The sequence below is a fragment of the Mesorhizobium sp. LCM 4577 genome, from assembly GCF_001854795.2.
GTDB lineage: Bacteria > Pseudomonadota > Alphaproteobacteria > Rhizobiales > Rhizobiaceae > Mesorhizobium > Mesorhizobium plurifarium.
Genome location: NZ_MDDU01000054.1, coordinates 54111 through 165198 on the forward strand (window position 1 = coordinate 54111; position 111088 = coordinate 165198).

Genomic DNA, 111088 nt, shown 5'->3' on the forward strand with positions numbered 1-111088 from the left:
GCCATGCTGAAGCCGCTGGCAGACGCGGGCGACCGTGACGCGCTCTGGCTCTACGCCTCGACGCAATATGCCAATCTCGATTCGACCAGCTATCGCCCGTCGCGCCGCGACGACGGCCTGAACGACGACCAGCTGAAAGCGCTGATCGACGAAGGCGAGGCCAAGAAGGAGCAACAGGCCTATCTGCTGCACGCGAAGCTGTTGCGCAAAGGCGCGGTCTATCCGCAGGACGACCAGAAGGCGACGGCGATGCTGATCAACGCCGCCAATCTCGGCAGCGTCGAGGCCATGGTGCTGCTGGGCGATGCCTATGCCGACGGTGTCGGTATCGACAAGAACCCGCGCGAGCGGCTGCATGCCTGGCGCGAGGCGGCGCGGCTCGGTTCGCTCAAGGCGAAGGCCAAGCTCGCCAACGCCTTCACCTTCGACAGTTTCGATCATCTGATGACGCTGCGCGAAGGCATCACCGACCGCATTGCGCTCTACAATGACGGCATCGGCAGGATGGGCGCCGGCGTGTTCGGCGGCGACGCAGCGAGCATCGAACTGAGCGGCCTCTTTTCCGGGCCGGCCTCGAGCGCCGGAAACGCCGCGGTCGCGGCAGCGGTGATGGATGCGTTCCGCGAAGCGCCGGCGGGGCTCGCGGAAGAGAACCTCGTCGGCATCGGCAAGGCGCTGCCCGACGAGATCCGCATCGCCATCGAGACGACGCTGAAGAGCGAAGGTTTTTATACCGGCGAGCCGAAGGGCTATTTCGGCCCGGACGCGCGCAAGGCGCTCGCCGCCTGGGTCGACGCGAAAGGTCCGCTTGGCGATGCTCCCGCCTCGCAAGCCACAGCGACACAGCAGGCCGCTCCCGCTCCGGGCGGGCTCGACGCGGAAGTTCTCAACCGCATCCGCGACAAGGTCTTCGCCCAGGCGCAGGCTGCCAAGACTGACAAGCAGAAGCTTGCCGCCATCAAGCAGCTTGGCATTCTCGCCCGCTATGGCGACCTTCCCGCGCGCTGGGTGCTGGTGCGCAACTACCATCAGGCAAAAGCAATCCGATCGGTCGTCACGCCCGAGGAGATCACCCGCTATGCGCTCGACATACTGGTGTCGAAACCCGAGGGCGTCGACAAGCCGGAATTCGAGTTCATCTTCGACCTGACGCAGATCGCGCAGGACCGGAAATCGAAAGCGGTCGGCAATGCGACGCTGCAGGCGATCCGCGACGATCCGCGCCTGCAGGATCCACTGACGCTCGGGGCCATCATGGGCCAGTTCGCTTTCGCGCCGGACGCCTGCGACTCCGTGCTGGCCGCGGCCAGGAAAGCCGGCATCGACGGCGTCGGCGAGGACGGATGCGACGAGGACACGCGCACCGCCCTCATTGCCTTCGCCAAGGACAAAGGCGCGTCTGGTACCGACGCCGCGRCGCGCAAGGCGGCCGCGGACGAGGTCAAGGCGTTGGACGCGCAGGCGGCGAAGTGATCAGGGCGTAATCAAAGCAAATGTCTAAAGCGCCCTGAGCCAGACCTTGTTGTCGTGGACGGCGGCGCCGCCATAGGGTGCCGGAGCGTCGGCGCCGGTCAGCACGTTGATGCCCTCGCCGCGCTCATGCGCGCTGTTCGGCCAGATGCCTTCCGCGATCACCACGCCGCGCTTCACGCCGTCGAAGAACCTGGCGTGCAGCACCAGGTCGCCGCGGCGGTTGCCGACCTCGACACGGCCGCCATCCTCGATGCCGAGCACTGCTGCATCTTCGCGGTGGATGAGCAGCTCGGGCCTGCCTTCCTTGGCCTTCGAGACCGGCGTTTCGGCAAAGCTGGAGTTGAGGAAGTTGCGCGCCGGCGAGGTCGCCAGCCGGAATGGATGCTCCTCGTCCGCGACCTCGATCAGCTCGACATGGTCGGGGAATTCCGGCAGCCGCTCGACCGGACCGAACAGGCCCATGCTTTTCGGCGGCCGGTTGGGCGCCGACTGGCCTGTCCAGTTGGGCCGGAAGTGGAATTTCTTGTCGGCATGGCCGAAGCCGTTGATGAAATGCGCGTCGTCGAAGTCGGGCTGCAGGTCGACCCACTTCTCAGCCTTCAAACTGTCGAAGCTGCCGAGGCCGCGCTTGCCGAGGATGATGTCGATATGCTCGCGCTCGGTCAGGCCGAAGCCCGGACGGTCGCCGACACCCAGCCGCTTGCCGAGTTCCTCATTGACATAGTGGTTGGTGCGCGGCCCTTCCGGCGGCTCGATCAGCTTGGGGCCGAGCGTGATATGCTGGTTGCCGCCGCCCTTGTAGATGTCGTCATGCTCCAAAAACATCGTCGCCGGCAGCACGACGTCGGCGAGCTTGGCCGTATCGGTCATGAACTGCTCGTGCACGCAGGTGAACAGGTCGTCGCGCAGGAAACCCTTTCTCACCAGCCGCTGCTCCGGCGCGACATTGGCCGGATTGGTGTTCTGGATCAGCATCGCCGTCACCGGCGGGCCGCCATAGAGCGCGTCCGCCGCGCCCGTCAGCACCGGGCCAATGCGCGAATGGTCGAGATAGCGGATGTTCGGGTCGCGCATCGCGGTGCCCTCGAGCACGTCCTGGTTCAGCTTGAAGATGCCGGAATTGGAGTGGAAGGCGCCGCCGCCCTCATATTGCCAGGCGCCGGTGACGGCGGCGATCGAGGCCGCGGCATGCATGTTGACCGAGCCGTTGCGCTGGCGCGCGAAACCGTAGCCGAGGCGGAAATAGGTTTTCTTGGTCGTGCCGACGAGCCGGGCGAACGTCTCGATCTCGGCGACGCTCAAGCCCGTGATGGCGGCTGCCCATTCGGGCGTGCGGGTGCGCAAATGCTCTTCGAGGCCGCGCGGATCATCGGTGTATTTCTCGAGATAGGCGCGGTCGGCCATGCCGTCGCGGAACAGCACATGCATGACGGCGCAGGCGAGCGCGCCGTCGGTGCCGGGCTTCAGGACCAGGCCGAGATCGGCCTGCTTCATCGTGGCGTTGTCGTAGATGTCGATGACGACAATCCTCGCCCCACGTTCCTTGCGCGCCTTGGTCGCATGGGTCATGACGTTGACCTGCGTGACCACCGCATTGGTGCCCCAGATCACCACGCAATCGGACTTCGCCATCTCGCGCGGATCAGGCCCGCGCAAAGCGCCCGCGCCCATCATCCAGCCGGTCCAGGCGAGATTGGTGCAGATCGAGCCGAAGAAGCCGGAATATTTCTTGGCGTGCCGCAACCTTTCGATGCCGTCGCGCTGCACCAGCCCCATCGTGCCGGCGTAGTAATAGGGCCAGACCGTCTCCGAGCCGTATTTCGCTTCGGCCGCGATGAATTTTTCCGCCACGAGATCGAGCGCGGCCTCCCAGCTCGCCTCCTTCCAGGCGCCCTCGCCCTTGCCGCCGGCGCGCACCAGCGGCTTCAGCAGGCGATCGGGATGATGGACGCGGTCGGCATAGCGCGCGACCTTGGCGCAGACGACGCCCGCCGTGTAACTGTTCGCCTTGGCGCCATGCACGCGGCCGATGCGGTTGTCATCGAGCAGCTCGACTTCGAGCGCGCAGGTGGAGGGGCAATCATGCGGACAGGCGGAATGGCCGATCCTGAGCTTGGCGTGCTGGTTCATGCGGGGTGTTTAGCGGGTTTTGCGGGAGAGGTGTAGGGCCAGATAGACGGTCAAGACTCCCCTGCGCGAGCCTATTTATCTACTAAATCTATCAACTTTATAAAATTCTTTCTCGGCGGTCGCACACCCGGTGTTTAAGTTCCGCCCGGCGCTGGCCCAGTGGGGACGAAACGCTTTGCAGCCAGCTAACGAGCGGGACATTTGACATGGACAAGACAACTCTCCAATTGACACAGGGGCTTACCCCGACTCTGGGCTATTCGCTTCTCGTGGGGCTCGGGTTGGCCACCCTCGTGGCGGCGATCGTCATTCGCCGGCTGCTGGTGCGCAACACCCACGACTTCATCATCTCCGACCGCAAGATCGGGTTTGGCTTCGGCGTCGGCTCGGTAATCTCCGTCTGGACCTGGTCGATGGCGGTGATGATGACCTCCGCCATGACTTTCGAATGGGGCCTGTCGGGCCTGTTCTGGTTCGTGGCGCCGAATGGGCTTGCGGTGATGATGCTGATCCCGTTCACGCGCGTCCTGCGCCGGCAGATGCCGAACGGCTACACGATCTCCGAGTTCACTAAGAACCGCTTCAAGCAGTCGGGAGTCGCGACATCCATCGTGACGCTGACGATGGTCTTCGGCATCGTCCTGGAGATCCTGATCAACCTGAAGGGCGCTTCGGTGGTCATGTCGACGATCTTCAATATCGACTGGACCTATGCAGCGCTTGTCGGCCTTATCTCGGTGTTGGTCTATTCCTATTTCGGCGGCCTGTGGACGAGCGTCATGACCGCGACCATCAACCTTCTGATGATCACGGTGCCGGCGGCGATCATCGTCTCGCTGGCCTTCGACAAGGTGCCGGGCGGCGCGCTGGCGGTCGTCGCCAAGGTCGGAGAGGTGAACCCCGCCAATCTGTCGGTGCTGCGCTGGGACGCCGCCGCCGGTTTCGGCATCACCCTGGCATTCGGCATATTCGCAGCCGCCATCGCCGACCAGACCTTCTGGCAGAAGGCGTGGGCGATCAAATCGGAATATGTCAACCGCACCTTCCTCTGGGCCGGCGCGCTGTTTTATCCCATCCCGATCGCGCTCGGCACACTCGGTCTGATCGGTATCGCATACGGCCTGAACCTATCGGATATCGGCGGCGACTCGGCGGCGATCGGGCCGTATCTGATTTCGCATCTCGGCCTGCCGTTCTTCATCATCATCGGTTATGTGCTGATGATCCTGGCCGCCTGCTACTCGACGATCGACGGTGCCGGGTCAGCGCTTTCCTCAATCGTCGCCGTCGACATCGTCAAGCGCTTCGCCCCGAGGACGGCTGAAAGCCGGCTGTTCGTCATCACCAAGATTTCGACCCTGATAGGCGGCCTGGTTGCCTTCGGCATCGTCCTTTCCGGCGTCGACTTCACCACGCTGGTCCTGACCACCTATGCACTCAAGACCTCGATCCTGCTGCCGCTGGTGCTGGCGATCCTTTGGCCGCGAACCAATACGATCGGCTTCGTCGGGGGCATCGTCCTGGCGATCGGCATCGGCATGCCGCTGCGCCACGTCTACGGCGATCTGGTGGGAACGATCAGCATCGTCGCGATCAGCGGCCTGACGGTGGTGCTGGGAGCGCTCATCCGACCCGAACGCTTCGACTACGCCGCCCTGCGGCAGAGCACCACACTGGACGCGAACGCAACGGCTGACAGCGCCCTGCCCGGCGCCGTCACGGCACCGGCTGAATAAGGGGAATGGATATGTCGGCAATCACTCTCATCATCACGATCGGCTCGGTGCTGGCGACGGCGGTCTTTGCCGCCGGATACTGGCGTGGCGTACAGAACGCGATCAACGACTTCCGCCAAGGCGAAACGGAAGAGGCGCCGGTGCCGCAGGACGGCCATTGGGGCGGCATCGCCTTGGCGTTCGCACTCTCCATCGTCAGCATAGCAGGCATCGGTTACACGCCGTGTTTCGTCTATGCCGGGCCGTTCCTGGTGCTGGTAACGACATTCGGCGTCGGCCTGGCCTTCTTCATCGAAAAGAAGGTGCCGGCCACCAAGCCATAGATCGCGATCCGACGACCACCGGTCGGTCGGGCGTGGCGCGAACGGCTTCCGGCGCGCCACGCCCTCACCGCGCGCAAATCCGAGAGCCGGCGCTTCAGGGTGCCAGCAAAAATCAGTTTTCAAGTACCGAGACCAGTCCGTGACCAAGAAGCAAGCGCACTTCCTCGGATTTATGCAGCATGGGGTTAACAGCCATGCGACCGGCATGTGGCGGCATCCCAAAGACAAGGTCGGCTGGAATTATGCGCGCCCCGAATACTGGCAGCACATGGCTCGGACCATGGAGCGCGGTCTGTTCGACGCGATGTTCATCGCCGACGAGCTGGCGCCCTACAACAGCTTTGCCGACAACTCCGATGCGACCGTGAAATGGGCCGTTCAGTGCCCTACACACGAACCATCGACCCTGGCGCCGATCGTCACCGGCGCCACCACCCATCTTGGCGTCGGGCTGACGCTGTCGACCGCATTCGAACATCCGTACTCGATGTGCCGCCGGCTCTCCAGCCTGGACCATCTTTCCAACGGGCGCATCGCTTGGAACATCGTCGGCTCCTACTCGAAAAGCGAGTGGGATGCCTATGGCGCGCAGATGGACGACCGCAGCCGCCGCTACGATCGCATCGAAGAGTATCTCGAGCTCTGCCTGAAGCTCTGGAATTCATGGGAGCCGGACGCGATCGTCGCCGACAGGAACAGCGGTATCTACGCCGACCCATCCAAGGTGCGCGAAGTGGTGCATCGGGGCGAATTCTTCCAATGCCGCGCCCGACATTTCGTGGCGCCGTCGCCTCAGGGAAAGCCGGTCCTTTGGCAAGCCGGATCGTCCGAGCCGGGCCGCAACTTCGCGGCCAGGCAGGCGGAAGCGATTTTCGCGATCCATCCGAATGTCGACGAGATGCGCCTCTACTCCGAAGACCTCAACCGCCGCCTCGAAAAATTCGGGCGACGTGCCGGCGGCGTGAAGCTTATCTACGGCGTGCAGCCGATCGTCGGCGAGACCCGCGACGAGGCAAAGCGCAAATACGAGACCATCCGCGCCTTGCTGCCGCGGGAGGGGTCGCTTGCGCTGCTGTCGGGCCAGCTCAGCCTCGACTTCTCGAAGTATGATCCGGATTCGCCGCTCGACAGCATCGACGTCCCTGGCATTCAGGGCGTCAGGGACGCGCTGGTGCGCTCGGGTGCCGGCAGCGACGTGACCATCGCCGAGGCGGCGGAAATCTATTCGATGCGGTTCGCCATGCCGACACTCGTGGGAACCGCCGCCGACATCGCCGACCAACTCGAGACGTTCATGGACGAGGGCGGCGCCGACGGCTTCATGCTGCTGGCAACCTACACACCTGGATGCTTTGAGGAATTCGTCGATCTGGTGGTCCCGGAAATGCAGCGGCGCGGCCGCTACCGCAGAGCCTACGCTGGAACGACGTTGCGCGAAAACCTCCTTCAGTACTAACAGTCAGGACCGTCAATGGCAAAGAAAGCACATCTGCTCGGCTTCATTCAGCATGGCGTGAACAGCCACGCAACCGGCATGTGGCGCCACCCGAAAGACAAAGTCGGCTGGAACTATGCGCGCCCCGAATACTGGCAGCACATGGCCCGGACCATGGAGCGCGGCCTGTTCGACGCGATGTTCATCGCCGACGAGCTGGCGCCTTACAACACCCACGCGAATTCATCCGATCCGATCGTGAAATACGCGGTGCAGTTCCCGACGCATGAACCGTCGACCATCGCGCCAATCATCACCTCGGCGACCACGCATCTCGGCGTCGGCGTCACCTTGTCGACCGCCTTCGAGCACCCCTACTCGATGTGCCGCAGGCTTTCGAGCCTCGACCATCTTTCCAACGGCCGCATCGCCTGGAACATCGTCTCGTCCTATTCGAAGAGCGAGTGGGAGGCGTATGGAGCCGAGATGACCGATCGCAGCCACCGATACGAGCGGCTCGATGAGTACATGGAGCTTTGCTACAAGCTATGGAACTCCTGGGAGCTGGACGCGATCATCGCCGACAAGGAAAGCGGCGTCTACGCCGACCCTTCCAAAGTACACGAGGTGGTGCACGAAGGCACATTCTTCCGGTCGCGCGGCCGCCATTTCGTAGCGCCGTCGCCGCAGGGCCAGCCGGTGCTGTGGCAGGCGGGCTCGTCCGACCGCGGCCGCGATTTCGCGGCAAAGCATGCCGAGGCGATCTTTGCGGTGCTGCCGACTGTCGCCCGCATGCGCCAATACAGCGACGATCTCAATACCCGCGTCAGCGAGCGCTTCAATCGCCCGCATGGCAGCGTACGTCTCATCTATGGTGTCCAGACAGTCGTTGCGGAAACACGGGAGGAGGCGCAGGCCAAGTATGAACGGATCCTGGCGTGCATTCCTCCCGAGGGCGCGCTGGCCTGGATGTCGGGCCATTTCGGTCTCGACTTCTCGACATTCGATCTGGACGACCTGATCCAGGACATCGAGGTCCCCGGTATCCAGGGCCTGTTCGAATCGATCCTCTACGCACGCGACGGCGCCCCGGTAACGATCCGCGACGCCGCCATCATCTACGCGCAGGGCATGGGAATGCCCGTGCTGGTCGGCACGCCTGCCGACATCGCCGATAGGCTGGAGGAGTTCATGGACGATGGCGGCGCCGACGGCTTCATGCTGATCGCCACCTACACACCCGGCTGCTTCGAGGAATTCGTCGACCTCGTCGTTCCCGAACTGCAAAGGCGTGGACGCTATCGAACGGAGTATCCGGGCACGATGCTGCGCGAAAACTTGCTGAACGACTGATGCGACCGCGTGCCCTCCCCGCGCGGGAGGCATGACGCTTACTCCGCGATCCCTTCCTCATATTCCGCCGACATGGTCAGCCACTTGTCCTCGTTCACCGCCAGCGTGTGCGCCAGCTGCGAGCGCTCCTTGGCGAGCCGCGTCGCGGTCGAGGGGTCCTTTTCGTAGACGGCCGGATTGGCGAGCTCGTCCTCGATCAGGTCGATGCGTTTGCGGATGCGGTCCATCAGCGCCTCGGTGGCGCGGATTTCCTTGGCCAAAGGCTCGAGCGCGGCGCGGCGCTGGGCGGCCTCGCGGCGGCGGTCGGCCTTGGACGCCTTGTCGGCTTCCTTCTGTTCGCGCCGGTTGGACGACACGCCGGTGACCAGGGTTTTGTAGTCCTCCAGGTCGCCGTCATAGGGATTGACCGCGCCGTCCTTGACGAGCCAGAGCCGGTCGGCGGTGGCTTCGAGCAGGTGCCGGTCGTGCGAGATCAGGATCACGGCGCCCGGAAAGTCGTTCAACGCATGGATCAGCGATTCACGGCTGTCGATGTCGAGGTGGTTGGTCGGCTCGTCGAGGATGAAAAGGTTGGGTCCCTCGAAGGCCGACAAGCCCATCAGCAGGCGCGCCTTCTCGCCGCCGGACAGATCTTTCGCGGCGGTGTTCATCTTCTCGGTCGAGAGGCCGAATTGGGCGACGCGGGCGCGCACCTTGGCTTCCGGTGCGTCGGGCATCAGCCRGCGCACATGCTCGTAGGCGTTTTCCTCCGGACGCAAATCGTCGAGCTGGTGCTGGGCGAAGATCGCCACTTTCAGGCCCGGCGCGATCGTCATGGAGCCGGTCTCGGCCTTCAGCCGGCCGGCGAGCAATTTGGCGAAGGTCGACTTGCCGTTGCCGTTGGCGCCGAGCAACGCGATGCGATCGTCGGCATCGATGCGCAGCGTCATCTTCTTCAACACCGGATTGCCCTCGGCGTAGCCGACATTGACGCCGTTCAGCGCCACGATCGGCGAAGCCACCGTCTTCACCGGTTCCGGGAAGGAAAAAGGCCGCACCGTGTCGTTCACCACCGCCGCGATCGGCTTCAGCTTCTCCAGCGCCTTCAGGCGCGACTGCGCCTGTCTCGCCTTGGAAGCCTTGGCGCGAAAACGCTCGACGAAGGATTCCATGTGCTTGCGTTGCGCTTCCTGCTTGATGCGGCTCTTTTCCTGCAACTCGCGCTGCTCGGTGAGCTGGCGCTCGAACTGATCGTAGCCGCCGCGCCAGAAGGTCAGCTTCTTCTGGTCGAGATGGACGATCGAATTGACGGCGCGGTTGAGCAGGTCGCGGTCGTGCGAGATCAGCAAGACCGTGTGCGGATATTTGGAGACGTAGTTCTCCAGCCACAGCGTGCCTTCGAGGTCGAGATAGTTGGTCGGCTCGTCGAGCAGCAAAAGGTCCGGCTCGGAGAAGAGCACGGCGGCCAAAGCCACGCGCATGCGCCAGCCGCCGGAGAAGGAAGAGGCCGGACGCTTCTGCGCGGCATCATCGAAGCCGAGGCCGGCCAAGATGGTGGCGGCGCGGGATTCGGCCGAATGGGCGTCGATATCGGCCAACCGCGTGTGGATCTCGGCGATGCGGTGCGGGTCGGTCGCGGTCTTTTCCTCTTCGAGCAGAGCCTGGCGCTCGACATCGGCTTTCAGCACGATCTCGATCAGTGGCTCCTCGGTTCCGGGCGCTTCCTGCGCCACCTGGCCGATGCGCGTGTTCTTCGGCAGGCTGATCGAACCGGTCTCCGAAGGGAAATCGCCGGTGATCGCCTTGAACAGCGTGGTCTTGCCGGTGCCGTTGCGGCCGACCAGGCCGGCCTTGGTGCCGGCCGGCAAGGTCAATGAGGCATGATCGAGAAGCAGCCGCCCCGCCATGCGCAGCGTAAGGTCGTTGATGATAAGCATAGCCGCGCTTTTGCACGGGACATCGGCGCTTCGCAAGTGCCAGCGCCCGGATGCCGGCGAAACCCGATAAGGGAACCACTTGCCTGCCGAAGCGTTTGGAGGCCCGTGATCCGCTATCTCGCCCTCGCCTTCATTTTCTTCCAGGTCGCCACGACAACCGCTCTGGCGACGCAGGTGGTTCTATTCGAGGATGCCCAAATCGCCATCCCAGTCGAATCCATGGGCGGAGCGCCGCCGGCACAGCCAATCTCCGCCCTTGTGGGGGAGATGGCCGGCAGGCCGGAAGGGGACGCGACAGAGCACCTGCTGATCCAAATCGACAACGGAAATATCCCGGCCCGTCGCCCTTGAGTGACTGAGAGTCAGGACAGCGATGCCCCGCCGGGCATCTCCCCGTAAGGGGACCACAAGGAGAGATTGTTCGCTCCTTCGCCGTCGCCGATCCCGCCCGGTCACACTTTGCTTGCCACGTCACAAGTTTGGCGTTGATCGCCGCTGTTGTCTCAACCTATGCTGGCGCGAGTGGCGGGTCGATTCAAACAGAGGGCAGATCAGATGTCTGGCAAAACCACGCTCCTTTCGATCTCACTGGCGGTCGCGATTTTCGCAGTCGCCGCTGGGCTGGCTATGCTTCTCACCACGCCCGCTGCCCGTGCGGCAGCCATCGACTGCGCGGCAGCCAAGACGCAGGCCGACCTTGCTACCTGCACGGCCGCGAATGCCGCTTCGGCGGACGTCGGGCTCAACGCGGTCTACAAGGCGCTGGCGGGACGCCTCGCTCCCGCCGACCTGAAGCGCCTGCGCGACGCGCAGCGCGCCTGGATCCCGTTCCGCGACAAGGAATGCGCCTTCCGCACCAAGCCCTATGCCGATGGCTCGGTGTATTCGACCCTGGTCGAGACCTGCAGGGCGGAGTTGACCAAGGTACGGCTGGCGCAGTTGCAGCACCAACTGCAATGCCCCGAAGGCGACCTCTCCTGCGTACCGCAAAGCGGTGGCGATGCCGCCCCCACGAAGAACGCGCCTGCGACGGCCAAGACCGCGCCTGCGAAACCCGCCCCTGCCCAGGCAAGCCAGAACGACACGAGACCATGCGTGCAATCCGCCGGCAAGGCGAAGTCGGACCAGTACGTCTCGCAGTGCATCCAGGTGTCGCCGGCCACCAATCCGCCCTGCAACGGGCAGAATGCCTGCAGCATGATGATCGACGAGATCAAGCGCGGCTGCGCCATGATCGGCAAGGACAATCCGCCGGGCTTCTGTTCTGCGTACAAAGGCTGAGCGGCGCGGCTCGCGCGCCACAGGTGCCGCGGTGATCAAACGTGCCCCAGCGGAAGATCAACGCGGCACGGCAAGACAACCGCAAGTCCGGTTTGTCGGAATATTGGCGGTACAAGCGACGATGCCACCAAAAAAGGACGGCAAAATCTTACGAGCCAAGCGTGATGCTTATCAAAAATTGATTTCAGTTTTATCGGAAACCTGCAAATCTGTAGACGCGCCGTGAGTCGGGAGTGGGCGCCAACGATAACTTGGTCCCCGTAACTTGGCCCAAATAACTTGGCCGTGTCAGGAGCTCACGATGGATGGAGCGCCCAGCGATTTACGAACGTTGAGATATGTCGCGGAGATCACGCGCAAGCTGGCGAAAATGCTTTCGCGCACGCGCTATCAGATGCTTGTCTATCTTCTTGAAATGACAGCGGTTGAGGCGGAGAGCCTTGCCGGCGAGCAGGATCCCAAACGCACCCGGCCGGTCAAGCCGTCTCAGGCCCGACGCTAAAGCGCGTCGGGATCTTTCGGATTCGCTCGATGCGCTTTAGGTTTTTGATTTTACGCATGTCTTCATCCCGAAACCGGTTCCCACTTTCGGGAGACATGCTTTAGCTCGCGCGCGGCAGACCTTTTGCTGCAAGGCGATCCAGAATGACCAGGCAATTCCGCCTGCGCATTTCGATGGTCGACGGGTCGTCGCGTTCGACGATGGCGCGCTCGAACCGGTCAAGCGCGTCGAGCGCGGCAAGCATATCGCCGGACGGCTGGCCCAGCGAAAACAGGATGCGCCGCGCCCTGATGCCGTCGGCCGCATCCACCGAGGACTGGATGGCTACGCCACGGCGCAGCGCACCGAGGACAGCCAGATGGTCGCGCCATGGTAATGGCGCGACGTCGGCCGTTGCAGCCACCATGCCTCAGGCCTTGGCCTTGCGCTTGCCCTTGCCCGCGTCGCCGGCCGGCTTGCGACCAAGGCCGGACGATTTGGCCAACGCCGAGCGGGTCGCCGAGTAGCTCGGCGCCACCATCGGATAGTCGGCGGGCAAGCTCCATTTTGCGCGGTATTCGTCCGGCGTCAGGCCGTGATCGGTCGCGAGGTGGCGCTTCAACGACTTGAACTTCTTTCCGTCCTCGAGGCACACGATGTGGTCGGGGAAAACCGAGCGCTTCGGGTTGACGGCTGGCGTCAGCGCCACCGCCTCCTTGACAACGCTATCGCTGGCGAGCTTGCGCACCGAGGCGCTGACGCTGGCGATCAGGTCAGGCAGGCCAGAGGCAGGGAGCGGGTTGTTGCCGACATAGGCCGAGACAATGTCGGCGGTCAGTTCGATTGCAGTCTTGTCGTCGATGTTGGACAATTTTTTCACCTTCTGCTGGCCCTCAAATCGCCAGGCGTTTTTAAGACTTTCGTCGGTGTATCGTATTGGACCTGTCCCCCAACGGACCGTCCATAGTCAGTAAAGCTACCAGACTCAATACAGGGGTGATGTTTCTACGCGGGCTGGAGACGCGCAAGTTAGGAATTCTAATAGCTATAGCTAACTTTTTATAGCACCGGCGGTGCGCCCGGATGCACAAAAGGCGCTATAGCACTTCGATTTGCGATGGAAGTTGCTGAAAAATCGAAGTTCAGGCCAAGTTCCAGCACGGCAAGCATGATCCCGCCGGCCGGATACTTGACCATGCGCGATTCGGCGGCCCCACGGCAAATCGCTATCTGGCGGCGGCACCGCGCCTGAGCTCCGAGGACGGCTTCTCCGCGAGGATCTCCAGCACGCGCTTCCAGCGCGCGCAGCGGCCGAAATCCTTCTGCTCGATGGCCTTTTCCGCCTTCATGGCCGCATAAAGCGGCGCCTCCGCGCCAAACTCCCTGACCAGCCAATGCGCCTCCTGCCTGGCGCGGCGTTCGTCCTCGTCAACGGCCATTTTGGACATCATGCCTGGTCTCCATACCTTCGATCCCGACCACAAGGCAGCTGCCGATGACGAGGACGGCGCCGGCAACCGCCGTCATCGACAGGCTTTCGCCCGAGAGCGTCAGCAGAAACGTGGAAGCTATCGGCGTCAGATAGGCGACGACCGCTATCCTGCCGCCATGGTCGAGCTTTGCCGCGCGCGACCAGAAATAGTAGCCGAGCCCCATCGGGCCGGCGCCGAGATAAAGGCCGAGCAGAAGGTGCGCGCCGCTCGGGCGCACGACGCCATCATGCAGACACCAGGCGAAGGTGAGCGCGACGCCGATCAGCGCCGAGGGCAAAAGCAGGCGCTCCGGCGACACGGTAAGATGGCCGACAGCGAGCGAGTAGAAGGCCATGCAGAGCGCCGAGCCGAAGGCGGCGAGATAGCCGACGAGGCTGCCACCTTCGAACCAGGCCCTGTTGAACCAAAAATGGGCGCGGCCGCCGGAAATCACCAGCGCCACGCCGACAAAGCCAAGCGCCGCCGCCAGCCCGAGCAGCAGCGGACGCCGCGGCCGGCCAAGCACGATGACCGCAGCGGCGGTCATCAACGGCCAAGTATAGGCGACGAGATTTGCTTCGATAACCGGCATCGAGGCGAAGCCGATATATTGCAGCACCATCGTGCCGACCAGGCCAAGGAAGCCGACGGTATAAGCGGCAAGCGCGGACGTTCCCTTCTCCCGTTGTGGGAGAAGGGGGTCACGCGAAGCGAGGTCAGATGAGGGGTGCTCCGGGGAACGCCGACGTCTCACTCCGCTGGAACACCCCTCATCCGTCTCGGCGCTGCGCGCCGATCCACCTTCTCCCACAAGGGGAGAAGGAGAAGCGCTCATCAGCCGGATCAGCGCAAAGACCAGAGCCGCGCCGCAAAACTGCAGGAGCTGGACCTGCGACACCGGATAGGCGGCAAGCAGCGTCTTGCCGACCAAGGCGTTGGTCGCCCACAGCGCCACGGCGCCGAGGGCGAAGGCCAGCGACGCCCCGAGGGCGGCGCCGGAACGGCTTTGGCTTTCCGGCACGACCGGCCCGAGGCGCAGCGACACTGAAGGCGGCTGACGCTCGACCGGATCGTGGCTCATTACCACGACTCCCTCGCCCCGCCGGCAACGGGCTCCGCGGCGGGCTGCGGCACGGGATGCTCTTCGGCATGGCGGCGGTAGGCGGGCAACTGGTTGGTCCAGACATCCTCGGCCAGTTCGTTCACCCAGGCACGGTCATGGTCGTTGTCGGCGGCGAGGTAGAACATGCGGTTGTCGTCGACATAGGGTTTGGTCGCCGAACGCTGGTTGAGCACCAACGTGACGCGCTCGCCGAGCTGGATCGGCGCCGTGCGGTGGAGCACGCCGAGGAACTGGCCGAGCGTGGCATAGTTCATCTTGTGGTCGATGCGCATGATCTTGTTGCGCGGCAGGTCGCGGCCGGATTCCAGGATCGAGCGGCCGGTTTCGGAATCGTCGCAATAGATCTCGAGATGGCCGCCGATGAGCGGCTCGCTGATCGACAGCGGAATGAGCTCGGTCACCGGAACGCCATCGCAATGCCATTCGACCGCGCCGTCCTTGGGATTCATGAAGGTGACGGTCGAGCCGACGATCGACAGCGGATACGGCTCCAGCTTGGTTCCCATCATGTCGGACAGCTTTTCCAGGCGCAGTTTGTCGTGCAAAAGCTCCTTGATCTCCGGAATGTAGCGGTCGGCGCCGGTGATGAAGGTGAGGTCGAGATGCTTATGCACGGCATGGCTGGCTTTCAGCTTCAGGGCAGCTTCCTCGATCGCGGCAAGCAGAGCGGGGTCGTAACCATGACGATACTGGGCGACGCCGAAGGTCGACACTTTCCAGGCCGTCTCATGACCAATGATGGCCTCGCGGCTCATTGCACAGCGCAGTTCGGGAATTGTATGGGCGTTCATTCTACTTTCTCCAAGGTGGGGGCAACACTTGGTTAACAGTCATTTAAACGCCTACCCCTGTAAATTTAGGAATGCTGGTGGTAGCGTAAGCCCAGCTTAAGGTCGAAAACCCCGTGCGTCTGCTCAGTCAGGTCAACCTCAACTCGCTGAAAATCGTGGAGAGCGCCGCGAGGCACAGGAATTTCACGCGCGCCGGCGAGGAGCAGTTCATCACCGCTTCCGCCGTCAGCCAGCGCGTGAAAAGCCTGGAGGATCAGCTTCGCTTCAAGATCTTCGAGCGTGGCGGCAACGCCGTGTCGCTGACGCCGGAGGGCGAGACCTATGTCGCGCGCGTGCGCGAGGCGCTGGAGCGCATCGTGGCGGCCAGCATGGAGGCCACCGGCCAGTCGCAGGCGCATGTGCTGCGCATCTGCGTGCTGCCGACTTTTGCGGCGCGCTGGCTGTTTCCGCGGCTTTCGGCCTTCCAGCATCAATATCCCGAGATCGAGATGCGGGTGTCGACCTCTTACGCCACGCATGAATTCTCGAATTCCGAATACGATCTCGAAATCCGTTACGGCGACGGCAACTTTCCCGGCCTCACGTCGGAACTGCTGTTCAAGGAAGATCTGACGCCGGTGTGCAGCCGCAAGCTCTTCCATGAGGTGCTGGGCAACAAGCCGCTGTCGAAGGTGGTGCCGGAGGACCTGCGCTACTTCACGCTGCTGCATTCCGATACCTGCACGCAGAACTGGCAGTCATGGCTGGGCTTCGCCGGCGCGAGCTTCGTGCTTGGCGAAACCAGGAGCGTCTATTWCGATAGCTGCATGATGTCCTACGAGGCGGCGAATGCCGGAATGGGCTTTGCCGTCGCCAACCGAGCCTATATGGCAAGCGACATCCGCGCCGAAAGGCTGGTGGCGCCCTTCGCGGTCCACCATCCCAACACGGCGGGCTGGTATTTCGTCAGCCCCATCAAGGCGCTCGGCGCCCGCAAGGTCGAGCTGTTCAAGCAGTGGATCATGGCCGAGGCGGCGCTGACGCAACGCCAACTCGACGTCGAGATCGCCGGCGGACAGCAGGGCCGCTCGGCGCTGGCGTGAGAGCCAGGATTGCCGCCTACCAGCGTTGGCGCACTTCTTGCTCGACGCCTCCAGTACCCAACCGTCGGCACCGGTCGCCACTTCGTGCATCAAGACACGACATCCAAGGCACGCGAAGGCGGACCCCGGCGGATTTCAGGATTTTTCAGTGATCTTTCCGCTTATAGCCGGCTACCGCGATCACGCCATGACGCAACGTCGAGACTCAGCTATGTTGGATCGTGCGGCGGGCCTGATTTTCCCGCTTGGCCGGCGCTACCCAGCTTCCTCCCAAGCAGCGCCGGCCTTCTTCGTTTCAGGCCGACAACAATTGAACCCGCCCCCTGCCCTATTGCTTCGGCGCTGTACCCTGCTGGTCTCCGCCGGTGGTCGATTTCGGCACCGGGTTCTTGTCGACCTGAGGGTTCCGGTTGACTTCATCGCCCGGTGCCTTGGTGGGCTGCACGCTGTTGTCRCAGGCGGCGAGCACGAGCCCTGCCGCGAGAGCCAGCAGTACAGGAAGTTTCTTCATGACGACCTCCTCTCGTTCGCCCCTTTCATGAAGGGCAAACGAGGCGATAGCGGTTTGGTTGCGTGGACGGTGGTTGCGTAGGCGGGTGGGAACCAACAAGCCCGCGTCCGGTTGAAATCCCGAGCCAATCGAACGCAACGAGGAACTGATCATGGTCCGCCTTCTGCTTGCCGGCCTTTTTGCCTACACCGCCTATCGCGTTGCCGTGAGGATCATCGACGAGGTGCCGGGAAACGTCGCGCCGCTGGATATGCCGAGCGACGAAAGGCGCAGGCTACGGCGGCAGTCGGCCGCGATGGGGGTGGAACCGAAGCGGTAGTTGCCTCGGGGGCAAGGTAGCCGCGTAATCCCCTCTCCGGCCGCTTCGCGGCCACCTCTCCCCGCTCGCGCGGGGCGAGGAAATTATTGCGAACAAAGCGGAAACGATGCTTGATGGGCGATGAACATCGCCGCCCATGATTCGTCCTTCGAGACGCCCGCCTATCTTGCCCGGCTGAATGACGAGCAGCGGCTGGCGGTCGTGCATGGCGACGGCAAGGTGACGACGCCGCTGCTGGTGATCGCCGGCGCCGGCTCGGGCAAGACCAACACGCTGGCGCATCGCGTCGCCCATCTCATCGTCAAGGGCGCCGATCCGCGCCGCATCCTTTTGATGACCTTCTCGCGTCGCGCCGCGGCCGAGATGGCCAAGCGCGTCGAGCGCATTGCCGGCGAGGTGCTCGGCCGTGACGCGGCGGTCATCGCCGACGCACTGGCCTGGGCAGGCACGTTCCACGGCATCGGCGCAAGGCTGTTGCGCGATTATGCCGAGCAGATCGGGCTCGATCCCGCCTTCACCATCCATGATCGCGAGGATTCGGCCGACCTGATGAACCTTGCCCGGCACGAGCTGGGATTCTCGAAAACCGAAAGCCGTTTCCCGACCAAAGGCACCTGCCTACAGATCTATTCACGGGCCGTGAATGCGCAGGCGCCGCTTGGCGAAGTGCTGGGCTCCGCCTTCCCCTGGTGCGCGGCATGGGCCGACCAGCTCAAGGAGCTGTTCGCGGCCTACGTCGAGGCCAAGCAGGCGCAGAACGTGCTCGATTACGACGACCTCCTGCTCTACTGGGCGCAGATGGCGGCCGAGCCCGAGATCGCCGCGCATCTCGCTTCCCGCTTCGACCATGTGCTGGTCGACGAATACCAGGACACCAACCGGCTGCAGGCCTCGATCCTTTTGGCGCTGAAACCGGATGGCGCCGGGCTCACCGTGGTGGGCGACGACGCGCAGTCGATCTATTCCTTCCGCGCCGCAGAAGTGCGCAACATCCTCGACTTTCCGAAACAATTCGCAAGGCCCGCCGAGATCGTCATGCTGGAGCGCAATTACCGCTCGACAGAGACGATCCTGGCCGCCGCCAACAGGGTGATCGGCGAGGCGAGCGAGCGCTTCACCAAGAATCTGTGGACCGAGCGCCGGTCCTCGCACAAGCCGCAACTGGTCAGCGTGCGCGATGAGGCCGAGCAGGCCAACTATGTCTGCCAGGCGATCCTGGCCGAACGCGAGGCCGGCACTGCGCTGAAGGCGCAGGCGGTGCTGTTCCGCACCTCTAGCCACAGCGGACCGCTGGAGGTGGAGCTGACACGCCGCAACATCCCCTTCGTCAAGTTCGGCGGCCTGAAATTCCTCGACGCCGCGCATGTGAAGGACATGCTGGCGATGCTGCGCTTCGCCGAGAACCCGCGTGACCGCGTCGCYGGTTTCCGTGTGCTGCAGCTGATGCCGGGGATCGGCCCGTCCGCCGCCTCGCAGATCGTGGACGCCATGGCGACGTCGCTCGACGAGGCGCTCGGCCTTGCTCGCTTCCGGCCACCGCAGCGCGCCGCGCAGGACTGGCCGGTGTTCCTCGACATCTATAGCGGCTTACGCGCCGGCGCCAAATGGCCGGCGGATCTGGAGCGGATCAGGCTCTGGTACGAGCCGCATATGGAGCGCATCCATGAGGACGCGGTCACGCGCCGCGCCGACCTTCTGCAGCTCGAGCAGATCGCATCGACCTATCCGTCGCGCGAGCGCTTCCTGACTGAGCTCACCCTCGATCCACCCGACGCCACAAGCGACCAGGCCGGGCCGCCGCATCGCGACGAGGATTACCTCATCCTGTCGACTATCCACTCGGCCAAGGGCCAGGAATGGAAGAACGTCTTCGTGCTCAACACGGTAGACGGCTGCATTCCCGCCGATCTCGGCGTCGGCACCAAGGAGGACATCGAGGAAGAGCGGCGCCTGCTCTATGTCGCGATGACCAGGGCCAAGGACAGTCTGCATCTGGTGGTGCCGCAGCGCTTTTATCCGCACAACCAGGCGGCGCGCGGCGACCGCCATGTCTATGCCTCGCGCACCCGTTTCATCCCCGCCTCGATGCTTTCGGCGTTCGAGCAATCGTCCTGGGCAAGCGCCGCGCTCAAGGACGACCCGCGCCAGAGGCCGGGCGTCAAGGTCGATCTCGGCGCCCGCATGCGCGGCATGTGGAAATAGGCTGCCTGCCCTCTAGAGCGTTTCACCGTTTCACGGAAGCGGGGAAACGCTCTATCCCTTTGTTTTTACGCAATTCCGGGGCGGAAAACCGCTCACACTTTCCTGGAATTGCTCTAGCCGATTCACACGACGGACCAGGTCCGATGCGGAAAAATCGGCATGCGCGGAACCTCCCGCCGCAAGCCGCGTTGTGTGGCGTCCCTCCCCCAGACCGGAGGCTCAGCGCCTCCGCGGCCAACAAACGAGGTCCGAATGCACGACAGGACGTTCTTCACCCCGGTCGCCCTCAGCGTCGGCGCCGGCCACAAACGCATGATCGCCTCGCTGTTCGACATGCACGACTTCCTGACCGAGTTTCCGCCGTCGCGTCGCCGCCTCAGCTACGGCGCCGCGGTGAAGGCCTGCGAGGCCGCGCGGAGTGGAGGGATCTCGGCCGAGGCCGCGCGCGACGCGCTGATCACCTTCGCGGTGACGGCCGGCGTGCTCTGGCCTTCGGAGCAGCCGATTGCCTCCGTCAAGCCGGTGGCGCGCGGCCAGGGTGGCTTCGCCGCCTGACAACAAGACATTACCTTTCACGGAACCGGCCCCGGATATCAGTTCACGGGATCGCAGGCATTTCCATACCGTCATTCCGGTTTGGCGGCCGCCGGCGAAGCTTCGGCGATCGGCGCGGCCGGCTCGGCCGCCATCTCAGTGGCAAGCGCCTGCTTTCCTATCCTGCTATATCAATCGCAGCCTCACGGGGCGCGGCGGCGCAACGCCCAAATGGGAAGCGCTGAAGTGGCTGAGCCTGCTCACCGAACACGACATGCTGACGGCCGTGATGCATCAGCCGGAACCGACCCCGACCGTGGCGGGCCTGATCAGGCCCTATCTCGATGTCGAGCGCCAGGTGATCCGCCAGCATAGGCCGCTGCTCAACAGCAGCCGCCGCTGAGAGCGGTTCAGCCAAATCCCGCCGCGAAGCCGTTCAGTGGACCGTGCCGGCGATGTCGGCCGACGGCAAACCGCGCGGGCTTTCGAAGCTCACCTGGTCGCGTCCGTTCGATTTCGCCTTGTAGAGATGCTTGTCGGCGACCTGGAACATGTCGTGGTAGGTGGTTGGACCCCTGAAGGCGATGCCGCCGATGCTGACCGAGAGCGGCCATGGCTGGCCGCCGGGCGCAAACTCGGCTTCGCGGATGCGCAGCCGGATCGATTCCGCGACCAGGAAGGAGCGCGTCGCGTCGGCGCCCGGCAGGAAGACCGCGAATTCCTCGCCGCCGATGCGGCCGACAATGTCGGCGCCGCGCAGTTGCCCCTGGATCGTGCTGGCGATCAGCTTCAGCGCCTGGTCGCCGCAATCATGGCCGAGGCGGTCGTTGATCGATTTAAAATGGTCGGCGTCGACGATCAGCAGCGCGCCGGTGTCGGCGACGTCGTGGCTGCGTGCCTGTTCGAGATAGGCCTCCACCAGCATCGAGAAGGCGCCGCGATTGAAGACGGCCGTCAAGCTGTCGGTCGCCGCGACGATGCTGAGCTCCTTCTGGGCGATCGCGAGCTGGCGCATCTTCCACATCAGGAAGAACAGGAAGGAGCCACCAAGGACGAGCGGCAGGAACAGGTCCGTGAGCTTCGCCCACAGCAGTGCCTGCGGCGACAGCGAAGGGAAATTGAAGGAATCGACGAAGAACGCGGCGGCAATGAAAAAGGCAGTGCCGGCGGCGGTAACCACCACGACCCTGCCCCAACTCGTCGGGGACAAATCGATGCGCATGGCATTGCTCCCACTGCAGTTGGGCCCATTGTGCAGCGGGAGCGCAAACGAAGTCCTAATACATTAGCTTCAATGCAAGTCTGGTTAACAGGCCGCTCGATCCGCCCGCAGTGGGGACAAGCGGAAAGCCCGCCACCAAAGGCGGCGGGCTCTCCGACTGGCCGAAGTTTCTCGTCAGCGCGCCGCCGGCCGCAGCCGGCGACGCGGTAGGCCGCAGAGCCGCACGGCCGGTTAGACACTCACGTTGGCTGTTGCCTTGCGACAGTAAGTCAACGGCGCGAAATCATCAGGCAGAGCATCCTGAGATCCTTGTCATACGTTCCTTCGCTGGAGAGCACGTCGGCGCAACGCTTCTTCATCCGGGTCAGTTTCGTGCCGGACATCTGAGCCACCGCACTCTTCATGGCAGCACGGTCCGGAGTCCCGAGAGTGTTCGGCGTGCCCAGGGTGGAGAACCTTCCGACGGTGACGCCTGCATCATCACCGATGCCGAGACCAAGGATCGCGTTGGCGGTATCGCCGACATTCGCGCCAAGATTCGCGTCAACGCCGCTGGAGCCGCCGATCGACGCTGTGGCGTCCGCGTCGACACCGCCCCCTCCGCCCGCCGATGCGGCCGCGCCGGCGTTCACGCCATTCGACCCGCCGACGGACGCGCCAAGACCGGCATTAACGCCATCGCCACCGCCGACTGAGGCGCCAAGGCCGGCGTTGATGCCGCCACCACCACCGACAGACGCGCCAACACCAGCATTGACGCCGCCGGATCCGCCGACAGATGCGCCTGCCCCAACACCAAGACCCGCCGCATTCGCAGGCATGGCCAAAATGGCGACGATCGTGCCAAAGGCCAGAGTAGCGGCGGCTTTCTCAACGATACTGCGCATGACACTCTCCTTTTTCGAAGACAGCACATTCAGCACTGCAGTATGCAAGCACCGCCTGCATACAAGCGCTGAATACACGGATCAGTTACGCGTAAGGTTTCGCCCGGTTTCGCCGACCCATTCGCAAGAATGGGTTTTGGTTTGCTATTGCTTTTTTCTGCCGCCCAAAATGTATTAGTATTTTCTTAAAACTGTCTGAAACAATTCTTCGTCACGTACTCGCCTAGCTATTGCCGCGTGATCCGAAGGCGTTTCCGGCCAGATCGCTCAGGCGTAGGCGCGGCCTTCCTCCGAGCGCTGGAACAGCATCAGGTCGAGCGGCACCGAGGGCCGGCCGAGCACGGTAAGGCACATATGCGCCTGGCCGCGATGATGGGTCTGGTGGTTGAAAAGATGGCTGAGCGCTGGCGCCAGCCGCTGCGAAACGGTGCGCATGTCGGTCGTCATATAGGAAAAACGTCCGGCGAACGCCTTGTCGGTCATGCCGCCCACCCACTCGACGATCCTCCTGTCCTCGGCCTCGCGCGCCAAACGCAAGCCCGGGAAGGCGCGATAGAGGATCGCCGCAAGGTTTGAGGGCGCATCACCTTCGCCCGTAAAGCGCTTCATCCAGACGCGGTCGGTGACGAGCAGATGGTTGAGCGTGCCGAGCATCGAGCCGAAGAAGGCGCCGACGTCGCGGCCGAGTTCCTCTTCGTCGAGATCGGCGGCGGCATCATAGATGCGCGTGTTGGCCCATTGATTGTAAGCCGCAAACATCATGAAATGCTGTTTCATTCTTCCATCCGGTTCGCAACGAATCCCGTCTCTTCGTAACCCGCAGGAACCGCAATGACCATTCTGTTCTATGACCTCGTCGGCCGCGACACCGAACGCCCGTTCAGCCCGCATTGCTGGAAGACGAAGATGGCGCTGGCCCACAAGGGGCTTACCGCGACCAAGGTGCCGACGCGCTTCCTCGACGTGCCCAAGGTGGAAGGCGGCGTGTCGAAGACGGTGCCGGTGATCCGCGACGGCGAGCGCGTGGTGGCCGATTCCTTCGCCATAGCGCTCTATCTCGACGAAACCTATCCGGACCGGCCGACGCTATTCGGCGGCGAAGGCGGCAAGGCGACGGCGCGCTTCGTAGAGCGCTGGTCGCAACTCACCATCCACCCTTATGTCGCGACGGTGGCGCTGATCGACCTGCATGCTATGCAGGACGAGACGAATGGCCGCTACTTCCGCGAGGATCGTGAACGGCGCTACGGCAAGCGGCTGGAAGACGTCGTGGCCAATCGCGATGCCGGCCTCTCGGCCTTCCGCGCCGCGCTGGAGCCGCTGCGCTCGACGCTCACCTATCAGCCCTTCATCGGCGGCGCCTCGCCGCTGTTTGCCGACTACATCGTCTTCGGCGCGCTGCAATGGGCTCGCATTGCCTCGCCTTTCCAGTTGCTCGACGACAGCGACAGCATCGCGCGCTGGTTCGAGCGCTGCCTCGACCTGCATGGCGGGATCGGCCGGCAGGTCGCGGCCGCGGCGTGAACGCGGCGAGCACCGGACTGCCATGTTGCGCTATGAGATGCGGGCCGAGATTTGGGTCTACCCCGGCAAGGGCGGTTGGCATTTCGTGACGCTGCCGACGGACGTCGCGGCGCGGATCAAGGCGGCGATGACGGGACTGGCGCGCCCTTGGGGCTCGCTCGGCGTCACGGCAGTGATCGGCAAGACCAGGTGGCAGACATCGCTCTTTCCCGACAAGGCATCCGGCAGCCTGCTGTTACCGGTCAAGTCCCCGGTGCGTCAGCGCGAAGATCTCAAGGCGGGCGACAAGCCGACCCTGACCATCGAGATCGAGCTTTAGCGTCTATTCCGGCGCTCCTTGGTCGACGCGTCCTTCTCGACCAGCTTGACGCAGATCGGGTCGCCCTTTTCCATCCGGATACATTGCCATTCCGGGCCGAAGCCGAAATTCTGCTGTCCGAGCCGTGGAAAGAACAGTCCGACCAAGACGATCGCGGCAAGAACCACCGCCATGATAATGATGCCGCAGATATCGCCGCGCCTGAGATAAGGCCAGTTCATCGCCTCGGGCTCCGCTGCCGCAACGCCCCGGATTTCCGTGCGAAGCACATTCGCAGCCGCCTAATTATCCCGCAAAGGGTTCGCCTTGACCAGAACCCGCCTCCCCTGTCCCGCCTCCCCTTGGCAAGCCGCCGGGCGGCTTGTATAGAGCCCGCCACCCCAATTTCCATTCCCAAGAACAAGGACGACCCTATGGCGATCGAACGCACCTTCTCCATGATCAAGCCGGACGCGACCAAGCGCAACCTGACGGGCGCCATCACCAAGATGCTGGAAGACGCCGGCCTGCGCGTCGTCGCATCGCGCCGCGTATGGATGAGCCGCCGCGAGGCCGAAGGCTTCTACGCTGTCCACAAGGATCGTCCCTTCTTCGGCGAGCTGGTGGAATTCATGTCGTCGGCGCCTACCATCGTGCAGGTGCTGGAGGGCGAGAACGCCATCGCCAAGAACCGCGAAGTGATGGGCGCCACCAACCCGGCCAATGCCGCCGAGGGCACCATCCGCAAGGTGCATGCGCTGTCGATCGGCGAAAACTCGGTGCATGGCTCGGACGCGCCGGAGACCGCCGCGCAGGAGATCAAGTACTGGTTCTCGGATACCGAAATCGTCGGCTGAGCCGCAAACTCGAGTTCTACGGAACGGCCCGCTCGAGCGGGCCGTTTTTGTTTCGAAACGGGTGGTCGCATCCGCCGTCTGCCCTAGGTTCGATGACGTCGGCGACGAAATTACGCTGGGCGTCGCCAGCTGTGAGCGACCACCGCGCTCCGCTCGAACAGAGGGAGGGAAGCATGATCAAGCCTCATGTTTCTAAAAGTGGCGTTGCCTATCCGGACGATCTCGTCCTGCTAAAACGCATCTATGACGAGGTCTGCGAGGAGCGCGGCATCGTCATAGGGAGTCCCGAGGCGTCGGACTTGGCGATAGAGGCCATGAAGCTCTTTTCCGCCGGTATCTTCGACGAAGGGACGATCGGCCGCCGGCTTCGTGGCGGGGTGACGGAAGACGGCGGGTTCAGTCCCCGTCGCCGTAGCGGATGACCTCGACCTTCTCCCTGGTGATCAGGCAGCTCTTTGTCTTGGTCAGCGCCTTGATCTCCGGGATCAGCGCATCGATCTTCTCCGGCGCGTCGACGATCTCGACGACGATCGGCAGATCCTGCGACAAGCGCAGGATCTTGGCGGTGTGAAGCACGCTGGAACGGCCGAAGCCGAGCGGACCTCTCAGCACCGTGGCGCCGGCCATGCCCGCCTCGCGCGCCTTGATGACGATCGCCTCGTGCAGCGGCTTGCCGTCAGCGGCCCTGTCGTCCTCGCCGAAGAAGATCCTGAGCAGCGCGCATTGCGCGGGAAGTTCCATCTTCTCTTCTCCCTGATCTCTTTTAGCCCGATCACCTTTCGACCGGCAAACGATTGAGCCTGGACGCCATGAGATAGCCCAGCCATGCGGCGGCCAGCGACAGCCCGACGACACTGATGAGATAGGTCGCGGCCAGCGGCCAGTCGCCCTGAAACAGCAGGAGGAAGGTATCGAGGCTCATTGCCGAAAACGTGGTGAGCCCGCCGCAAAAGCCGGCCATGACGAAATTGCGGGCAGCCTGGCTGACCATCAGACGGCCGTCCGGCCCGGTCATCGTGGCGAAGGCCATGATGACCCACGAGCCGACGACATTGACGAAAGCGGTTGACCAAAGCGCGTTCAGGCCGAGCAGCGAGACGATGACGTAGCCCGACAGGAAGCGGGTCAGGGAACCCACAGCGGCGCCACAGCCGACCGCCAGATAAAGCCGCATCGCCGTCTGCCTGTCCACCATCGCTCAGCCCGCAGCCCCGGTGGCTGAACCAACCACCCAGGTGGTTGAACCAACCACCCAGACCACCGCCCAAAAGCCGAGGGCGACGAACAGCACGCACAGCGCCGCCGAAGCGACGACGTTGAAGGCGGCGAGCCGCCCTTCGCCGTCGAGCCCGAGGTTCAGCGTCTGCAGGCAGAAGGACGACACGGTCGTATAGCCGCCGAACAGGCCGACGACGACGAGGTCGCGGACGAGATCGCTGGCGAAGATGCCGCCGACGGACCGCGCCGCGCCGGCGAAGGCGCCGATGGCAAGGGCGCCGGAGACGTTGACCGCCAGCGTGCCCCAGGGAAAGGTCTCGCCGACGCCGCGGCCGACCACGCCGGACAGGAAAAAGCGGCAAACGCCGCCGAGGAAACCGCCGATCAGGACCAGGGCGCAAGCCGCAAGGGTCATCGCTTCAATGCCTTTCCAAACGCGATTCCGCACCGGAATCACTTCACGAAATCAGGCATGATACGAGCGGGAAAACAAATCCTGCCGCGCAAGAGCACGCCTGGCAGGAGTCATCAGCCACAAGGGCGGTTTCGGGGGAACCCCATCCCCATTTTCGAACGAGCCTAGGCAGTCGCGGCGGCGCGGTCAATTGCTACGTGGCTGAATGAAGGCGGAACCGTCGAGACGGGTCGGCCTGTGGGATGCTTCACCGTTTCGTGGAAACGGCGAACCCGTTCTGTCGCTTTATTTCCGGACGAAAAACCGGGTCTCGCTTTTCCTGGAACCACTCAAAAAGCCCGCCGCCCCTCCCGGCGGGCAAAAGATCATTTGGCTTGACGGTCTTTCACATTCGCGTGGGCGTTCGCCGCCTCGGTGTCAGTGGACGGCGTCTTCGTCTCCTCGCCGGTAAACGGACTGCCCTGTCCAGGCGCAAGGTCGCCGCTATGGCCGGCCTTGTTGGTCTGGAAGGGCTGGCTGTCGGGGCTGAGGCCATGCTGCGTGGCATTGAACAGATGGTCGTCCGCGCGGGCGAAACCGGCGAAGGCAATCAGCGATACGCCTGTGACTGCGAGAATGAGCGTGTGCTTCTTCATATCTGGTCTCCATTGAGTGCCAGATCGATCCTGCGCATTCGGCCTGGCGGTTTGAGTGAAGGGACGTTCGTCCCTTTGCCTGCCCGCCATCTGCATAAGTCAACGCTTGGCGCCGCCGGTTTATTCCGGCGAACACAGTTTCCAGGGTGAAAAGATGCGGCTGTCCTTTTCTGCGATGGCAAGCTTCGCGCGGTCGAGCCGGCGCGCGACGTCAGCGCGCCATTTTCAGCAGCACCGTCTGCGGCTTCCCGGCCAGCGGATCGAGCTGGCGGCTTGTGTCGGTGATGAACATCAACCGTTCGCCGACCGTGATGCGCGCCTGCAGAGCGTAGGTCCGGTCCTTCTGGATCGCCTCGGGATCGAAGCCGATGTCGAACTTGATCGGCACCTGGCCGGTGGGCGCTATCCTGCGCTTGGCGATCACGGTCGCCGGCGCATCGGCCAGCGAGACATCGGCGAGCTCGATCATGAGCACGGCATCCGGCGGCAAGGCGATGCGCTCGCGATAGGTCACCTCGCCCGCGATCGTCTTCTCGCCGGCCTCGGTCACTTCCGGCACGGCAAGCACGCCGACGACCAGCGGCACCAGCCCGAAGATGAAGAACTCCGCGATGCGGTCCAGCATGACCCTGCTCCGCCAAGCAAATCAAACCAACCGGCAGGCTTGGGAAGGATTGCGGTCGTTCGATGGCCGAACGGGAGTTTTTTCTGATGCATGTCGTTGCCCCGGAACCGCTGCGCACTTCTGGGCGACATGCATTTTTTGATGCATGTCGTTGCCCCAGAACCGCTGCACACTTCTGGGCGACATGCATTATTCGCCCTGTTTCTTCCAGCGGTCCGCCGCGCGATCGTCGGCTTCCTTGGCCTCTACCCAGCCGCCCTCGGTGCCGTCGGCGCGATGTTCCTTCTTCCAGAAGGGGGCGCGCGACTTCAGATAATCCATCAGGAAATTCGCAGCTTCGAAGGCCGCCTGCCGGTGCGACGAGGCCGCGACCACCAGCACGATGTTCTCGCCCGGCGCTATCTTGCCATGCCGATGGATGACGGTGAGCCCCTGCAGCGGCCAGCGCTCAGTCGCCTCGGCGGCGATGCGGCCGATCTCGGCCTCCGCCATGCCGGGATAGTGCTCCAGCTCGAGCGCCGACAGCGCGCCCTGCTCGTCACGGCAAAGGCCGGAAAAAGTGACCACGGCGCCTATATCGGTCCTGCCGACGGTCAGGCCGGCGATCTCGGCGGCGATGTCAAAGTCCTCGCGCTGGATGCGGATGGCGGGCACAACGCCGGCCATCTCAGCCCCCGGTCATCGGCGGAAACAGCGCGATCTCGCGCGCGCCGGCGATCTTCTCGCGGTGGCCGACATGTTCCTGGTTGATGGCGACGCGGATGACGTCCGGATACCGCAGCGCGTTCTCATACTCCTCGCCGCGCGACTTCAGCCAGCGCAGCAGGTCGGCGACCGTCTCGATGCCGGAAGGCAAGTCGACATCCTCTTCCGGCTTGCCGATCCGCTCGCGTACCCAGGCGAAATAGATGAGCTTCGTGGACATCTCACTCGTCCATGATGTGCTTGAGGCCGGCGCGGAAATAATCATAGCCGGTGTAGAGCGTGACGAGGGCCGCGACCCACAGAAGCACCAGGCCGATCTGGGTGGTCAGCGGAAAGATCTTGTCGCCGGCCGGGCCGACCAACAGGAAGGCGATGGCGACCATCTGGATGGTGGTCTTCCATTTGGCGAGTTGGGTCACCGGCACCGACACTTTCAAGGCGGCCAGATATTCGCGCAGGCCCGAGACCAGGATCTCGCGGCACAGGATGATGATGGCCGCCCACAACGACCAGCCGGCGATGCCGCCATGGCGGTCGGTGTCGGCGGCAAGCAGGAGCAGGCAGGTGGCGACCAGCAATTTGTCGGCGATCGGATCGAGCATCTTGCCGATGTTGGAGGTCTGTTGCCAGGCGCGCGCGAAATAGCCGTCGAAGTAATCGGTGATCGAGGCGAGCAGGAAAATGACCAGCGCCGACCAGCGGGCGAAGTCGGACGACTTCAGATGTCCCTCAAGAAAAAAGCACAGCACGACCAACGGCACCGCGACGATGCGAGCATAGGTGAGGATGTTCGGCAGGTTGAACGCGCGTTGTGCCATGTCGTCTCGGGAAATCTCCTCCGCCAGACGTACTCAAATCAGAAGCGAATGTAGGGGGTCAACAGGCGAGATTCGATTGACCAGGGAAAAATAGCATTTGTGTCTACCGGGGCCTCTGCGGCCCATCGTCCGATCTGTCAAACTTCCGTGCTCGAAACCGGCCTTCAGCTCTCGTGGAAGTGATTGTAGACCAGCTTCGCCACATGCTCCGAAATGCCGTCGACCTTGATCAGGTCCTCGACCGCGGCGCGGCTGACCGCCTTGGCAGTGCCGAAGGCGAGCAGCAGCGCGCGCTTGCGGCCGGGGCCGATGCCGGCGATCTCGTCGAGCGGGCTCTTGACCATCTCTTTCTTGCGGCGAGCACGATGCGAGCCGATGGCGAAACGGTGGACCTCGTCGCGCAGGCGCTGGACGAAATAGAGCACCGGGTCGCGCACCGGCAGCATGAAGCTTTCCCTGCCCTTGACGAAGAAGCGCTCGCGGCCGGCGTCGCGGTCCTGGCCTTTAGCGATACCGATGGCGACAACCCGGTCCTCGACGCCGAGGTCGGCCAGGATCTGGCGCACGGCCGTCATCTGGCCCTGGCCGCCGTCGATCAGGATGACGTCGGGCCAGGCCGGAAAGCCGCCATTGCCGGCGACCAGATCCTCCTCGCCGGCTTCGTCCTCGACGGTCGGGCCGGGCTGGACGTCGCCATGCTCCTTGAGCAGCCGCGAAAAGCGCCGCTGCATCACTTCGCGCATCATGCCGAAATCGTCGCCCGGCGTGATCTCGGTCGAGCGGATGTTGAATTTCCGGTACTGGTTCTTCACGAAACCTTCCGGGCCAGCCACGACCATGGCGCCGACCGCGTTGGTGCCCATGATGTGCGAGTTGTCGTAGACCTCGATGCGCACCGGCGGCTTTTCCAAGCCGAAGGTGTCCGCAAAACCCTTGAGCAGCCGGGCCTGGGTCGAGGTCTCGGCCAGCCTGCGGCCGAGGGCCTCGCGTGCATTCTGCAGCGCGTGATCGGTCAGGTCCTTCTTCTCGCCGCGCTGCGGCACCGAGATCGTGATCTTGCGGCCGGCATGCGTGGAGAGCGCCTCGGCGAGCAGTTCCTGCTCCTGCGCGGTCTGCGACAGCAGCAGCGTCCGCGCCGGCAGCTTGTCGTCATAGAATTGCGCCAGGAACGAGCCCAGCACCTCGGCCGGCTCGAGCGCCGGATCGGCCTTGGGGAAATAAGCGCGGTTGCCCCAATTCTGGCCGGTGCGGAAGAAGAACACCTGGATGCAGGTCTGGCCGCCTTCCTGGTGGATGGCGAAGACGTCCGCCTCCTCGACCGTCTGCGGGTTGATGCCCTGATGTGCCTGCACATGCGAGAGCGCGGCAAGACGGTCGCGGTAGATGGCGGCGCGCTCGAAATCGAGTTCTTCGGAGGCCTGCTGCATGGCGGCCGAGATTTCGGTCTTCACCTTCTGGCTGCGGCCGGAGAGGAAATCCTTGGCTTCCGCGACCAACTCGGCATAGCCCTCATGCGAAATCTCGCCGGTGCAGGGACCGGCGCAGCGCTTGATCTGGTAGAGCAGGCAGGGCCTTGTGCGGTTCTCGTAGAAGGAGTTGGTGCAGCTTCGAAGCAGGAAGGCGCGCTGCAGCGAATTGATGGTGCGGCCGACCGCGCCGGCGGAAGCGAAGGGGCCGAAATAGTCCCCTTTTCGCGATCGCGCGCCGCGATGCTTGTAGATGCCGGGCGAGACATGGTCACCGGTGAGCAGGATGTAGGGGAACGACTTGTCGTCCCGCATCAGCACGTTGAAGCGGGGCCTCAGCCGCTTGATGAGGTTGGCCTCGAGCAGCAGCGCCTCGATCTCGGTGCGGGTGACGACGAACTCCATCGTCGCCGTCTCGCGCACCATGCGGCCGATGCGGGCGGTGTGGAAACGCCCCTGCGCATAATTGGTGACGCGCTTCTTCAGGCTGCGCGCCTTGCCGACATAGAGCACGTCGCCGGCAGCGTTCATCATGCGATAGACGCCGGGCTGGTTGGGCAGCCGCTTGACGAAGGTCTGGATCACCTCCGCACCGACCATGCCGTCGGCGTCGCCGGCATGCGGCGTCCAGTCGATGGCCGTGAAGGCGACTTCGGGGCCGGTCGGGATCGACTCCGGTTCGACGATCTCCTCCGCCGCCTCGTCCTCGATGTCGAGATCGACATCGGGCGGCAGGTCGTCGGCGGCGCCGTTGCGTTTATGTCTTTGGGCTGTGGGACTCATTCCACCATGCCTGTCACATCGGGCGTCTGCCATGCAAGATGCTGGCCGCCGTCGAGCGCGATCATCTGGCCTGTCACCGAGCGCGCCTGCCAGAGATAGCGGATCGTGGCGCCGAATTCGGGCAATTGCGGGCCACGCTTCAGGATCAGGCCCTCGACTTGTTTGCCGAAGTCATCATCGTCCTGGCGCTTGTTCTTCAGCGTCGGACCGGGGCCTATGGCGTTGACGCGAATGCGGGGCCCGAGCGCCTGCGCCAGCATCTGCGTTTGCGTCCAAAGCGCCGATTTCGACAGCGCATAGGAGAAATAGCGCGGCGTCGGCCGCCAGACGCGCTGGTCGATGACGTTGACGATCAGCCCCTCCTCGCCTTCGGGCAGGGCATGGGCGAAGTGCTGCGCCAGCAGCGCCGGCGTCTTGACATGGATAGCGAAATGGCGGTCCCAGGCCCGCCAGTCGAAATCCTCCACGCGGTCGTCGACGAACAGGGACGCATTGTTGACCAACAGTGTGACAGGGCCGAGCGCGGCCTGCGCCCTGCCGATGAGATCGCCGACAGCATCCATGTTTGTGAGGTCGGCGACGACCACGGCGGCGCGACCGCCCTGGCCCATGATCTTCCGCACCAGCGCCTCGGCCTCGTCGCTTGACCGGTTGGCGTGGATGGCGACGGCGAAGCCATTGGCGGCCAGATCCTCGACGATCGCCTTGCCGATCCGCCTTGCTCCACCCGTCACCAGCGCGACGGCCGTGGCTTGTCTCATGGTGTCAATCCTCAATCGGCTTCACGATTCCGGGAAGCCGGCACAATATGACGGGCCAAGCGTTAAATGCCGTTTCCACCTGGGGCAGGAATGTGGCAAAGCGGCCCGGATGCGCTTGCGCCCCGCCGGATTCGGGGCGCCACTCACCGCAATATATGTCGCTGGACCCCTTGAACCAAGCGGTGTGCAGCGCAACATGTTTAACCTGCTGACATTCGCTGTTGCGAAGATGCAACGTCACTTTTCGGCCTCATTCGCGCCGGGGAATGACCCAAGTTCAGGTTCGCTTCAGCCGCATTTCAGCACGACATTTGGAACCGTTGAGCGCCAAGCCCGTTTATCCCCCCGGACGGGCCGGGGCGTTTCATGAACAAACAAGCCTAAGTGTCTTGTGGCTTAAGGAGTATATAATGAAGACCAATCTCAAATTCGCGCCGCTCGCCGCTGCGCTCGGGCTGTTCGCCCTTGGTGGTACCGCCTTTGCGGCCGACGTCGTTTCCGAAGAGCCGCCGGCTCCCGCCCCGGTTGCCGAGCTTCCGGTCGCTTCCTGGGCCGGGCCCTATGCCGGTATCAATCTCGGCTACGGCTTCGGCGGCCATGTGAAGGCCCCCGGCGTCGACGCCAAGACCAAGGGCTTCATCGGCGGCGTTTTCGGCGGCTACAACTGGCAGCAGGAGAACTTCGTGTACGGTGCTGAAGCCGACCTCGGCTACAACGRCACCAAAGGTTCGGACAACGACCTTTCGGCCAAGACCGGCATCGAAGGCTCGCTGCGCGCTCGCCTCGGCTATGYCGTGACCCCCGAAATCCTGCTCTATGGCACGGGCGGTCTGGCTGTTAAGGATCAGAAGATCGACGACAGCTTCACCGGCGTGCACGACAACAAGGCCATGCTCGGCTGGACCGCCGGTGCCGGTACCGACATCAAGATCACGGACAACGTGTTCGGCCGCGTCGAGTACCGCTACACCGACTACGGCAGCAAGAACTTCGGCGACACCGGCAAGGTCAAGTCTTCGGACAACCGCGTCACCTTCGGCGTCGGTATGAAGTTCTAAGTCGTTAGAAGCCACGACACGGAAAAGCCGGGCCATGCGCCCGGCTTTTTTTGTGCCCGTAAAACCGGCAAAGGGTTGTGCGCCCCTCGGTCAGCCCTCATGTCGACCCTTCGGCGACTTGGCCTTTGCCTTCGCCGGCAGCGTCCCGACGAAAGCCAATGCGCGGTCGAGCCAGCCGGCGAGATCGGCATCGGTTGCCGTGCCTTCCGGCGCGACGCGGATATAGCCTTCCATCGAGCGCCCGCCCATCTCCATCGTGCCCGCATGAGGAAGTGCCGCGGCGGCCGCATGCGCGTCCTTGCCGACGCGCACCAGAAGCCCGCGCTTCGAAGTACCGATCAGCATGTTGCCGTCGATCATGAAGCAGGTGCCGCCGAACATCTTCTGCTCGGTGAAGGCGCGCTTGCCGAGAGCGGCGCGCAGGCGTGCGACCATCGGGTCAGGCGCGGCACTGGTCGAGGGCTTTGCCATGCTCACCACTCCGACTTGGGTGATGTCATGCAAGCATGGAGGCGGATGGTGTTCAAGCTCRCCAATCTCCGAGGGGGGAGATCAGCTGTATCTACCCCGGCACGCTGCCTTTCAGTTCCGGGAACTTCTCATCAAACCGCGCGGCCCAGCGGACCAGACGTCCGCGGCCCTTCTCCCATTGGCCGGAAAAGCGCAGCGCCAGGTAGCCAAGCGTTGCGCGCAGCGCCATATGGCCGGCGGTGATCTTCTTCGGCAGCTTCGGCGGGTTGGCGTTGATGAGGTCGAGGGCGGTCGTGATCTTGCCCCATTGCCGATCGAGCCAGGGCTGATAGACCATCGCCTCCGGCCGCGTGCGCCGCTCATAGACCATCGACAGCGCGCAGTCGCAGATGCCGTCGGCAAGCGCCTCCAGAACCTCCGCGTCGAGCCGCTTGTCGGGATTGCGCGGGAACAGCGCGCTCTTCGACAGGCGGTTGAGATGCTGGGTGATGGCGCGGCTGTCATAGATCGAGCGGCCGTCCTCCAGCACCAGCACCGGGATCTTGCCGAGCGGATTGGCCGAGATCAGTTCGGCGGGCTTGTCCTCCGTCTTGACTGGCACGAGGTCGATGGCGATTCCGGCATAGGCGGCCGCCATGCGGACCTTCGAGCTATAAGGGGATGTGGAGGCATAGAGCAGTTTCGGCATGATCGGGTTCCCGGTTGTTTGCGGCACTGTTGACCGACCGGGGTCCGAAGGGCAACGGCCAGCGGGCCGATCCGGATCAGCCAACGCTGTTTGCCTGCGCAGGCGCGCCAACAAAAAAGCTCCCGGAAGTTTTTGCTGGCAGCAAAATTTCCGAGAGCTTTAGGAGGAGCGTCCGCTCCGACTCCGCCCGCTCTGACACCGAATTGGCGAGAGGGGTGCCTGGTGGCACCCGCCCTCACCTGTTTGCGCCAGCCAAGCGAAGCTACGCGATTACTTCTTGGCGGCCGGCTTCTTCGCCGGAGCTGCCTTCTTTACGGCTGCCGGCGCCTTGGCGGCGGCGGCCTTCAGCGGAGCCTTGGCTGCGGGCTTGGCCGCTGCCTTCGCTGCCGGCTTCTTGGCGGCGGGCTTGGCTGCTGCCTTGGCCGCCGGCTTGGCGGCTGCCTTGGCGGCGGGCTTTGCCGCGGCCTTGGCCGCCGGCTTCTTGGCGGCGGCGGGCTTGGCTGCTGCCTTGGCCGGAGCCTTGGCGGCTGCCTTCGGTGCCGCTGCCTTCTTCACTGCTGCAGGTTTCGCGGCAGCCTTAGCTGCCGGCTTCTTTGCCGGCGCTTTCGCTGCCGGCGCCTTGGTTGTCGTCTTTGCCATGCGATGCCCCTTGCGTTTTGCCAATGGTCGTGAGTGACCCGGCGTGTCTATGCATATCTGACTCGCGACTGTCTAGCCAGCGAAGCAACACAATGATTTTCAGTTATTGAATTTTGGTTACACCAAACGCATCACGTTGAAAAATTGTGAGCGAATCTGTCACTTTCGAAGTGACGGCCTGCCGCACAGATCTTCGCGCGGCTTCTATCACCCGATCATCCATCCATGCGCGGCATAAGCTTGTATCGCAAATGTGAGCAGGGCGCTCACAATAGAGTACATGCCGCCGAACGCCAGCTTCATCTTGTCCAGCGAAAACATCTACAGATGAACCTGCCAGGTGAGACGATCAAAGCTTGGACGCTTGAAAGTGAGCTTCAAGCTCATATTTCAGCCCCCGCCACCAATCTTTATTGCCGGCTTGCGTTAGCCCTGCAGACGGCGCACCGGCTCGGAGCGATGAAGATGGACGGCATAGGTGTCCCAGGGCGGCGAGACCGCGGTCGCGGCCAGCATGCGGCCGATCTCGCCGCGATGGTAACCGCCGTGCAGGACGACATGGGTCAGCATCTCCTGCCTCGTCATGCAACCCTTGTCGCCGTCGGTGAAGGTGAAGGCGACCGGGTCGGCAAGCCCTTGCTCCGAAACGGTTTCCAGATAATCGAGATACCAGCGATCGACCTCAGTCAATGCGACGCGCAGCTCGAGCGGTTGAGGCGTATCCGGCGTATTGTCGCCCGCATAGCCATGGGCGACACCCTTCAGATGCGCGGCGAAAATCCGCGACACGACATGGATGTGGTTCATCAGACGGAGCGCGGCATGGCGTTGTCCGGCGTCGCGAGCCGGACCCATTCCGGCAAGCTTCTCAACGAGCTCATCGTTCGCCCAGGCCTGATAGGCGAGCATGCCCTTCAACAAGGTCTTGGCGCTCATCTTTGCGGCCCCATTTGCGTTGGCGAAATGAATGTGAGTATCCTGTTTATATTCTCGGGAGACGGGCCAGCATGTCTACTCGCATTGCAAAGCCGGCCGCACGCATGCGCAAGCAGCCGCGCCAGGCGCGTTCGATCGCCACGGTCGAGGCAATCATCGAAGCCGGTGCTCACGTTCTGAGCGAGCTCGGCTGGGCGGGCTTTTCCACCAACAAGGTGGCGGAGGCCGCCGGCGTCAGCATCGGCTCGCTCTATCAATATTTCCCCGACAAGCTGGCTCTGGTCGAAGCGATCCGGCGCCGTCACTTCGATCATGTGCTGTCGGTGATTCGCGAAGCGGCTGCGGACGAGAAGCCGCTCAAGCAATTCGCGCGCGAGCTGGTGCGCGGCATGATCGGCGCGCACTCGATCCATCCGACGCTGCATCAGGTGCTGCTCGACGAGGCGCCGGGCGACCGCGGCTCACGCGCCGCGCATGCCTCGTTCCAGGCGCGCTATCTCGAACATTACGCGGCCGCCGTCGCGCAATATCGCAAGCGCCGCAAGGACACCGAGACGATGGCGCGCGTGCTCTCCTCGGCGGTCGAGGGCGTGATCCACAACGCGGYACGGCGCAACATGCTCGATGCGCCGGAGCTGCAGAAGCAGCTCATCGAGCTGATCTGCGCGTATGTGTCCGGCCAAGGCGTGCGCCTGTGACGACGGCGATGTCCCGCGGTCCACACGGTGCCCAGGATAGATCGGACTAATTTTTTGCACTGTGTCGATTCCGCCGATCCTCGTTCGTCGTAGGATCGAAGCAACCCGATCGAAAGGAAGATACTGATGCGCTTCATGATGCTGATGATCCCCGGCGGCTATGCGACCGCGGCTCCCGACGTGATGCCGAGTGCCGAGGCGGTGGAGGCGATGATGAAATACAATGAGGAGCTGAAGCGGGCCGGCGTTTTGCTTGCGCTCGATGGGCTGCATCCGCCGTCAGTTGGGGCGCGGGTGTCTTTCAAGGGCGGCAAGCCGGTTGTCACCGACGGGCCCTTCGCGGAGGTCAAGGAAGTGCTCGGCGGCTACTGGATGATCGACGTACGTTCGCGCGAGGAGGCCATCGAATGGGCCCGCCGCTGCCCCGCCGGGGACAATGACGTCATCGAGGTCCGCCGCGTTCAGGAGATGAGCGATTTTCCCGAGGATGTCCAGAAGGCGGCCGAAGGTTTCAGCGGGCTGAAGAGTTGACCGCAGCCGCGGCCATCGAAGCGGTCTGGCGGATCGAGCAGCCGAAGCTCGCCGCCAGGCTCACTCGCACCCTGCGCGATGTCGGGCTGGCCGAGGAGGTGGTGCAGGATGCCTTCGTGCTGGCGCTGGAGCGCTGGCCCCGCGACGGCATTCCGCATAACCCGGCCGCCTGGTTGACCCGGGTCGCCACCAACCGGGCGCTCGACCGGCTGCGCCGTACCGTGCTGATCGATGGAAAGCATCGGCAGCTGGCCGTCGATCTTGCGGAGCTGGAGCGCGCGATGCCCGACATCGAGGCGGCGCTCGATGAGGATATCGACGACGATCTGTTGCGCCTGATCTTCACCTCTTGCCATCCGGTGCTGCCGGCAGAGCAGCGCGCGGCCCTCGCCTTGCGGATGCTCGGCGGGCTGTCGACGCCGGAGATCGCACGCGCCTTCCTGGTGCCGGAGGCCACCGTCGCCCAGCGCATCGTGCGCGCCAAACGGACACTACGCGACGCTGGCATCGCCTTCGAGACGCCGCGCGGGCAGGAGCGGCGCGAGCGCCTGGGCGCCGTCCTGGAAGTGATCTATCTGATCTTCAACGAGGGCTATGTCGCGTCCTCCGGACCGGACTGGCTGCGAGCCGATCTCAGCGGCGAGGCCCTGCGCCTCGGCCGCCTGCTCGCGACGTTGATGCCGGAGCAACCGGAGGTGATCGGACTCCTGTCGCTCATGGAGCTCAGCGCCTCACGCTTTGGCGCCCGCACCGACGGGGCGGGCAATCCGATCCTGCTGCCGGATCAGGATCGCAGCCGCTGGGACTGGTCGCTGATCCGGCGCGGCCTCGACGGGCTGAAACGCGCGATGACGCTCACGCCGACGCCAGGTCCCTATCAGCTGCAAGCGATGATTGCCGCCTGCCATGCCCGCGCGGTGAGCGCGGCCGACACCGACTGGATCGCGATCGCCGCTTATTACCAGGCGCTCGCGCTGGCGGCCCCCTCGCCGATCGTCGAGGTCAACCGTGCGGTCGCGGCCGGCATGGCGTTCGGACCGGCGCAAGGACTGGCCATCGCCGATGCGTTGCGGGACGAGCCGCGGCTCAAGGATACGCATCTGTTGCCCACGGTGCGCGGCGACCTGTTGGCCAAGCTCGGACGGATGGAGGAAGCGCGCGCGGAGTTTCGCCGCGCCGCCGACCTGACCGGCAATGAGCGGGAGCGCGCGCTGCTAATGGCGCGGGCTGGCCCGAGCTTGACATAGGGTAGGAAGTTAAGTGCCCGGCTGTGTCGAGATTCAGGTCAGGCCGAGTCGAGAATGACGGCGTCCGAGAACCGGAGCGGAGCGTACTTAAAGTACGTGAGCACCGGAAGCGGAGGGCGCCGCCATTCGCAGGCCGGCATCACCTGAATATCGGCACAGCCTACCGCAGCACACGGCAACGGCCGTTATAAACCAGCCAGCGGTCGAAGCCCGAGACGCAGAACTCGACATTGTCGCCGATCGAGGCAAAGCCCTGGCCTTCCTCGATCAGATAGAAGATCGAGCGGTCGCGGCCGTCCGACAGGTTGACGGTGGCGCGGCAATAATGGCGGCCGATCGGCCACTCGTCGCTCGCCGGCTCATAGCGATGCTGGCGGATGTTGCGGAAATCGGTGATCGCGACGTCCGGCAGATGCGGCACGTGATGCACCTGATAGGAGAAGCGGTCGGTGATCTTGTTCAGCACCCAGCTTTCGCCGCAGACGCTGCCATCGTCACCGCTGTAAACGGAAAGGTCGGCGGCCTGCGCCGCCTGGGTAAAGCCCAGCGGAGCGGCAAAGGGAGTGGACAGCGCAACCAGCGCGGCAAGGGCGGAATGGACGAAGCGAGTCATGACAGCCTCTCGAGGTCGGTTCTGCGCACTGTGCGGATTCGCTTGGCGGCGGTCAAGCGGTCGCGAAATAAAGGTTTTTCGGAAGAGACTTTTGGGGGTTTCCGCAAACTTCGTTCCAGGCTTCATCCGTCCATCAAAACGTGGCGGCAAGCAGCAGCCCGCCGATGACGGCAATGTTGATCAGGAACGCGTTGCGCTGCACCTGGCGCTCCGGCTCCGCGCTCGCCCAGAAACGCAGCAGCATCGCGTTCGCCACCAGGGTGAAGACGACCAGCGCGCCGGCGGCCAAGGACCGGGCCATGCCGATGGCAAGCAGGAGACCCGCGATGACCTCGATCGCCGAACCGACGGCCAGCATCAAGGCCGGGGCCGGGAATTTCTGCGCGGCCAGATAGTCGCGCATCGCCCCGAATTTCAGGAAATGCTCGATGCCGGCGAAGACGAACACGCCGCCGATAAGGAGAGCGCCAAGCGCTTGAATGGATTGAACAGGCATGGCGACCTCCTCTCGATGATATACGTCGCTCCGCTCAGGCCTCGGGGACGAAGGCCGGGTTGTGGACGACTTCCCACAGGTGATCGTCGGGATCCTGGAAGTAGCCCGCATAGCCGCCCCAGAAGGTTTTTTGCGCCGGCTTGACCACGCGCGCGCCGGCCCTCACGGCCTCGGCCATCACGGCGTCGACCTCGGCCTCGCTGCCGACATTGTGGCCGATGGTCAATTCGGTCGGGCTGCGGCCGCTTTGCGGCACCGTGGCGTCGTGGGCGATGCTCGAACGCTCGAAGATGGCGAACTTCAGGCCGCCGGCGAGATCGAAGAAGGCGACGGCGCCATGCTCGAATTCGCGGCCRATGATGCCTTCGGTGGGCAGGCCGAGGCCGTCGCGATAGAATTTGAGGGAGGCTTCCAGATCGTCGACGCCGAGCGTCAATACGGTGATGCGAGCTTTCATTTCTCTCACTCCTTTCTATATTCGTGACCACAGCCGCAAACGGATGCGGTTCTGATGCGAGCGCGTGAAGCGCGTTGAAGTTCCACCCGTTTTGTCATGGATGACGTGGCCGGCATTGAATATTTCGGCCAAAATAACCGTTGCACCGATCCGGCAACTCCCGCTGGAGCAGATCGGAGAGAGAATGGAACCGGTCCTGGCGCAGACCACCGGCTTGTTTAGCGAACGGCCCGTCGCTGGCGGCCTGGCCGCTGCCTTCTGTGCGGTCTGGGTCCACCGCATGGACGAGCGCGCCGTTCCACCCATCCTCATCACGCCGGACGCAACGATCGACCTGCAATGGATCGACGGCCGCTTCCGCGTGGCCGGACCGGACAAGGAGCCGCAGATTGAGCGGCCTGCCGCCGGCGCGGTGATCGTGGGCTTCCGCTTCCGTCCGGGCGCCGCCGCCGGCTGGTTGGGCGTGCCGGCCGGCGAGATCGTCGGCGGGCGGCTCGACCTCAGCGATTTGTGGGGCACGCGTTGTCGGGAGCTTTCCGACCGCATCAGACCGACGCCCAACCTCGCCGACCTGGTTCGTCACCTGGAAGAGACGATCGGAGGACGCACGGAAGGACGCGACGCGCTCGACCCGCAGATGGATCGGGCCTTCGGCGTCATCCACGAAGGTTTGCCTCCGGAAACGCCACTGGTTCCGTTCCTGCAACGCCAGCTGCATATGAGCGAACGGACGCTGCGACGCCGCTTCGAGGACGCCTTCGGCTATGGCCCGAAGACGCTCGACCGCATCCTGCGCTTTCACCGGTACCGGCGCCTGCAACGACAGCAAAGCGATGCCTCTACCGCGCTGCTGGCGGTCGAGGCCGGCTATACCGACCAGGCGCATCTGATCCGTGAAAGCCGGCGGCTGACCGGCGTGACCCCCTCGGCGCTGGCTTAAAGCGACGCGGACGCCCTACTCGCCTGCCAACCACTCCAAGGTCCAGCGCGACGGCTGCCGGACGGCGAGTACCTTGTGCAGGGCCGGCAGCAACAGCCGCAATTCGCTCTCCAGCGTATAGGGCGGATTGACCACCACCAGCCCGCTGCCGTCGAGACTGGGCTCGTCCGAGGCGGGCCGTATCTCGAAGGCGATGTCGAGCAGCTTCGGGATGGCGGTCTCCTTCAGCGCCGCGCGGAAAGCGGTTACCGCCTTGCGATCCTTGATCGGATACCAGAGCGCGTAGATACCGCCCGGCCAGCGCCGGTGCGCCTTGCGCAGCCCTTCGACGAGCCGGGAGAACTCGCCCTCCTCCTCGAAGGGCGGATCGATGAGGACGAGGCCGCGCTTTTCCTTCGGCGGCAATTGCGCGCCGAGCGCCAACCAGCCGTCGAGCTCGATCACCCTTACCTGGAAATCGCCGGCGAAAACCGATTTCAGCCGCGCGGCATCCTCGGGGTGCAGCTCGACCGCCGTCAACCGGTCCTGGTTGCGCAGGAGATGGCGCACGATCAGCGGCGAGCCGGGATAATGCTTGAGCCCACCATCGGGATTTTGCGCGCGCACAGCTTCCAGATAAGGCTGAAGCAGCGCCGCCGCTTGCGGCTCGAGCATCGCCTCGGCCAGCCGCCCGATGCCGCCCTGCCACTCGCCGGTCTTGCCGGCCTCCACCGAGGCAAGATCGTAGCGGCCGACACCGGCATGGGTATCAATGACGCGAAACGCCTTGTCCTTCTGCTTGAGGTATTCAACGAGGCGCGCGAGCACGGCATGTTTGACGACATCGGCGAAATTGCCGGCGTGGTAGGCATGGCGATAGTTCATGCGCGCCGACCTCCAAGGAGCATGATGTCGACCGAAAACCGCTTCACACTTTTCGGCATCATGCTCGTGGCGAACCGTTGCGGCCCCAGCGCGGCGGTGGCGGCTGCGAATTGGGATTCTGTGGGCGGCCTCCGCCGCCGCGTCCGAAGACAAGCGACAGCACCAGCCCGGCAAGGCCTACGCCCATCAGCGTATAGCCGGCCGGCTCAGCGCGTTCGTCGATCGAGCCGGTGCCGGCGCGCAGGATGAGATCGACCGCACGCATGTCGATGCCGTCGGCATCTCCGGGGCCGACCGTGAAGACATAAGGACCGGGCGCGACCCTATCGATGACGCCTGCCTCGTCGCGAAAGATCTTGTCGGGCAGTTGCGGGCTGGCCTCGCGCGGATTGTCGGTGTGGTTGAAGGAGAGCGCCGAGGCCAGCGCCGTGCGGCCGCCGCTCGCCGCGGTCAGCGTTAGCACCGCGCGCTGCTGGCCGGCGACGCGCTCGGCCCGCGCGGTCAAGTCGACCAGCACCCTCACCGGGGCGTCGCCTGCGGCGAGCTGCACGGTGACCGGCCGGAAGCGGCCGCCCTCATAGACGCGGTAAGTGCCGATCGCATGGCCGGAAAAATTGCTCATCGCCCAGGGATAGAAGATGCCGATGGCGGCACCGGCGATGAGGAGAAGGACTGAGAGGAAGCGCATTCAAACCCTTGGTTGTTTTCTTCGGTGCGCGGCTGGCCGCCATTCTGACTAGCGGCTTTCGCTTCGGGCAGCTTCGCGGACGCGCTCCATCTCGTCCAGAAACATTTCCAGGCCAAGCTCGAAAGTTTTGTCGAAGCCGGCCGCGCCGAAATAGGCGCCGGCCTTCACGACGCTCGGATAGTCGCGGGCCAACTCCTCTTCGCCGACGGTGGTGACCGCCGACGGCCCCTTGGCGTAACCGGCCGTCTCGTCGAGGATCGCGCCCATCAGATAGTAGCCGGCGGCGCGGAACAGGCGGGCGCTGAGCTCGGGACCGAAGCCGCCATCCTCGAACAGGCCGATGATGGCGTTGAGCTTGGCAAGGCAGGGCGGCGAGTTCATGCGGTAGACGACGATGAACGGCGCGAAGGCCGGATGCTCGGTGGCGACACGGCGGAATTCCTGCATGCCGATGCGGGCCCGCTCGCGCCAGGGCAGGCTGTCGTCGGGGATGATGAGACCGCTCATCTGCCGATCGACCAGCGCCTCGTAGAGGTGCGCCTGCGAGGGGAAGTGGTGGTAGATGCTCATCGCCTCGCAGCCGAGCCTGGCAGCGAGCTTGCGCATCGAAAAGYCGGACAGCCCTTCCCGCTCGATCACCTCGAAGGCGGCGTCCTCGATCATCTCGCGGGAAAGTTTTCCGCGGGTTCGCTTTTTTTTGCTCGGTGCATCCATGGTCGCGCTTGACAACTTACACTGTAAGGTTCATCTTCCGCATACCTTACATCGTAAGGCTAACAAAAACCAGAGGAGAACATCATGTCGGTCATTCGCATCGTCTCAACCGTGCATTCCTGCCTTCGTTCCGCCTCGCTCATCGCCGCCGCGGGCGTATTCGCCACCGTGCTGGCGTCCGGGCCTGCCCGGGCCGATGATTACGACGCCGCCCTCAAGGACATCCAGTCGACGATGGGCGGCGTGCCGAGCTTCGTCAAACAGTTCCCGAAAGCCGGTCTGCCCGGCGCCTGGGCCGAGGTCAAGGCCATCGAGCTCAGCGACAAGACGGCGCTGCCGCCGAAGGTGAAGTCGCTGATCTCGCTGGCGGTCGCAGCACAAATCCCCTGCAGCTACTGCATCTGGTCGGACACCGAGAACGCCAAGCACGCCGGAGCGACCGACGAGGAGATCCAGGAAGCCGTCGCCATGGCGGCGCTGACACGCCACTGGAGCACCATCTTCAACGGCATGCAGGTCGATTTCGACCAGTTCAAGAAAGAGATGGGCGGGGAGTAAGGGGCAGGCATCAGACGCCGTAGACGACAAAATGGCCCGCTCGGACGCGGGCCATTTTGTTGGGCCGCGACTACCCTCCGTTCGTCCATCGTCACGCGGATGGCGGCGCCTGCAGCCATCAAGCCGTTCTGCCCTCTTGCGGCGGCGGAAAAACCGTGGACGCATTCAAACAGCTATCGCTAAATTAATCAGTTTTGCCATAATGAGCCAGGTGGATGGCTATCGATGATTCGAACATAAGCGTCACGCCCTTGAGGGGACACCAGTTCATGCTCATGGCTTACCGCGGCTTAAGCCGATCCTGCCCCAACAACAATTTCCGCATGCCAATCAAGGCCTTGTCCGGTCTTTTTCTTTTAGGCGCGTTGCTGGCAACTTCCGGTTGCCAATACTTCAATTTTGGCCAATCGACTTCATTCAGCGTCTCGCAAAGCGGCAACGCCGCCTTGATTGACTTGAAGCCGAGCCGGCCAGCCCAGACAGGGAATCCGCCTCGCCCGGCTCCTGTTGCAAGCGCCAACCCTTATCTTGGGAACGCTGCTTTCGTTTGCGGCCCAAGCGGCTTCGGACAGCAGTCGCATTGCTTCGCCAGAAATTCCGGGGCTTTCGCCGAGAACATCTAGACAGGGCGCGGCAATCTCGACCTGGCGTCAAGATGGCGTTGCTTCGAGACTTGAAGGGTGACGCCGAAGGCTGCTTTCGACATGCTTGCGCAGTCCGACGAATGCAACGACGGTTACAGGGCGCTCCAAGGCAAGGCCTCACCGGCGACGGGCAGAGGAAGCACCCTTCACGGTTAACCGCTCGCGAAGGCGTGAGGTTAACAAAACGCTAATTTAGTTGACTACCCGCGATACGGGTATATCTTTATATGCGTTGGGTGTGCAATTTGGGCGAGCAGTCTGCGGTGGTGGCAACCGACTCGTGGATCGCGATTTAGGGGCGCAAGGGACGCTTAAGCGGCAGAGACATGCCGTAGAGCAACGGCCCCGCGAACTCAGAAAATTATGACGCACATCAGTGCTGGCGGTTCCGCCTATGCGGAGGAACCGCCTTTGTAACCTGGTCGGGCAAGGCCCGTCCCGGAACGGTAGTGTGTGTGCGTACGGGGTTGCCATGAATAGGGTCATCAAAGTTCTGAAGCCGGCGCTATCGGGTCGAAAGGGTATCGATCGTGGCCGAGCCCTGGTCACCGGCGGAGCGGGCTTCCTGGGTTCTCATTTGTGCGAGCGGCTGCTTGCGGACGGCTATGAAGTCATCGCCCTGGACAATTTCCACACCGGCAAAAGATACAATCTAGCCAGTATCGCGCGGGACGCCTCTTTCACCTGCATCAGCCACGACGTTGTCGATACCCTGCCGACGGATATCGTCGTCGACGAGATCTACAACCTCGCTTGCCCAGCTTCGCCACCCCACTATCAGGCCGATCCCATCCACACGTTCAAGACCAGCGTGCTCGGGGCGATCAACCTCCTGGAACTCGCCCGGCGCCACAACGCCAAGATATTCCAGGCTTCGACCTCCGAGGTCTATGGCGATCCGCTGGTGCATCCGCAGCCCGAAGGCTATTTCGGCAACGTCAACACACATGGCCCGCGCGCCTGTTACGACGAAGGCAAGCGCTCAGCCGAAACGTTGTTCTTCGACTATTCGAGAACTTACGGCCTCGACATCCGGGTCGCGCGCATCTTCAACACCTATGGGCCGCGCATGCAGCCCGATGACGGACGCGTGGTGTCCAACTTCATCGTCCAGGCGCTGCGCGGAGACGATATCACCGTCTATGGCAGCGGCACGCAGACGCGCTCCTTCTGCTATGTCGACGACCTCATCGAAGGGTTTGTTCAGCTGATGCGGTCGCCGACGGCGCCGAAACATCCGGTCAACCTCGGAAACCCCGGCGAGTTCACCGTCATGGAACTGGCCGAGCTCGTTCTCGATTGCACCAACTCCCGCTCGCGGATCGTACACAGGCCGTTGCCGGTCGACGATCCCCGACAGCGCAGGCCCGATATCAGCTTCGCCGAGCAGCAGCTCGGCTGGAAGCCAAAGGTCCCGCTGAGCGAGGGGCTGGCCTACACCGCGGGCTATTTCGAAGCCCTGCTGGGCCGCCGTCAGCCCGGAACCTCACGTGGCGGCCATTTGTCCTCCGGCGAGGCTTTGGCGCTATGAGTGCCCGACCCATCCTGGTGACGGGCGGCGCAGGCTTCATCGGCAGCCACACCTGCAAGCAGCTGGCGGCAGCCGGCTATCTGCCCGTGGTCTTCGACAATCTCAGCCGGGGCAACGAGCAGGCGGTGGCCTGGGGCCCGCTGGTGGTCGGCGATATCCGCGACCGCGGCGCGCTCGAGCGAGCCATCGCCATCCACCGGCCGCAGGCGGTGATCCATTTCGCCGCGCTTGCCTATGTCGGCGAGTCGGTCAGCGACCCCGCGGACTATTATTCGGTCAATGTCGGCGGGACGATCGCCGTGCTCGAGGCCGCACGGGCAAACGGCATCGGCAACATCATCTTCTCTTCCAGTTGCGCGACCTACGGCATGCCCGAGACGCTGCCCGTGCGCGAAACCTCGTCTCAGAACCCAATCAGCCCTTACGGCCGTACCAAGCTGATGGGCGAACAGATCATCAGGGATCATGGCTCGGCTTACGGTACGAAATACGCAATCCTGCGTTACTTCAACGCCTGTGGCGCCGACCCCGACGGCGAGCTCGGCGAATGGCACACGCCGGAAACCCATCTCATTCCCAGGGTGTTGATGGCGGCGTCCGGCATGATCGAGGCGATCGAGGTTTTCGGCACCGACTACGAGACGGCGGACGGCACCTGCGTGCGCGACTACGTCCATGTCAGCGACCTCGCCCGGGCGCACCTAAAGGCCCTGCTGCATCTGGAGGCCGGCGGCAAAAGCCTTGCGGTCAACCTTGGCACCGGCCGCGGGGTCTCGATCAGGCAGATCATGGACGCGGTCGAGCGGATCACTTCGCGGCCCGTCCCGGCCACGTACAAGGCGCGCCGCCCTGGCGATCCGGCAGGGCTTTTCGCCGACCCCAGCCTTGCCCGCGAACAGCTGGGCTTTGTGGCGCAGCTTTCCGACATCGACACCATCGTGAGGACGGCCGCTCCCTTCTTCGGGCTAGGCCCGGCCTTGCCCAATTCCGGCGTTTCGGCCGCCGCGGCGCGCGCATTGCGCGCGCCGCGTGGCGCGAGCGTCAATCAGAAACGCCGGCCCGCAAGGCCGACGGTCGGCCCTGTGAGTAATGTGTCGGGGCGTGGGCTCGCTGAGTTCGGCTAAGGCCGTCTCAGCGAGCCTCCTATTTTTGCAGCCGGTTGCGCGAGCGCAATCTGGACGGAGGCCACGGCGAAACCGCCGAAGCCAACTCACGCTTTTCCTGGAATTGCTTCAGCTCTTGCTGTCGACCAGTTTGCGGGTCTCGTCGAACTGCGCGCCCTTGGTGTTACCCGCCTCGAACTTCTGGTGCTCGTCGGCGGGATCGTCCTTGGCGTGCTTGAAATCATACCAGGTACCGTCAGGGTCCTTGCGCTGCTCGATGTTGCCCTTGTTGACACGATGGCTGTAGCAGGTGCGTTGCGGCTTGGTGGAATAAGTCTTGGCGCGCCAGGCAAGTTCCATGCACATCTTGCCCTTTTCCGTCACCAGCCAGCGGCCCTCGCCGACGGCGGGGGAATCCTCCCCTTTCGTCCAGGCATGCAGGCGTCTGTCCATTCCGAAATAGGCGGCGCCGTTCTTCCAGTTCCAGGTGCGATCGGCATAGAGAAGCTGCAGCTCGAAAGCCGTCGGAGCAATGTCGGGCTTGGCGGCCGCCTCGACTGTCGCGCCGTTCCTCTGTGGGGCCGCGCTGGCGGGGCCGCTAAGAGCAAGCTGGCCGCAGGCGACCAGCAGCGCAACCAGCCAGCCGCCTCCCGCAAGCCGATGGGGCCGGCTGAACTMAAGTCGAGCCGGTTCACATGGCGATGTGGTTTCAACTGTCGTCCCGATGAACATGCGCATATCGATACCCCCTTTCGACCCCGATACGGCGGGGCCGATGAACCATGATCTGGAAGATGTTTCTTCGGGCTTTCCGCGAGCCGTCACGATGCCCGGGCCTGTCGGCCCGATGGCGGCGCGATCAGCGCCCTTGAGACCATTAACAGCCGCGGGTGTTGCGATGTCAACTGAATCGAGGCTCAAGTGATCACTGCAAGCCGTTAGTTAACCAGAGATATTACAATGTTGTGATAGTCTGACCTTGTTTGGCGATTGGATGTCGCCAGAATAGCTTCGGCGGGGGGCTGCTCCACATGTTAGACAGCGCAGGAACGACCGAGTTGCAAGGCGCGGCGTTTGCCGGCATGCGCCGGGCTGTCGGCGCAGCACGCATCCACACCGCAATCCTGCTGGCGATCTTGCTGGTTGCCGCCATCGCGCGTTTTCACAACATCACCCAGCCACTGGTCGACGCCTTCAGCTGGCGCGAGACAAGCACCGCGATGATGGCCGACAATTTCCAGCAGCATAGCTGGAACATCTTTTTTCCCGAGGTCAGCTGGACCGGCCCGGGACCCAGCTACCAGGGCCGGGAATTCCAGATCGTTAGCTATTCCGCCGCGCTGCTCTACCAACTCTTCGGCTGGCACGACTGGTTCGGCCGCATGGTCGCCGCGCTGTTCGGCATGGTGACGGTGTTTTCGCTGCACAGGTTGACCGCGCTCTGTTGGGACGAGGTGCATGCGCATGCGGCAGCCCTTGCCTATGCGCTGATGCCGGGGGCGGCGATGATCGACAGTTCGTTCCTGCCCGATCCATCGATGCTGGCGCTGGTGACRCTCGGCGTGTGGCTGTTCGCGAAATACTGGGCAGGCGGCAAACCGTGGCTGCTGCCGCTGGCGACGCTGAGCTTCACGCTTGGCGCGCTGGCCAAGCCGCCAGGGCTCGCCGCCGGGGCCGTCATCTTCTACCTGACGGTCTGCTGGATCCTCCAACGGCGCTACAGGCAGGCCGCGCGGGTTCTGCTCAGCGGACTGATCAGCCTGGTGGTCATCACCGCCTATTTCGGCTGGGCCATCTATCTCGGCCGCAGCTACCCGCCCTACCACGTGGCCGGCTCCGGCTATATCTGGGATTCCGGCTTCTGGACGTTCTTCAAGAACAGTTTCTACCTCAAATCGGTCTGGAACACGTCGGTCTGGTGGTTCTACGGCTATCCGTTCATGATCCTCATCGCCATTGGCTTCTGGATGCCACCGAAGCCCGCCGCAAGCGGCGAGCGGGCGCTGTCTGCCGTTCCCTATGCCTGGCTCGCGGCAGCGGCGGTGGTCTATGTCGCGGCGGCGCGCGAGATCACCAGCAATCCGTGGAACTACCATATCTTCCACGTGCCGCTGGCGATGTTCTGCGGCCGCGGCGCGCTCGTGCTGGCGACGCTCGGCACCGGACCAGTTCTCGCGCCGGCTGTGATGCTGCGCTCGGTGTTCATCGCGGCGCTGGCGCTCACGCTCTCCACCTTTCCGCTGCTCAAGACGATGAAGGCGCCAATCGCCATGAACGGCAAGCTGCTCGGCGAGCAGCTGGCGCGGGTCGCCCAGCCGGGCGAGCTTGTCGTCGCCATCGCGCCGGAGGCCGGCGATCCGGTCGCGGTCTACTACAGCCGGGCGCGCGGCTGGGTGTTCCCGCCCGGAGGCGGCGACGTCGAATGGTCGAAATTCGTCGAGGACGATGCCACCGCGATCGCGCAGCTCGAGGACTTACGGGCGCAGGGCGCGGATTATTTCGGCGCGGCCAAGAACGCCGCCGACAAACAGGACCGGCAGTTCATGAAACATCATGACGGGGTGATCGACCACCTCGACAAGACCGCGACCAAGCTTGTGGATTCGGATACGATGCTGGTCTATAGGATCACCCGCCCGTGACGGCCCGCCGTTCGAGGCGCGCCGGCGAAGCGATCCGCGGATGAAGGCGTGAATTGTCGAACCACCGGATAAGCCGCTCCGACGCGGCGGTGGCGCCATCGGAGAATTGGTTGAAGAGAGCGATATCGATAGTCGTCACTCTGGCGCTGCTGGCATGGCTTGCCAGCGACCAACGCTGGAAGATGGTCGGCGATGCCTTCGCCTCCATCACGCCCGGCGCTTTCTTGGCGGTCGCGGCGGCGCTGTTCGTCACCTATGTGCTCCGGGCGCTGCGCGTCTGCGACGAATTCCGCGACGATGTGAACGGCCGCTTCGGCGCCACGCTGCGCGTCATCCTGATCCACAATGCCATGATCAACATCGTGCCGTTCCGTGGCGGCGAGACGGCCTTCCCGATCCTGTTGCGCCAGGTGTTCGGCGTCTCGATCGTGCGCGCCAGCGCTTCGCTGCTGTGGTTCAGGCTGCAGGATGCTTTCGTCGTCGGCGTGCTGGCTTGCCTGGTGTGGCCGGGTTTGCACCCGGCGCTGAGGGCCGCCGGCATCGCGGCGCTGATCGCCGCCGCATGGTACCTGCCGCGCTGGGCGCGCGCGCCGCACAACTGGACGGCCGGCGGCAGGATCGTCTCGAAGCTCGGAAAATTGCGCGACATCTTCACGGAAGCGACGGGACGGTCGCGCTATGGCTGGTGGTGGACGATCGCCAACTGGGCGCTGAAGCTCGGCGTGCAGGGCTGGCTGCTCGCCATGCTGCTCAACACCTCGTTCCAGACCGCCTTTCCGGGCGCTGTCGGCGCGGAGGCCGCCGCCATCCTGCCGGTGCAGGGCGTCGCAGGCTTCGGCACCTATGAGGCGGGCGCGGCCGCCGCGCTGCTCTATTCCGGCATCGCCATGAAGGACGGCCTGCAGGCGGCGCTGGCGCTGCATCTCTTCATCTTGTGCTCGGCGGTCGCAACCGGCGCGATCGCCTGGCTGTTCCCCTCCAAATCGACGCTGCCCGAAACTCCGGCGGCGGGACCGGCAAGGAAATGACCGCCATGAACGTGCTTCCCATCCCCGCATCGGGACTGCCCGAGGGCGCCGTCATGCCCGAGCACAAGCTCTCCATCGTCATTCCAATGTACAACGAGGCCGACAATGTCGAGCCGCTGCTGGTGCGCATCCATCAGGCGATGGAGAACTACAGCCAGCCCTGGGAAGTGGTTCTGGTCGACGACGGCAGCACCGACGCCACGCCCGCCGAGATCCGCCGGCTGGCGGTTCAATACGGGCCGCATGTGCACGGCGTGGAGCTGGTGCGCAACTACAAACAGACCGCGGCCATGCAAGCCGGTCTCGACGCCGCGCGCGGCGACGTCATCGCGACGCTCGACGGCGACCTGCAGAATGACCCTTTCGATATCCCACGCATGGTCTATCGCCTGCTGACCGAGGATCTCGACCTCGTTGCCGGCTGGCGCAAGGACCGCAAGGAAGGGTTCTGGTTGCGCCGCCTGCCCTCGCGCATCGCCAACAGACTGATCGCGCGCGTCACCGGCGTCAAGCTCAAGGACTATGGCTGCAGCCTGAAAGTGTTCCGCGGCAGCGTCATCCGCAGCGTCCGGCTCTATGGCGAGATGCACCGCTTCATCCCGGCGTGGCTCGCGACCGTGACGACGCCGCGCCGCATCGCCCAGGRGGTGGTGACGCATCACGCCCGTATCCACGGCCAATCGAAATACGGCATCTCGCGCACCTTCCGCGTGGTGCTGGACCTCGTTTTCATGTTCTTCTTCCTGCGCTATCGCACACGGCCCGGCCATTTCTTCGGCGGCATCGGCATCGTGCTCGGCGTGCTCGGCTCGCTGATCCTGGCCTATCTGTTCGCGATCAAGGTTTTCTGGGGGCAGGATATCGGCACGAGGCCGATGCTGATCACCGGCTTCTTCCTGGTGATCGCCGGACTGCAGGCTGTGACGTCGGGCGTGCTCGCCGAGATGCTGTCGCGCGTCTATCTGGAGGCCAACGGCGCGCTCGCCTATGTGGCGCGGCCACAGCCCGCGCATGGCGAAGGCGATGGCTGGCACTGGCCGAGCAAGCCGGCGAGCGAAAAGGCGAAGCCGCGCCGCAAGTAGTCCCGCGGCGGCCGGTCGACCAACACCGCGACACGCGGGCGACCGGAAGGCAAGAGGCGGTCCGCCGACGGCGTGCGTCCCTCCCCTTGCTCCCGTGGTCAAGCCCCCGGCGATAGCGCTTATCTAAAGCGCGTCGCGATCTTTCAGATTCGCTCCATGCGCTTTAGGCTTTTGATTTTGCGCATGTCTTTGTCCCGAAACCGGTTACCACTTTCGGGAGACATGCTCTAGCTAGCGCGCCCTGCAAGCCGAGCGCTGACCGAAACCACTCGGGCCGCAAATCCACGGCGAGTGGCCAAGCAGCGGACCGACGCCGCCCACGCTGTAGGAAATCCTGACGGGCCGCGGCACGCGAACAGGCTGCGACCGTACGAAGACGGCATAGGCCTCTCCCCTGACGCGCGTCACACTGGACATTTGCGTCAGCGGCTTTCGGTGAACGCGATGCAGCCGATGCTTCTTGACGTATTGCACCTTCTTTGTAGTGGTGTGGGCTGCCGGCATGGTGCCGATCGAGCTGGTCTTCGTCGTGTCCATGCTCTGGCAGCCAGACACGACCGAGGCCAGTGCAATGGCGGCAATGGCGCAAGCATATCTCTTACCGACAGCCGCTGCTTCATTCATGAAATCGTTCATTGTCGTCCCCTGCCACGAAATACGCCTTGTTTTTGCGCGGATATATTTTCTCTTTCCTTGGCTTCCGCGCCGCGTGAACGGCTCGTCGCCATTCATATCGTGGCTTAATATTAGAGGGGACTTATTAAAATTCGTGCAAACGAGATGATGAGCGCGATCTTTCGCGACTCGATCGATTACTATTAAAATTTGATCTTCTTTCGGGAGCGCCGTGATGAGGCAGCGGCCTCACCATGCGAGCAAACGGCCTCTCACACGCGCTCAGCTCAGCGCGGCACTTCCCAGCCGGGGTCGAAATAGAATTTGCGCGAGCCGATGTCGCCCATGCCGGCGCCGGAAATCACATAGGCGATCCGGACGATGCGAAAACCGCCGGCCCCCTGCTGCAGCCCGTAGATACCCTCGAGCCCGCGATCGTAGAAACCCGCGATCGGGACGCCTAGCGCGACCAGCGCGAGAGAAGCATGCAGGGCGAATTTCGCGGCGTTGGCGCGCAGTGAAATCCTGTTCTCGCGGACATGCCTGGCAATGATGACCACGACAAGAAGGCCATAAAGGAAAGCGTTGAAGGTGGCGAACCAGTAGAAGCCTGTGGCGTCGAACGGATGCTTGACCAGCAGTACCGGCAGAGCCGCGCCAATCGCCAGCACGACATAAGGCGCGAAGGCGCGCGCCGGCAGAAGATGCTTAGGGCCGCTACCCTTCGGCGTGACCCGAAAGTCGACGAAGGATTTTGTCACATAGTCGCGAAGCGCCGACAGCGTTCCCCACAGCACCCAGGGCCAGCGCGCGAAGAAGAGGAACAGCGTGCCTTCCCAGCTCAGCGTCTTCGCCGTCAGCGGCCGCGACAGGCCGAAGGCCTTGAGCATGATCACCAGCCCGACCAGCGCCACCGAATTCGGCAGATAGTAGAAGACAAACTCGGCATACATGACGTTGGCAAAGTTGCGTCCCGTGAACAGCGCATAGATCGGYATCGCATACATCATCAGCGCAAAGACCGCGAACAGCGGATACCAGAGCTGGCAGAACAGGAACTGGAACTTCAGCCGCGGCGTCAGCCTGGCGAAGTATTTCGGCGTGTATTCGAGCAGGATCGTCACCAGGCTGCGCGACCACTGGAATTCCTGGGTGACGAGATCGGCAAAGGTCTGCGGGCCATCTCCGTTGGCGATGGCGTCGATGGCGTGCACGCCGCGCCAGCCGGCAGCGTTGATCAGCATCGAGGTCGAATGATCCTCGGCCAGTTCCGGACCAAGGCCACCGGCCTCGCGCAGCGCCCGCGTCCTGACGGCGTAATGCGAACCGATGCAGAGCGGCGCGCCCCCACCTGTGTGCCCGGACTGCAAGGGGCCGTGGAACATGCCCTCCGGGAACAGGCGGCCACGGGCGGCCCAGCTCTGGTCGGCATTGTTGTCGCAGATGCTGGGCGCCGAGACATATCCGACGCCGGGGTCGGCGAAGGGATAGAGGATTTCCCTCAGATAGGTCGGCGACGGCACATGGTCGGCATCCATCTGAGCGACGAAGTCATAGCGTTCATAGCCGTACTGATCATAGAAAAAAGCCAGGTTGCCTTCCTTGCAGCGGGTCCGGCGCGGCCAGGTCTTGCGGTGATAGTCCTCGCGGCCGCGCCTGGTTGAAATCAGCACGCCATGCGCGTCGCACCAGCGAACCGTCGCCTCGGTCGGATCCTCGTCGGCAAGCCAGGTGTCGTGCGGATAGTCCTGCGCCAGCATCGCTTCCAACGTGCGCTGCACCACGGCGAAAGGCTCCGACGGCGCCTTGGTGACCACCATGGCGACGCGCGACCGCTTCGGTATCGTATGCAGCTTGGACGACTTCCTCGAGGCATGGACGTTGAGCAGGAAGTACATCGGCATCAAGGTCAGCCAGGCCAGCACGATGGTGGCTAAGGCAAAGGGCCCGACATGGCCGATATGCTCGGGCCGCAGCCACCATGACCAGAAGAAAGCCAGCGTGACGAACCAGAAAGCGAGGCCCAACCGCAAAGTCGATTGCTGGCGCGGCGTGAGCACGGGCACGAGATAAGGACCCTTGGGGCCGTGGCCGGTCGAAACCTCGCCAACCTGGCCCATTGACGTCGTTTTGCCGCCGCCGACGCCGGCATCCCCAGATACGCCCATACTACCCACGCCCTGCCCGCCCGGCTAAGCCGGTCGAACGCACTCATCCCGCTACAGAATCAGCTTTGGCTAATGCAGAGTCAACAAAATTAGGCTTTCGTTAACCAAGCTTGTTGGGAACTGGTTAACCAAGCCACGGCCTCCGAGCCCTTCATCTTCCGGGGCGCGGCCGCAACGCCGGCTTGTCTTAGGCGCTTCACTGTTCGGAGCCGGCGCGACTCATCCTTCCGGTTAACCATGCCGGTGGCGATAAGGTTAAGCAACGGTTAATTGCGCTTGACTCTCGTCGAGCATAGGCTCTTATATGAGAAAGGGTTAATATCGTAACGTTGACGCGAATTTGTGAGTATCGCGGCGACCCCGTCTCAAGGCCTATGTATAAGGCCGACAGAGACAACAATAGTGGACGGCAGAGCGTGAAGCGCGCCAGTCCCAGTCGCTCAGAAAACCCGCATCTTCACCTCAGCGGCCGATATTTGGGTTTGCGTGCCGGTCGGCACGTCGTGGCAAGCTTCAAGGTCCGGCGGGACACTGAAGCCCATGGGAGGCGGGTATGAAACTCTCCACAGCAACCGCGCTTGTGTCGGCGCTTATCATCGGCGTGGCCTTGCCAGCGTCGGCGGGTTCGCAGACGGGAACGGATCCGATCAAGACGAGCTCGGCCGCGTCGGCGTTCGGCTCCTACGATCCTTACGGCGATTTCAGCAACGACAAGTCGGCCACCATCGAGGAACTGTTCCTGCCTTGGGAAGACGTCGACCTGTCGACGCTGCCGCTCGCGGACGCCTATGCGCAGCAACGCGGCCGTTCGCTGCTGATCACCATCGAGCCTTGGACATGGTCGAAGGACTGGCGCATCACGCCGCCCGAACTGCGCGACGGCATATTGAGCGGCAAATACGACGCCAACATGCAGGCGATCTGCAGCCTTGTCGGGCAAATGAAGAGCCCGGTCACCATCCGCTGGGCGCAAGAGATGGAAGACAAGAACGGCCGCTTCACCTGGGCCAACTGGGCGCCGAAGGACTGGATCGCCGCCTACAAGCGCGAGGTGGACGTGTGCCGCAAGGCCGCGCCGGCGGCAAAATACATGTGGTCGCCCAAGGGCGTCGAAGGCCTGGAGAAATACTATCCCGGAGACAACTATGTCGATGTGATCGGCCTCTCGGTGTTCGGCTTGCAGAAGAAGGACAATGACGAAGTCGGCCGCGACCGGACCTTCGAAGAGACGCTGAAGCCAGGCTATGAGCGTGTCGCGAAATTCAACAAGCCGGTCATCGTTGCCGAGTTGGGCTATGTCGGAAAGCAGGACTACGTGTCGAAATGGGCAGAGGACTCGCGCAAGTCCTATGCCGAGTTTCCGGCCCTGACCTCGGTCGTCTACTTCAACCAGAAGGAAGTCTGGCCGTGGCTGGGCGGCTATGGGCTGCCCGACTGGCGGGTAACCCAGCACGTCCTGCCGTAACGGCGCGACCACGTTCGTCCCGGCCGGACCGGGACGGGCTCCGGCTAAAAGTGTTAAAGTGTGATTGCCGCCGGGCTGGCTTGGCGGGTGGTAAAGCGTATGCGTAAATCAGTGGGCGGAGTAAAATCGTGAAAAGTGCAGTGGGGAAGTTTCTCGGAGTGGCGCTTGTCTGCTCCGTTTTTGTTGTCGGCCCGCAGGGTGCCGCAACGGCCAAAGCAGCGAACAGGATCGACGCCAAGGCGGCGAAGGCCGACGTCGTTTCCGATGAAGGCGTCTATCAGCTCTACAAGAACCGCTCATGGCGCTGGGGCAACCACGGCGCTGCGTATTTTGCGGTGCAGAAGCGGCAGTTTACAGCGTGGTCCACCAAGGGGGGCAAGAGCTATGGCGAGGGTCTCTGGTTCATGCCTGGCCACGGCAAACTGTGTTTCCGGGCAACCTGGCACGGCTCGTGGGGCGCCAAGACATCCTTGAGCTGCTTCGAGCATCGCCAGGCTGGCAAGGTGATCTACCAGCGCGAATCTCCGAGCGGTACCTGGTATGAGTTCCGGAATCGCCACGGCAAATCGGACCTGCGCAATGGCGACTACGCCAGCAGGAAGGTGAAACGCTTCAAGGCAAAGCTGTAGTCGCGGACGCATCTCGACGTGCAGTAGCGCGATTGCCAAGCACGGCGATTTCGCGCAACGGTCATCGCGGCTGAAACGACCGCGTGACCGAATGCCGGGGGCTGACGGAACCATCCTGATCACGGGGGCGCGCGCTCCGGTGGCGCTGCATCTGGCGCGCCTTCTCCATGGTGCCGGACATAGGGTGATCCTGGCCGACACGCCGGCGCGGCCGATCGCGGCGGCAAGCAGGGCCTGCGCGCGCTATCATCGGCTGCCGCCGCCGCGCTTCGAGCCGCAGGCCTACCGCGAGGCGGTGGAGGCGCTGATCCGGGTCGAGGGCATCAGCCTCGTCATCCCGACCTGCGAGGAAGTCTTTCACCTTGCGCTTGCCTGGCGCAACAGGACCATGCCGGCGCTTTTGTTCGCACCCGATATCGGGTTGCTGGCGGAGGTCCACGACAAGCACAGCTTCATCCGGCTGGCTGAACGGCTTGGCCTGCCGGTGCCGGAGACCACGCTTCTGAATTCCCGCGACGATCTGGAGGCGGTGCGTGCCCGCTCGCGCGACCTGGTGTTCAAGCCGGTCTGGTCGCGCTTCGCGAGCCATGTTCTGCTGCGTCCGACGCCGGATTTCCTCGATGCGATCACACCTTCGCCCGCCATGCCTTGGGTGGCGCAGCGTTTTGTCGAGGGCGAGGAGATCAGCGCCTATGCGGTGGCGCGCGAAGGCAGGCTCAAGGCGCTGGCGCTCTACCGCTCCCCTTATCGTGCAGGCAAGGGCGCCGGCATCTTCTTCGAGCGGGCCGAGGACGATGCGGCGCGCGATCTGGTCGAGCGCATCGTCGCCGGCACCGCGTGGACCGGGCAGATCTCCTTCGACCTGATGCGCGAGCCGGATGGCCGCGTGCTGCCGCTCGAATGCAACCCGCGCGCGGTGAGCGGCCTGCATTTCTTCCGCGATCCGGCGCGCTTCGCGGATGCCCTGCTCGGCGACGGCCAGGAAATCAGGCCGGACGTCATCGCGCCGCAAACGGTGCGGCTCGCGATGTGGATCTATGGGCTGCCGGCGACGTTGCGTTCGGGCGGGTTCGCCCGCTTTCGCCAAGCGATGCGCGAGGGCGAGGAACTGCTCGATTGGCCGGGCGATTCAGCCCCGGTAAGGGCGCAATGGCCGGCGCTGGCGGAGATCGCCGGGATGGCTTGGCGTGAGCGGATCAGCCTGCAGGCAGCGTCGACGCGGGATATCGAGTGGAACGGGCCGGGCTGATATGCTCATGCCCCGAGCGAGCCAGGGCCGATAGGCTTCACGTCAAGTTGCAGACCAAGTGCCTTGGTGACACCCAGCAGTGTGCTGAGGCGTGGGTCGCCCTTATCGCTCAGCGCTTTGTAAAGCGCCTCGCGGGTGACACCGGCGTTCTTAGCCACGGCGGTCATGCCGCGAGCTCGCGCGATGACGCCGAGTGCGTGTGCAATATAGGTTGCGTCACCGGTCTCGAACGCGTCGGCAAGGAGCTCGGCCTGAGACTCTGCATCGTCGAAATATTCAGCGGCATCGAATGGTGTGATTTTAAGAGCCATGTCAAACCTCGCTTGCCATCTGCTTGGCCTTTCTGATGTCCCTGTCTTGAGAGGATTTGTCGCCTCCGCAAAGCAGGATGATGACCGTGTTACCGCGCCTGATGAAATAGACACGGTAGCTCGGTCCATAGTCGATCCGAAGCTCGCCTATGCCTTCGAAGAACTTCGCGTCCCCCGCAAGCCCGCTTCAACACGAATGATCCGTTGAGCAATCTTCCTCGCGGCTCGGATATCTTTAAGGTCCCGCAGCCACTTCCTGAATTCGTCAGTCTGCCGGACCTCGATCATGCGTGAACTATAATTCACACAGACGCTCAGGTCAAGATGTGTGAACTTCAGTTCACAATTCGATTTCATGCACCCGCGGCTCGCTCGCCGCCGGCGGCACCCTTCCCTCCATGATCGCGGCGATGTCGCGGCGCAGGAAATCCAACGGCCCGATCACCGGCAAGGCCTGCGGGGCGAAACGGGCGTTGTCGCTTGCCGATTTCAGCACCCGGCGGTCTTGCTCAAGAGCGACATTGAACAATGGCTTGAAGGCAAGCGCCTTCAGCTCGCCAAGCAGGCCCTGGCGCCGGCCGATCAGCCAGCCGACGCCTTCGACGGTGCGATCGTCAGCTTGGCGCAGATGGAAGGTGGTGGCCAAGACCAGCCCGTCCTTGCCCCAATATTCGAGTTCGGCGATGCCCGGATGGCGAAAGCGGCCGATGGTCCTCGCGCGCTCGCCTTCCAGGAGCCGGCTGATCAGGCCCTGCTGGCGCTCCTCGCCGGTATAGCTCGCCTCGACCCAGCCCTCGCCCCCCGTCACTTCGACCCRCACCAGATGGCGTTTCGAGGTCAAGCCGCGCAGCAGGCCCTTATGGGTGAAATGGGTGTGGGTAGCATCGAGGATGTTTTCGGCGGCATCGATCACCGTCGATTGGGTCGACGAGCGCACCCGCCGCACGATAATGTTCTTGCCCTGCATGCAGTGCAGGTAAGGCTCGCCCTGCGGCGTGCCGGACGAGACGAAGACGACGCCGTCGCGCTCGATCGCGGCATAGCGCCGCACCCGGTAATGCGGCATGGCGCCGACATGGCCGGGGATCGCGGTGCAGCGGCCTTCGCCGTCATAGCGCCAGCCGTGATAGGGGCATTCGATCTCGCCGCCGACGATCTTGCCGGTCGACAGCTCGACCAGTCGGTGCGGGCAGCGGTCGAAAAGAGCGGCGACGCCTTGCGCCGCGCGGAAAAGCACCACAGGCGCACCATCAAACAGGATGCGCTTCGGCCGCCTGCCGATGTCGGCTGACAGGGCAACTGCCTGCCAATAGGCTTCACCGCGACGCTCGCTCACAACTCGAACCTCCTGAGCAGCGGAATGCCGACCAGCGCCAGCACCGTCTCCATGACGCGGATCGCCACGCGACGACGGCGCGGAAGATGCCCGGCAAAGACGGCGTTGAATTCGATCGCGGCGACCGCGCCGCGCCGGCGTTTGAAACCGGCGGCGCCCGCGCTCATGTTGAAGAACAAGCCGCGCGCCGTGGCGTGATCCTGCGCCATCGCCATCATCATGCGATAAAGCCCCTCGCCGACCGGCAGGCTTGTATCATAGCCGACGATCGGCTGGGTCAGCGTGACGCCGTTTTCGAACAGGCCGGTGACGGCGACCAGCTCGCCGCCCGGCCGGCGCAAACCCGCAAGGCTGATGATGCCGCACCGGTGCATCTCGGCGATGTAGCGGGCCGTGTAGTGCGGATTGAGCGGCGTGTATTTATCGAGATAGAGCATGGTGTAGAGTTGCTCGGCACGGACATAGTCAGCCTCGGTGAAATCGCCATTGCCGACCCTTTCAAAAGGTGTCGCGCGCAGGCGGGCGCGGTCGCGCTTCATGTCGCGCGTCATCGCGGGCGCCGCGCTGCGGTCGGCGAAAATGTAGATCTGCCGCGCCGCCAGCATGCGGAATCCCTCGGCCTTCAAGGCGGCAATGGTCGCCGGATCGGCGATATCGTTCAACGAGCGGATGACGATGGTGCGATCCGGGAAACGCTCGATCAGGTTCGCGCGCAGCGCCGCGACGGTCGGCCGGTCGAGCAGCGGCATCGGGTTGGTCGAATAGAGCCAGTTGTTGACCTGCGCCTGATGGTCGAGACCGCTTGCCCTGACCAGCGGCGCACAGGCGCCGATCAGGGCGTTGAGCGCGCGCCGGAGCAGCGGGTGAGCGGCGAAGTTGCGCGTCTCGTCCATCGCGTAGTCGATATAGGCGCTGGTCGGGCAGCAGATATAGCAGTTGGGCGCATCATCGGCGTCATTCAGCGTCAGCGGAAAAACCCGACCGGCGACGTCGAACGTCTCGATCTTCGTCTTGAGATTGGCGATGAGATCGCGCACCGGCAACTCGTTGAAAAGCCTCACAAAAGCCTCGACCTTTGCCGGCTTGTTCTCGACCCGGTCGACCTGCTGCGTGGGCCTGTCCATCGCCGCCGCGCCGCTCATCGCGCCCGCTCCAGGCGGCATTCGACGCGGCGCAGCTTGCGGCTTGTTTCCAGCGGCAGCGGCGCGCGGATGAGCGAGAGTGTGGCGACCGCCTTTCGCGTTTCCAGAAGCGCGCGGACTGCCTGGTGAGCGGCGACTGCCGCATCATCCGCGAGCGTCGGTGGAAGCCGAAGCTCGACCGTGTCAGGCCCGGTCTGGATGAGGCGAAAATCGTCGATGCGGCGGTCGGCCTTGAGCACGGCATTGCGCAGCACATCCGGCGTGACGAGGATCGGGCCATCCGGCGAAGTGAGCCGGAAGACATCGTCCATGCGGCCGACGATCTCATCGACGCAGCGCAGCGGCGAACCGCAGCGGCAAGGTTCTTTGGACAAGCGCAACAGGTCGTTCATCCTGTAGCGTGCCATGATCTGGATTTGGCGGCGAAAGGCCGTCACCAGCGGCGTCACCAACCCCTCGCCCGCCGGCTCGAATTCGAAGAAGACGGAGTCCTCCGCAAGATGCAGCCCGCCCTGCCGGCAGGTCACCGCGAACAGGCCCTCGGTCGCCATGTAGATCTGATCGAGCGGCAGCCGGAAGAAATCCTCGATAACCGGACGGTCGACCGGATCCAGCGTTTCCGCCGCGGAAAAGACACGCCTCGGCCGGAGCCGGACGTTCTCGGCCGCGAAATGCCGAAGCATTTTTGGCGGCGCGATGATGACTGTCGGGTCGAAGGCTTCGAGCGCGCCGCGCCAGCTTTCCGGCCCCAAGGTCAGGTCGAAGAAGGCGAGCTTGATCAGCCGCGATTTGCGGGCGCTGTCGTAAAGCCCGGCGTTCTGCGGCAGGATGACGGCGACCCGCATGCCGCGCCAGACAAGATCGGGCGCCGCCTTGGCGAGGATCGCGCCCAACCAGCGATACTTTTCTGCCTCGGAGATCACGAACAGGCCGCGATTACCGGAGGTGCCGGTGCTGGCGCCGACGGTAAGCGCGCCGGCGCGGCCGCCACGCGCCAGAGCCTCCCAGGCTTCCGCGGCGGTGAGGCTATGGACGTTGAATTCGTCGAAGCACCCCATCAGCAGCGCCTTATCCGTCACCGGCAGATCGGTGAGACGCGTCGGCGCATTGCCGTAGAAGGGCGCGCGCGGCAGGTCGCGGTCGAGAAAGCGCCGCATGGCGGCCGCCTGCCAGCGTTCGAAGTCTGCGCGGCTCTTGCGCGAGACCCAGCGTGTCAAGGCGAAGGAGCCTGCCGCTTCCGCCAGCCCGTTCATGCCACCTCCGGCGCGAGATCGTAGGATGTCGGCGTGGGATCATGGCAGAGCATCACCTCGCCGCCCGAGCCGAGGAAGCGGCGCAGCATGGCGCTGGTCGGCTCGATCGCCGTCGCATCCTCGGCGATGAGGGTCGCGGGGAAACCCGGTGTGCGGGTTTCCGTCAAGGCAGTGAGCAGCCATTGCACATCGACGGCGTAAAGCAGCGGCCGGGCGAAGCCATTGAACAGCAGGCCGAACTGGCCATCGGCATGGCCGGGAAGATCGACCGCGATCACGTTGCCGTCGCCGAAGAGATCGGCGCCGCCCGGGATGTCGCCCTGCGGTGCAATGCGAGGCTTCGCGGAGATGCCTTCCAGCCGCGCCCCGAAATCCGGCGGGAAGAGCTCGGTGAAGATGCCATGGCGCAGATTCTGCCTGGAGCCGCGCGCCTTGAGCCGTGCCCAGGCGGCATCGCTGGCGATGAAGCGCGCGTTGCGGAACAGCGACAGGCCCGAAATGTGGTCGGCGTGGAAATGCGTGACGATGATTGTGCGGATGTCATCGGGCGATAGGCCGAAACGCTCGAGCACCGGCAGGACCTGTTCGGCAGCGTTGAGTTGCGGCTTCAGCAGCGCGCCGTAGAGCCGCAGCATCCGGCCGCGCCGGTCGCCGCTCAGCGCGTCCGGCGTGTAACCGGTATCGACCAGCACCGGACCGGCGGCGGGGTGGAAGAACAGCCCGTAGCGGACACGCAGCCTGACGCTTTGCCAGGTGCCGCCGCGCAGGATCAGCCGCTCGGCGGCGCTCACCCAGGCGCTGTTGGCGAAGACAAGCTTCATGGCCCGGACCCGTCGGCAAACGTGCGGTCAAGCCCTCGTTCGAACGAGACTTTCGGTGCCCAGCCGAGCATCCGTCTCGCCTTGGAAAGATCTRGGTTTTGCGCATAGGCGAAGAGGCCCAGCGCATAGCGGGTGACCGGCGGCTCGGGCCGACCGGGCAGACGCAGCGCCACCGCTTCCATCAGGCCCGCCGTCAGCATCGCCGGCATGAGCGGCGTCGGCCGCCAGCGCGCCTTGAGGCCGGCGCGGCTGCAGGCCGCGTCCGCGATGCGGCGGACCGGCAGCACCTCGCCACCGGAGACGTTGAAGACCTGATATTCCACCTCCTCCGGCGCCGCGAGCGCCGCCATGACCGCGTCGACGACATCGTCGACATAAGTGAGGTCGATGGCCGCCCGGCCGTCGCGAAACAGCGGCAGCGGCCGGCTTTTCGCCGCCTTGATCAGGCGCGGCAGCAGCGCCCGATCGCCCTTGCCGTAGATGCCGCGCGGCCGCAGCACCACCGGATGGATAACGGGCTGGCCGAGCACGATCTTTTCGGCCAAGCGCTTGGTGCGGGCATAGTGATTGACCGGCTCCGGCAAGGCCGCGTCCTCGGTCAGGCCAAGCTGGTCGCGGAAGGCGAAGCAGACGGATGGGCTGGAGATGTAGACGAAACGGCTGACACGCTGCCGGCTGGCGAAATCGACAAGGTTGCGCGTTGCCGTGACATTGGCCGCCTCGAAATCCGCGAGCCGGCCGAAGGGCGACGAGAGCGCCGCGCAATGGATGATCCGCTCGACCCGGCCAAGCCTGGGGTCGAGCGCTTGATCGATCGGCTCCGCAAGGTCGTGGCGGATGATGCGATGGCCCAAGGTTTCGAGCGCGGCGCAGCGTTCCTCATCGCGGCCGAGCCCGAGCGCCAGCGTGCCGGATTCCGCCAGCCGCTCGAGCACATGGGCGCCGAGGAAGCCGCTGGCGCCGGTGACGAGGACGGCCATCGCTCAGACCTCCAGTGCCATGCCGCCGAAGGAGACGCCGGCCGACGTGCCCAGGAAGAGCAGCTTCATGCCTGGCGCGACGCGGCCCTGGCGGCGCGCGACATCCAGCGCGAAGGGCATGGAGGCGGCGATCTGGTTACCGAAGCTGGCGGAGATGTCGACCAGCTTTTGCGGCGCAAAGCCGGTCTGGCGCGCCATGTGGGCGAGCGCGAAAGGGCTCGCCTGGTGCGGAACCACGAGATCGACGTCGTCATGCGACCAGCCGGCGCGCTCCAGCAGAGCGGTGACGAAGCCGTTGAAATGGCGAGAGGTGAGCCGGAACAATTCCTTGCCGTCCATGTGAAACAGGCTGTGCGCGGCGAACGCTTCCTGGTCCTTGCGGAAGTCGAAGCGCGTGCCGCCCGAACCGATACCGCAGGCCTCCCAGCCCGACGGATAGGTGCGCATCAGGCTCGCCGCGACCTTGCCCTCGCCTGGCCTGGCCTTGCGCAACACGGCCACTGCCGCGCCGTCGCCAAAGAGGGCGGCGATCTCCGGCGCGTCGTGCCAGGGCAGCGCGCGCGAGGCGACTTCGGACGAGAACACCAGCGCCGTCTCGCATTGCCCGGCTTCGATCATGCGGCCGGCGGTCTCGAAAGCGGTGAGGAAGCCGAGACAGGTGCTGTTGACGTCGAAGGCCGCGGCGGAACCGTCAGCTAGCCCAAGGCGCTGCATGACCAATGGCGCGGTCGCCGGCAGAGGCTGGTAAGGCACGCCGCAGCCGCCGACGATCAGGTCGACGGCGCCGGGCTCGAGGCCGGCGTCCTCAAGCGCAAGGGCGGCAGCGGCGCAGGCGAGATCGATTTGCGATTCGGCATTGCAGACATAGCGCTCGACGACGCCAGTGGCGTTTTCCAGCGTGCCCTGGCCAAGGCCGAGCCGCTCTTCCAGCGCGCGCGTGGTAATCCGCTCAGCCGGTACCGCCCTGCCGGTTCCGACGATCCTGACCCGCATTCTCCCCCTCGCCGCATGAGCTTGCGTCAACTTACCTATAGAGCGGATCGGCCACGGCGGCCAAGGCCGTGCGAGGAGCGGCGGGCGCCTGAGAAGAACTCGATCGCTGACGGCCTTAGGCCTTGCGCTCCCAGCGCCGGTCGGGTGTCTGCTGCCAGTAGGTCACGGCGTGGCCGGCTTCCTTCATCGTCTTCCAATGGCCGCGCGCGGCTTCGAGCTGGGCCGCGTCATGGCCGTCGAAGAGGAAGACGGCGCGCTCGTAGCCGGAAAGCTCAGGCGGGTTGGCGCCGTCGACCAGGAAACGGATCTGCGCGGCGTTCTGGTTGGCTTCGCCCGTGGTGAGCAAGATCGGCTGTTCGGCCGGATGGGCCTCGCGGTCGGTGGCATGCGCCAGGAAGGAATCGTCGCGGAAGGTCCACAGATGCTGGTCGAGCGCGTCGCGCCGCTCTTCGGTGCCGGTCTGCACCACCGCGCGCCAGCCGCGCTCGACACTGCGCTCGAGCAGGCCAGGCAGCGCCTCCTCGAGCGTCGATTCGGTCAAATGGTAGAACAGGATGTCGGCCATCCCCTACCCTTCGTAGTGATCGCGCACCAGCCGATCCAGGAGGCGCACGCCAAAACCCGAGCCCCAGGACTGGTTGATCTCGCTCGACGGCGCGCCCATCGCGGTGCCGGCAATGTCGAGATGCGCCCAGGGGGTGTCCTTGACGAAGCGCTGCAGGAATTGCGCGGCGATGATGGCGCCGCCGTAGCGGCCGCCGATGTTCTTCATGTCGGCATTCTTGGAATCGATCAGCTTGTCGTATTCGGGGCCGAGCGGCATGCGCCAGACCCGTTCCTGGCTGGCTTGGCCGGCGCCGAAAATCCGGCCGGCGAGCTCGTCATTGTTGGAGAACAGGCCGGCATAATGCTGGCCGAGCGCCACCATGATGGCGCCGGTGAGCGTCGCCAAGTTGATCATGAATTTCGGCTTGAAACGGTCGTTGGCGTACCAGAGCGCGTCGGCGAGCACGAGGCGGCCTTCCGCGTCGGTGTTCAAGACTTCGATCGTCTGGCCCGACATCGAGGTGACGATGTCGCCGGGGCGCTGCGCATGGCCGTCGACAGCGTTCTCGACCAGGCCGATGACGCCGACCACATTGGCCTTCGCCTTGCGCGCGGCCAGCGCGCGCATCAGCCCGGTGACGGCGGCCGCGCCGCCCATGTCGCCCTTCATGTCTTCCATGCCCGAAGCCGGCTTCATCGAGTTGCCGCCGGTGTCGAAGGTGACGCCCTTGCCGATGAAGGCGAGCGGCGCGTCCTTGGCCTTGCCGCCGTTCCAGCGCATCACCGCGAGGCGCGCGCCGCGCGGCGAGCCTTGCGCGACACCGAGCAGCGAGCCCATGCCGAGCTTCTTCATCTCTTTCTCGGTCAGGATCTCGACCTCGACGCCGAGCGATTCCAGTTGCTTGACGCGATCGGCGAATTCGACGGGCCCCAGCGCATTGGCCGGTTCGTTGACAAGGTCGCGCGCAAGGAGAACGCCATCCACCACCGCTTCCTCGCCGACAAAAGCCTTCTTGGCGGCGGCAGGATCGGCGCAATGGATGGTTATCTTGGCGGGCTTCGCAGTCTCGGCCTTCTTGGCGTCTGCCCCCTTCGAATCGGATTGCCCGTCTTCCTTGTCCTTCCTGGTCTTGTATTTGTCGAAGGAATAGCTGCGCAGCAGGATGCCGGCGGCTAGGCTGGCCGCCTGTCGGCCGTCGGGCTGCAGGTCGGGCAGATCGAGGATGACGTCCACATCGGTCGCCTTGCGCAGTGAAGCGGCGACGGCGCCGCCGAGCTTCTGCCAGGCATTGTCGTCGAGGGTTGAGACCTTGCCGGCGCCGATCGCCACAAGCCGATCGACAGACGTTCCTTCCGGCGCCAGCACCTCAACCGAGCTTGCGAACTTGCCGGAGAAATCGGCGATCGGAAAGGCACGCGTAAGCGCGCCGGCCGGATCGCAGGCCTTCGCCGCCTCGCCGAGCCCATCGCCATCGGCCGCGAAGACGAAGACACTGCCTTTTTTCGGTGCGGCAAACTTGGCGAAAGAAATGGAAGGTCTCGACGTCATCAGGTCCTGCTTTCGGGGATGGCCGGAAGGTGCCGGCAAAGGTTTTTTGAGCGAGCAAGGGGTTTGGCAAGCGTGCGCGACATTTGGTCGTTTTGAGCCATTTGGCAAGACTTTGGCCGAAATCGCTGTCTATATCAGCGCCACAATGGACAAAGGATTCGCCTCGGCACGGCGTTAGCTTGCTGCCGTAACCTGCTGTTAACCATCGATGTTTTGCATTTCTTATCCATTGGCGCGGAGACTCCGCCGCGCCGGGGCACGCGGCGTAGGGCGACAATCCGGAGCGAGCCGCTTATGACCCAGTTGTGCACGCGTCGCCGGATCACTACTTTGTCGGCGGGCATGATGCCGTTCGGCAAAATTGAGAAAAGCCTTCATGAAGGTCGTTGAACGCTACATCATGCGCCGGGCGCTGACGATGTTCCTCGCCGCGCTGGCCTGGACGCTGGCGATCGTGTGGACGACGCAGGTGCTGGCCAAGATCGACCTCGTCACAGACAACGGCCAATCGGCGCTGACCTTCTTCGAGGTCGCGGCGCTCATCATCCCCTCCATCATCCCGATCGTGGTGCCGTTCGCCCTCGTGGTCGCGGTGGCGCAGACGCTAAGCGCGATGAATACCGATTCGGAGCTGGCAGTGCTCAGCGCCGCGGGYGCCTCGCGCTGGACGATCGCGCGGCCGATCCTGCTGCTCGCGGCTTTTGCTTGCGCCTTTTCCTTCATCGTCGACAACGCGATAGACCCCTATGCCAGGCAGAAGAACCGCCAGCTGGTAGCGGCTTCGCGCGCCGACCTCGTGTCGCTGATCATCCAGGAAGGCACATTCCGCAAGATCGACGACGGCCTCTACCTGCAGGTCGGCGAACGACTTCCCGGCAACCGGCTCGGCGGCATCTTCGTCGCCGATTCGCGCGAGGAAGGCGCCAGCCTCACCTACTATGCCAAGACAGGCAGCATCGTCGAAAAGGGCGACGAGAAGGTGCTGATGATGAATGACGGCGTCATCAACCGCAAATCGGTGACCGGCGACCTCTCCGTCATCCGCTTTACCTCTTACGCCTTCGACATGTCGGCCTTCATGTCGGCGGCGAACGACATCACGCTTCTGCCCAAGGACCGGACGACGGCGTATCTGCTCAACCCGGATCCCAATGACAAGATGTTCCAGCGCGACCCTGGCAACTACCGTGCGGAGCTCAACCAGCGCTTCGCCGAATGGTCCTATTCGCTGGTGTTCGCGCTGATCGCGCTTGCGGTGGCGGGCGATGCGCGCTCGCATCGCGAAGCACGCATCAATCCGCTGATCACGGCGATCGCGATCGCGCTTTTCGTGCGATGGCTGGGCTTCTTCGCCGCCGGCAAAGCCGATAAGGTCTGGTACTATGTCTACCTGCTCTACGGCATACCGCTCATCGCCTCCGCGGTGTCGATCTGGTTCATCGTCTCATCCCGCACCATGGAATTGCCGGTCAGCTGGGCCGACTGGCTGACGGGCCTCGCCAAGCGCGCCGGCGACAATTGGACGGCATTCAAGCTCTGGCTCGCGCGCCGCACTTCGGGCCAGGGAGCCTGACCATGGGCTGGACGCTGGGCCGCTATTTCTTCTTCCGCTACGTCTCGATCACTTTCTGGTTCTTCCTGGGCCTGCTGGCGCTGGTGTTCCTGATCGACTTTACCGAGCTTTCCGGCCGCACGACCGGGCTGCCCGGCTTCACCTACGGCATAGCCTTCGCCATTTCGGCGCTCAGGATGCCGATGATCATGCTGCAGACGGTGCCGTTCGTCGGGCTGTTCTCGGCGATGGCGACGCTGGTGTCGCTCAACCGCCGCTATGAGCTGGTCATCGCGCGTTCGGCAGGCGTCTCGGCYTGGCAGTTCCTGTTCCCCTGCTGCGTCGGCGCACTGATGTTCGGCGTGCTGTCGGTCGCCATCATCAACCCGATCGCCGCGCATGGCTTTTCCTGGTCCGAGCAGATGGAGAACGACCTCAGGGCCGGCAAGTCGAATGCGGTCACCACCAACGTCACGCCGTGGCTCAGGCAAAAGACCGAATCGGGCGACACCATCATCGGCGCTCGCGCCATCCTCAACCAGGGGCTGGAGATGGCGGATGCGGTGTTTTTCATCCTCGACCCGCAGGGCAACATCGCCGAGCGCAAGGATGCCGCCAAGGCTTTCCTGCGCGACGGCTACTGGGAATTGCAGGACGTCAAGGTCTTCAAGGGCGGCAATATCCAGGCGCTGGCGTCCGACAAGGTGCCGACCAATCTCAAGCCGGAATTCGTGCAGGAGCGCCTGGCGCGCCCGGAAACCATCCCCTTCTACGAGCTGCCGCGCAAGATTGAGGTCGCCCGCTCCTTCGGCCTGAAGGCCAACGCCTTCGCCATGCAATTTGATTCGCTGGTGGCGTTACCGTTCCTTCTCGTGGCCATGACGCTGATTGCCGCAACAGTTTCAATGCGATTTGCGCGAATGGGGCAGTCGGCAACGATGATTCTGGGTGGCGTCGTGGCCGGCTTTCTGCTTTATGTCGTTTCGGTACTGGTCAAGGCATTCGGTGTAGCCGGATTCGTGCCTACGGTGGTGGCTGCATGGGTTCCGGTTGTCGTGGCTATGTTCTTTGGGGTGACGTTTCTGCTATACAAGGAAGACGGCTAGTGAGGGAGGCTGGATTGCGCAGCCATAGGCAGGCCGGTTTGGCACGCCTCTATGGGGCGACCGCCTTGGCGTGTCTGTTCGCTTGTGCGGTGCCGACGGCACCCGCGCTGGCGCAGCAGATTACTGCCAAGCCCGTCCCCTCCGGCTCGCAGATGCTGCTGGCCGCCGATACGCTTGTCTATGACAACGACAAGCACACGGTGACGGCCGTCGGTGGTGTGCAGATCGACTATGGCGGCAACAAGCTGGTCGCCCAGCGCGTGGTGTACAACCGCGACACCAAGCGGCTCGTCGCCAGCGGCGCCGTCGAGCTGATCAACAGCGACGGCACCAAGGTCAATTCCGACCATATCGACATCACCGACGATTTCGCCGATGGCTTTCTCAACGCGCTGCGCGTCGAGACGATCGACAAGGCTTACTTCGCCGCCGAGAGCGCCGAGCGCATGGGCGGCGTGCTCACCACCTTCCACAACGGCGTCTACACCGCCTGCGAACCTTGCGAGGACAAGCCGGACAAAGCGCCGACCTGGCGCGTCAAGGCGCGGAAGATCATCTGGAACGGCGAGAAGAAGACGGTCCGCTTCGAGAACTCGAATTTCGAGTTCTTCGGCTTCCCGCTCGCCTACCTGCCGGCCTTCGAGATCGCCGACCCGACGGTGAAGCGCAAGAGCGGCTTCCTGATCCCCGGCATCGTCTACAACAACCATCTCGGCGTCGGCGTCAAAGTCCCCTATTACTTCGCCCTGTCCCCGACCTATGACCTGACCGTCACCGGCAGCGGATATACCAAGCAGGGTTTCCTCGGCGAGGCCGAGTGGCGCCAGCGCTTCAACAACGGCCAGTACACGCTAAAGATCGCCGGCATCAATCAGCAGGATCCCGACGCATTCATCGATTCCGCCGGCCATAATGTGAATTCCGGCGAACCCGGCGATCCGAACAAGTTCCGCGGCATGATGGGCACCAAGGGCCAGTTCGCCATCAACGAGCGCTGGAATTTCGGCTGGGACGTGCTGCTCCAGACCGACAAGGAATTCTCGCGCACCTATAATATCGAAGGCTACAGCGACCTCGTCCACCAGTCGTCGATCTATCTGACCGGCTTGAGCGACCGCAATTATTTCGACGTCCGCGCCATGCGCTTCGAGGTTCAGGAAGACACGCTCTCCAGCGATCCGACGTCGCGCTCCGCCAAGCAGCCTTGGGTGCTGCCGTCGTTCGACTATGCCTATATCCCCGACACCTCGGTGGCCGGCGGACAGCTGTCGTTCAACGTCAACGCGCGCGTGATCAGCCGCAACCGGCTGGACGCCGTGCTCGCTAATGCCAGCGACCCGGATTCGATCAACAATGTGCGCGGCATCGAAGGCGAATCGAGCCGGCTGAGTGCGGAAGCCGAGTGGAAGCGCACCTTCACCACCGATGGCGGCCTGCAGTTGACGCCACTGCTCGCCTTCCGCGGCGACGCCGGCTACGTCAACGCCAATTCGGCTTCGCTCGCCGCCGTCAACCAGATGGGATCGAATCTGGGCGAAGACGTCGACATGCGCTCCTCGCTCGCCCGCTACATGGCCACCCTCGGCCTCGAGGCGCGTTGGCCGCTCCTGTTCTCGATGCCCAGCTCCAGCCACATCCTGGAGCCGACCGCGCAGGTCTTCGTGCGTCCGAACGAACAATATGTCGGCGGACTGGCCATCCCCAACGAAGACGCGCAGAGCTTCGTCTTCGACGCCACGACGCTGTTCGAGCGCGATAAATTCTCCGGCTATGACCGGATCGAAGGCGGCACGCGCGCCAATGTCGGCTTCCGGTACTCGGGCGCCTACGACAATGGCTGGGCCACGAACGCCATCTTCGGCCAGTCCTACCAGCTCGCCGGCGAAAACTCCTTTGCCGCACCGGATCTCGTCAATGTCGGGGCAGAGTCCGGCCTGGACAAGCGGACCTCGGACTATGTCGGCCTCGTAGGCTTCAACAGCCCGAGCGGTTTCTCCGGCTCGCTGAGCGGTCGTTTCGACGAGCAGACCTGGGAGGTCAGGCGCGCCGAAGTGAAGGCTGCCTATTCCAGCCTGCCGATATCGCTCAGCRCCAAATATGCCTTCATCGAGGCGCAGCCGCTTTATGGCTTCACCACCGACCGCCACGAGCTCACGCTGGGCGCCTCGACGCATCTGGCGCAGAATTGGCGGCTGTTCGGCACGGGCACCTACGACCTCCAGACAAATGTGCTGGTCAAGGACGGTGTCGGCTTCGCCTATAATGATTCCTGCTTCACCTACATCATGACGTATTCGCAGACGCGCGACACCGTCACCAAGGAAGTGTCGCAGAACATCGGTTTCAACCTGTCGTTCCGCACGCTCGGCGATTTCGGTTCGTCAACAAGCGCGGTCGATACCATCCAGTGACCAAGCGGCAGGCGCGCGCGCCGATGGGGCTTTGGTCTTGATTTGGAGCGTGATCCTTCGAGAATGGGCCTGATTCTCAGGGCCATGCGCCGGCGACATCGTTTCGCCGCATAGGACGGGCATGGGATCGACTGCATGGCGCAGGCGTTCGGAGGACGCGCGGCGCCGTCATGGTGGGGAAAGATCGGGAAGGTAAGATGAGGAAATACCTGTTTTCAGCGGGATTGGCGCTTCTGGTGGCGGCGGCCTCGGTTTCGGTCACGGCTGCCGTGCAGCCTGCTTTCGCCGCTGAGATCAAGTATGTCGTCAACGGCATACCGATCACCTCCGGCGACATCGCGCACCGCACCGCCTTCTTCAAGCTGCAGCACAAGAAGGGCGATGCCAAGGAGGAGATGATCGATCAGACGCTGCGGCTGGCCGAAGCCAAGCGACTCGGCATCCGCATCTCCGATCAGCAGGTCGACGCTGCCTACCAGCGCTTCGCCTCAGGCAACAAGATGCCGCTGGCGAGACTGGACGCGATCATGGCGCAATCGGGCGTCACCAAGGAGCATTTCAAGGAATTCATCCGCGCCCAGATGGCCTGGAACCAGGCGCTCAGCGCACGCTACCGCTCCGGCGAAGGCGGCTCGGTAACCGAGCAGGACGCCGTGCGGCGCATGCTTGACAAGGGCGGCGCCAAGCCGACGGCGACGGAATATATGCTGCAGCAGGTGATCTTCGTGGTGCCGGCATCGGAGCGCGCCGCCACGCTCGCCAAACGCAAGCGCGAGGCCGACGCCATGCGTGCCCGCTTCAACGGCTGTAACACCACGCGCGACTTCGCCAAGGGCCTGCTCGACGTCACCGTGCGCGATCTCGGCCGCTTTCTGGCGCCGCAATTGCCGTCCGACTGGGCCGAGCAGATCAAGGCGACCAAGACCGGCGGCGCGACGCCGACCCGCGAGACCGAGCGTGGCGTCGAGTTCATCGGCGTCTGCTCCTCGCGCGAGGTCTCCGACGACAAGGCCGCGCAGATGGTGTTCCAGGCCGAAGGCGGCAACGACAAGGACGCCGAAGAGCTCAGCAAGAAATACGTCGCCGAACTGCGCCAGAAGGCCAAGATCGTCGAGCGCTAGAGCGACAAGCGTGTCTCGACGCAGCAGCGAGTTCGCCCAAACCATGAGCGGCCTGGTCCGCGCCCTGGTATGAGCATGCAAAAGACCGGTGCCCCGCTTGCGCTCAGCGTCGGCGACCCCTCGGGCATCGGACCCGAGATCGCCATCGCCGCCTGGCAAGCGGGCGAGAGCGCCGGCGTGCCGCCCTTCTATCTCATTGCCGACCCAGCTTTGATCGAAGCCCGCGCGCGGCTCGTCGGCGCAAATGTCACCATTGCCGAGACGCTGCCGGGACAGGCAGCGCATCATTTTTCCCGGATGCTTCCCGTCGTACCGCTCGATGCGCGCCATTTCGACAGCCCAGGACAGCCGGACCCGGCCAATGCCGCCGGCACCGTCGAAGCCATCGACCGCGCCGTCGCGGACTGCCTCGCCGGCCGCGCGGCGGCGATGGTCACCTGCCCGATCGCCAAGAAGCCGCTTTACGATGCCGGTTTCGGCTTTCCCGGCCACACCGAATATCTGGCGCATCTGGCCTCGCGGCACACCGGCAGGGACGTGACGCCGGTGATGCTGCTGGCGGGACCTGATCTGCGCACCGTTCCGGTCACCATTCACATCGCCTTGGCCGAGGTGCCGAAGGTGCTCACGACGGAGCTGATCGTCGCGACCGCGCGCATCACCGCCGCCGATCTCAAGAGCCGTTTCGGCATCGCCCGGCCGAGGCTTGCCATCGCCGGGCTCAACCCGCATGCCGGCGAAGGCGGCGCCATGGGCTCCGAGGATAACGCAATCGTCGCCCCGGCGGTCGAGACGTTGAAAGCGGAAGGCATCGACGCGATCGGGCCGCTGCCGGCCGACACGATGTTTCATCCGCGTGCGCGCACCTCCTATGACGCGGCGCTCTGCATGTATCACGACCAGGCGCTGATCCCGGCCAAGACGCTGGCTTTCGACGAGGCGGTGAACGTGACGCTGGGCCTGCCCTTCATCCGGACCTCACCCGATCACGGCACCGCTTTCGACATCGCCGGCAAGGGCATAGCGCGCCCCGACAGCCTGATCGCCGCGCTGAGGCTGGYGGGCCGGCTGGCCGACAGCGGACGGCGGGGGCGGACCGCCRCAGCATGAGGCTCAATTGAACGCGCGCACCACGATCGACGGGTTGCCGCCGCTGCGCGAAGTGATCGAGCGGCACGGCCTGCAGGCCAAGAAGGCGCTCGGGCAGAATTTCCTGCTCGACCTCAATCTGACAAGCAAGATCGCCCGCGCGGCCGGCGATCTCGGCAAGGCGACCGTGATCGAGGTCGGCCCTGGTCCCGGCGGGCTGACGCGGGCACTGCTCTTCAACGGCGCGCACCGCGTGGTCGCCATCGAGCGCGACGAGCGCTGCCTGGAGGCGCTGGCGGATATCTCCAGCCATTATCCCGGACGCCTCGATGTCATACCAGGCGATGCGCTGAAAACGGATTTTGCCGCACTTGCCGGCGAGGCGAATGGTGAGCCGGTCAAGATCGTCGCCAACCTGCCTTACAATATCGGCACCGAGCTTYTGATCCGCTGGCTGACGGTGGCCGACTGGCCGCCCTTCTACCAGTCGATGACGCTGATGTTCCAGCGCGAAGTGGCGGAGCGCATCACCGCGGGTCCCGGCAGTGACGCCTATGGCCGGCTCGGCGTCCTGGCCGGCTGGCGCGCGGAAGCAAAAATCGCCTTCGACGTGCCGCCGCAGGCTTTCATTCCACCGCCCAAGGTCACCTCCTCCGTCGTGCATCTGGTGCCGCGCTCGTCGCCCCTGCCCGCCGAGGCAAAAAAGCTCGGCCACGTCACCGAAGCCGCCTTCGGCCAGCGCCGCAAGATGCTCAGGCAAAGCGTGAAGAGCCTCGGCGGCGAGGCCTTGCTGCTGCGCGCCGGCATCGACCCGACGCGGCGGGCCGAAACGCTGAGCGTCGAGGAGTTTGTGAGGCTGACCAACGCGGTGTAGCCAGTTAGGGACGCCTTAGCCACAGCGCCTCAGCTTCTCCATCAGTCCACTGATCCGATGCAGCAGGCTGGCATTTGTCATTCAGATGCATTACATTGAAGATCTAGGAGATTTCCAATGCCAGCGAACGCACTCGTTCAGACGCGCATCGATGCTGATATCCGTGATCGGGCTTCGGCAGTGCTCGAAAGTATGGGACTTACGGTTTCAGATGCGGTTCGGATCCTTCTCACCCGAACCGCCAACGAGGGTGTGCTGCCCATCGATCTGCTCGCAAATAGCGAGGCGTACGACGCGTGGTTTCGCACCAAAGTGCGCGAAGCACTGGACGACACCCGAGCCGACATCCCTGACGAACAAGTCGAGGCGCATTTCTCTAAAAGACGCGCTGCAGCGCGTCGCAAGATCAACGAGCCTAAATCTTGAAGATCGTCTGGTCGGCATTCGCACTTTCGGATCGCGACGGGATATTCACGTATATCGAGGCTGACAACCCTGCCGCCGCAATTGCGATCGATGAGCGGATTGTTACCGCGACAGGCCATCTCCGCGACTTTCCCGAGAGCGGCCGTACCGGCAGACTCTCAGGAACACGAGAGCTTGTCATCGTGGGCACGCCATATGTCGCGGTCTATCAGTTAGTCGAGAGCAGGATTCGAATCCTTCGCGTGCTTCACGGAGCACAGCGGTGGCCCGACGATCGTACAGATAGCTGACGCTATCCGGCTTGTCCGGCCTGCCTCACCCCGTCTTCTCGTCCAGCAATCCCGAAATGAAGTCGAACAGGCCAGGCCGCCTGTCGCGGCGCAGACGCTCTGCGGTGACGATGGCGCGGACCTCGGCGAAGGCGCGGTCGAGATCGTCGTTGACGATGACGAAGTCGTATTCCTTCCAATGCTCGATCTCGAGGCGGGCGTTCTTCAGCCTGGTCTCGATGACGGATTCCTGGTCCTCGGCGCGGCGCTTCAGGCGCGCCTTCAACTCCTTCATCGACGGCGGCAGGATGAAGATCGAGACGATGTCGGCGCGCATCTTCTCCTTGAGCTGCTGGGCGCCCTGCCAGTCGATGTCGAAGAGCATGTCGCGGCCCTCGGCCAGCGCCACTTCCGCGGGCTCGCGCGGCGTCGCGTAGCAGTTGCCGTGCACTTCGGCCCATTCGAGCAGCGCGTCGGAATCGCGCAGCCTCTCGAATTCGCGCATGGTGGTGAAATGGTAGTGGACGCCATCGATCTCCGAGCCACGGCGCGGCCGTGTGGTGACGGATACCGACAACTCCAGACTTGAATCTTTTTCCAGCAGGTTGCGCGCGATCGTCGACTTGCCGGCGCCCGAGGGCGACGACAGCACCAGCATCAATCCGCGGCGGCGGATGCGGGATCCCAGATCCCTGGCAGCCGTCGGCTCCTTGGCAACCATTCCCGTCACTCCAGATTCTGGACCTGCTCGCGAAACTGGTCGACCACCGCCTTGAGCTCAAGCCCGATCGCGGTCACCGCGGCGGCGTTCGACTTCGAGCACAACGTATTCGATTCGCGGTTGAATTCCTGCGCGAGAAAATCGAGCTTGCGGCCGACGGCGCCGCCGCTTTTGAGCAGCGCCCGCGCAGATGCGACATGCGTCTTCAGCCGGTCGATCTCCTCGCGGATGTCGGCCTTTGTGGCGAGGAAGGCAGCTTCCTGGTGCAGCCGGACAGCATCGAGGTTGGCCGAGGCGTCCATCAACAGACGCACCTGCTCGGCGATGCGCTCGCGGATTGCCGCAGGCTCGCGCGAGGGATCGGCCTCCGCCTTCAGCGTCAGCGCCTCGATGATGTCGATATGGCCCGCGAGCAGCGCGCCAAGTGCCGCGCCCTCGCCTCGGCGCGCCTGCTCCAGCCCGGTAAGCGCCGCCTCGAGCGCCGACAGGATCGCGGCGTCAAGGGCGGCCCGCTCCTCCTCGGTCTCGACGGCCTCGGGAACATCGAGCACACCGCGCAGCGAGAGCAGGCCGTCGGCGGTGGCAGGCTCGGTGCCGAACTGCTCCTGCAAGCGCTTGGCCAGCCCCGCCAGATCCTTGAGGAAGGCCTCGTTGACCACCGGCTGGGTTTGCCTGGCGGCGGCGCGACCGACGGTTAGCGTCGCCTGGAAATTGCCGCGCGCGAAGCGCTTCTGAACGGTCTGGCGGACGCCGGTTTCCAGCCGGTCGAAGCCCTGCGGCAACCTCAGCCTCACCTCGGCGCTCTTGCCGTTCACCGATTTCACCTCCCAGGCGATCGAGGTGCCATCGCTTTCGGCGGCGGACCGCGCAAAACCGGTCATGCTCTGCAGGCTCATTGCCCTGTCGTCCCCCTGTCGCAGCCCAGGCATGCGTGGCCCAGCGCGCTGCGCGCCCCAGAAATCGCCCGGCAATCTGCCGGCGCCCCCTCAAAACATGAATATGGCCCCGCGTCAAAGGACGCGTGCGGCAAGCCTACTGCGCGGCGTCGCCGCCGGCGTCGCCATTCTCGCCGCCGTCGCTGTTGTTACCGCCGTCGGCATTGCCATCGGGAGCGGCCGGCGCCGTCGTCTGGCCGGAAGCCTTGGCGGCGGCGTCCGCCTGCTTCTTCTGCAGCGCCCGGTAGCGGGCGACGTTCTGGTTGTGCTCTTCGAGCGTCGCTGCGAAGACATGGCCGCCATTGCCGTCGGCGACGAAATAGAGGTCGTCGGTCTTCGACGGATTGGCGACCGCTTCGAGCGCCGCACGGCCCGGATTGGCGATCGGCGTCGGCGGCAGGCCCTTGATCATGTAGGTGTTGTAAGGCGTCTGCTTGTCGAGGTCCGACTGATAGATCGGGCGGTCGGCGGGCTTTCCCTTGCCGCCGAACAGGCCGTAGATGATGGTCGGGTCAGACTGCAGCCGCATGCCCTTGGCCAAGCGGTTGAGGAACACTGCGGCGACGCGCGAACGCTCGTCGCTCCTGCCCGTTTCCTTCTCGACGATCGAGGCGAGCGTGACGAAGTCATCGATGTTGGCGATCGGCAGATCGGGCGCGCGATGCGACCAGACGTCTTCGACCAGCTTCTTTTGGTCGGCGATCAGCTTGTCGACCATCTGCTGCCTGGTAGCGCCGCGGGTGAAGCGCAGCGTGTCGGTGGCAATGYTGCCCTCCGGCGGCAAGGTCGCAGGCATGTCGCCGGTGAGCGCCTCCTGATCGGCCACGCGTTGCAGCGCCTGCTCGACCGTCAGCCCTTCGGGAATGGTGAGCGAGTACATCACCGATTTGCCGCTCTTGAAAAGCTCCATGATGTCGCGCATCGAAGCGCGCGGCTTGATGGCGTATTCGCCGGCCTTCAGCGCCGATTCATTGCCGGTGGCGCGCACGCCGAGCCGGAAGATGCGGGCATCGCTGATCAGGCTGCGGCGCTCGAGCTGGTCGGCGATCTCCTGCACGCCGGTGTTCGGCTTGATCATGAAGGTGTCGCCATTGGCGGACGGGCCAGGCTCGATGAAAGCCTGCATGCCGAAATAGAGCGCCGCACCCGAGGCGAGCACCACCAGGATGACCAAGGAGAGGAAGAAATTCAGGAACACGACGACCTGGCTGCGCGAGGCGCGCGAACGCTTCGACGGCGGTGGTGTGCCGGCTTCCGGACGCAACGCCTCGGCGGCGGTCTTCGGCACGATCGGCCCCTTCGCGCCTTGCCGTCCGAATTCCCCGTCGCTCGGATTAGTGTTCATGACGCCCTGCCGTCTGATCTTGCAACGAATCCCCCGCCGAAAAGCTAGGGGCGAATTTGGCAAAAATGACGGCAGTTGGCGGACTGCCGATTAGTCTGTCTCTGAGCAATTCGGAGGGGAAACCGCGCGCTCCGTGGGACTGCTCCGGTTGCTACTCAGCCATTATAACGCTGGAACACGAGCGAGGCGTTGGTGCCGCCGAACCCGAAGGAGTTCGACAGCGCGACGTCGATCTGGCGCTGGCGCGGCTTGTTCGGCACGAGGTCGATCGCCGTCTCGCGTTCCGGATTGTCGAGATTGATGGTGGCGGGCGCAACATTGTCGCGGATGGCGAGGATCGAGAAGATCGCTTCCGCAGCGCCCGCGGCGCCCAGCAGATGGCCGATGGACGACTTTGTCGACGACATCGAAATCTTCGAGGCCGCATTGCCGACCAGCCGCTCGACCGCGCCAAGCTCGATCGTGTCGGCCATGGTCGAGGTGCCATGGGCGTTGATGTAATCGACATCGGCCGGCGAAAGCTTCGCCCGGTTCAGCGCCGCCGTCATGCAGCGGAAGGCGCCGTCGCCGTCCTCGGCGGGGGCGGTGATGTGGTAGGCGTCGCCGGTCAGTCCGTAGCCGGTGACTTCCGCATAGATCTTGGCGCCGCGCGCCTTGGCGTGCTCGAGCTCTTCCAGCACGACGACGCCGGCGCCCTCGCCCATGACGAAACCGTCGCGGTCGCGGTCATAGGGACGCGAAGCGGTTTCCGGCGCGTCGTTGCGTTCGGTGGAGAGCGCGCGGCAGGCGGCGAAGCCGGCGATCGACAGCCTGGTGATCGGCGCTTCGGCGCCGCCCGCCACCATGACGTCGGCATCGCCCCACATGATCAGCCGGGCCGCGTCGCCGATGGCATGCGCGCCGGTCGAGCAGGCGGTGACCACCGCATGGTTCGGGCCTTTCAAGCCGTGACGGATGGAAACCTGGCCCGAAACCAGATTGATGATCTGTCCGGGGATGAAGAAGGGACTGATGCGACGCGGGCCGCGATCTTTCAGGATCATCGCGTTCTCGGCGATGCCGTCGATTCCGCCGATGCCGGAGCCGATCAGCACGCCGGTGGCGCACTGGTCCTCATGTGTTTCGGGCTTCCAGCCGGAATCGGCCAGCGCCTCGTCGGCGGCCGCGATGCCGTAAAGGATGAAGTCGCCGATCTTGCGCAATTCCTTCGGCTCGAGCACGGCCTCCGGATTGAAGGTTCCATTCGAGCCGTCGCCGCGCGGAATGATGTGGGCGATCTTGCAGGCAAGATCGTCCACCTCGAATTCGGTGACGCGGCGGCAGGCGCTGCGGCCGGAGAGCAATTCCCGCCAGCTGTGCTCAAAGCCCATGCCGAACGGCGAAAGCAGGCCAAGGCCCGTGACGACGACACGCCTCATCGCAGGTCCTCCCCGGTGATGCCCGCGAAAGAACTCAGGCCGAGGCCTTGTCGATATACTTCACGGCATCGCCGACGGTCAGGATGGTCTCGGCGGCATCGTCCGGAATTTCGACGCCGAACTCTTCTTCGAACGCCATGACGAGTTCGACCGTGTCGAGGCTGTCCGCGCCCAGATCGTCGATGAAGCTCGCCTGCTCCGTCACCTTGTCGGCATCGACGCCGAGATGCTCGATGACGATCTTCTTGACGCGCTCTGCGGTGTCACTCATTTGGGGCAATCCTCGTCTTATGTTGTCTATCTTCGTTAGCGGGCGGAATGCCGCTAATCAAGCTGAAAGATGGTCTTGCGGGCAACGCAACGCCACAGGACCGGTTTTTGCCCGAACCGCCGGGTTGCGGGCCGCATTACACGAAAAATGACGGGCGTCCAAGCCGAAATGGCTGTTTTCACAGGCGCCCGGCGCCCCAGATCGCCCTTAGATCATCGCCATGCCGCCATTCACATGAATGGTCTGGCCGGTGACGTAAGCCGCCTCATTGGAAGCAAGATAGGCGACGGCGGACGCAACCTCGGCGCTGGTGCCCATGCGCCTTGTCGGGATCGCGGCCATGATCGTCTCCTTCTGCTTGTCGTTGAGCTTGTCGGTCATGGCCGATTCGATGAAGCCCGGAGCGACGCAGTTGACGGTGATGTTGCGGGTGGCGATCTCCTGCGCCAGCGATTTGGAGAAGCCGATCATGCCGGCCTTGGAGGCGCAGTAATTGGTCTGGCCGGGATTGCCGGTGACGCCGACCACCGAAGTGATGTTGATGATGCGGCCATGGCGGCGGCGCATCATCGGATGGGTGAGCTCGCGGGTGAGCCGGAACACGGCGGTCAGGTTGACTTCGATCACGCTGTCCCAGTCGGCGTCCGACATGCGCACGAACAGGCCATCCTTGGTGATGCCGGCATTGTTGACCAATATGTCGACGCCTTCGAGGTCGGCTTCCGCCTTCTGCCCGAGCGCCTTGACCGCGTCACGGTCAGTCAAATCGGCCGGAAACAGCTTTACCCGGTCGCCCAACTCGCCGGCCAGGGCTTCCAGCTTCTCCACGCGGGTACCGTGCAGGCCGACGATGGCGCCCTGGCTGTGCAGCACCCTGGCGATCGCCTCGCCGATGCCGCCCGTTGCGCCGGTGACGAGCGCCTTGCGGCCGGTCAGTTCGAACATTTTTCTCTCCTGATCTCAGAGAGGYACCCTTGGCACAGGTGCCGTCAAATCGCCAGCCTGTCAGGCGAGCGTCGCCAGCGCCGCCTCGACTTCCGCCGCAGTGCCGACGGCGGCGGTGGCGATCTCGCGGTTGATACGACGCGCCAGGCCCGACAGCACCTTGCCGGCGCCGACCTCGTAAAGCGTCGACACTCCATTGGCGCCGAACCATTCCACCGTCTCGCGCCAGCGCACGCGGGCAACCACCTGCTCGACCAGGCGACGGGCGATCTCGTCCGGGTCGCTGGTTGGAGTCACGGTGACATTGGAGACGATCGGAACCACGGGCGCCGATTTCGCGACACCAGCCAGCGCTTCGCGCATGATGTCGGCCGCCGGCGCCATCAGCGCCGAGTGGAAGGGAGCGGACACCTGCAGCATCAGCGCCCGCTTGGCGCCTTTTTCGGTGCACAGCTTCGCCGCCAGTTCGACCGCCGCCTTGGCACCCGAAATCACCAGCTGGCCGCCGCCATTGTCGTTGGCGACCTGGCAGACCGAGCCCTTGGCCGCTTCCGCGCAAGCCGCTTCGACATCGGCCTGCTCCAGCCCGATGATGGCCGCCATCGCCCCCTCGCCGGCCGGCACCGCCGCCTGCATGGCGTTGCCGCGGGTCCTAAGCAGCCGAGCGGCGTCGCCGACAGAAACGAAGCCGGCCGCGCCAAGCGCGGAATATTCGCCCAGCGAATGGCCCGCGACATAGGCCACCTTGTCCTTCAGCGAGAAGCCGCGCGCTTCGAGCGCCCGCATCGCCGCCAGCGACACCGCCATCAGCGCCGGCTGGGCGTTGGCGGTCAGCGTCAGCGTCTCTTCCGGCCCTTCCCAGATAAGTTTCGACAGTTTTTCGCCGAGCGCGGCGTCCACTTCCTCGAAGACGCGGCGCGCTTCCGGGAATTGGTCGGCGAGGTCCTTGCCCATGCCGACGGCCTGGCTGCCCTGTCCCGGAAAGGTGAATGCGACGGCCATTGAAGTCTCTCCCGAGGCTGGTTTTTTCCTGCCTCTGGCGCAAGGCGGACGGCCAAGTCAAGCCCGCCGGCGCCCTTTGGATCCGCAATTCGGCCGGAAAAGGTTGCCGACTGCCTGTTCCGAAAGGCTTTTTGGCGATCACACCTGATGAAAACCGCTCACGTTTGGGTTGCTGGCTCTTCTTATTTCCGCCACAGGCGCTAGCTTTGCGTGACACTTCGATGACAGAAGCGTGACGGGCGTGGAAGGCGTGTTGCGTGGGCCGGGGGAAAACAGAGTGGCAAGGACCAGAAAAGGCGTGGCCAAGCCCGTGCCGGGCTTTTTGGAAGACGATCCGTCCACCGGCTATCTGCCCGGACGAACCTGGCCGACCGTACGCTATGGCCTGACTACAGTTCTCGCGGCGGCCCTGCTTGTCTTCGCGATCGAATGGATCGTGCGCGGCGATTTCTTCGGCACGGTCGATTTCTTCCTGCAGCCGTTCAAGCCGGGCTGGACCACCATCATCCTCTTCGCGCTGGTGCTGGTCGGGCTTGACGCCATATTGGGCCGCAGCCACCAGAGCCTGATGATCGTGGCGCCGCTGACGCTGGCGCTTGCCTTTGTCGGCCACCAGAAATCGCATTATCTCGGCGACCCGCTCTATCCGACCGATTTCCTGTTTGCCCGCCAGATCGTGGCGCTGATGCCGCTTCTGGTGCGCGAACGGCCGTGGACGGCGGTCATGCTGGCCGCGGCCATAATCGGCGGCCTGACGCTGCTCGTCTATTGCTGGCGGACCTGGCGGCGGCGGGTTCCGATCCTCAGCCGCAAGGGCCGCCTGGCGCGGTTGGCGCTTGCCGTGCCGCTGCTCGCCTTCTTCGTCTCGATCATGGACTACGCCACCTTCTCGTGGACGCGCGACCGGCTGCAGATCATCCCGATCATGTGGGACCAGAAGGAGAACTACGCCTCCAACGGCTTTGCGCTGGCCTTCGCGATGAACGTGCCGATGGCGCATGTCTCGGCGCCTCCCGGCTATTCGCAAAAGACGATGGATGCGATCCAGCGGCCCGATGTCGCCGCTTCCGTGCCGGACGATAAGCCGGATATCGTGGTGGTGATGAGCGAATCCTTCTGGGATCCGACACAGCTGCCCGGCGTCAGCATCAAGCCCGACCCCATCCCGACAGTACGCGCCTTGCGCTCCGGCTCGATGTTCTCGCCCGAGTTCGGCGGCATGACCGCCAATATCGAATTCGAGGCGCTGACCGGCTTTTCCAATGCCTTCTTGCCGGCCGGCTCGATCCCCTACCAGCAATATGTGCGCACCCCAACGCCCTCGCTGGCGACTTTCCTGAAGAGCGAGGGCTACCGGGCGCACGCCATCCATCCGGGCACCAACTGGTTCTGGAACCGGGGCGCCGTCTATGCCGATTTCGGCTTCAACGACTTCCGCTCGGAAGAGACGCTGCCGCCGATGGAGAAGCGCGGGCCGCTGGCTTCCGACGCGGCGATGACCGACGAGATCATCCGCGAGGCGGACGCCAGCGACGATCCGGTGTTCCTGTTCGCCGTCAGCCTGCAGAACCATGGGCCTTACGAGCCCTACCGCTACTACAATCCGACGCATTCGGTCGATGCGCCGATCAGTTCCTGGGCGCGGGAATCGCTGCTTTCCTATGCCGAGGGCTCGGCCGACGCCGACCGCGGCCTGCAGCGGCTGATCGACTGGGCGAAGGCCCGCCCGCGGCCGACCATCATCGCCTTCTTCGGCGACCATCTGCCGCCGCTCGGACCGGTCTATGTCGAGACCGGCTTCCTCAAGGACAATGTCGCGCCGCGCAAGGAGCCTAGCGACGCCGCGCTCGAGCACCACGACACGCCGCTGATCATCTGGTCGAACCGCTCCGGTCCGGTGCAGAACCTGGGCTCGGTCAGCCCGGCCTTCCTGCCCTACCATATCCTGACCACGGCCGGCATCACCCACCCCTACTACACCGGTTTCCTCGGCGCGCTGCGCGAGCATTACCGGGTGGTCGACCGCAATCTGCTCCTGTCGCCCGCAGGCGAAGCGACGCCGGACTGGGCGAGGCAAAAGCAGATCGATCCGCGGATCAACGATTTCCGCCTCATCCAGTACGACATGATGTTCGGCAAGCGCCACTCGGCGCCCGACTTCTTCCCCGAGACGGTGGACAAGCTGGTGGCGCATACGAGCTGAGATGAGTTGCGAAAGACGATTTCGTCGTGTGTCAGCTTGCCGTCGGTCTCGGATGCCCTTGATTTCAGCTTCAGACCGGCAGCCCGAGCTGCTTTCGCAGGCTCTTGTCGAATGCGGATGCGGGGACTAAGCGGCGCAGAAGGCTGACTTGGCGCGCCATATTTCCCGCCGCGTAGCGCCGCTTCGTTGCAGGTGCCGCCCGTCGTCATGGCCGCGGCGCCCCCGTCAGTTGGTGAGCTGCAGCCTGGAGAACTTGTTGGCGATCGTTTGGAACACGTTGGGCAGCTTGGCCGGGTCCTCGACGGCGTAGTAGTCGCTCGGGTCGGATGCGCAGGCGCTGTAGAGCGAGCGGTTGGCCGCCGTGTCGGCCTGCAGCACCATGGTGTAGATCTGGACACCCTGGCTCTTCAGCTGGGCGCAGACATCCTTGGTCCAACCGTCGACGTTGCGCGCCGCCGTCGTCTGGTTGCTTGAACCGAAACGGCCGCTGGCAAGGTAGCCGTAGGAGGTGTAGTCCGATTTCTGCGGCGTGTTGGAGGCGCCGTAGACGACGTTCTCGCCGTCGGTCAAAAGCATCACCACCTTGGTGACGCCGGCCGTCTTGTAAGGGGCGGCGTCGGTGTAAGGCGGCTGCGGCGACAGCACCCGCTGGCCCCAGCTCAAGCCCTCCGACACGTTGGTGCCGGAGCCGTTCCACTCGCTCATCTGGCTTGCCGCCAGGCGCAGCTTGTCGAAGTCGTCGGTCAGGGGAATGATCGGCGTCGGGCAGGCGCGGTTCGGACCGATGGTGATCGTGCTGCCAGTCTCGGTGATTATCTTCGCGGTCGAGGCGACGTATTTCGCGATCGTCGTCAGATCGCCCGTCAGCAGCCCGCTCAGATCGATGCCCAGTATGTTCTGGTTCAGCTTGGTCTTGTCGATACTGTCGTCCAGATAGGAATTGTTGTAGCCGGTCGACGAATTGCCGTAGGAGGCCGACGGCTTCTTGGCGACGTCCGGATCGTCCGGCGCGAAATACGGCACGAACAGCGTATCGGGCTTCGAGGGGTCCGGCGGCGTATCGGAAATGTTCAAGGCACCTGGCCGCGCCTCGACGCAGCCCTTCCAGCCCGTGTTGTTCCATCCGCCCTTCTGGCCAAGCTGCCTGAACAGCGCCATATGGTTCGGCCGCTTGCCGTCGATCATCGGGAAATTGACGCCGTTGGTGGACGACTTGCCGTCCATGTCGAGCCAGGACGGGTCGAATTCGGGGCCATTGACGTTGACGGCTGTGACGAAGGGCACCAGCGAGGCGCGGACGGAACGGGTCGGCGATTTGACCGCTTCGAGATAATCGAGCAGCGACTTGGTCGCCGTCCGCAGCGCGGTAATGCGCGCGCCGGCCATCGAGCCGGTGTTGTCCAGCACCAGCACCACTTCGAGCTGGTTGTTGGATTCGACCGCGGAAGCGTCGACGCTGATGTGCTTTTCGGCGCCGAACAGGAATGCGAAGTTGAGATTGACGTCCGCCGAGGCGGTGGCCCTGGTCTTGACGAAGTTGACGCCCCTGTCGACCGTCAGCGTGGCCTTCGGGTTGGAAAGCTCGCCGTGGCTGGCGATATTGGCCTGGAAATAGCTGTTGAAGGCATCGGCGCGCGTCACCTCGGCGTCGCCCAGATGCGAGGAAGCGAGGTTCGCCGCGTCCAGCGCGTTCTGCAGATTGCTTTTGGCCCGCATCAGCGTCGAGACGTCGGTCGCAAACGCCACCGCGCCCAGCATGGCGGGCATGCCCACCGCCAGCATCAACGAGAAATTGCCGCGCCGAGAGCGCCAAAACTGCCTGAGAAGCATTCCCTACCCCCTGGAATTGCTTGATKGGAATCGGCCGATTTCCGGCCGCCTTGCGGCCCGCGCGCCTCTCATGCTCCTTTCATGATAAACGCGCGGTTACAACCGGGTGCAACCTTTTGGGGTGGTTAAAGCCCGATTACCGCAAGATCGGGTATCGGTCGCGCTGGCGCACCGCCTGCCCGAAATGCAATGGACCTCATGCACGGCTCGCCCGAGCGCTCAGCCACCAATCATCGGGCCTACCCATGCACCGACGTATCTCGCTGACCGTCCAGCCAGCGTCTGTCAGTTCGGACCGCAGGGCGGCCTCGCGCCAGTATGTCTCGACATAGCGTCGTGGCGCCGYAGCGCTGCCGCCTATCGAGACATCCTCGCCGTCGCCGTCTCTGACCGAGACATGCAGCCGGCCGCCGGTCCTGGTCGCCTCGGCAAGTCTTCCAAGCACTGTGCCGAAATCCTCGCGCGCGACGTGGATCATACAGGCACAGGCCCAGATACCGTCGTACGGCATGCCGGGACGGTGCGGGTCTGTCAGGTCGTCGGTCAGCGGGTCCAAGAGGTCGGCGTCAAAGCCGCTCTTGCGAAGAAGTTCGACGAAGCCCTGTGCAACGTCGGTACGTYGGACGCTGATCCCCCGCTTCTCAAGCTCGACTGCATCTCGCCCGCCGCCGCTTCCGATCTCCAGCACTCTTCCCGAGCCGCCAAGTTCGGCCACGAACGCATCGATCTCGGCCGCGACCCATTGGGGCATCGCCGCGGCCTCGGCGGCGTACTGCGCCGCGTCTGCATCATAGGATCGCACGGTGTCCCGGTCAGTGCTCATCCTAACGTTCTTCCCCAGCAAGAGGTGCCCCTCGTCCATCGGCCGTTCACGCTTTCGGCCATTGGTGACATAGCGGCGACTTGTTTCTCGGCCATAGCAGAAATTCAGTCTGACACACGACCCGGCCTTGCCTTCGCCGGAAATTGCTATATAGACGCCCGCAATCTGCCGGTCCTTGCTGGGGGCTGAACGGAGGGCCGTGGCTTTTCGAAGCCGCGACACGAAGCCAGAAGCGCTTTTTAGCCTCCCGTGTCTCCGCTCTCGACCGTCTCGTGATGCTCCTTTCTTCCCCGTTCCGTCGGGTCAGACAAGTTGCAGAGGCTTAGCCGCGAGGGCCGGACAGAGAAACGAAGAAAGGCAGAAAGACATAATGGCTCTTTACGAACATGTGTTTCTTGCCCGGCAGGACCTGTCGCAGCAGCAGGTTGACGCGCTTGTCGAACAGTACAAGGGCGTCATCACCGCGAATGGCGGATCGGTCGGCCGGATCGAGAACTGGGGACTGAAGTCCCTCACCTACCGGGTCAAGAAGAACCGGAAGGCTTACTACACGCTGATGGACATCACCTGCCCGCCGGCCGCGCTCAACGAAATGGAGCGTCAGATGGGCCTGTCGGAAGACGTCCTGCGCTTCCTCACCATCAAGGTCGAGGCGCATGAGGAAGGCGCTTCGGCAATGATGCAGAAGCGCGAAGAGCGCTCCGAGCGCGGCGGCTTCGGCGACCGTGACCGTGGCGATCGTGGCTCGCGTTCCTTCGGCGACCGCGACCGCGGCGACCGTGGTCCGCGTTCGTTCGGCGACCGTGAAGGCGGCGACCGTGGCCCGCGCCGTCCGCGCGAAGGCTTTGAAGGGGGTGCAGAATAATGGTCGACATCAACCAGATCCCGACCCGGCGCCCGTTCCATCGCCGCCGCAAGACCTGCCCGTTCTCCGGCGCCAATGCCCCGAAGATCGACTACAAGGACGTGCGTCTCCTGCAGCGCTACATTTCCGAGCGCGGCAAGATCGTGCCCTCGCGCATCACCGCCGTCAGCCAGAAGAAGCAGCGCGAGCTCGCCAAGGCGATCAAGCGCGCCCGCTTCCTCGGCCTGCTGCCCTACGTGGTCCGCTAAGGCCTGATGAAGTTCAAGGCGGGCGGCTTGCCGCCCGCTTCCACCCCGCGGCGACGGGCGCCATGGCGGTTTGAAGTCAAATCCCGAGTTGGGGCGAATAGCCTCTAACTGCCGAGACAGGCAGGACAGCGACACCGGCGGCGACGCCCTTTTTGCTTCCTGACCTGTTCCAACGAATCCGACGCCGTCCCAGATGGCGCCAACCGAAAGGAACGAAACCATGGAAGTCATTCTCCTCGAGCGCATTTCCCGCCTCGGCCAGATGGGCGAGACCGTCAAGGTCAAGGACGGGTTCGCCCGCAATTTCCTTTTGCCGCAGGGCAAGGCGCTGCGCGCCAACGAAGCCAACAAGAAGAAGTTCGAAGGCCAGCGCGCTCAGCTCGAAGCCCGCAACCTGGAGCGCAAGTCCGAGGCCTCCAAGATCGCCGAGACGCTCGACGGCAAGAGCTTCATCGTCGTGCGCTCGGCCGGCGAGACTGGCCAGCTCTACGGCTCGGTGTCGACCCGCGACATCGCCGAGCTGCTGACCGCCGAAGGCTTCACCGTCAGCCGCAACCAGATCGAGCTCAACCAGCCGATCAAGACCATCGGCCTCTCCAATGTCGCGATCGCGCTGCATCCGGAAGTCGAGGTCACCGTGACGCTCAACGTCGCCCGTTCGGCCGACGAGGCGGAGCGCCAGGCCAAGGGCGAGACGCTGACCACCGCCGAAGCCATCTATGGCGACGACATCAACGACAATGCGCGGCCGGAGAATTTCTTCGATCCGAACGCCGAGTTCGAAGGCGGCGAAGAGAAYGCCTGATCGCCGGGCCTGACCGGCACAGTTTCCGAGGCATCGCCTCGGCTCACACATGTCCAGGATTTCTGGACCAACGCCCGGGTCTCCGACCCGGGCTTTTTTGTGCCAAATGGAACTTTTCGACACCCCATATCTTGTGCACATTACAGCGTAGCGCGTCGATTGGACGCGGGCCGCGCGCTGTGGCACTTTCGCTTTGGCATTCCAGTCCGATTACCGGGTGATCCGACTGAGGGGACATTTGGTCATGAACATCCTGTTGAAACACGTTCTCGAACGCCTGGTGCGCGTCGGAGACCTCAAGGTGACCGGCCCGAAGGGCACGACGCACAAGTTCGGCGACGGCAGCGGCGAACCGGTGCATATCCATATCAAGACCTCGCATGCCGAGCGCGCCATCACCTTCGACCCGATGCTCGCGGTGCCCGAATCCTACATGGACGGCGAACTCGACGTGCTCGAGGGCGGCGTTCTCGGCCTGATGCGCATCGCGTTCCAGAATATGGGCTCGAGCGGCATCGACGTGACCTGGTCGAAGGCGATCGAGGGCCTGCGCCACGCCTTCCGCCGRCTGCAGCAGATCAACACCGCCTCGCGCTCGCGCCGTAACGTCGAGCGGCACTACGACCTCTCCGGCGAGCTCTACAAGCTCTTCCTCGACGAGGACATGCAGTATTCCTGCGCCTATTTCGAGCAGCCCGACATGACGCTGGACGAAGCGCAGCTTGCCAAGAAGCGCCACATCGCCGCCAAGCTCAGGCTCAAGGCGGGCCAGACGGTGCTCGACATCGGCTCCGGCTGGGGTGGGCTCGGCCTCTATCTCGCCAAGGCCTTCGACGTTGACGTGCAGGGCRTGACGCTGTCGACGGAGCAGCACGGCGTCTCGACCGACCGCGCGCATGCGCAGGGGCTGCAGGACCGCGTGCATTTCGATCTCAAGGATTACCGCCACATCAACGAGCGTTTCGACCGCATCGTCTCGGTCGGCATGTTCGAGCATGTCGGCGTCAACCACTACCGCACCTTCTTCGACAAGGCCGCGACGCTTCTGAAGCCGGACGGCGTCATGCTGCTCCACACCATCGGCCGCTCCGGCGTGCCGTGGGCGACCAGCGCCTTCATCCGCAAGTACATCTTCCCCGGCGGCTATATCCCGGCGATGTCGGAAGTGCTGCCGGCGATCGAGAAGTCGGGCCTCGTCGTCACCGACATCGAAATCCTGCGGCTGCATTACGCCGACACGCTCAAGCATTGGGGCGCGCGCTTTGCCGCCAACCGCGACAAGGCGAAGGCGATCTATGACGAGCGCTTCTGCAGGATGTGGGAGTTCTACCTCGCCGCCTCCGAGGCCGCCTTCCGCTGGCAGGACCTGGTGATCTTCCAGTTCCAGATCGCCAAGAAGAACGACACGCTGCCGATGACGCGCGACTACATGGCCAAATGCGAGAAGGCGCTGGAGCTGCGCGACATCGGCCACAAGGAGCCGGCGGCGACTGCCCCCTCCAAGCCGACCCGCCGCAAGAAGGTTGAATAGGCGCGCAATGCCGCTTGCCATTGTGGCCTGACGCCATGAAAAAGGTCTCGTTCGCGAGACCTTTTTCATGACCTACCTCATCTACACCGCAGCCGCCCTTGCCGAGATCGCCGGCTGCTTCTCGTTCTGGGCGTGGTGGCGGCTGGAGAAGTCGCCGCTCTGGCTCGTTCCTGGCCTCGTCTCGCTGGCGCTGTTCGCCTTCCTGCTGTCGCTGGTCGACACCGACGTGGCGGGACGCGCCTATGCCGCCTATGGCGGCATCTACATCGTGGCCTCGCTCGGCTGGCTGTGGCTGGTCGAAGGCGCGCGCCCCGACCGATGGGACTTGGCCGGCGCGGCGATCTGCATCGTCGGCGCCTTCGTCATCCTGCTTGCGCCGCGCGGGGCTTGAGGGATGGAACTCCCCGCTCAATTGCGGCAAGGCGTCGACGGCCTCCTGGAGAACGTGCCGCTGCCGGCGCTGAAACAGGCGGCGCGGACGCTGTCCGAGCGCTACCGCGCCGAGCTGCGCGACGGCCGCCTGCATATGGGCGAGGAGATGGCGGTCAAGGCCTATCTGGCGACGCGGCTGCCGGCCACCTATGCCGCGGTCCGCGCCAGCCTCGATGCGCTGGCCAGCGCGCGACCGGATTTCCAGCCGAAGACCTTGCTCGACATCGGCGCCGGGCCTGGCACCATGCTTTGGGCCACGCTCGATGCCTGGCCGGACCTGGAACAGGCGGTTCTGGTCGAAGCGAGCGGCGCGGTACGCAAGGTCGGGCAGTCGCTGGCGGCCGGCGCGATCGCCGCCGGCACCGAATGGATCGCCGGCGACGCCACCATCGATCTCGACGACCTCAGGCCCGCCGACCTCGTCAGCATCGCCTATGTGCTCGACGAGGTCGCGCCGGCTTCGCTGCCGAGGCTCGTCGGTCGCCTCTGGCAGTTGACCGCCGACACGCTGCTTGTGGTCGAGCCCGGCACGCCCGCCGGCTGGCAGCGCATCCTTGCCGCGCGGCGGCAACTGATCGAAGCCGGCGCTCACGTGCTGGCGCCCTGCCCGCACGCGGCGCCCTGCCCGCTCGCGCCGCCCGACTGGTGCCATTTTTCGCGCCGCGTCGCCCGCTCGCGCCTGCATCGCCTGGTCAAGGAAGCCGACGTGCCGTGGGAGGATGAGAAATTCATCTATCTCGCCGCCTCCCGGCAGCCGGCGCCTGTTCACCCGGCACGGGTGCTCGCGCCGCCGAAAAGCGGCTCCGGCAAGGTGGTGCTGAAACTCTGTCGGCCCGACGGCAGCGCCGGCGAGCAGTTGTTCAGCAAGCGCGACGGGGAGGTTTTCAGGACCGCGCGGCGGGCGGACTGGGGCGATACCGTAGGCACTTCGTCATCCACGGGCGGAGCGCCGCGCAGCGGCGCGTAGACCCGAGGATCCATTCCGTGACCTCTCGCAACGAATGGAGACGGTGCAGAATTAGGATCGTTCTGCGCCGCCGCAACGCTCCGAGGTCACGGAATGGATCCTCGGGTCTGCGCGCGTCGCTTCGCTCCTTGCTCCGCCCGTGGATGACGAAGCTCAGGCGTTTCGGCCAATCCCGCCGTAAAATTGTTCTTGCTTCGTTCCATGCCCGCCGGTAAGAATCACGACTTGCCGAGTCAAACGGAATCGGGCCWCCGGAATACTGTCCTGTGGATGGTTCGCCGATCCTGTGAACATTGGGCATCAAGCCGGTTGGGCCGCGGAGTGTTGCAGAAAGGTCAGCACCGAATCCTGCCGTTCTGATATCGAGGAGACGGGATCGAAATCGGGGACATCATGGCAGAGGCGGCACTGAAATTCGGCGCGGCGGAGACGCCGCTTTATCGCGAGGCCCCGAACAACATCGAGGCCGAGCAGGCGCTGCTCGGCGCCATCCTCGTCAACAATGACGCTTTCTATCGCGTCTCCGATTTCCTCAAGCCGGCGCATTTCTACGAGCCGCTGCACCGCCGCATCTTCGAGGTCGCGTCCGAGCTCATCCGCATGGGCAAGATCGCGACGCCGATCACGCTCAAGACCTTCCTGCCGGCCGACGAGAAGGTCGGCGACATGACGGTGGCGCAATATGTGGTGCGGCTCGCCGTCGAGGCGGTCACCGTCGTCAACGCCACCGACTATGGCCGCGCCATCTACGACCTCGCCACGCGACGCGCGCTGATCACCGTCGGCGAGGACATGGTCAACATCGCCTATGACGCGCCGGTCGACATGTCGCCGTCCGAGCAGATCGAGGACGCCGAGCGGCGGCTGTTCGAGCTCGCCGAAACCGGCCGCTACGACGGCGGCTTCGAGAGCTTCAACGATGCGGTCAAGACCGCCGTCGACATGGCCAATGCAGCCTATATGCGCGACGGCCACTTGTCCGGCATCTCCACCGGCCTGCGCGACCTCGACCGCCGTATGGGCGGCCTGCAGCCCTCCGACTTGATCGTGCTCGCCGGGCGCCCAGGCATGGGCAAGACCTCCTTGGCGACCAACATCGCCTTCAACATCGCCGAGGCCTATGTGCCGGCGCAGCAGGCCGACGGCACGTTCAAGGCCGCCAATGGCGGCGTTGTCGGCTTCTTCTCGCTGGAAATGTCGTCGGAGCAGCTCGCCACGCGCATCATCTCCGAGCAGACCGAGATTTCGTCGTCAAAAATCCGGCGCGGTGAAATCACCGAGATGGATTTCGAAAAACTCGTCGCCTGCTCGCAGACGATGCAGAAGATCCCGCTGTTCATCGACCAGACCGGCGGCATCTCGATCGCGCAGCTCTCCGCCCGGGCGCGGCGGCTGAAGCGCCAGCGCGGGCTCGACCTCATCGTCATCGACTATATCCAGCTGATGCAGGGATCGAGTGCGCGCGCCTCGCAGAACCGCGTGCAGGAAATCACCGAGATCACCACGGGCCTCAAGGCGCTTGCCAAGGAGCTCGGCGTGCCGATCATCGCGCTGTCGCAGCTGTCGCGTCAGGTCGAAAGCCGCGACGACAAGCGCCCGCAGCTTTCGGACCTGCGCGAATCCGGCTCCATCGAGCAGGACGCCGACGTGGTGCTGTTCGTCTACCGCGAGGAATATTACCTCAAGAACCGCGAGCCGAAGCTTGGCACCGAAGAATACGTCAAGTGGGAAAACGAGATGAACGAGGCGCGCGGCAAGGCCGAGTGCATCGTCGCCAAGCAGCGCCACGGACCGACCGGCACCGTCAGCCTCGCCTTCCACGGCGAGTTCACGCGATTCTCCGATCTGGCCGAGGAGCATCACCTGCCGGAGAGGTTTGGTGAGTAGCTCTTGAGAAAGGCCTCGTTCCTTCGCCCCCCTCTCTGTCCTGCCGGACATCTCCCCCTCAAGGGGGGAGATTGGATATCGCGTCGGCTTTCGCCAATCGCCGACGTTGCAAGATGGGCGCCGTCGGCGAAGCTGCTAATCTCCCCCCTTGAGGGGGAGATGTCCGGCAGGACAGAGGGGGGCGCTGTCCCGCCAGCCTATTCAATGTCGGGCTGCGTCTAATGGCCAAACCCCGCGTTCAGTTCATCTGCCAGAATTGCGGCTCGGTGCATCAGCGCTGGGCCGGCAAATGCGATGCGTGCGGCGAGTGGAACACGCTGGTCGAGGAAGGCACGGCCGGCGGCATCGGCTCAGGGCCGGCCAATACGCGCAACGCCCGCAAGGGCCGCGCCGTGGTGCTGACCAGCCTCGCCGGCGACATCGAGGACGCGCCACGCATCGTGTCGGGAATCGGCGAGCTCGACCGCGCCACCGGCGGCGGCTTCGTGCGCGGCTCGGCGCTGCTGGTCGGCGGCGATCCCGGCATCGGCAAGTCGACGCTTCTGACGCAAGCCGCGGCGGCGCTCGCCTCGAAAGGCCATCGCATCGTCTATGTCTCGGGCGAGGAAGCGGTGGCGCAAATCCGATTGAGGGCACAGCGCCTCGGCGTCGCCTCGACGCCGGTGGAGCTTGCCGCCGAAACCAATGTCGAGGACATCCTGGCGACCATCGCCGACGGCAAGCGGCCGGACCTCGTCATCCTCGATTCCATCCAGACGCTGTGGACCGACCTTGCCGATTCGGCGCCGGGCACCGTCACCCAGGTGCGCGCCGCCGCCCAGGCGATGATCCGCTACGCGAAATCCACGGGCGCTGCCATCGTGCTTGTCGGCCACGTCACCAAGGAAGGCCAGATCGCAGGCCCTCGCGTCGTCGAGCACATGGTCGACGGCGTGCTCTATTTCGAGGGCGAAGGCAATCACCACTTCCGCATCCTGCGCACGGTGAAGAACCGTTTCGGGCCGACCGACGAGATCGGCGTCTTCGAAATGTCGGACAAGGGCCTGCGCGAGGTCTCCAATCCATCCGAGCTTTTCCTCGGCGAACGGCATGCGAAATCGCCGGGTGCCGCTGTTTTTGCTGGCATGGAAGGCACCAGGCCGGTGCTGGTCGAGATCCAGGCGCTGGTTGCGCCGTCCTCGCTCGGCACGCCGCGCCGCGCCGTCGTCGGCTGGGACGGCGCGCGGCTGTCGATGGTGCTCGCCGTGCTCGAGGCGCATTGCGGCGTGCGCTTCGGCCAGCATGACGTCTATCTCAACGTCGCCGGCGGCTACCGGATTTCGGAGCCGGCGGCCGATCTCGCGGTCGCAGCCGCATTGGTTTCGTCGCTCACCGGTCTTGCCCTTCCCGCCGATTGCGTCTATTTCGGCGAAATCAGCCTATCGGGCGCCGTGAGGCCGGTCGCGCATGCGCAGCAGCGTCTCAAGGAAGCCGAAAAGCTGGGTTTTGGAAGCGCGGTGCTGCCGCTCGGCAGCGAGGAAGTTGCCGGGGGGATCGGGGCCGGCGCGTTCCAGCCCACCGAGCTTGCCGACCTTGTGGCGCGCATAGCCGGCTCACGGCGAGGCCGTGCCGACGACGAGGAGTGACGCGGCTCATCAAGCCGTAAGACAGGAAGTGGGGCGAGAACCATGCCGATTACGCTGCTTGACGGAATCCTCGTCGGCTTCACCCTGGTCTCGGCGATGCTCGCCATGGTGCGCGGCTTCTCCCGCGAAGTGCTGTCGGTGGTTTCCTGGGCGGCAGCGGCGGCGGCGGCGTTCTTCTTCTACAAGCCGGTCCTTCCCTATGTTCAGCCCTATATCGACAACGACAAGATCGCGATGGCGGCCTCCGCCGGCATCGTCTTCCTCATCGCGCTGATCGTCGTCTCCGTCATCACCATGAAGCTCGCCGACTGGATCATCGATTCGCGTATCGGCGCGCTCGACCGGACGCTCGGCTTCCTCTATGGCGCGGCGCGCGGCGTCCTGGTTGTCGCGGTAGCGCTTTTGTTCTTCAACTGGCTCGCCGGCGCCAAGGCGCCCGCCTGGATCGCCAACGCCAAGTCGCGGCCGCTGCTGGAGACGATCGGCGCCAAGCTCGAAAGTGTGCTGCCGGAGAACACCGAGGAACTGGTCAACAAATACACGCATAAGGGCACGCCGCAGGCCGGCGCGCCGGCCACGACCGACCAGCCTGCGGCCGAGCCGCCGGCCACCGGCGACGACAACGCGACGGCGCCTGATGACAGCGAGGGCGAGGCCCCGGCCGACAACGAGCCGGCCCCAGCGCCTGCCCCCGCTCCAGCGCCGGCAAATTGAAATCCAGGCCAGCCATAGAGTTGGCCTGAGGCATTTTGTGAATGCCTGACGGCGTACGTTGCGTTCAGCCGGCGATAGCCCTATATGGCAGCTTTAGCGGAGCTTGAGCACCAGATGGCAGACTCAACGGCAGATAGAGGCAAAGTCCTTTCCGCCGAGGCCGACGACCATTTCCATGACGAATGCGGCGTGTTCGGCATTTTCGGCCGGCAGGACGCCGCGGCCATCGTCACACTCGGCCTTCACGCCTTGCAGCATCGCGGCCAGGAAGCGGCCGGCATCGTCTCCTACGACGGCACCCAGTTCCATGTCGAGCGCCATGTCGGGCTGATCGGCGACACATTCACCAAGCAGCAGGTGCTCGACCGCCTGCAAGGCAACCGCGCCATCGGCCATACGCGCTACGCCACCACCGGCGGCGCGGGCATTCGCAACATCCAGCCTTTCTTCGCCGAGCTCGCCGAAGGCGGGCTGGCGGTCGCCCATAACGGCAACCTCACCAATGCGCTCACCGTGCAGCGCACCCTGCAGAAGCAGGGCTCGATCTTCTCCTCGACCTCCGACACAGAGACGTTGCTGCACCTGGTCGCGACCAGCAAGGAGCGCGATCTGAACTCGCGTTTCATCGACGCGGTGCGCCAGGTCGAGGGCGCTTTCTCGCTGGTGGCGATGACGGCCAAGAAGATGATCGGCTGCCGCGATCCGCTCGGCATCCGCCCGCTGGTGCTAGGCGATCTCGACGGTGCCTGGATCCTCGCTTCCGAAACCTGCGCGCTCGACATCATCGGCGCCCGCTTCGTGCGCGACATCAAGCCCGGCGAGATGGTGGTGATCACCTCCAAGGGCATCGAAAGCATCTTCCCGTTCGAGCCGCAGAAGACGCGCTTCTGCATCTTCGAATATGTCTATTTCGCGCGGCCGGATTCCTCGGTCGAGGGCCGCAACGTCTACGATGTGAGGAAGCGCATCGGTGCCGAGCTCGCGCAGGAAAATCCGGTCGAGGCCGACATCGTCGTGCCGGTGCCGGATTCCGGCACGCCGGCCGCGATCGGCTTCTCACAGGCCGCCGGCATTCCCTTCGAACTCGGCATCATCCGCAACCACTATGTCGGCCGCACCTTCATCCAGCCGGGCGATTCGATCCGCCACATGGGCGTCAAGCTGAAGCACAACGCCAACCGTCGCATGATCGAGGGCAAGCGCGTGGTGCTGGTCGACGATTCGATCGTGCGCGGCACCACCAGCCAGAAGATCGTGCAGATGGTGCGCGACGCCGGCGCGAAGGAAGTGCATATGCGCATCGCATCGCCGCCGACCAGCGCGTCCTGCTTCTACGGCGTCGACACACCGGAGAAGTCGAAGCTCCTGGCATCGCGCATGTCGGTCGAGGAGATGGCCGAATTCATCCGCGTCGATTCGCTCGGCTTTCTGTCGATCGACGGCCTCTACCGCGCCGTCGGCGAGGCGCGCCGCGACAACGACCAGCCGCAATTCTGCGACGCCTGCTTCACCGGACAGTACCCCACCCGCCTGCTCGATTTCGAAGGCCACGACAATGTGCGCACGCTGTCGCTGCTGGCGAGCGGCGGGTCGTAAGCCGCAATATTTGTTTTGACGCAATTCCGGACGGAAAACCGTTAGACACTTTTCCCGGAATTGCTTAGCTCACGGACAATCTCGCATGACCCTCGACCTTTCCGGCCGCGTGGCGGTCGTAACCGGCGCCTCGCGCGGCATCGGCTATTTCATCGCCAGGGAACTGGCCGCGGCCGGCGCGCATGTGATCGCGGTGGCGCGCACGGTGGGCGGCCTTGAGGAGCTCGACGACGAGATCAAGGCCGATGGCCGCGGACAGGCGACGCTGGTGCCGCTCGACCTGACCGACATGCCCGGCATCGACCGGCTGGGCGGCGCGATCCATGAGCGCTGGGGCAAGCTCGACATACTGGTTGCCAATGCCGGCATGCTCGGCGTCATCTCGCCGATCGGCCATGTCGAGGCCAAGACGTTCGAGAAGGTGATGACCCTCAACGTCACCTCGACCTGGCGGCTGATCCGTTCGGTCGATCCGTTGCTCAGGCTCTCCGACGCCGGCCGTGCCATCATCCTGTYGTCCAGCGCGGCGCATTCGGCGCGCGCCTTCTGGGCGCCCTATGCGGCTTCCAAGGCCGCGGTCGAAACGATGATGCGGTCCTGGGCGCATGAAACGGAGAGCTTGCCGCTGAGGGTGAACGCCGCCGATCCGGGTGCGACCCGCACGGCCATGCGCGCCCAGGCCATGCCCGGCGAGGATCCGGAGACGCTGCCGCATCCGTCCGAGATCGCCAGGCGCATCGTGCCACTGGCAAGCCCTGAGCTGAAGGAGACGGGCCTGATCTTCCAGGCCAAGCACAACCGCTTCGTCTCCTACCGGCAGCCGGAATAAACGAAGCTCGGACCGGATTAAACCGGGCTCCGGCAACGTTCTTCGAATGCAAGGCATTCGAAACCGGAGGACCGACATGCGTAAACTTCTTCTCGTTGCCGCCACCGCCATTGCCGCGGCACTTGCCGCATCTGCCGGCACAGCGCTCTCGCAAGACAAGACCATGAGCTTCTTCGTCACCAGCGTCGGCTCCGGCAAGGGCGCCGATCTGGGCGGCCTGAAAGGCGCCGATGCCCATTGCGCGTCGCTCGCGGAAGCGGCCGGCGTCACCGGCAAGACCTGGCACGCCTATCTTTCCTCCAGCACCGAGGATGCGCGCGATCGCATCGGTAAGGGCCCATGGTTCAACGCCAAGGGCGAGAAGATCGCCGACGATGTCGCCTCGCTGCACAGCGATGCCAACGGCATCACCAAGCAGACGGCGCTGACCGAAAAGGGCGAGACGGTCAACGGCCGCGGCGACACGCCGAACCGTCACGACATGCTGACCGGCTCAAAGCCCGACGGCACGAAGATCGCCGACCAGACCTGTGGCGACTGGACGATGAGCGGCGCCGAAGGTGCCGCCATGATGGGCCATCATGACCGCACGGGGCTCGACGATTCGGCGGCGGCAAAGTCGTGGAATTCCTCGCATGCCTCGCGCGGCGGCTGCAGCCAGGACGCCCTGAAAGGCACCGGCGGCGACGGGCTGTTCTACTGCTTCGCGGTCGAGTGAGCGGCTAGATCGGGTCATCGTTTCGCGGAAACGACGAACCGATCTATCCATCTCTTTGTTGACGCAATTCCTGACGGAAAACCGCTTCACACTTTTCCTGGAATTGCTTTGGTTCACGGGTCTGTGAACGGGGCGGGGAAAGCGTGTGCCCCCGCCCTGCTTTCGCCGTGCCGAGGGAGTTGCTAGGATCGGTCCGACTCCGACATTCGAACAAAGTGAGGAATACCCATGGCTGCCACCCCCAGCGTAGCGTTGGTCTGGTATCTGGTGATCGCAGGCCCGCAAGGCGGCATGGTGGTGCTGCCCAGCACCTTCGACACCCGCGAACAGTGCACCAACGCCATCACCGAATATCAGAAGCAGCCGACACCGCAGGGCTGGGCCGTGCAATGCGTGCCGAGCGCCTCGCCGTTTACCGACGAAGGGGACGCGGAGACGCCGTCGGCGCAGTAGCGGGCACTCCCCCTCACCCAGCCTCCGCTTCGCTCGGCTGACCTCTCCCCGCTGGGGAGAGGAGGCTGTCAGCGCCGGCGCAAACCTCTTCTCCCCACCGGGGAGAAGGTGGCCGCGTAGCGGCCGGATGAGGGGGCGTCGCGCTTCAGCGCCCCGCGCTCACGCTCAACGCCGGCTTGTTGTTGATCGTCTGGAACACCACGCAGTATCGCTCGGTGAGCTTCATGAGCGAATCGATCCGCTCCTGCGGCTCGTCGGTGTCGAGGTCGAATTTCAGCCTTATCTCGCGAAAGCCGACCGGCGCGTCGCGAGCAACGCCGAGCGTGCCGCGAAAATCGAGGTCGCCCTCGGCCTCGACGGCGGCATTGCCGAGCTTGAACTCCAGCGCCGTCGCCACCGCTTTCAGCGTCACGCCGGCGCAAGCGACCAGCGCCTCCAGCAGCATGTCGCCCGAGCAGAGCTCGAGGCCCGAGCCGCCGGTAGCGGGATGAAGCCCGGCAATGGCGAGCGCCCTGCCCGTCTCCACCTTGCAGGCGATCGACTGATCGTCGAGCGTGCCGCGGGCTCTCAGCGTGATCAGCGCCTTGGCGGCATCGTCTCGATAGGCGTCCTTGAGCGGAGCCTGCATGGCCTTGAGCGCGGTTGCATCCATTTTGTTGTCCTTTCGATCCGTCTTTGACGGTAGATAGCACATAATTCCAGCTTGGGTTCCTCTCCCCATGAAATGGGGAGAGGTGGCTCGGCGAAGCCGAGACGGAGAGGGGAGCGCCCTACGAAGGCCCCCTCCGTCCGCTTCGCGGACACCTCTCCCCCGCCCTTGGCGGGGGGCGAGGAACCAAGTCTTGAGACGCCCCCTTTGACATCCGCCGCCCTAGCCATACCTTTGCGGATGCCATCCCAGCGGAGCTCTCATGCGGTCCAAACTCGTCCCCCTCGCCCTCCTGGCGCTCGCCGCCTTCGCGCAGCCGGCCCTCGCCGAAACACCGGAACGGCCGGCGCCGACCGGCGGCGTGCTGTCGCTGTTGCCGCCGCCGCAGGTGAGCGAGCATTCGATCACGCTTGGCGGGCGCAAGCTGGATTACCAGGCCAAGGCCGGCACGCTGTCGCTCTTGTCCGGCAAGGGTGAGGTCACGGCGGAGATCTTCTATGTCGCCTACACGCAGCAGTCGCCCGCCCCGGCGAAAGAGCGGCCGATCACCTTCGTCTTCAACGGCGGGCCTGGTGCTGCTTCGGCCTACCTGCATCTCGGTGCGATCGGGCCCCGCATCGTCGAGACCGCCGCCGACGGCGAATTCCGGCGGCCGCCGCAAAAGCTCATCGACAATCCCGACAGTTGGCTCGACATGAGCGATCTCGTCTTCGTCGATCCCGTCGGCACCGGTTACAGCCGCGAAGCCCCGGGGCACGAGCCGAAGGAATTCTGGAGCGTCGACGCCGACGCCAGCTCGGTCGGCGCCTTCATCCGGCTCTATCTGGCCCAGAACGGACGCACCGGATCGCCGCTGTTCCTCGCCGGCGAAAGCTATGGCGGGTTTCGCGCGGCACTTCTTGCCCGCACGCTGCAGGAAGATGTGGGCCTGAGCCCGAGCGGCATCGTGCTGATCTCACCGGCGCTGGAGTTCATGCTGGTGCGGCCTGACCAGTTCGACCAGTTGCACTGGGCGCTGGAGCTGCCTTCGCTGGCGGCGACGCGGCTCAAGGCCGATGGCGTGAGCGGCGACGCATTGCGCGACAGGCTGGCCGAGGTCGAGCATTACGCGCTCGGCGATTACCTGACGGCGCTGAACAGCGGGCTGGAGCAAGGCGGAAAGCTGGCCAGCGGTCGCGTTTCGGAGATCACCGGCCTGCCGCTCGACCTCGTCCAGCGCAATTTCGCCCGCATCCCCACCGGGCTTTTCGCCAAGGAATTCCAGCGCGCCACGGGCAAGGTGCTCAGCCCCTATGACGCCACCATCGGCACCGCCGACATCGCACCGCAAAGCACGCATGACGCCGGACCCGATCCGGTGCTCGACCGCAGCGTTCCGGTGCTGACCTCCGCCTTCGTCGCCTACGCTCGCGACGAGCTGAACTACCGCACCGATGTCAGCTACCGGCTGCTCAATGGCGACATCAGCCGCAACTGGGATTACGGCACATCGGGCCAGGGCTATGCCGGCGTGATGAACGACCTGCAGCGGGCACGCTCGCTCAACCCTGCCCTCGGTGTCGTTATCGTCAATGGCTATACCGACCTCGTCACCCCCTATCTCGCCTCGCGCTATCTGGTGAACCAGGTTCCTTCGCTATCAGACGCCAAGCCGATCCGCCTCGACGTCGTCGAGGGCGGCCATATGATGTATCTGAGGCCGGACGGGCGGCGAGCGCTGAAGGATGCGGCATCGGAGCTCTTCCAGGCGACGCAGTAATCCGCGACTGCCCCGGGCAAACGACCTGCGCCAACGCAAGCGCCGCGCTGGAGCAGCGCCGTGCAAGCTTTCGCCCGTATAGCTGAAGCAACGGTCCCGACCGGAGCGGAACCGCCTCACGCAAACACGCTGAAACCGCATGGCCGATGTCGTCGTCCTCGAAAGCCGCGAAAGGGTGCTGGCCGGCATCCTGTTCACGGCCGCCGCCTATTTCCTGTTTTCGGCGCAGGATGCCTCGATCAAGCTTCTGGTCGTCGRCATGACGGTCTGGCAGATCATGTTCGTCCGCTCGATCACCGTGCTCGTCGCCTGCGGCGCGATCGGCGGCAAGCGGCTGTTCGCCGACACGATCGACTCGCCGATCGTCAAGCCGATGCTGGTGCGCAGCGCCTTCACGCTCGCCGCCTGGCTTTGCTACTACAACGCCGCCCGCTCGCTGCAGCTTGCCGAGCTCACCACCATATATTACGCCGCGCCGATCATCGTCACCGTGCTGTCGGTGCTGATCCTGGGCGAGACGGTGCCGTTGCTGCGCTGGCTGGCGGTGTTCATCGGTTTCGTCGGCGTGTTCATCGCCTGCGATCCGACGCGGCTCGGCCTCTCTGCCCCGGTGCTTCTGGTGCTGGCGGCGGCCGTGCTTTGGGGGATCGCGGTGGTGCTGCTGCGCAAGACCGCCATGCAGGAGCGCACCATGATCCAGCTCGTGCTCAACAATTTCTATTTCCTGCTCTTCTCGGCCGTGCCGGCGCTGCTCTGGTGGCGCATGCCCGACTGGCGGCAGCTTCTTTTGCTTGTCAGCGTCGGGGCGCTTGGCGGAGTGGCGCAATATGTGCTGTTCGAAGGCATGAAGCGCGCGCCGGTGTCGATTATCGCGCCGTTCGAATACACCTCGCTGGTTTGGGCCTTCGCGCTGGGCTACGCCATCTGGGGCGATCTGCCGCGTACGGAAGTGTTCATGGGCGCGGCGCTGATCATCGGCGCCGGCCTGCTCATCGTCGGCAACGAGCATTTCCGCCGACGGGAGCACGCCTCATGACAGAGGGGTGTCAGGAGCAACTGGTTAGGCTGGCGCCATGACGGATACGCTCGACATGCCTGAAAAACTTGCGCCTACCGCCGCCGACGTGGCGGCCGAGCGCACGCTCGGCATTATCCTGGTGTCGGCATCGGCCATCGCCTTCGCGCTCACTGGCGTGCTGACCAAGTCGATCCATGCCGATCCGCTGACCATCACCTGCTGGCGCGGTTTTTTCGGCTCGATCCTGATCACGCTCTATGTGCTGTGGCGCCGGCGCCGCTCGGGCGGGCGCGAGAGCCTGAGATTGGGTTGGCGCGGCTGGCTGCTCGCGGTCGAGGGTGCTGCTGCCAGCATTGCCTTCATCTCGGCCTTCAAGTTCACCTATGTGGCGAATGTCGCCGTCATCTACGCGACCTCGCCCTTCATCGCCGCGCTTCTTGCCTTCCTTCTGGTGCGGGAGAAATTCCGGCTGCAGACCATGATCGCGGCGGCCGTATCGCTGTGCGGCGTCGCCATCATGGTGAGCGCTGGCCTCGGCAGCGGCCATCTGTTCGGCGACGGGCTGGCGCTTTTGATGACCACGGGCAGCGCGCTCTACATGATCATGGTGCGCGCCTTCCGCGACTCGCCGGTCGTCTGGGCCGGCGCTGTCTCCGCCTTCCTGCTCTTCGTGCTCGGCTGGTTCGTCACCGATCCGTTGGCCGTCTCGACGCGCGACGTGGTGCTGCTCGCCACCTTCGGCTGCTCCTTCGCCCTGGCCTCGATCCTGTGGACGGAAGGCTCGCGGCTTATCCCGTCGGCGGAAGCCGGGCTGCTCGRCTCGGCCGAAGTGCCCTTCGCCATCCTGTTTGCCCTGCTGTTCCTCGGCGAGGCCCCGCCGATGGCCAGCATCATCGGCGGCGCCATCGTGCTTTGCGCGGTCTTTGCCCATGCCGGCCGCGACTGGCTGAAGGCGAAATCGGCGGCCTCGTAAAAATATTTTGCCAGTCACGGAACCATTCATCCGACTCAGGCATTGTTAGATCGACGGGTCACCCCCCAAGTCCCCCCAAACCCCTCGACCCGTCCGACTAGAAGCCGACCCGCAAAAAGGTCGGCTTTTTCTTTGGGAATTGTTCGGTTCGGGGAATCCCGGAAAGTCGCCGCGGTTTATTCAGGACGACAGGGCCAACCCGTCGCCGAGAAGCTCCGCCAGATCCCGCGCCGGGCGGGCGGCTTCGCGGCCGAGCCGGATGGCGAAATCGGCCACCGGCAGCGGCGGGAGGTCGAAATCGGCGGATGCCTCGACGATGCCGGAATGGGCGAAACGCCGGGTGCGCGGCGTCAGCGCGAGGCCGGCATTGACCGCGCTGCGCAGGCCGGCAAGACTGGCGCTGCCGGCGGCAATGCGATAGCGGCGGCCGGCCGCGTCGAGCGCATTGAGTGCGGCTTCTCTGAAACCGCAATAGGGGTCGAGCAGCGCCAGCGGCACGGATTCCTGCCGCGCCGCCAGTCCTTTTTCCGAGCAGAGCCAAAGCATCGGCTCGCTGATCACAGCTGCTTCATCCGGCGAAGGGGCATGGCGCATGGTGATCGCGAGGTCGAGCTGGCCTGCCTGCAGCGCCGAGCCGAGTTCCAGCGAGCGGCCGACGCGCAGCTCGATCCGGACGCGCGGATGGCTGGCGGCGAAGGCGCGCAACAGGTCCGGCAGGCCGTGATCGGCGAAATCCTGCGTCGTGCCGATGGCGATGCGGCCGCCGGCGCGCGCCCCTTTCAGCGCCAGCCACGCCTCGGTGTGGACGGCCAGGATACGCCGCGCGTGGCCGACAAGGTCCTCGCCGGCCGGCGTCAGCCCGCGCCCCCTGCCCTGCGGGGTGAGCAGCGGCTCGCCGACGATGTCTTCCAGCCGCTGCATCTGCGCGGTCACCGCAGACGGCGTGCGGCCGACGGCGGACGCGGCCCTGGCGAGCGAGCCGCCATCGACAAAGGCGAGGAAGGTTTTCAGGAGGTCGGGATCGAGCGTTTCCATACTTCGACATTATCGAAGCAATCGTCAAAAACAATTCGATTTTCTTGATGAATGGATAGATCCATATCTCTCCCATCGAAGGCACGACGCGAGAAGCCACAGGAGAGAAAAATGCCGATCATTAACATCAGTGTCACCGGCAAGCCCGACGCCAAGCTGTCCGCCGCCATTGCCAAGGACATCACCGAGATCACCGCCAAGGAGCTGCGCAAGGATCCGACGATCACCGCGGTCGCGGTCAACTACATCGACCCGCAGCACTGGTTCGCCGGCGGCAAGTCGCTGGCCGAGCACGGCACCGACACGTTCTGGCTGGATATCAAGGTGGTCGACGGCACCAACACCAAGCTCGAGCTCGAAGCCTACCTGACGGCGATCTTCGAGGCCTTCGGCCGATTGCTGGGCGGCGTGCATGAGGAAAGCTACGCCTTCGTGCATGAGGTGCCGGCGGCCGCCTATGGCTACGGCGGCAAAACCCAGGAGTTCCGCTTCATCAGCGGGAGGCTGAAGGCGGCGTAGGCGCCTATCCCTTCTCCCCTTGTGGGACTGTTGCGCAATCAGCGAGAACAGGCCCACAAGGGGAGAAGGGGAGCCCGGCCTCACCCCCACATTGACCTTGCCCGCGCTTCCGCTACCCTCTGCCACCGAAGCGGCCGCTCAAGAGCCGCGCCCTGGAGGAGACTGGGAGAGAGCGGCATGATCCTGACCCTGGCGCTGCTGGCGGGCCTTGTCTTTGCCTGGCTGCTGATCGCGGTGATCGAAAGGTTCCGGCTCGACCTGCGTTACACGCAGGCGCTGCTCTATGTGCCGTTCAAGCTCGCCTATCGCATAGCCGACAACCGCATTCGCGTTGCCCGAAGCGCCAACACGCCGGTGATCTATGTGGTCTCGCATCAGTCGCGCATCGAGCCGGCGCTGATGCTGTCGCTGCTTCCCGACGACACGCTGCACATCCTGGACGAAGCCTCGGCGCGCTCGCCTTGGCTGGAGCCGTGGCGCGAGCTTGCGCGCACCATCGCCTTCAATGCCGAGCATGTCTTCGTCAGCCGGCGGCTGGTGCGCGTTCTGAAGGGCAAGGGGCGGCTTGCCGTCTACCTGCCGGACAATGTCGAGCCGGACGTCAAATCCTTCCGCCTGTTTCGCGCCATCACCCGCATCGCCATGCAGGCCGATGCCCGCATCGTGCCGATCTTCGTCTCCGGCACGCGCGACCTGCCTGTTTCATTGACGCCGAAGGAGAAAGCACCCAGGCACTGGTTCCCGCGGCTTTCGGTGAGCGCGCTGGAGCCGATGACCATCGCCGAACTGGTGGCGCGCAATCCCGATATGGCCTCCAACACCAACGCGCTGTTCGACCGTTTCGCCGAGGCGCGCCTCTACGGCACCAATCTCGACCGCGGCCTGTTCCTCGCCATGCGCGACGCCGCCGACCGCATCGGCCCTTCGCGCCCGATCATCGAGGATGTGATTTCCGGCTCGCTCAGCTACCGCAAGCTGTTCATCGGCGCGCGCGTGCTCGGCCGCCGTTTCGAGGCGGTGACGGCGCCGGGTGAGGCGGTCGGCGTGCTGTTGCCCAATGCCAACGGCGTGGTGCTTACCTTCGTCGGCCTGATCTCTGCGGCCCGCGTTGCGGCCATGATCAACTACACCGCCGGTCCGGCGAGCGTGACCGCGGCGATCCGGACCGCCGTCATCAGGACGGTCGTTTCCTCTCGCGCCTTCATCGAGAAGGCAGGCATCGACGACATCATTGCCGCGGTCGAGGCGGGCGGCGCGAAGATGCTGTGGTTGGAAGACGTGCGCGCCGGCGTGACGGCGCTGGACAAGATCGCGGCCGCGCTTTTGTGGCGCTTCCCGCTGCAGCGGCAGCAGGCGGGCAAACCAGCGGTGATCCTGTTCACCTCCGGCTCGGAAGGCATGCCGAAGGCGGTGGTGCTGTCGAACCGCAGCCTGCTTGCCAATGTCATGCAGGCCGAGGCGCGCGTCTCCGTCTCGCCGGCCGACATCCTGCTCAACGTGTTGCCGGCCTTCCACTCCTTCGGCCTGACCGGCGGCACCATCCTGCCGCTGGTACTGGGCGTAAAGCTGTTCCTCTACCCCTCGCCGCTTCACTACAAGATCATCCCCGAGATCGCCCGCAAGGTGAAGCCGACGGTGATGTTCGGCACCGACACGTTCCTCGCCAACTATGCCCGCACCGCCAAGGACGGCGACTTCTCCAGCCTGCGCTTCGTCGTGGCCGGCGCTGAAGCGGTGAAACCGGAGACGCGGCGAACCTATCGCGACCGTTTCCAGGCCTCGATCGTCGAAGGTTTCGGGCTGACCGAGGCCGCGCCCGTCGTGGCGGTCAACACCGCCATCCACGGCCGCGACGGCACGGTCGGGCGGCCGCTGCCGGCCATCCRCATGAAGCTGGAGCCGGTCGAAGGCATCGCCGAGGGCGGCCGGCTGTGGCTCGACGGGCCGAATATGATGATGGGCTACATGAGCGCCGACCGTCCGGGCGAACTGCAGCCACTGGAAGGCTGGCACGACACCGGCGACATCGTCTCGATCGACCGCGAGGGCTTCATCACTATCCGCGGGCGGGCCAAACGCTTCGCCAAGATCGCCGGCGAGATGGTGTCGCTGGGCGCCGTCGAGATGCTGGTGCAGTCGCTGTGGCCGGAAGAGCGCCACGCCGCGGTTGCCGTGCCGGACAAGCGGCGCGGCGAGCGCATCGTGCTGGTGACCACGGCGGACGACGCCAATGCCGAGGAGTTGCGCCAGTTCGGCAGGAAGGCTGGCGCGGCCGAGCTGATGGTGCCCAACGACATCATCAAGGTGGAAGAAATCCCGGTGCTGGGCTCGGGCAAGACGGACTACATCTCGGCGCGCAAACTGGCGATCGATAGGTTGGGGTTAAGTGCGGCGGCGTAGGCGCAGCGTTATCTTCGCCCTTATGGGGGAGATCGAACGCTGGCTCTACCCGATATCCGACGGCGGCACCTTCTCGCCTTCGCGCATGGCGCGCTTGGAATAGGCGCGCACCGAGAACGGCAGGAACAGCAGGTACCCCGCGACCGAAGCGGTCAGCGTGTACCAGGGGTAGGTCATCAACAGGAGGATGTAGAGCACCACGCCGAGGATGACCGGCAGCACCCTGTCGCCCGGCACCTTGACGCTTTTGCCCGAGTAAACCGGCAGGCGGCTGACCAGRAGGAAAGCGATGAGCACGGTGAAGCCGGTGGCGACGAAGGCGGCCGGCCGGGAAGGCTCGAGCCCCAGCCGCAGGAAATAAAGATAKAGCGGCAGCATGACCAGCACCGCTCCGGCCGGAGCCGGCACGCCGACGAAATATTCAGTCTGCCATGCGGGCTGGTCGTGGTCTTCGGCCAGCACGTTGAAGCGGGCGAGCCGCATGCCGCAAGCGATGGTGAAAAGGAGTGCCGCTATCCAGCCCGGCGAGCCGGCGCGATCGAGCAGGAAGGCGTATAGCACCAGGGCCGGCGCCACGCCGAAATTGACGATATCGGCCAGCGAATCCATCTGCGCGCCGAATTTCGAGGTGGCCTTCAGCATGCGCGCCAGCCGCCCATCGATGCCGTCGAGGAAGGCGGCGAGCAGCACCATGACCACCGCGATCTCGAAGCGGTTCTCGAAGGCGAAGCGGATGCCCGAAAGCCCGGCGCAGATGGCAAGCACCGTGACCAGATTGGGCAGCACCATGCGCATCGGGATCTCGCGGATGCGCGGACCGCCGCTGGCATGGGCCTCGAATTTCTTGAACGGCGCGCCCAACGCTCAGGAAATCCTGACCAAGGGCGTCACCGCCGCGCCGCCGAACTCGGCAAGCACGGTCTCGCCACCCACAGCCGTCTGGCCGACCGCGACGCGCGGCACAGCATTCGACGGCAGGAAGACATCGACGCGCGAGCCGAAGCGGATCAGGCCGAAACGCTCACCGATAGCGATCGTGCCGCCGGTCTCGGCCCAGCAGACGATGCGCCGCGCTACCAGGCCGGCGATCTGGACGGCGGCGATGGTGCCGTTCGGGCTGTCAATGACCAGGCCGTTGCGCTCGTTCTCGGCGCTTGCCTTGTCGAGCTCGGCATTGAGGAATTTGCCGGGCTTATGCTCGATGCGCGTGATGCGGCCGCGCACCGGAGCGCGGTTGATGTGGCAGGAAAACACGTTCATGAACACCGAGATGCGGGTCATCTCGCCCGAGCCCAGGCCAAGTTCGCTCGGCGGCACGGCCGGGCCAACCGCCGAGATCACGCCATCGGCCGGGCTCACCACCAGCCGGTCGTCGACCGGCGTGACGCGCTCGGGATCGCGGTAGAAATAGATGCACCATGCGGTGAGGATCAGCCCGATCCAGAACAGGATCGAGGAGAAATAGCCGAGAAACAGCGTCGCCGCGGCAAAGGCCGCGATGAAGGGATAGCCTTCGCGATGGATCGGGACGAACGTATTCTTGACCGAGTCGAGAAGCGTCATAGGGCTGGGGGCGGTCCCTGTTTCAGGTTGCGCCTCAATAGCGGAAAGCCCCCCTCCCCGCAACGCAACAATGGAGGATGAGGCGGGGCACGGATACCGCGAACGCGGGCAGGTAATTACCGAGCGGCAGCGGAGCGATCAAAGTGCGCGCGGAGTTCAGGCCTCGAAGCTTCGGCGAGCTTCTCGTAATTCTTGCCATCCAAGAGCACACTGCCGTTCGGCGAAGACAGGGAGAGGAAGGTTCGGTCAGACGCCAGCACTACCCAATTCACAACTGGCCCCTCCGCCGCTTGCGGCACCGAGTTAGCTGAAAYGATGGCACCTAGCGGATCAAAGCCAGCCTTGCGCAGCAGAAGGTCGACAGCAACGGGAGCATGATTTTGTTCAGACAGTTGGATAACTGTGTCAATCTCCGACTGTTCCGCGCGTCCAAGCAGTGTCCCGACACTCGGTGCGTTAGCTCCCAACGGGTTCTCACCCGGCCGGATTACTGGAGGATCTTCAGGGGGGATACACTCGTAAACCGCGACATGTGTCTTTGTCGGGGCGCATAACCGGAGCTCTTCGGCATCGGTACGCAGCTGGAAGACCATTTGCTTTTCGCCTTCGACGTCCARCATCCTCGCCATGCCGAACCCCAGTTTGATCTCCGATGGCGATATCGTTGCGCAGGCRAGGCCGGCGCCGACTTCGCGCTGGCTCAGCATCTGGCGCACCAGCTTGCTGACAGACTCATGAAGAAGCCTGCCTTCGCGCTGGGGGTTGGACCGCACCAGTCGATCGATCGCATCATCGTAGTTGTCATCGTCGACAATTTGCAGATCGGGCCAAGATGCGATCCAGCGCGCGAGCAAATCCTCCATCGGCATGGCGTCATCGGCCTCATAGAATGCATCATCAAGTGTATCCAGGAAATCGTCGCGCCCCCCCTCGAAGCCCGTTTGTTTCGCAGCTTCGTCAGGATGCCTGGCAATCCAGGCTGACATCTTTTCCAAAGTTGCCAGCTGCCCTTTTGCCCCACACGCGCTGAGGCCGGCTCTGGCGTTGGAAATCATGCTGTCGATTTCGCTGCCGGCATTGTGGATGAATTGACTATGACC

General features: G+C 64.3%; 119 protein-coding genes, 2 pseudogenes and 1 riboswitch (2 of these 122 only partly in view). Of the genes and pseudogenes, 60 read left to right on the forward strand and 61 right to left on the reverse strand.

Annotated elements, in window-relative coordinates; all coding sequences use genetic code 11:
• Positions 1 to 1473, forward strand: the 3' portion of a protein-coding gene (locus tag LCM4577_RS30630) for a sel1 repeat family protein (RefSeq protein WP_071074589.1). It extends 1308 nt beyond the left edge of the window; 1473 of the gene's 2781 nt are visible here — the last part of the coding sequence; its start codon lies beyond the left edge, outside the window; its stop codon occupies positions 1471 to 1473.
• A gap of 24 nt (positions 1474 to 1497) precedes the next feature.
• Here the strand turns inward: LCM4577_RS30630 and LCM4577_RS30635 are convergent, their stop codons facing one another.
• Positions 1498 to 3603: a molybdopterin oxidoreductase family protein gene (locus LCM4577_RS30635; RefSeq protein WP_071035800.1), complete on the reverse strand. Its 2106-nt coding sequence runs from the start codon at positions 3601 to 3603 to the stop codon at positions 1498 to 1500.
• 206 nt (positions 3604 to 3809) lie between these two features.
• Between LCM4577_RS30635 and LCM4577_RS30640 the strand changes: the two genes are divergently transcribed.
• The 4 genes from LCM4577_RS30640 (at position 3810) to LCM4577_RS30655 (ending at position 8450) form a co-directional block, all read left to right on the forward strand.
• Complete coding sequence (locus tag LCM4577_RS30640; RefSeq protein WP_052468044.1) at positions 3810 to 5339, forward strand: sodium:solute symporter family transporter; 1530 nt, start codon at positions 3810 to 3812, stop codon at positions 5337 to 5339.
• An 11-nt stretch (positions 5340 to 5350) separates the two neighbouring features.
• A complete protein-coding gene (locus LCM4577_RS30645) occupies positions 5351 to 5662 on the forward strand; it encodes a hypothetical protein (RefSeq protein ID WP_071074696.1) in 312 nt (103 codons plus the stop codon).
• Between the two features lie 139 nt (positions 5663 to 5801).
• Positions 5802 to 7118: an NtaA/DmoA family FMN-dependent monooxygenase gene (locus LCM4577_RS30650; RefSeq protein WP_244508477.1), complete on the forward strand. Its 1317-nt coding sequence runs from the start codon at positions 5802 to 5804 to the stop codon at positions 7116 to 7118.
• Between the two features lie 15 nt (positions 7119 to 7133).
• Entirely contained in the window at positions 7134 to 8450 is a 1317-nt protein-coding gene (locus LCM4577_RS30655; RefSeq protein ID WP_071074590.1) for an LLM class flavin-dependent oxidoreductase, read from the forward strand.
• Between the two features lie 38 nt (positions 8451 to 8488).
• Here the strand turns inward: LCM4577_RS30655 and LCM4577_RS30660 are convergent, their stop codons facing one another.
• Positions 8489 to 10366 carry an ABC-F family ATP-binding cassette domain-containing protein gene (locus tag LCM4577_RS30660; protein WP_071074591.1) on the reverse strand — a complete coding sequence of 626 codons (1878 nt, stop codon included), beginning with the start codon at positions 10364 to 10366 and terminating at the stop codon, positions 8489 to 8491.
• Positions 10367 to 10471: 105 nt separating this feature from the next.
• Between LCM4577_RS30660 and LCM4577_RS30665 the strand changes: the two genes are divergently transcribed.
• From LCM4577_RS30665 to LCM4577_RS30680, 4 genes are all read left to right on the forward strand, one after another.
• Positions 10472 to 10717 carry a hypothetical protein gene (locus LCM4577_RS30665; RefSeq protein ID WP_041010790.1) on the forward strand — a complete coding sequence of 82 codons (246 nt, stop codon included), beginning with the start codon at positions 10472 to 10474 and terminating at the stop codon, positions 10715 to 10717.
• A gap of 204 nt (positions 10718 to 10921) precedes the next feature.
• Entirely contained in the window at positions 10922 to 11647 is a 726-nt protein-coding gene (locus LCM4577_RS30670; protein WP_071074592.1) for a lysozyme inhibitor LprI family protein, read from the forward strand.
• A gap of 31 nt (positions 11648 to 11678) precedes the next feature.
• Positions 11679 to 11873 (forward strand): hypothetical protein, encoded by a 195-nt coding sequence (locus LCM4577_RS30675; protein WP_131803313.1) that lies wholly within the window; start codon positions 11679 to 11681, stop codon positions 11871 to 11873.
• Between the two features lie 75 nt (positions 11874 to 11948).
• Positions 11949 to 12149, forward strand: coding sequence for a hypothetical protein (locus LCM4577_RS30680; protein ID WP_131803312.1), 201 nt, complete (start codon positions 11949 to 11951; stop codon positions 12147 to 12149).
• Positions 12150 to 12249: 100 nt separating this feature from the next.
• Here LCM4577_RS30680 and LCM4577_RS30685 read toward each other — a convergent pair whose 3' ends face one another.
• From LCM4577_RS30685 to LCM4577_RS30710, 6 genes are all read right to left on the reverse strand, one after another.
• Positions 12250 to 12552, reverse strand: coding sequence for a hypothetical protein (locus tag LCM4577_RS30685; RefSeq protein ID WP_131803311.1), 303 nt, complete (start codon positions 12550 to 12552; stop codon positions 12250 to 12252).
• A gap of 6 nt (positions 12553 to 12558) precedes the next feature.
• Entirely contained in the window at positions 12559 to 12999 is a 441-nt protein-coding gene (locus tag LCM4577_RS30690) for a MucR family transcriptional regulator (protein WP_040984823.1), read from the reverse strand.
• 188 nt (positions 13000 to 13187) lie between these two features.
• On the reverse strand, positions 13188 to 13325 hold the full coding sequence (locus LCM4577_RS30695; RefSeq protein WP_157900519.1) for a hypothetical protein: 138 nt from the start codon (positions 13323 to 13325) through the stop codon (positions 13188 to 13190).
• 29 nt (positions 13326 to 13354) lie between these two features.
• Positions 13355 to 13579 carry a hypothetical protein gene (locus LCM4577_RS30700; RefSeq protein ID WP_244508478.1) on the reverse strand — a complete coding sequence of 75 codons (225 nt, stop codon included), beginning with the start codon at positions 13577 to 13579 and terminating at the stop codon, positions 13355 to 13357.
• A complete protein-coding gene (locus LCM4577_RS30705) occupies positions 13557 to 14681 on the reverse strand; it encodes a DMT family transporter (RefSeq protein WP_083354913.1) in 1125 nt (374 codons plus the stop codon). Before LCM4577_RS30705 ends, LCM4577_RS30700 begins: the two co-directional genes overlap by 23 nt.
• Positions 14681 to 15514, reverse strand: a complete 834-nt coding sequence (locus LCM4577_RS30710; RefSeq protein WP_040984759.1) for a hypothetical protein — start codon at positions 15512 to 15514, stop codon at positions 14681 to 14683. The genes LCM4577_RS30705 and LCM4577_RS30710 overlap by 1 nt, the downstream gene beginning before the upstream one ends.
• A 113-nt stretch (positions 15515 to 15627) precedes the next feature.
• Between LCM4577_RS30710 and LCM4577_RS30715 the strand changes: the two genes are divergently transcribed.
• The gene (locus tag LCM4577_RS30715) at positions 15628 to 16596 is read left to right on the forward strand and encodes a LysR substrate-binding domain-containing protein (RefSeq protein ID WP_071074593.1); all 969 of its coding nucleotides are present in this window, start codon (positions 15628 to 15630) and stop codon (positions 16594 to 16596) included.
• Positions 16597 to 16924: 328 nt separating this feature from the next.
• Here LCM4577_RS30715 and LCM4577_RS30720 read toward each other — a convergent pair whose 3' ends face one another.
• Positions 16925 to 17107 carry a hypothetical protein gene (locus LCM4577_RS30720; RefSeq protein ID WP_040984755.1) on the reverse strand — a complete coding sequence of 61 codons (183 nt, stop codon included), beginning with the start codon at positions 17105 to 17107 and terminating at the stop codon, positions 16925 to 16927.
• Positions 17108 to 17258: 151 nt separating this feature from the next.
• On the opposite strand from LCM4577_RS30720, the gene LCM4577_RS30725 reads away from it, so the two are divergent.
• From LCM4577_RS30725 to LCM4577_RS30740, 4 genes are all read left to right on the forward strand, one after another.
• Entirely contained in the window at positions 17259 to 17426 is a 168-nt protein-coding gene (locus LCM4577_RS30725) for a hypothetical protein (RefSeq protein ID WP_198540329.1), read from the forward strand.
• 120 nt (positions 17427 to 17546) lie between these two features.
• On the forward strand, positions 17547 to 19628 hold the full coding sequence (locus tag LCM4577_RS30730) for an ATP-dependent helicase (protein WP_071074594.1): 2082 nt from the start codon (positions 17547 to 17549) through the stop codon (positions 19626 to 19628).
• Between the two features lie 252 nt (positions 19629 to 19880).
• Complete coding sequence (locus LCM4577_RS30735) at positions 19881 to 20183, forward strand: DUF982 domain-containing protein (RefSeq protein WP_041008714.1); 303 nt, start codon at positions 19881 to 19883, stop codon at positions 20181 to 20183.
• Between the two features lie 253 nt (positions 20184 to 20436).
• Positions 20437 to 20565, forward strand: a complete 129-nt coding sequence (locus LCM4577_RS30740; protein WP_274534988.1) for a hypothetical protein — start codon at positions 20437 to 20439, stop codon at positions 20563 to 20565.
• Between the two features lie 33 nt (positions 20566 to 20598).
• Here the strand turns inward: LCM4577_RS30740 and LCM4577_RS30745 are convergent, their stop codons facing one another.
• The 3 genes from LCM4577_RS30745 to LCM4577_RS30755 all read right to left on the reverse strand — a co-directional run bounded on the left by LCM4577_RS30745 (position 20599) and on the right by LCM4577_RS30755 (position 23048).
• Complete coding sequence (locus LCM4577_RS30745) at positions 20599 to 21384, reverse strand: GGDEF domain-containing protein (protein ID WP_041010784.1); 786 nt, start codon at positions 21382 to 21384, stop codon at positions 20599 to 20601.
• A 269-nt stretch (positions 21385 to 21653) separates the two neighbouring features.
• Positions 21654 to 22271, reverse strand: coding sequence for a hypothetical protein (locus tag LCM4577_RS30750; RefSeq protein ID WP_071074595.1), 618 nt, complete (start codon positions 22269 to 22271; stop codon positions 21654 to 21656).
• 267 nt (positions 22272 to 22538) lie between these two features.
• Positions 22539 to 23048, reverse strand: coding sequence for a DinB family protein (locus LCM4577_RS30755; protein WP_071074596.1), 510 nt, complete (start codon positions 23046 to 23048; stop codon positions 22539 to 22541).
• Positions 23049 to 23102: 54 nt separating this feature from the next.
• Here LCM4577_RS30755 and LCM4577_RS30760 point away from each other — a divergent pair, with 54 nt between their 5' ends.
• On the forward strand, positions 23103 to 23795 hold the full coding sequence (locus LCM4577_RS30760) for a glutathione S-transferase family protein (protein WP_071074597.1): 693 nt from the start codon (positions 23103 to 23105) through the stop codon (positions 23793 to 23795).
• A 22-nt stretch (positions 23796 to 23817) separates the two neighbouring features.
• On the forward strand, positions 23818 to 24114 hold the full coding sequence (locus LCM4577_RS30765) for a DUF1905 domain-containing protein (protein WP_071035924.1): 297 nt from the start codon (positions 23818 to 23820) through the stop codon (positions 24112 to 24114).
• Here LCM4577_RS30765 and LCM4577_RS30770 read toward each other — a convergent pair.
• The gene (locus tag LCM4577_RS30770) at positions 24111 to 24335 is read right to left on the reverse strand and encodes a hypothetical protein (RefSeq protein ID WP_071035787.1); all 225 of its coding nucleotides are present in this window, start codon (positions 24333 to 24335) and stop codon (positions 24111 to 24113) included. The genes LCM4577_RS30765 and LCM4577_RS30770 overlap by 4 nt on opposite strands.
• A gap of 192 nt (positions 24336 to 24527) precedes the next feature.
• Here LCM4577_RS30770 and ndk point away from each other — a divergent pair, with 192 nt between their 5' ends.
• Complete coding sequence (gene ndk, locus LCM4577_RS30775) at positions 24528 to 24950, forward strand: nucleoside-diphosphate kinase (protein WP_071074598.1); 423 nt, start codon at positions 24528 to 24530, stop codon at positions 24948 to 24950.
• A gap of 173 nt (positions 24951 to 25123) precedes the next feature.
• The gene (locus LCM4577_RS30780; RefSeq protein ID WP_131803546.1) at positions 25124 to 25372 is read left to right on the forward strand and encodes a hypothetical protein; all 249 of its coding nucleotides are present in this window, start codon (positions 25124 to 25126) and stop codon (positions 25370 to 25372) included.
• On the opposite strand, the gene LCM4577_RS30785 is transcribed toward LCM4577_RS30780, so the two are convergent.
• The 10 genes from LCM4577_RS30785 to LCM4577_RS30830 all read right to left on the reverse strand — a co-directional run bounded on the left by LCM4577_RS30785 (position 25347) and on the right by LCM4577_RS30830 (position 32376).
• Positions 25347 to 25691 carry a DUF190 domain-containing protein gene (locus LCM4577_RS30785; protein WP_040984734.1) on the reverse strand — a complete coding sequence of 115 codons (345 nt, stop codon included), beginning with the start codon at positions 25689 to 25691 and terminating at the stop codon, positions 25347 to 25349. The genes LCM4577_RS30780 and LCM4577_RS30785 overlap by 26 nt on opposite strands.
• Before the next feature lie 31 nt (positions 25692 to 25722).
• Positions 25723 to 26145: a fluoride efflux transporter CrcB gene (gene crcB / locus LCM4577_RS30790; protein WP_041010779.1), complete on the reverse strand. Its 423-nt coding sequence runs from the start codon at positions 26143 to 26145 to the stop codon at positions 25723 to 25725.
• A 3-nt stretch (positions 26146 to 26148) separates the two neighbouring features.
• Positions 26149 to 26583: a fluoride efflux transporter CrcB gene (gene crcB, locus LCM4577_RS30795; RefSeq protein WP_071035783.1), complete on the reverse strand. Its 435-nt coding sequence runs from the start codon at positions 26581 to 26583 to the stop codon at positions 26149 to 26151.
• A gap of 97 nt (positions 26584 to 26680) precedes the next feature.
• A riboswitch (Fluoride riboswitch) is annotated at positions 26681 to 26742 on the reverse strand.
• A gap of 206 nt (positions 26743 to 26948) precedes the next feature.
• A complete protein-coding gene (locus tag LCM4577_RS30800; RefSeq protein ID WP_041010778.1) occupies positions 26949 to 27218 on the reverse strand; it encodes a hypothetical protein in 270 nt (89 codons plus the stop codon).
• A gap of 211 nt (positions 27219 to 27429) precedes the next feature.
• Positions 27430 to 27843 (reverse strand): YbaY family lipoprotein, encoded by a 414-nt coding sequence (locus LCM4577_RS30805; RefSeq protein ID WP_083354914.1) that lies wholly within the window; start codon positions 27841 to 27843, stop codon positions 27430 to 27432.
• Between the two features lie 189 nt (positions 27844 to 28032).
• Positions 28033 to 28509: a molybdenum cofactor biosynthesis protein MoaE gene (locus LCM4577_RS30810; RefSeq protein WP_040984728.1), complete on the reverse strand. Its 477-nt coding sequence runs from the start codon at positions 28507 to 28509 to the stop codon at positions 28033 to 28035.
• A 1-nt stretch (position 28510) separates the two neighbouring features.
• A complete protein-coding gene (gene moaD / locus LCM4577_RS30815; RefSeq protein WP_071074600.1) occupies positions 28511 to 28768 on the reverse strand; it encodes a molybdopterin converting factor subunit 1 in 258 nt (85 codons plus the stop codon).
• 1 nt (position 28769) lies between these two features.
• Positions 28770 to 29366, reverse strand: coding sequence for a CDP-diacylglycerol--glycerol-3-phosphate 3-phosphatidyltransferase (gene pgsA, locus LCM4577_RS30820; protein ID WP_040984724.1), 597 nt, complete (start codon positions 29364 to 29366; stop codon positions 28770 to 28772).
• A gap of 164 nt (positions 29367 to 29530) precedes the next feature.
• Complete coding sequence (gene uvrC, locus LCM4577_RS30825) at positions 29531 to 31615, reverse strand: excinuclease ABC subunit UvrC (RefSeq protein WP_071074601.1); 2085 nt, start codon at positions 31613 to 31615, stop codon at positions 29531 to 29533.
• Complete coding sequence (locus LCM4577_RS30830) at positions 31612 to 32376, reverse strand: SDR family oxidoreductase (RefSeq protein WP_071074602.1); 765 nt, start codon at positions 32374 to 32376, stop codon at positions 31612 to 31614. Before LCM4577_RS30830 ends, uvrC begins: the two co-directional genes overlap by 4 nt.
• 410 nt (positions 32377 to 32786) lie before the next feature.
• Between LCM4577_RS30830 and LCM4577_RS30835 the strand changes: the two genes are divergently transcribed.
• A complete protein-coding gene (locus tag LCM4577_RS30835; protein ID WP_071074603.1) occupies positions 32787 to 33434 on the forward strand; it encodes an outer membrane protein in 648 nt (215 codons plus the stop codon).
• Between the two features lie 90 nt (positions 33435 to 33524).
• On the opposite strand, the gene LCM4577_RS30840 is transcribed toward LCM4577_RS30835, so the two are convergent.
• From LCM4577_RS30840 to LCM4577_RS30855, 4 genes are all read right to left on the reverse strand, one after another.
• The gene (locus LCM4577_RS30840; protein WP_052457857.1) at positions 33525 to 33905 is read right to left on the reverse strand and encodes a TfoX/Sxy family protein; all 381 of its coding nucleotides are present in this window, start codon (positions 33903 to 33905) and stop codon (positions 33525 to 33527) included.
• A gap of 91 nt (positions 33906 to 33996) precedes the next feature.
• Entirely contained in the window at positions 33997 to 34593 is a 597-nt protein-coding gene (locus LCM4577_RS30845; RefSeq protein ID WP_040984715.1) for a glutathione S-transferase, read from the reverse strand.
• A gap of 270 nt (positions 34594 to 34863) precedes the next feature.
• The gene (locus tag LCM4577_RS30850; RefSeq protein ID WP_052468041.1) at positions 34864 to 35232 is read right to left on the reverse strand and encodes a hypothetical protein; all 369 of its coding nucleotides are present in this window, start codon (positions 35230 to 35232) and stop codon (positions 34864 to 34866) included.
• A gap of 426 nt (positions 35233 to 35658) precedes the next feature.
• On the reverse strand, positions 35659 to 36168 hold the full coding sequence (locus LCM4577_RS30855) for a DinB family protein (RefSeq protein WP_071035775.1): 510 nt from the start codon (positions 36166 to 36168) through the stop codon (positions 35659 to 35661).
• A gap of 104 nt (positions 36169 to 36272) precedes the next feature.
• Between LCM4577_RS30855 and LCM4577_RS30860 the strand changes: the two genes are divergently transcribed.
• The 3 genes from LCM4577_RS30860 to LCM4577_RS30870 all read left to right on the forward strand — a co-directional run bounded on the left by LCM4577_RS30860 (position 36273) and on the right by LCM4577_RS30870 (position 38644).
• Entirely contained in the window at positions 36273 to 36866 is a 594-nt protein-coding gene (locus LCM4577_RS30860; RefSeq protein WP_071074604.1) for a TetR/AcrR family transcriptional regulator, read from the forward strand.
• Positions 36867 to 36992: 126 nt separating this feature from the next.
• Positions 36993 to 37397, forward strand: coding sequence for a YciI family protein (locus LCM4577_RS30865; protein ID WP_040984707.1), 405 nt, complete (start codon positions 36993 to 36995; stop codon positions 37395 to 37397).
• The gene (locus tag LCM4577_RS30870) at positions 37394 to 38644 is read left to right on the forward strand and encodes an RNA polymerase sigma factor (RefSeq protein ID WP_071074605.1); all 1251 of its coding nucleotides are present in this window, start codon (positions 37394 to 37396) and stop codon (positions 38642 to 38644) included. The genes LCM4577_RS30865 and LCM4577_RS30870 overlap by 4 nt, the downstream gene beginning before the upstream one ends.
• A gap of 160 nt (positions 38645 to 38804) precedes the next feature.
• Here LCM4577_RS30870 and LCM4577_RS30875 read toward each other — a convergent pair whose 3' ends face one another.
• The 3 genes from LCM4577_RS30875 to LCM4577_RS30885 all read right to left on the reverse strand — a co-directional run bounded on the left by LCM4577_RS30875 (position 38805) and on the right by LCM4577_RS30885 (position 40210).
• The gene (locus tag LCM4577_RS30875; protein WP_041008407.1) at positions 38805 to 39257 is read right to left on the reverse strand and encodes a hypothetical protein; all 453 of its coding nucleotides are present in this window, start codon (positions 39255 to 39257) and stop codon (positions 38805 to 38807) included.
• A gap of 133 nt (positions 39258 to 39390) precedes the next feature.
• Positions 39391 to 39753 carry a DoxX family protein gene (locus LCM4577_RS30880; RefSeq protein ID WP_071035772.1) on the reverse strand — a complete coding sequence of 121 codons (363 nt, stop codon included), beginning with the start codon at positions 39751 to 39753 and terminating at the stop codon, positions 39391 to 39393.
• A gap of 34 nt (positions 39754 to 39787) precedes the next feature.
• Positions 39788 to 40210 (reverse strand): VOC family protein, encoded by a 423-nt coding sequence (locus tag LCM4577_RS30885; RefSeq protein ID WP_071035771.1) that lies wholly within the window; start codon positions 40208 to 40210, stop codon positions 39788 to 39790.
• Between the two features lie 184 nt (positions 40211 to 40394).
• Here LCM4577_RS30885 and LCM4577_RS30890 point away from each other — a divergent pair, with 184 nt between their 5' ends.
• The gene (locus tag LCM4577_RS30890) at positions 40395 to 41150 is read left to right on the forward strand and encodes a helix-turn-helix domain-containing protein (protein ID WP_040984696.1); all 756 of its coding nucleotides are present in this window, start codon (positions 40395 to 40397) and stop codon (positions 41148 to 41150) included.
• Between the two features lie 15 nt (positions 41151 to 41165).
• Here LCM4577_RS30890 and LCM4577_RS30895 read toward each other — a convergent pair whose 3' ends face one another.
• Genes LCM4577_RS30895 through LCM4577_RS30905 form a run of 3 tightly spaced genes read right to left on the reverse strand, consistent with a single transcriptional unit; the run spans position 41166 to position 43365 of the window.
• Positions 41166 to 42014, reverse strand: a complete 849-nt coding sequence (locus tag LCM4577_RS30895; protein WP_071074606.1) for a 23S rRNA (adenine(2030)-N(6))-methyltransferase RlmJ — start codon at positions 42012 to 42014, stop codon at positions 41166 to 41168.
• 58 nt (positions 42015 to 42072) lie between these two features.
• Complete coding sequence (locus LCM4577_RS30900; protein WP_071074607.1) at positions 42073 to 42702, reverse strand: hypothetical protein; 630 nt, start codon at positions 42700 to 42702, stop codon at positions 42073 to 42075.
• Positions 42703 to 42750: 48 nt separating this feature from the next.
• Positions 42751 to 43365 carry a TetR/AcrR family transcriptional regulator gene (locus LCM4577_RS30905; protein ID WP_244508479.1) on the reverse strand — a complete coding sequence of 205 codons (615 nt, stop codon included), beginning with the start codon at positions 43363 to 43365 and terminating at the stop codon, positions 42751 to 42753.
• Between the two features lie 135 nt (positions 43366 to 43500).
• Between LCM4577_RS30905 and LCM4577_RS30910 the strand changes: the two genes are divergently transcribed.
• The 4 genes from LCM4577_RS30910 to galE all read left to right on the forward strand — a co-directional run bounded on the left by LCM4577_RS30910 (position 43501) and on the right by galE (position 47273).
• Positions 43501 to 43974, forward strand: coding sequence for a carboxymuconolactone decarboxylase family protein (locus LCM4577_RS30910; RefSeq protein WP_052468040.1), 474 nt, complete (start codon positions 43501 to 43503; stop codon positions 43972 to 43974).
• Positions 43975 to 44189: 215 nt separating this feature from the next.
• Entirely contained in the window at positions 44190 to 44597 is a 408-nt protein-coding gene (locus LCM4577_RS30915; RefSeq protein ID WP_131803309.1) for a hypothetical protein, read from the forward strand.
• Between the two features lie 493 nt (positions 44598 to 45090).
• Entirely contained in the window at positions 45091 to 46149 is a 1059-nt protein-coding gene (locus LCM4577_RS30920) for a UDP-glucuronic acid decarboxylase family protein (protein ID WP_052457855.1), read from the forward strand.
• A complete protein-coding gene (galE, locus tag LCM4577_RS30925) occupies positions 46146 to 47273 on the forward strand; it encodes a UDP-glucose 4-epimerase GalE (RefSeq protein ID WP_082048896.1) in 1128 nt (375 codons plus the stop codon). Before LCM4577_RS30920 ends, galE begins: the two co-directional genes overlap by 4 nt.
• Positions 47274 to 47381: 108 nt before the next feature.
• Here the strand turns inward: galE and LCM4577_RS30930 are convergent, their stop codons facing one another.
• Positions 47382 to 47990 (reverse strand): DUF995 domain-containing protein, encoded by a 609-nt coding sequence (locus tag LCM4577_RS30930; RefSeq protein WP_244508480.1) that lies wholly within the window; start codon positions 47988 to 47990, stop codon positions 47382 to 47384.
• Positions 47991 to 48334: 344 nt separating this feature from the next.
• Here LCM4577_RS30930 and LCM4577_RS30935 point away from each other — a divergent pair, with 344 nt between their 5' ends.
• The 3 genes from LCM4577_RS30935 to LCM4577_RS30945 all read left to right on the forward strand — a co-directional run bounded on the left by LCM4577_RS30935 (position 48335) and on the right by LCM4577_RS30945 (position 52004).
• The gene (locus LCM4577_RS30935) at positions 48335 to 49894 is read left to right on the forward strand and encodes a glycosyltransferase family 39 protein (protein ID WP_041008426.1); all 1560 of its coding nucleotides are present in this window, start codon (positions 48335 to 48337) and stop codon (positions 49892 to 49894) included.
• A 110-nt stretch (positions 49895 to 50004) separates the two neighbouring features.
• Complete coding sequence (locus tag LCM4577_RS30940) at positions 50005 to 50922, forward strand: lysylphosphatidylglycerol synthase domain-containing protein (RefSeq protein ID WP_071035763.1); 918 nt, start codon at positions 50005 to 50007, stop codon at positions 50920 to 50922.
• Positions 50923 to 50927: 5 nt separating this feature from the next.
• Positions 50928 to 52004 (forward strand): glycosyltransferase family 2 protein, encoded by a 1077-nt coding sequence (locus LCM4577_RS30945; protein WP_071074698.1) that lies wholly within the window; start codon positions 50928 to 50930, stop codon positions 52002 to 52004.
• A 231-nt stretch (positions 52005 to 52235) separates the two neighbouring features.
• On the opposite strand, the gene LCM4577_RS30950 is transcribed toward LCM4577_RS30945, so the two are convergent.
• The gene (locus tag LCM4577_RS30950; protein ID WP_371410089.1) at positions 52236 to 52736 is read right to left on the reverse strand and encodes a hypothetical protein; all 501 of its coding nucleotides are present in this window, start codon (positions 52734 to 52736) and stop codon (positions 52236 to 52238) included.
• A 170-nt stretch (positions 52737 to 52906) separates the two neighbouring features.
• A complete protein-coding gene (locus LCM4577_RS30955; protein WP_071074609.1) occupies positions 52907 to 54739 on the reverse strand; it encodes a glycosyltransferase family 2 protein in 1833 nt (610 codons plus the stop codon).
• A 601-nt stretch (positions 54740 to 55340) separates the two neighbouring features.
• On the opposite strand from LCM4577_RS30955, the gene LCM4577_RS30960 reads away from it, so the two are divergent.
• From LCM4577_RS30960 to LCM4577_RS30970, 3 genes are all read left to right on the forward strand, one after another.
• Entirely contained in the window at positions 55341 to 56252 is a 912-nt protein-coding gene (locus LCM4577_RS30960; protein ID WP_040984679.1) for a glycoside hydrolase family 26 protein, read from the forward strand.
• A gap of 158 nt (positions 56253 to 56410) precedes the next feature.
• A complete protein-coding gene (locus LCM4577_RS30965) occupies positions 56411 to 56881 on the forward strand; it encodes a DUF995 domain-containing protein (protein ID WP_244508481.1) in 471 nt (156 codons plus the stop codon).
• A 91-nt stretch (positions 56882 to 56972) separates the two neighbouring features.
• Entirely contained in the window at positions 56973 to 58130 is a 1158-nt protein-coding gene (locus LCM4577_RS30970; protein ID WP_071074611.1) for an ATP-grasp domain-containing protein, read from the forward strand.
• A 5-nt stretch (positions 58131 to 58135) separates the two neighbouring features.
• On the opposite strand, the gene LCM4577_RS30975 is transcribed toward LCM4577_RS30970, so the two are convergent.
• The 10 genes and pseudogenes from LCM4577_RS30975 to LCM4577_RS31020 form a co-directional block, all read right to left on the reverse strand.
• The gene (locus LCM4577_RS30975; RefSeq protein WP_040984676.1) at positions 58136 to 58441 is read right to left on the reverse strand and encodes an addiction module antidote protein; all 306 of its coding nucleotides are present in this window, start codon (positions 58439 to 58441) and stop codon (positions 58136 to 58138) included.
• 1 nt (position 58442) lies between these two features.
• Positions 58443 to 58729, reverse strand: a pseudogene (locus LCM4577_RS30980) (type II toxin-antitoxin system RelE/ParE family toxin).
• A gap of 52 nt (positions 58730 to 58781) precedes the next feature.
• Entirely contained in the window at positions 58782 to 59777 is a 996-nt protein-coding gene (locus LCM4577_RS30985) for a Rieske 2Fe-2S domain-containing protein (protein ID WP_071074612.1), read from the reverse strand.
• The gene (locus LCM4577_RS30990; RefSeq protein ID WP_071035755.1) at positions 59774 to 60919 is read right to left on the reverse strand and encodes a GNAT family N-acetyltransferase; all 1146 of its coding nucleotides are present in this window, start codon (positions 60917 to 60919) and stop codon (positions 59774 to 59776) included. The genes LCM4577_RS30985 and LCM4577_RS30990 overlap by 4 nt, the downstream gene beginning before the upstream one ends.
• Positions 60916 to 62172, reverse strand: a complete 1257-nt coding sequence (locus LCM4577_RS30995) for a F390 synthetase-related protein (protein WP_071074613.1) — start codon at positions 62170 to 62172, stop codon at positions 60916 to 60918. The genes LCM4577_RS30990 and LCM4577_RS30995 overlap by 4 nt, the downstream gene beginning before the upstream one ends.
• On the reverse strand, positions 62169 to 62993 hold the full coding sequence (locus LCM4577_RS31000; protein ID WP_071035754.1) for an MBL fold metallo-hydrolase: 825 nt from the start codon (positions 62991 to 62993) through the stop codon (positions 62169 to 62171). The genes LCM4577_RS30995 and LCM4577_RS31000 overlap by 4 nt, the downstream gene beginning before the upstream one ends.
• Positions 62990 to 63973, reverse strand: coding sequence for an NAD(P)-dependent oxidoreductase (locus LCM4577_RS31005; protein ID WP_071074614.1), 984 nt, complete (start codon positions 63971 to 63973; stop codon positions 62990 to 62992). The genes LCM4577_RS31000 and LCM4577_RS31005 overlap by 4 nt, the downstream gene beginning before the upstream one ends.
• 3 nt (positions 63974 to 63976) lie before the next feature.
• Positions 63977 to 64966 carry a 3-oxoacyl-[acyl-carrier-protein] synthase III C-terminal domain-containing protein gene (locus LCM4577_RS31010; protein ID WP_071035752.1) on the reverse strand — a complete coding sequence of 330 codons (990 nt, stop codon included), beginning with the start codon at positions 64964 to 64966 and terminating at the stop codon, positions 63977 to 63979.
• A gap of 115 nt (positions 64967 to 65081) precedes the next feature.
• Complete coding sequence (locus LCM4577_RS31015) at positions 65082 to 65531, reverse strand: DNA polymerase III subunit chi (protein WP_071074615.1); 450 nt, start codon at positions 65529 to 65531, stop codon at positions 65082 to 65084.
• A 3-nt stretch (positions 65532 to 65534) separates the two neighbouring features.
• The gene (locus tag LCM4577_RS31020; RefSeq protein ID WP_071074616.1) at positions 65535 to 67061 is read right to left on the reverse strand and encodes a leucyl aminopeptidase; all 1527 of its coding nucleotides are present in this window, start codon (positions 67059 to 67061) and stop codon (positions 65535 to 65537) included.
• Between the two features lie 376 nt (positions 67062 to 67437).
• Here LCM4577_RS31020 and lptF point away from each other — a divergent pair, with 376 nt between their 5' ends.
• The 8 genes from lptF to LCM4577_RS31060 all read left to right on the forward strand — a co-directional run bounded on the left by lptF (position 67438) and on the right by LCM4577_RS31060 (position 75930).
• Complete coding sequence (gene lptF, locus LCM4577_RS31025; RefSeq protein WP_040984657.1) at positions 67438 to 68634, forward strand: LPS export ABC transporter permease LptF; 1197 nt, start codon at positions 67438 to 67440, stop codon at positions 68632 to 68634.
• A 2-nt stretch (positions 68635 to 68636) separates the two neighbouring features.
• Positions 68637 to 69719, forward strand: a complete 1083-nt coding sequence (lptG, locus tag LCM4577_RS31030) for an LPS export ABC transporter permease LptG (protein WP_040984655.1) — start codon at positions 68637 to 68639, stop codon at positions 69717 to 69719.
• Positions 69719 to 72130, forward strand: coding sequence for an LPS-assembly protein LptD (locus LCM4577_RS31035; protein WP_071074617.1), 2412 nt, complete (start codon positions 69719 to 69721; stop codon positions 72128 to 72130). The genes lptG and LCM4577_RS31035 overlap by 1 nt, the downstream gene beginning before the upstream one ends.
• A 197-nt stretch (positions 72131 to 72327) precedes the next feature.
• Positions 72328 to 73251, forward strand: coding sequence for a peptidylprolyl isomerase (locus tag LCM4577_RS31040; protein WP_040984651.1), 924 nt, complete (start codon positions 72328 to 72330; stop codon positions 73249 to 73251).
• 75 nt (positions 73252 to 73326) lie between these two features.
• Positions 73327 to 74361 (forward strand): 4-hydroxythreonine-4-phosphate dehydrogenase PdxA, encoded by a 1035-nt coding sequence (gene pdxA / locus LCM4577_RS31045; protein ID WP_071074699.1) that lies wholly within the window; start codon positions 73327 to 73329, stop codon positions 74359 to 74361.
• A 7-nt stretch (positions 74362 to 74368) separates the two neighbouring features.
• Complete coding sequence (gene rsmA / locus LCM4577_RS31050; protein ID WP_071074618.1) at positions 74369 to 75214, forward strand: 16S rRNA (adenine(1518)-N(6)/adenine(1519)-N(6))-dimethyltransferase RsmA; 846 nt, start codon at positions 74369 to 74371, stop codon at positions 75212 to 75214.
• A 117-nt stretch (positions 75215 to 75331) separates the two neighbouring features.
• The gene (locus tag LCM4577_RS31055) at positions 75332 to 75640 is read left to right on the forward strand and encodes a type II toxin-antitoxin system RelB/DinJ family antitoxin (RefSeq protein WP_040984647.1); all 309 of its coding nucleotides are present in this window, start codon (positions 75332 to 75334) and stop codon (positions 75638 to 75640) included.
• Positions 75637 to 75930, forward strand: a complete 294-nt coding sequence (locus LCM4577_RS31060; RefSeq protein ID WP_071074619.1) for a type II toxin-antitoxin system mRNA interferase toxin, RelE/StbE family — start codon at positions 75637 to 75639, stop codon at positions 75928 to 75930. The genes LCM4577_RS31055 and LCM4577_RS31060 overlap by 4 nt, the downstream gene beginning before the upstream one ends.
• A gap of 25 nt (positions 75931 to 75955) precedes the next feature.
• Here LCM4577_RS31060 and gmk read toward each other — a convergent pair whose 3' ends face one another.
• From gmk to fabD, 7 genes are all read right to left on the reverse strand, one after another.
• Positions 75956 to 76630, reverse strand: a complete 675-nt coding sequence (gene gmk / locus LCM4577_RS31065; RefSeq protein ID WP_040984645.1) for a guanylate kinase — start codon at positions 76628 to 76630, stop codon at positions 75956 to 75958.
• A gap of 5 nt (positions 76631 to 76635) precedes the next feature.
• Entirely contained in the window at positions 76636 to 77526 is an 891-nt protein-coding gene (locus tag LCM4577_RS31070) for a YicC/YloC family endoribonuclease (RefSeq protein ID WP_071035741.1), read from the reverse strand.
• Positions 77527 to 77662: 136 nt separating this feature from the next.
• The gene (gene mltG, locus LCM4577_RS31075) at positions 77663 to 78910 is read right to left on the reverse strand and encodes an endolytic transglycosylase MltG (RefSeq protein ID WP_071074620.1); all 1248 of its coding nucleotides are present in this window, start codon (positions 78908 to 78910) and stop codon (positions 77663 to 77665) included.
• Between the two features lie 155 nt (positions 78911 to 79065).
• Positions 79066 to 80328 carry a beta-ketoacyl-ACP synthase II gene (gene fabF / locus LCM4577_RS31080; RefSeq protein ID WP_040984640.1) on the reverse strand — a complete coding sequence of 421 codons (1263 nt, stop codon included), beginning with the start codon at positions 80326 to 80328 and terminating at the stop codon, positions 79066 to 79068.
• 34 nt (positions 80329 to 80362) lie between these two features.
• Complete coding sequence (locus tag LCM4577_RS31085; RefSeq protein ID WP_006203723.1) at positions 80363 to 80599, reverse strand: acyl carrier protein; 237 nt, start codon at positions 80597 to 80599, stop codon at positions 80363 to 80365.
• Between the two features lie 207 nt (positions 80600 to 80806).
• The gene (fabG, locus tag LCM4577_RS31090; protein WP_041010746.1) at positions 80807 to 81544 is read right to left on the reverse strand and encodes a 3-oxoacyl-[acyl-carrier-protein] reductase; all 738 of its coding nucleotides are present in this window, start codon (positions 81542 to 81544) and stop codon (positions 80807 to 80809) included.
• Positions 81545 to 81604: 60 nt separating this feature from the next.
• A complete protein-coding gene (gene fabD, locus LCM4577_RS31095) occupies positions 81605 to 82546 on the reverse strand; it encodes an ACP S-malonyltransferase (protein WP_071074621.1) in 942 nt (313 codons plus the stop codon).
• A gap of 277 nt (positions 82547 to 82823) precedes the next feature.
• Between fabD and LCM4577_RS31100 the strand changes: the two genes are divergently transcribed.
• Positions 82824 to 84749, forward strand: coding sequence for an LTA synthase family protein (locus LCM4577_RS31100; RefSeq protein WP_071074622.1), 1926 nt, complete (start codon positions 82824 to 82826; stop codon positions 84747 to 84749).
• Positions 84750 to 84819: 70 nt separating this feature from the next.
• Here the strand turns inward: LCM4577_RS31100 and LCM4577_RS31105 are convergent.
• The 3 genes and pseudogenes from LCM4577_RS31105 to LCM4577_RS31115 all read right to left on the reverse strand — a co-directional run.
• Positions 84820 to 84942: pseudogene (locus LCM4577_RS31105) on the reverse strand (short-chain dehydrogenase/reductase); the annotation flags it as partial.
• A gap of 32 nt (positions 84943 to 84974) precedes the next feature.
• On the reverse strand, positions 84975 to 86579 hold the full coding sequence (locus LCM4577_RS31110; RefSeq protein WP_071074623.1) for a pilus assembly protein: 1605 nt from the start codon (positions 86577 to 86579) through the stop codon (positions 84975 to 84977).
• 196 nt (positions 86580 to 86775) lie between these two features.
• A complete protein-coding gene (locus LCM4577_RS31115) occupies positions 86776 to 87402 on the reverse strand; it encodes a bifunctional 2-polyprenyl-6-hydroxyphenol methylase/3-demethylubiquinol 3-O-methyltransferase UbiG (protein WP_071074700.1) in 627 nt (208 codons plus the stop codon).
• A gap of 370 nt (positions 87403 to 87772) precedes the next feature.
• Here LCM4577_RS31115 and rpsF point away from each other — a divergent pair, with 370 nt between their 5' ends.
• The 13 genes from rpsF to LCM4577_RS31180 all read left to right on the forward strand — a co-directional run bounded on the left by rpsF (position 87773) and on the right by LCM4577_RS31180 (position 100072).
• Positions 87773 to 88267 (forward strand): 30S ribosomal protein S6, encoded by a 495-nt coding sequence (gene rpsF / locus LCM4577_RS31120; protein ID WP_040984630.1) that lies wholly within the window; start codon positions 87773 to 87775, stop codon positions 88265 to 88267.
• Positions 88267 to 88515 (forward strand): 30S ribosomal protein S18, encoded by a 249-nt coding sequence (gene rpsR / locus LCM4577_RS31125; RefSeq protein ID WP_006203718.1) that lies wholly within the window; start codon positions 88267 to 88269, stop codon positions 88513 to 88515. The genes rpsF and rpsR overlap by 1 nt, the downstream gene beginning before the upstream one ends.
• Positions 88516 to 88735: 220 nt before the next feature.
• Positions 88736 to 89320 carry a 50S ribosomal protein L9 gene (gene rplI, locus LCM4577_RS31130; RefSeq protein ID WP_040984793.1) on the forward strand — a complete coding sequence of 195 codons (585 nt, stop codon included), beginning with the start codon at positions 88736 to 88738 and terminating at the stop codon, positions 89318 to 89320.
• A gap of 244 nt (positions 89321 to 89564) precedes the next feature.
• Positions 89565 to 90851 (forward strand): cyclopropane-fatty-acyl-phospholipid synthase family protein, encoded by a 1287-nt coding sequence (locus LCM4577_RS31135; protein ID WP_071074624.1) that lies wholly within the window; start codon positions 89565 to 89567, stop codon positions 90849 to 90851.
• 67 nt (positions 90852 to 90918) lie between these two features.
• Complete coding sequence (locus tag LCM4577_RS31140) at positions 90919 to 91242, forward strand: YnfA family protein (protein WP_041010741.1); 324 nt, start codon at positions 90919 to 90921, stop codon at positions 91240 to 91242.
• Positions 91243 to 91245: 3 nt separating this feature from the next.
• A complete protein-coding gene (locus LCM4577_RS31145) occupies positions 91246 to 92250 on the forward strand; it encodes a small ribosomal subunit Rsm22 family protein (protein ID WP_071074625.1) in 1005 nt (334 codons plus the stop codon).
• A gap of 393 nt (positions 92251 to 92643) precedes the next feature.
• Positions 92644 to 94137, forward strand: a complete 1494-nt coding sequence (locus LCM4577_RS31150; RefSeq protein ID WP_071074626.1) for a replicative DNA helicase — start codon at positions 92644 to 92646, stop codon at positions 94135 to 94137.
• A gap of 221 nt (positions 94138 to 94358) precedes the next feature.
• The gene (gene radA / locus LCM4577_RS31155) at positions 94359 to 95762 is read left to right on the forward strand and encodes a DNA repair protein RadA (RefSeq protein ID WP_040984619.1); all 1404 of its coding nucleotides are present in this window, start codon (positions 94359 to 94361) and stop codon (positions 95760 to 95762) included.
• A 42-nt stretch (positions 95763 to 95804) separates the two neighbouring features.
• Positions 95805 to 96476, forward strand: coding sequence for a CvpA family protein (locus tag LCM4577_RS31160; protein ID WP_071035732.1), 672 nt, complete (start codon positions 95805 to 95807; stop codon positions 96474 to 96476).
• 114 nt (positions 96477 to 96590) lie between these two features.
• Positions 96591 to 98072 carry an amidophosphoribosyltransferase gene (gene purF, locus LCM4577_RS31165; protein WP_040984615.1) on the forward strand — a complete coding sequence of 494 codons (1482 nt, stop codon included), beginning with the start codon at positions 96591 to 96593 and terminating at the stop codon, positions 98070 to 98072.
• 85 nt (positions 98073 to 98157) lie between these two features.
• On the forward strand, positions 98158 to 98901 hold the full coding sequence (locus tag LCM4577_RS31170; protein ID WP_071074627.1) for an SDR family NAD(P)-dependent oxidoreductase: 744 nt from the start codon (positions 98158 to 98160) through the stop codon (positions 98899 to 98901).
• Positions 98902 to 98977: 76 nt separating this feature from the next.
• Positions 98978 to 99619, forward strand: a complete 642-nt coding sequence (locus LCM4577_RS31175) for a hypothetical protein (RefSeq protein ID WP_040984611.1) — start codon at positions 98978 to 98980, stop codon at positions 99617 to 99619.
• A gap of 228 nt (positions 99620 to 99847) precedes the next feature.
• Positions 99848 to 100072, forward strand: a complete 225-nt coding sequence (locus LCM4577_RS31180; RefSeq protein WP_041008353.1) for a hypothetical protein — start codon at positions 99848 to 99850, stop codon at positions 100070 to 100072.
• A gap of 145 nt (positions 100073 to 100217) precedes the next feature.
• Here the strand turns inward: LCM4577_RS31180 and LCM4577_RS31185 are convergent, their stop codons facing one another.
• Complete coding sequence (locus LCM4577_RS31185) at positions 100218 to 100724, reverse strand: OsmC family protein (RefSeq protein WP_041008352.1); 507 nt, start codon at positions 100722 to 100724, stop codon at positions 100218 to 100220.
• 259 nt (positions 100725 to 100983) lie between these two features.
• Between LCM4577_RS31185 and LCM4577_RS31190 the strand changes: the two genes are divergently transcribed.
• The 3 genes from LCM4577_RS31190 (at position 100984) to LCM4577_RS31200 (ending at position 104471) form a co-directional block, all read left to right on the forward strand.
• A complete protein-coding gene (locus tag LCM4577_RS31190; RefSeq protein WP_071035728.1) occupies positions 100984 to 102480 on the forward strand; it encodes a S10 family peptidase in 1497 nt (498 codons plus the stop codon).
• Positions 102481 to 102619: 139 nt separating this feature from the next.
• Positions 102620 to 103516 carry a DMT family transporter gene (locus tag LCM4577_RS31195; protein ID WP_071074628.1) on the forward strand — a complete coding sequence of 299 codons (897 nt, stop codon included), beginning with the start codon at positions 102620 to 102622 and terminating at the stop codon, positions 103514 to 103516.
• Between the two features lie 37 nt (positions 103517 to 103553).
• Positions 103554 to 104471, forward strand: coding sequence for a DMT family transporter (locus LCM4577_RS31200; protein ID WP_244508483.1), 918 nt, complete (start codon positions 103554 to 103556; stop codon positions 104469 to 104471).
• 180 nt (positions 104472 to 104651) lie between these two features.
• Here the strand turns inward: LCM4577_RS31200 and LCM4577_RS31205 are convergent, their stop codons facing one another.
• Positions 104652 to 105506: a LysR substrate-binding domain-containing protein gene (locus LCM4577_RS31205; protein ID WP_071035727.1), complete on the reverse strand. Its 855-nt coding sequence runs from the start codon at positions 105504 to 105506 to the stop codon at positions 104652 to 104654.
• Positions 105507 to 105617: 111 nt separating this feature from the next.
• Between LCM4577_RS31205 and LCM4577_RS31210 the strand changes: the two genes are divergently transcribed.
• Together LCM4577_RS31210 and LCM4577_RS31215 are read left to right on the forward strand one after the other, a co-directional pair.
• On the forward strand, positions 105618 to 106025 hold the full coding sequence (locus tag LCM4577_RS31210) for a 4-oxalocrotonate tautomerase family protein (RefSeq protein WP_071074629.1): 408 nt from the start codon (positions 105618 to 105620) through the stop codon (positions 106023 to 106025).
• A 177-nt stretch (positions 106026 to 106202) separates the two neighbouring features.
• Positions 106203 to 108425, forward strand: a complete 2223-nt coding sequence (locus LCM4577_RS31215; RefSeq protein ID WP_071074630.1) for an AMP-binding protein — start codon at positions 106203 to 106205, stop codon at positions 108423 to 108425.
• A 45-nt stretch (positions 108426 to 108470) separates the two neighbouring features.
• Here LCM4577_RS31215 and LCM4577_RS31220 read toward each other — a convergent pair whose 3' ends face one another.
• The 3 genes from LCM4577_RS31220 to LCM4577_RS31230 all read right to left on the reverse strand — a co-directional run.
• A complete protein-coding gene (locus LCM4577_RS31220; RefSeq protein WP_041008341.1) occupies positions 108471 to 109286 on the reverse strand; it encodes a phosphatidylcholine/phosphatidylserine synthase in 816 nt (271 codons plus the stop codon).
• Between the two features lie 3 nt (positions 109287 to 109289).
• Positions 109290 to 110027 carry a phosphatidylserine decarboxylase gene (locus LCM4577_RS31225; protein WP_274534990.1) on the reverse strand — a complete coding sequence of 246 codons (738 nt, stop codon included), beginning with the start codon at positions 110025 to 110027 and terminating at the stop codon, positions 109290 to 109292.
• A gap of 77 nt (positions 110028 to 110104) precedes the next feature.
• Positions 110105 to 111088 carry the 3' portion of a DUF4375 domain-containing protein gene (locus LCM4577_RS31230; protein WP_083354918.1) on the reverse strand. 387 nt of this gene lie beyond the right edge of the window, so only the last 984 of its 1371 coding nucleotides appear in the window; its start codon lies beyond the right edge, outside the window — the gene reads right to left on this strand; it ends in the stop codon at positions 110105 to 110107.

Bases quoted from the DNA above. Each gene is read 5' to 3' on its own strand.
- LCM4577_RS31140 (WP_041010741.1), top strand. From the start codon at position 90,919: ATGACCTACCTCATCTACACCGCAGCCGCCCTTGCCGAGATCGCCGGC.
- LCM4577_RS30780 (WP_131803546.1), top strand. From the start codon at position 25,124: ATGATCAAGCCTCATGTTTCTAAAAGTGGCGTTGCCTATCCGGACGAT.
- LCM4577_RS30845 (WP_040984715.1), bottom strand. From the start codon at position 34,593: ATGCCGAAACTGCTCTATGCCTCCACATCCCCTTATAGCTCGAAGGTC.
- LCM4577_RS30890 (WP_040984696.1), top strand. From the start codon at position 40,395: ATGGAACCGGTCCTGGCGCAGACCACCGGCTTGTTTAGCGAACGGCCC.
- LCM4577_RS30850 (WP_052468041.1), bottom strand. From the start codon at position 35,232: ATGGCAAAGACGACAACCAAGGCGCCGGCAGCGAAAGCGCCGGCAAAG.
- fabG (WP_041010746.1), bottom strand. From the start codon at position 81,544: ATGTTCGAACTGACCGGCCGCAAGGCGCTCGTCACCGGCGCAACGGGC.
- LCM4577_RS30865 (WP_040984707.1), top strand. From the start codon at position 36,993: ATGCGCTTCATGATGCTGATGATCCCCGGCGGCTATGCGACCGCGGCT.
- LCM4577_RS30800 (WP_041010778.1), bottom strand. From the start codon at position 27,218: ATGAAGAAGCACACGCTCATTCTCGCAGTCACAGGCGTATCGCTGATT.
- LCM4577_RS30810 (WP_040984728.1), bottom strand. From the start codon at position 28,509: ATGGCCGGCGTTGTGCCCGCCATCCGCATCCAGCGCGAGGACTTTGAC.
- LCM4577_RS30705 (WP_083354913.1), bottom strand. From the start codon at position 14,681: ATGAGCCACGATCCGGTCGAGCGTCAGCCGCCTTCAGTGTCGCTGCGC.
- fabD (WP_071074621.1), bottom strand. From the start codon at position 82,546: ATGGCCGTCGCATTCACCTTTCCGGGACAGGGCAGCCAGGCCGTCGGC.
- LCM4577_RS30805 (WP_083354914.1), bottom strand. From the start codon at position 27,843: ATGCTGGACCGCATCGCGGAGTTCTTCATCTTCGGGCTGGTGCCGCTG.
- gmk (WP_040984645.1), bottom strand. From the start codon at position 76,630: ATGGTTGCCAAGGAGCCGACGGCTGCCAGGGATCTGGGATCCCGCATC.
- LCM4577_RS30915 (WP_131803309.1), top strand. From the start codon at position 44,190: ATGGCTATCGATGATTCGAACATAAGCGTCACGCCCTTGAGGGGACAC.
- LCM4577_RS31055 (WP_040984647.1), top strand. From the start codon at position 75,332: ATGCCAGCGAACGCACTCGTTCAGACGCGCATCGATGCTGATATCCGT.
- rpsR (WP_006203718.1), top strand. From the start codon at position 88,267: ATGGTCGACATCAACCAGATCCCGACCCGGCGCCCGTTCCATCGCCGC.
- LCM4577_RS30710 (WP_040984759.1), bottom strand. From the start codon at position 15,514: ATGAACGCCCATACAATTCCCGAACTGCGCTGTGCAATGAGCCGCGAG.
- LCM4577_RS31010 (WP_071035752.1), bottom strand. From the start codon at position 64,966: ATGCGGGTCAGGATCGTCGGAACCGGCAGGGCGGTACCGGCTGAGCGG.
- LCM4577_RS30760 (WP_071074597.1), top strand. From the start codon at position 23,103: ATGACCATTCTGTTCTATGACCTCGTCGGCCGCGACACCGAACGCCCG.
- fabF (WP_040984640.1), bottom strand. From the start codon at position 80,328: ATGAGGCGTGTCGTCGTCACGGGCCTTGGCCTGCTTTCGCCGTTCGGC.
- LCM4577_RS30950 (WP_371410089.1), bottom strand. From the start codon at position 52,736: ATGAATGGCGACGAGCCGTTCACGCGGCGCGGAAGCCAAGGAAAGAGA.
- LCM4577_RS30695 (WP_157900519.1), bottom strand. From the start codon at position 13,325: ATGGTCAAGTATCCGGCCGGCGGGATCATGCTTGCCGTGCTGGAACTT.
- LCM4577_RS30755 (WP_071074596.1), bottom strand. From the start codon at position 23,048: ATGAAACAGCATTTCATGATGTTTGCGGCTTACAATCAATGGGCCAAC.
- LCM4577_RS30735 (WP_041008714.1), top strand. From the start codon at position 19,881: ATGCACGACAGGACGTTCTTCACCCCGGTCGCCCTCAGCGTCGGCGCC.
- LCM4577_RS31150 (WP_071074626.1), top strand. From the start codon at position 92,644: ATGGCAGAGGCGGCACTGAAATTCGGCGCGGCGGAGACGCCGCTTTAT.
- LCM4577_RS30785 (WP_040984734.1), bottom strand. From the start codon at position 25,691: ATGGAACTTCCCGCGCAATGCGCGCTGCTCAGGATCTTCTTCGGCGAG.
- LCM4577_RS30960 (WP_040984679.1), top strand. From the start codon at position 55,341: ATGAAACTCTCCACAGCAACCGCGCTTGTGTCGGCGCTTATCATCGGC.
- LCM4577_RS30770 (WP_071035787.1), bottom strand. From the start codon at position 24,335: ATGAACTGGCCTTATCTCAGGCGCGGCGATATCTGCGGCATCATTATC.
- LCM4577_RS31085 (WP_006203723.1), bottom strand. From the start codon at position 80,599: ATGAGTGACACCGCAGAGCGCGTCAAGAAGATCGTCATCGAGCATCTC.
- moaD (WP_071074600.1), bottom strand. From the start codon at position 28,768: ATGTCCACGAAGCTCATCTATTTCGCCTGGGTACGCGAGCGGATCGGC.
- LCM4577_RS30830 (WP_071074602.1), bottom strand. From the start codon at position 32,376: ATGAGACAAGCCACGGCCGTCGCGCTGGTGACGGGTGGAGCAAGGCGG.
- crcB (WP_041010779.1), bottom strand. From the start codon at position 26,145: ATGGTGGACAGGCAGACGGCGATGCGGCTTTATCTGGCGGTCGGCTGT.
- LCM4577_RS30920 (WP_052457855.1), top strand. From the start codon at position 45,091: ATGAATAGGGTCATCAAAGTTCTGAAGCCGGCGCTATCGGGTCGAAAG.
- LCM4577_RS30740 (WP_274534988.1), top strand. From the start codon at position 20,437: ATGCTGACGGCCGTGATGCATCAGCCGGAACCGACCCCGACCGTGGCG.
- radA (WP_040984619.1), top strand. From the start codon at position 94,359: ATGGCCAAACCCCGCGTTCAGTTCATCTGCCAGAATTGCGGCTCGGTG.
- pgsA (WP_040984724.1), bottom strand. From the start codon at position 29,366: ATGGCACAACGCGCGTTCAACCTGCCGAACATCCTCACCTATGCTCGC.
- LCM4577_RS30725 (WP_198540329.1), top strand. From the start codon at position 17,259: ATGGTCCGCCTTCTGCTTGCCGGCCTTTTTGCCTACACCGCCTATCGC.
- purF (WP_040984615.1), top strand. From the start codon at position 96,591: ATGGCAGACTCAACGGCAGATAGAGGCAAAGTCCTTTCCGCCGAGGCC.
- LCM4577_RS30765 (WP_071035924.1), top strand. From the start codon at position 23,818: ATGTTGCGCTATGAGATGCGGGCCGAGATTTGGGTCTACCCCGGCAAG.
- LCM4577_RS30840 (WP_052457857.1), bottom strand. From the start codon at position 33,905: ATGGCAAAGCCCTCGACCAGTGCCGCGCCTGACCCGATGGTCGCACGC.
- LCM4577_RS30855 (WP_071035775.1), bottom strand. From the start codon at position 36,168: ATGAGCGCCAAGACCTTGTTGAAGGGCATGCTCGCCTATCAGGCCTGG.
- LCM4577_RS31175 (WP_040984611.1), top strand. From the start codon at position 98,978: ATGCGTAAACTTCTTCTCGTTGCCGCCACCGCCATTGCCGCGGCACTT.
- LCM4577_RS30900 (WP_071074607.1), bottom strand. From the start codon at position 42,702: ATGCGCTTCCTCTCAGTCCTTCTCCTCATCGCCGGTGCCGCCATCGGC.
- LCM4577_RS30640 (WP_052468044.1), top strand. From the start codon at position 3,810: ATGGACAAGACAACTCTCCAATTGACACAGGGGCTTACCCCGACTCTG.
- LCM4577_RS30680 (WP_131803312.1), top strand. From the start codon at position 11,949: ATGGATGGAGCGCCCAGCGATTTACGAACGTTGAGATATGTCGCGGAG.
- LCM4577_RS30880 (WP_071035772.1), bottom strand. From the start codon at position 39,753: ATGCCTGTTCAATCCATTCAAGCGCTTGGCGCTCTCCTTATCGGCGGC.
- LCM4577_RS31145 (WP_071074625.1), top strand. From the start codon at position 91,246: ATGGAACTCCCCGCTCAATTGCGGCAAGGCGTCGACGGCCTCCTGGAG.
- LCM4577_RS31000 (WP_071035754.1), bottom strand. From the start codon at position 62,993: ATGAAGCTTGTCTTCGCCAACAGCGCCTGGGTGAGCGCCGCCGAGCGG.
- LCM4577_RS30990 (WP_071035755.1), bottom strand. From the start codon at position 60,919: ATGAGCGGCGCGGCGGCGATGGACAGGCCCACGCAGCAGGTCGACCGG.
- LCM4577_RS30975 (WP_040984676.1), bottom strand. From the start codon at position 58,441: ATGGCTCTTAAAATCACACCATTCGATGCCGCTGAATATTTCGACGAT.
- galE (WP_082048896.1), top strand. From the start codon at position 46,146: ATGAGTGCCCGACCCATCCTGGTGACGGGCGGCGCAGGCTTCATCGGC.
- LCM4577_RS30645 (WP_071074696.1), top strand. From the start codon at position 5,351: ATGTCGGCAATCACTCTCATCATCACGATCGGCTCGGTGCTGGCGACG.
- LCM4577_RS31190 (WP_071035728.1), top strand. From the start codon at position 100,984: ATGCGGTCCAAACTCGTCCCCCTCGCCCTCCTGGCGCTCGCCGCCTTC.
- LCM4577_RS30635 (WP_071035800.1), bottom strand. From the start codon at position 3,603: ATGAACCAGCACGCCAAGCTCAGGATCGGCCATTCCGCCTGTCCGCAT.
- LCM4577_RS30750 (WP_071074595.1), bottom strand. From the start codon at position 22,271: ATGCGCAGTATCGTTGAGAAAGCCGCCGCTACTCTGGCCTTTGGCACG.
- LCM4577_RS30745 (WP_041010784.1), bottom strand. From the start codon at position 21,384: ATGCGCATCGATTTGTCCCCGACGAGTTGGGGCAGGGTCGTGGTGGTT.
- LCM4577_RS30875 (WP_041008407.1), bottom strand. From the start codon at position 39,257: ATGACTCGCTTCGTCCATTCCGCCCTTGCCGCGCTGGTTGCGCTGTCC.
- LCM4577_RS30970 (WP_071074611.1), top strand. From the start codon at position 56,973: ATGCCGGGGGCTGACGGAACCATCCTGATCACGGGGGCGCGCGCTCCG.
- LCM4577_RS31070 (WP_071035741.1), bottom strand. From the start codon at position 77,526: ATGAGCCTGCAGAGCATGACCGGTTTTGCGCGGTCCGCCGCCGAAAGC.
- LCM4577_RS31015 (WP_071074615.1), bottom strand. From the start codon at position 65,531: ATGGCCGACATCCTGTTCTACCATTTGACCGAATCGACGCTCGAGGAG.
- LCM4577_RS31160 (WP_071035732.1), top strand. From the start codon at position 95,805: ATGCCGATTACGCTGCTTGACGGAATCCTCGTCGGCTTCACCCTGGTC.
- LCM4577_RS31040 (WP_040984651.1), top strand. From the start codon at position 72,328: ATGAGGAAATACCTGTTTTCAGCGGGATTGGCGCTTCTGGTGGCGGCG.
- LCM4577_RS30995 (WP_071074613.1), bottom strand. From the start codon at position 62,172: ATGAACGGGCTGGCGGAAGCGGCAGGCTCCTTCGCCTTGACACGCTGG.
- LCM4577_RS31180 (WP_041008353.1), top strand. From the start codon at position 99,848: ATGGCTGCCACCCCCAGCGTAGCGTTGGTCTGGTATCTGGTGATCGCA.
- crcB (WP_071035783.1), bottom strand. From the start codon at position 26,583: ATGACCCTTGCGGCTTGCGCCCTGGTCCTGATCGGCGGTTTCCTCGGC.
- LCM4577_RS30670 (WP_071074592.1), top strand. From the start codon at position 10,922: ATGTCTGGCAAAACCACGCTCCTTTCGATCTCACTGGCGGTCGCGATT.
- uvrC (WP_071074601.1), bottom strand. From the start codon at position 31,615: ATGAGTCCCACAGCCCAAAGACATAAACGCAACGGCGCCGCCGACGAC.
- rpsF (WP_040984630.1), top strand. From the start codon at position 87,773: ATGGCTCTTTACGAACATGTGTTTCTTGCCCGGCAGGACCTGTCGCAG.
- LCM4577_RS30910 (WP_052468040.1), top strand. From the start codon at position 43,501: ATGTCGGTCATTCGCATCGTCTCAACCGTGCATTCCTGCCTTCGTTCC.
- LCM4577_RS31110 (WP_071074623.1), bottom strand. From the start codon at position 86,579: ATGCTTCTCAGGCAGTTTTGGCGCTCTCGGCGCGGCAATTTCTCGTTG.
- LCM4577_RS30655 (WP_071074590.1), top strand. From the start codon at position 7,134: ATGGCAAAGAAAGCACATCTGCTCGGCTTCATTCAGCATGGCGTGAAC.
- LCM4577_RS31210 (WP_071074629.1), top strand. From the start codon at position 105,618: ATGCCGATCATTAACATCAGTGTCACCGGCAAGCCCGACGCCAAGCTG.
- LCM4577_RS31185 (WP_041008352.1), bottom strand. From the start codon at position 100,724: ATGGATGCAACCGCGCTCAAGGCCATGCAGGCTCCGCTCAAGGACGCC.
- ndk (WP_071074598.1), top strand. From the start codon at position 24,528: ATGGCGATCGAACGCACCTTCTCCATGATCAAGCCGGACGCGACCAAG.
- LCM4577_RS30700 (WP_244508478.1), bottom strand. From the start codon at position 13,579: ATGATGTCCAAAATGGCCGTTGACGAGGACGAACGCCGCGCCAGGCAG.
- LCM4577_RS30895 (WP_071074606.1), bottom strand. From the start codon at position 42,014: ATGAACTATCGCCATGCCTACCACGCCGGCAATTTCGCCGATGTCGTC.
- LCM4577_RS31205 (WP_071035727.1), bottom strand. From the start codon at position 105,506: ATGGAAACGCTCGATCCCGACCTCCTGAAAACCTTCCTCGCCTTTGTC.
- LCM4577_RS31020 (WP_071074616.1), bottom strand. From the start codon at position 67,061: ATGACGTCGAGACCTTCCATTTCTTTCGCCAAGTTTGCCGCACCGAAA.